This is a genomic window from Roseibium marinum, from assembly GCF_002906165.1.
Taxonomy (GTDB): domain Bacteria; phylum Pseudomonadota; class Alphaproteobacteria; order Rhizobiales; family Stappiaceae; genus Roseibium; species Roseibium marinum.
On sequence record NZ_PPCN01000004.1, the window covers coordinates 168,755 to 284,097 of the forward strand.

Here is a 115,343-nt window from a genome sequence, read left to right on the forward strand (position 1 = left end):
CGTAGGGTCCAGGGGGGCGCCCCCCTGATACGCCTGGCCGAAGATAAGCGTCTCGCGCATTTCGGAGACATCGGTTCGTTTCTTGATCAGGTCGAAGAACCAGGGACCGTCGGAGGTTTCGCCGTAGAGCACGGCGCCGATGATCGCGTTGTCCTTGAGAACAAGCCGCTTGTAGACCCCGGCCGAGGCATCCCTGAGGACGATCTCCTCCCGGTCCTCGCCGTCGGCGAAATCGCCTGCGGAATAAAGATCGACCCCGGTCACCTTGAGCTTGGTCGCGGTGGCGGACCCGGTGTACTCGGCCTCCCCCTCGAGCAGGTTCTCCGCGATGACGCCCGCCATTTCGTAAAGAGGTGCGACCAGGCCGTAGCACATGCTCCGGTGCTCGACGCACTCGCCCAGCGCGAAGATGTCTTCGTCGCTGGTGCGCATGTCGTCGCCGACAAGAACGCCGCGATTGACCTCCAGGCCGACTGTCCTGGCAAGCTCCGCGGACGGCCGGATGCCGACCGCCATCACGACGATGCTCGCCTCGATTTCGGTGCCGTCATCAAGGCGGATGGCTTTGACCCTGCCCGCCTCATCGCCGACGATCTCATGGCTGTTCGCCTTGGTGCGCACGTCGATGCCGCGCCGCTTGAATTCTTCCTCCAGCAGGAAGCCGGCAGCCGGGTCGAGCTGGCGCTCCATCAGCGTCGGCATCAGGTGCAGGACGGTCACTTCCATGCCCTGCATCTTCAGGCCTGCCGCAGCTTCCAGCCCAAGCAGACCACCGCCGATGACGACAGCGCGGCCACCGCGTTTGGCGGCGTCCAGCATCCTTTCGACGTCGTCGAGGTCCCGGTAAGTCAGGACACCGTCGAGATCCTTGCCCGGCAGAGGAATGATGAAGGGGTCGGACCCGGTGGCGATCACCAGCTTGTCGTAAGGCTCCGTCACGCCGTTCTCGGACGTAACGGTTTTAGCCTCCCGGTCGATCTCGCTCACGCGGGCCGATTTATGCAGCGTCACACCGTGTTCGCCGTACCAGTCATCGCCGTGGGTGATGATGTCCTCATAGGTCTTTTCACCCGAGAGAACCGGAGACAGCATCAGGCGGTTGTAGTTCACCCGCGGCTCGGCGTTGAAAATGGTGACCTTAAAGGCGTCCCTGTTCCTGTCGAACAGATATTCCAGCATCCGGCCGGGTGCCATGCCGTTGCCGACGATTACGAGTTTCTGTTTTCTCATGGGATTACTCCACTGACGCAGCGTTGGAATAGGCCGCATTGATCATCACGCCCGAGAGCGTTCCATAGGCCGTGAGCCAGGCAAGCCTGGTCTCCTCGGTAAAGGCTTCGCCGAGGCCCTTTTCCAGGGTCCACAAAAGTGCCTCGCCGACAGGCTGGTAATGATCGGCTGCCACGCCGTAGCCGACATGTTTGACGGCCAGCGTCTCGGCAGCCGGCAGGATGGTTTCAAGATCGGCCAGACCGTTCACCACCACGCCCAGCGTCGCCATGAGCTTGCGCCCCTGCGCGCCGAGTTCGGACTTGAACAGCGGCCTGACTTCCGGCGCGATCTCGAAGAGACGGCCATAGAAAAGAGCGGCGGCGTCATCGGCGATCGGCGCCACTTTGGAAAAGGAGGTTTGCACGAGCTGGATTTCATCTGGCGTCATGTCGGTCTCTCTTCGTGTCATTCAGCGGCCTGGATGGCGGCTTTCTGCCGGGCCATGCGGGTCGCGCGTTTCTCCTGAATGGATTTCAGTTGTTCCGGACTGGGATCGGCGCCGCCCTCATAGGCCTCCAGGAAATCCAGAAGTTCTTCGCGGTAGGCGTAGTAATCCGGGTGGGCGAGCAGTTCCCTGCGCGAGCGCGGACGCGGCAGGTCAACCTCCATGATGTTGCCGATCCGGGCATTCGGGCCGTTGGACATCATCACCACGCGGTCGGCGAGCAGGATGGCTTCATCGACGTCATGGGTGACGCAGACCGCTGTCACCTGAGTGCGCTTCCACACATCCATCAGGACGTCCTGCAATTCCCACCGCGTCAGGCTGTCCAGCATGCCGAAAGGCTCGTCGAGCAGCAGCAGCTTCGGCGACAGGGCAAAGGCCCTGGCGATGCCGACACGCTGTTTCATGCCGTTTGAAAGGTCTCCGGCTGCCTTTTCCATGGCATCGGAAAGCCCGACCTTGGACAGGTAGTATTCGATGACGTCCCGTTTTTCGGCCCTGGAGGCATCCGGGTAGACCTTGTCGACGCCAAGCTCGACGTTCTCATAGGCCGTCAGCCAGGGCATGAGGCTGGGCGCCTGGAAGACGACTGCCCGGTCCGGACCCGCCTGGGTCACGTGAGTGCCATCCAGCACAATCGCCCCGTCGGTGATCGGATTGAGACCGGCGACCATGGACAGAACCGTGGATTTGCCGCAGCCGGAATGTCCGATCAGGGTGATGAACTCGCCCTTCCGCATCTTCAGATCGAACCCGTCGACCACCGTCAGCGGCCCCTTCGGCGTCGGGTAGACCTTCTTGAGGCGGGAAAATTCCAGATACCGGTCCTGTTTGGCCGTTTCGGCCGCACGCTCATAGGCGTCAGGCAGTTTGTCGCCACCCTTCGGCCGCTGGGTGATCGGAACGATGTTCGGCAGGACGATATCCCGCTCCGTATCCGCTCCGCGCTGCGCGCCGGCCTCCATCAGATAGGCTGTTACATCGGCGCGAAGACGGATGAAGTCCTCGTCGTGATTGAGTTCTCCCCGGTCCCGGGGACGCTTGAACGGTACGTTGAACTCAGGGCCGAGCGTCGCGTTTGTTCCCGGTTTCAGGGGAACGATCCGGTCCGCGAGCAGAATTGCCTCGTCGACATCGTTGGTGATGAGGACGATGGTCTTTTTCTCCTCCTCGCAGATCGCGGCGAACTCGTCCTGCAACTTGGCGCGGGTCAGCGCGTCGAGCGCCGACAGCGGTTCGTCGAGCAGCAGAAGTTCCGGCTGCATCGCCAGCGCGCGCGCAACGGCCACCCTCTGGCGCATGCCCCCGGAAAGTTCCGCCGGTTTGCGGTCCCTCGCGTGCGCCAGCCCGACCATCCCGATATACTTGTCGCAGATGGCTTTTCGCTCGGCGGAGCTCTTCTTCCGGAAGACACTGTCGACAGCCAGCGCCACATTGCCCGCGACCGACAGCCACGGCATCAGCGAATAGGACTGGAAAACCACGCCCCGGTCAGGGCTGGGTCCGTCAATTTCCCTGCCCTTGAAGACGATGCCGCCGGTGTCCGGTTCGATGAGGCCGGCAAGCAGGGAGATGAGCGTCGTCTTGCCGGTTCCGGAGAACCCCACAATGGCAATGAACTCCCCCTCTTCCACCTTCAGGTTGATGTCTTCCAGAACATCCGTCCGGTTGGCGCCCTCGCCATAGGATTTGGAGATGCCGGAGATTTCCAGAAAGGCCATATCGGTCTCCTTACCGGTTCGCCGAGAACGTGAAGGCGCGTTGCAGGGCGAACATCAGCCGGTCGAGCAGGAACCCGATGACGCCGATGGTCAGCACAGCGACCATGATCTTTGCGAGAGACTGCGAAGAGCCGTTCTGGAACTCGTCCCAGACGAATTTTCCCAGTCCCGGGTTCTGCGCCAGCATTTCCGCGGCGATCAGCACCATCCAGCCCACACCCAGCGACAGCCGCAGCCCGGTGAAGATCAGTGGCAGGGAGGACGGCAGCACGAGCTTGGTGATGGTCTTCCAGGTCGGCAATTGCAGGACACGGCCGACATTCATCAGGTCCTTGTCGACCGACGCAACGCCCAGCGCCGTGTTGATCAGGGTCGGCCACATGGAGCACAGCGTCACGGTAACGGCGGAGATCAACAGGGATTTCGACAGCCAGTCGACGGGATCCGCATAGGTCGCGGAAATGATCATGGTAACGATCGGCAGCCATGCGAGCGGCGAGACCGGTTTGAAAATCTGGACAAGCGGATTGATCGCGCCGTTGAAGGAGCGCGACAGACCGGATGCGATCCCGAGGGGGACGGCGATGATCGTCGCGATCAGAAAACCGAGCCCCACGGTTTTCAGCGACGTGCCGATCTGGTCGATATAGGTCGGCTTGCCGGTATAGTCGCGCCACTTGACCTTGTCGGACTTGCCGTCCGCTACCAGCTTGGCATTGCGCTTTTCCTGGCGTTCGAAGAAAGCGTCGGCCTTGCCGCGCTCGCGCACATGATCTTCCCAGAGATTGACGGTCTGGTCCCAGACCTGCGCCGGACCGGGCACGGCCCCCAGGGACGTTTGAACCTGCGGCGCCAGAATGCCCCACAGGACCAGAAAGGCGGCGATGCCCAGAAGCGGGATCACAAGCACCCGCTTGAGTTCCCCCATCTGTTCCCTGGGGCTGTCGCCGGCGGCGATCTTCAGGAGCGGCACGGTCCACGACAGACCGAGCGCATCCAGCCAGCCGGCAGCCTTGTTGATCCGCGTGAAGAGCTTCTCCCGGCGCGCGGCGCGGGCAATATCCTGACTGCCTGCGGTGTCGGCATTGGCCATAATGAGGGTCCTCGTCTCGAATTTCTGATGCTCAATGGGAAAAGAAGGAGCGGCGGTTTGTGCCCTCGCCGCTCCGCTTCCGGCCCTTATCCGCCGACGACATCGCTGCCGGTCACGACCTGATTGCCCTTGAGGCCGATCGGCAGGCTGTCGATATAGGCGTTCGGCTGTTTGCCGTCGTAGGCGATGCCGTCGATGACATCCCCGGCCGGGGTCGGCGCCCGGTAACCGTCGGTGTCCCAGGGGAAGTCTTCCCTCGCGACATGGCCGTCCTCGACCAGCAATTCAGCGGCTTGGAGATAGATGTCCGGGCGGTAGACCGACTTCGCCACCTCGTCGTACCAGCTGTCGGGCTTGTATTCGCCGATCTGGCCCCAGCGGCGCATCTGGGTCAGATACCAGACCGCGTCCGAGTAGTAGGGATAGGTCGCGAAGTAGCGGTAGAAGACGTTGAAGTCGGGAACGTCGCGCTTGTCGCCCTTTTCGTATTCGAAGGTGCCGGTCATGGAATTGGCGATGACTTCCGCGTCCGCACCGACATATTCGGACCGGGCGAGGATCTCGACCGCTTCCATGCGATTGGCGTTGTCGTTTTCATCCAGCCACTTGGCCGCACGGATCAGCGCCTTGGTGACGGCAAGCGTGGTGTTCGGATATTCCTCGGTGAACTCCTGCGTCATTCCGAAGACCTTCTCCGGATTGTTCTTCCAGATTTCGTAGTCGGTGATCACCGGAACGCCGATCCCCTTGAAGACCGCCTGCTGGTTCCACGGTTCGCCGACGCAATAGCCGTAGATGGTGCCGGCCTCGAGCGTTGAGGGCATCTGCGGCGGCGGGGTGACCGACAAAAGCGCGTCCGCCTGGATCTGGCCGGAGATGTCCGTGTCGGAATAGAAGCCGGGATGAATGTCGCCGGAGGCGAGCCAGTAGCGCAGCTCGTAGTTATGGGTGGAGACCGGGAACACCATGCCCATGTTGAACGGCTTGCCGTCGGCCTTGAATTTGTCGACAACCGGCTTCAGAGCGGTCGCCTTGACAGGATGTACCGGCTTGCCGTCGTCCTGCATTTCCAGATGCGGCTTCATCATCTCCCAGATTTCGTTGGAAACGGTGATGCCGTTGCCGTTGAGATCCATGGAGAACGGCGTGACGATATGCGCCTTTGTACCGAAGCCGATGGTAGCCGCCAGCGGCTGACCGGCCAGCATATGCGCCCCGTCCAGTTCCCCGGTGATCACCCGGTCGAGAAGAACCTTCCAGTTGGCCTGCGGCTCCAGGGTGACGAAAAGCCCCTCGTCCTCGAAATAACCGAGCTCATAGGCAACCGCGAGCGGCGCCATGTCGGTCAGCTTGATGAAACCGAAGGTCAGCTCGTCCTTTTCGACATCCAGCATCTCGGCAAACGCACTGGAAGCGGGCGCCAGCGCCGTGGCCGCCATCAGGGCGCCAAGAGCAACCCGGCGGGTGATCTTTATTGTCGTTGACATCGTTTCGTCCTCTTCCCTCATCTGCCCTGCGCCAGCCCGGCTGGGCCCAGGCGCAAATAAAAAAGCCGCCGTCTGACCAGCATGAATGGAAGGAGACCATGCAGATCAGAGCGGCGGCTTTGCCTGAGCACCCGGCAACGGGCGCGATATCACTTGGGCCAGCGTCGGCCACGCCTCACTTGAAGCACGAAACATGCCAACCAGGTGATTTTCGAATTTACCGATAATTCACAGATGCTTACGCAATAGGTCGCTGTAGGCCCGTTTGCGCTGCCTGCATGAATTAAGGGCTGCAACCGCAGGCAGTTGAACTTTTTTTGTGCATTGCAGCGCACCTGAGCGGAAAGTGCCGCGCTTTTTCGCGGCTAGAATTCCCGGCCGTCGAACATGCGGATTGGCGCATCCCGGGGCACGTTTTCCAGCCCCAGAGCCGACAGATAGATGTCCGGGGAAAAAATCCTGGCCACCTCCGCTGAGGCATCTTCCGATCGCTCCGCCTGACCCCAGCGCACCATCTGCTCATGGAACCACTTGCCGTGCACCGGCATCGGCGCCATCTTCGCCCCGCCCGGGAATGTCAGAAAGTCCGGCACCTGCTTCATCGTGTTCCGGCCGAGGCGCATGCTGCCCTCAAGCGCCGGAAGGCAAATCTCCACCGGACAGCCGAGCATATCGGTGCGCGCGAGCAGTCCCGCGAGCTGCTCCACGTTTTGTGCGGAAGCGCACCAGTCGGCGGCCCTGGACAAGGCACGCAGAAGGGCAGCCAGGGTCCGGGGATTGGCCTCCGCCCATTTCCGGGTGACGCCGAGCACCTTTTCGGGACTGTCGGGCCAGATGGCCTGCTTGTAGGTTGCGATCCGGCCCGTCCCGGCCGCCACCGCCGCCGTATTCCACGGCTCTCCGACGCAATAGCCGTCAAGCTGGCCGGTCGCGAGCGCATCCGCCATGATCTGCGGCGCAAGGACGGTGATTTCCACATCTCTGTCGGGATCCAGACCGGCGGCCGCGATCCAGTAGCGCAATTCGTAGGCGTGTCCGGAAAACGGATGGACCACGCCGAAATGCAGGCGCGGTGCTGCTTCTGAGCGCCGGCTCTCGATGACTGCCGCCAGCGCCCTGCCGGTCGAGGCGGGATCGCCCTCCGTGTCGGCGCCCCCGGCCGCCATGTCCGCCCAAAGGCTGGTCGAGACCGTTATGGCATTCCCGCCCAGACCGAGCAGCATGGGCGCCAGCATAGGCACGGCCAGACTGGTCAGATTCAGGCTTGCCGCGATCGGCATCGGCGCCAGCATATGAGCGACATCGAAATGACCGACGGCGATCCGGTCGCGGATATTCGCCCAGGAGGTTTCCCTGACGAGCTTCAGCGCGATGCCTTCCTGCTCCGCGAACCCCATTTCCGCGGCAGCCACCAGAACCGCGCTGTCCAGCAGAGGAATAAAACCGGCAATGACGGGTGTTAAGCTCTTGTCCATAATCCTCCGGTCTCCCGACTGGCCGTTCCGCCCCGACGGCTTTTTTCAATCAGCATGGCTCAGTCCTCCAGCAATCCGCTGGCGATAACCAGGCTCCTGGCCACATCTATTATCTTGCGGCTCTGGTTCATGGCCGACCGGCGCAGAAGATCGTAGGCCTCCTGCTCCGACAGACCTTTTGATTTCATCAAAATGCCCTTTGCCCGGTCAATGGTTTTCCGGTCGGCGAGTTCGCTACGGGCTTCCTCCAGCTCTTCGGTCAGTTTGGAAAAAGCCCGGAACCGGCTGATGGCCATGTCCAGGATCGGCTTCACCCGCTCCCGCTTCAGCCCGTCGACGACATAGGCGGAGACGCCGGCGTCGACTGCCGCCTCAATCGAGTGGCTGTCCGACTTGTCGACAAACATCGCGATCGGCCGCCGAACCGCGCGGGAAACCTGGAACATGTGCTCGAGCTGGTCTCGATTCGGATTTTCCAGATCGATGACGATCACATCCGGATTGATATCCGCGATCTGCCGTAGCAGTCCGCCCATCTGGTGCACGAGCATGACCCGGTCGTGCCCGGCATCGCGCAATCCCTGCTCGATGATGGACGCCCGGATCTTGTTGTCGTCAATGACCAGAATGGAAAGCCCGAAGATCATGACGCTATTATGCGCAGGGCTACTTTTTATGCAACAATCATGCTGCAGCGCAGCAACAATTTTATCACCGGATTGTCAACAGCCCGGAATTTCTTCCCGTTTCCTGTATGTCTTCCCGTATATGGCCATCGAAGGAACATTGTTGCCTGCCGCCCTTTCTCGCGGGAATGAGACCGCTTTTCAGGCCCATCAGAACGGACTGAGGGGGCAAGACAGGTGAAATGCGCCTGGCGATGCGATACAAGCAACGCATGAAGCCAGCAAGACAGCTTATCATCCGGCGCCGGGCCGCTACGCTGCTGGCGGCCTGTCTCTCGATATTCGCCCTGGGGCCCGCGGATGCCGCCAAACTCCAGGTGATCGACAGCACTGAAGCCCCCTGGCCGTCCATAGGACGGGTGAACGTTGCCGGCTATCGGACCACCTCCATGTGCACCGGTACGCTGATTGCCCCCAACATCGTGCTGACGGCCGCGCACTGTCTCTACAACAAGCGAACCCTGAAACCCTTTGCGGTTGACGATCTGCTCTTCATCGCCGGCGTCAGACGCGACGAATATGCGGCCCGACTGGAAGCCGCCTGTTTCAGAACCGCTGAAGGATTTGCGCCTTCAACAGACGTCAAACTGGCCGATATCCGCAATGACGTCGGCATCATCATCCTGAAGGAGGCCAGTTCGCTGGCGCCCGTCCCGCCCCTGTCCCTGCAACAGGCCGCCCGCCTTACGAAAGACACGCGGTTTCGATCTGTCGGATACCGGCGGAGCCGCCGGTATCTGCCGACCGTCGTTCCGGCCTGCAGGGTTCTGGGCAATGCGGAAGAAAGCTGGGTCACCGACTGCTCCGCCGAAAGCGGCGCGTCCGGCGGTCCGCTGCTCGTCGAAACACCTGACGGCCCGCGGGTGGCGGGCGTGATGTCGGCAAGGATCGACAAGGAACGGTCCGCTATCGTACCGTTTTTCAACTGGCAGGCCTTGCTGGAAAACCCGTCCTGCGGACAAACTCAGTCACTATCAGGCGCCGCAGCGAACCGGCCCGCCTCCACGGGAAACTGATCCGCTCCGGCCTTTCGGCCAAAAGACGATTTTTCACTGCCCCTTGCCACATGGCCCGGCTATGGTGCTACCGGCGGGCAACGATTGGTCCGACAACGCGTTTTGCTCGCCGGACGCCAGATCGACAGATGCAAAGATACATTGGACGATGAACCAATCCGCGCCGCCGCTTCAACCAGACCAGATCCGCGCGATCCCGCTGAACAAGCTGGCCTTCGTCGCAAGCGACACGGAGGAAGCACGCGCGGCCCTCGACAGCCTGTCGGAGCGCTACGGAAATTATTCGGTCGAAGACGCGGATGCGATTGTCGCCCTGGGTGGCGACGGGCTGATGCTGCAGACGCTTCACGCCCATATGAGCAGCGGCAAACCGATCTACGGCATGAACCGCGGTTCGGTCGGTTTCCTGATGAACGAGTACCGCGAAGACGGTCTTGAGGAGAGGCTGGCCAAGGCGGATATCACCACGATCCGCCCGCTTGAAATGACGGCAGTCGGAGAGGACGGCACCACGCAAAAAGCGCTGGCGATCAATGAAGTCTCACTGTTGCGCCAGACTTCGCAGGCCGCACGCCTGAGAATTTCCGTCGACGGCCGGGTCAGGCTGGAGGAACTGGTCTGCGACGGCTGTATCATCGCCACCCCTGCCGGCAGCACGGCTTATAACCTGTCGGCTCACGGCCCCATTCTGCCGATCACGGCCCATCTTCTGGCCTTGACACCGATCAGCGCCTTCCGCCCGCGGCGCTGGCGGGGCGCCTTGCTGCCGAATTCGGCAAAGGTCGACATCGAAATCGTCGATCCCGCGAAACGGCCCGTCAGCGCGTCCGCCGATCACAGGGAATTTCGCAACGTCACCCATGTCGCGATCGAGGAATCGACCCGCCTTGAAGGGCTGATCATGTTTGATTCCGATCACGGCTGGGACGAGCGTATCCTGACGGAAATGTTCCGTTATTGATCGTGGCCCGGTCCTGTCGCGGTCAAAGGCACTGATAAAAATCACTCCGGCAAGACCCTGTTAAGTATGATTGACCATACTTGAGCTGACCGGAGCGTTTCTCGCTCATCCCCTTGCAGCACTGCAGACGAGGACGAAAGCTGCCATGGCCGACACTGCCAAGGATCAGAATTACGAAATCCTGTCACCGCCGGGCGATTTGCGCAGCAAGGTGCGTGAACTGACACCTCGCGAAGCCAAGAAATTCGATCCGGTCAAGGCCGCCGAGGATGCGATGCACCGCCTCTCCCAGCATTTCGGCGCCTGGATGGACAATGAAACAAGGGCGCTCACAAGCGCCTGGGAAGCCGTGCAAGCCGAAGGCATGTCGGAAGAAACGCTGGCGACACTGTTTCAGGCCGCGCACAATATCAAGGGTCAGGCCCTCACACTCGGCTTTCCGCTGGTCGGCGAAGCGGCCGCCAGTTTCTGCCATCTGATCGAGACCGTCCCCTCCCCCGCCGCCTTGCCGCTTGACCTGACCGAACGCTATGTGGAAGCCATCCGGGCGATGGTCAAGGAAGGCGCAAGGGACGACGCCAACAGGACAGGCGTTCAGTTGCTGGAAACCCTGAAGACCGTGACCGGCGATTTTCTGGCGCAGTTTCCGCCAAAACCTGACGACGTGTGATCTTCGCAACCTTATGGATCTTCATGAGTCCGCATGGGCGCCAAACGCGTTTTCGAAATGGCGCGGCGCCTGACGGGTGACAATGCCGGCTGGCATGCATTTCGCCTCTGGTTACAACGGGTTGATTGACACCCAAATTGGCAGGTTTTATCGTCTGAACTTTCATGGAGAACTGCCGTGAAGCAGATTTTATTTTTGTTTTTGGTTTTATTTCTTTCCGCGACCGTCGCTCAGGCTGAACGAAAGGTGGCTCTCGTCATCGGCAACTCGGGCTACGAAAACGTTGCCAGGCTGAAAAACCCCGATAACGATGCTCGAAGCATGTCCGGAAAGCTAACCGATCTCGGCTTTGACGTGACCACCGGTGTCGATCTGAATCTCAGGGACATGCGTAAGACCGTCAGGGAATTCATCAGAAAGCTGGAAGGTGCGGATCTCGCGCTGTTCTTCTATGCCGGACACGGCCTTCAGGTGAAGGGTGACAATTATCTGGTTCCGGTGGACGCGCAACTGGGCTCCCATCTCGATCTCGACTTTGAAGCCATGCCGGCCAATCTTGTCCTGAACGCCATGGAACAGTCCACAAAGGTCAATCTGGTGTTTCTGGATGCCTGCCGGAACAACCCGTTCACGGAAAACCTCGCCCGTTCCATGGGAACGCGTTCGGGAGCCGTTGGCCGCGGCCTTGCCAAAATCGGTTCCGGTGTCGGCTCGCTCATCTCTTTTGCCACGCAGCCGGGCAATGTCGCCCTTGACGGCGACGGCAAGAACAGCCCCTTCACGACCGCGCTCCTGAAACATCTGGGCACACCGGGCCAGGACATTACCCGCGATCTTGTCATGGTGCGCCGGGACGTGCTGGCAGCCACCAATGGGCAACAGGTACCCTGGGACAATTCCTCCCTGACGGGAGAGGTCATCCTGAAACAGATGGAAATCGTCAAGCCACCGGAGAAAAAGCGCCCTGATATCAATCCGCAGATTGAACTGACCTATTGGGACTCCATCAAGTCCGGTGAAAACGTCGCCTATTTCGAGACCTACCTCAGCCGTTACCCGAACGGTCAGTTCGCCGACATCGCACGCATACGCCTGGTCGATCTGAAGGCCAGGGCGGAAAACGAGCAGGACAGGCAGGTCCAACAGGATACATCCGGGGAAATCGCCTTCTGGCAATCCATCCAGAACTCCACGCGGCCGGAAATGTTCGAGACCTATCTCGATCAGTATCCGGAAGGCATCTACGCAAGGCTCGCACATCTGAAAATCGATGCCATCAAACAGAAGGCGGAAGCGGATGCGCGCGCCAGTGTGCAAGCGGCGGCGGATGCCGCGGCGGCTGTCACCAGAAAGGAAACCGCGGATACACCGGCGCAAGACCTCACAGTCGCCGTGCTGACGCCGGAAGAAACGCCGGCCTCACCCCTTCCCGAGAGCACCAGCCGCACGCTTACCCCGCAAGAGCTTGCGACATCCATGCAGACCGAGCTGAATCGTATCGGCTGCTCGGTCGGCAGGATCGACGGGGATTGGGGCAACCGGAGCCGCCAGGCGCTCCGGACCTACGGCCGCGAAAGCGGGATAGACCTCGCCTCGCTCGATCCGGCCCCTGCCGTTCTGGACCAGCTCAAGCGCGCGACGGGCCGGGTTTGTCCGCTGACCTGCGGCCGCAATCAGGAACTCAAGAACGGCAGATGTGTCGCTGTAGGGCAGGATACGCCCGCGAAAAGCGGTACCAAGCCGAAGACCACCGCGAAAGCCAACGAAAACTGCCCATCGGACCCCACCGCTTATGGCAATGCGCTGATCGGGAAAGCCCACGGATCAGGGCGTCAGACCCTGACCCATCCATGCGGCAGAAAATTTATCTGCGGTGGGTCGAGGGCATCCTGGACGCTGTCCTGCAGATGGCTCTAAAGGGCTTCAGGCGGCCGCTGTGGTCAGCAGTCCGCCGTTCCTGATCAGCAGGCGCGCTTCCAGCCGGGCGACATCGATGGCGAAACGGCGGAGGAATGCGGTGACATCCTCATCCGCTCCCAAAGCCCCGTCCTGCATTTCCGCAAGCAGGGTTTCCGTCAGCATTCTGGCTTCGTCGAGCGCCAGATCGTAGGTGAAGTCGGCATCGGCCTGACGGGCAATGTCGATGGCCAGCAGGAACGCCTGATGCGCCCTGAGCGGCAGGCCGGCCTTGCGCAGCATCGCCTGCAGGGCCGAGCGCCGGACCGTTATCAGGAGACTGCACAGGCGCGGCAGCGGCACCTGGCCCAGATTGGCAAGGGCGGCCGCGAAGAATCGCAGGCGTCCGCAACATACCGCGCGCAGCAGCAGGCGGGTGGTCAGTTTGCCTCTTACCCGCAGATGTTCAACGAAATCGGACAGATCCTCCACGCTGGCTTCCAGAGCCAGACGCAGCACCACCTTGTCTTCGGCGTCGCTCAGGAATGTATGTCTTTGATGTTCGGGAACCCGTTCCAGCACGATCGGATGGTCGTCCAGGTTCTCGGCCAGCCGCATGAGCAGCTCATAGCGGGTCGGCAGAGGCAGGTCCCGCGTTTTCAGGAGTTCGTCGCAGATGTCCGGACGGTTTTCGAACCGTTGCGCCAGACGCAGCAGCGAGGATTGCAGCACCTGTGCGCTGGTATTGCGCAGCAGCGTCCGGCAGGAGATTTCACTGCCGACCTCGCAAACCGCGGCACAGATGGACGCGGGCAGCCCGGCCCGCTCCGCAATCGCGCATTGCACCGCATCGCTGCCCTCAGCGAACAGATCCACCAGCTCGGCATCCGACAGAATTGGAGAGAATTTGAGGACCGGGACCGCGACTTCATCGACATCCCCCGCAAGGCACCGCACGACATGAGCCGGCGCATACGGACTGGCGGCGAGAAACTTCGCGATCGCCTTGCGCACCCCCCGGCTCGGGTCATCCAGAAGAATTGTCAAAGCCGCAACCATGCTGCTCCATTCCCGGCTACCGGGCTCCGCTGCCAGACAGCGCTCCGCGAGTTCCTGCGCGGCCTGGATGTCCAGGGTGCTCTCATCATCGTTATTCAGCTGTAGAATGTCGTGTACGGTCATGGCGGTGAAACAATCTTCCCAAGTGTCGGATGTTATCCTGACATCAAAGGCTTAACGATCGGTTCACCATAATTTTAACAAGGGTGGCCGGTTTCCGAAGATCAGGCCGGCGGCAGCAGATCCTTTTGTTCCTCTTCCGCCTTCAGGCGCAAAAACCGCGTGAGATCCAGCGGCCCGCCCTGGTCGGCCAATGCCAGTTCCTGGGCCGCCACCTGATTGGAAGCACCGGACAACCCACCGAACAGAGCCACTTCATCGATAGCCGCGAACGCTGAAGCGAACCGGGGATTGACCCCGGCCTGTGTGGACCCGTCGTCATTGCGGAACAGCGCTTCGAACGGATTGACGGTTTCAGCCGCCTGAAAAGCCGACAGGACACGAGTCGTGGCTTCGTCCGCGGCACCGCCATTTATGGAGGCCTCGGCCGGATCCTGCGGTGCGGTTCCGCCGGGAGTTGCCGCAACCCGTTCCTCCTGAAGGAAAACGGCGCTCGCCGCCGGGCCGGTGGACTGGCCGGAGCCGGAACGCGTTTCGGGAAGCGCAAGGCGCGCCTGCGCGAATTCCGGCGAAATCCGGTTCGAAAGCGCCAGCGCCGCCTCACCCGCGGCGGCCAACTGGACGGACGCGGAAGGCTTGGAGCGCATGGCGAAAGCGGCTGCCGGATCGCCTGCCAGATGATCGAAGGAATTCTGGTTGACGCCCGGTGCGCCACCTTCCGGTTTCGCGTTCGGCAAGGCAGCCACACTGGTGAGCGCACCGGAGGTCCGCAGGTTCTTCTTGCCGCTCACTCCGGCGATCATGCTCACCGCATCATGCTTTGAAACGATGACCTCATAGACCTCCTGCATCGATCGGGCGGTGCCGTTGCGATTGTAGAAGATCGGTTTGTTTGCCCTTGCCTGGGCGGAAAACATGCTGTCAGCCCGCACGTCCGGATTTGCGGCCGTGGTTTCAATCAGCTTGCTGGCCCCGTGCGCTCCGAGAAAATGCGCCATATAGAGCTCGCCATCCGACGGCTCCCGGCCGATTCTGTTCTCAAGATAACTGGCGTTTTTCTGTGTCAGCGCGCCTGCCATCATGGACGAGATTTCAGGATCCTTGCGCAGTTCGAGAATCTCGCGCCGCATCTGGGGATCGCTGACGTAAAATTTGCCGTTCTTGCTCTGTTTGATCTGATCGGAGTATTTGTCCAGGCCGTGTGCCGGCCCGGCCTCCTTCATCGTTTCCAGCCATGTCGATTCAATGAACTGGAACAGCCCGGTCGCGCTCGAGGTTTTCGCCTTAGCCGCAGGATTGAACGACGATTCTCGTGCAGCGGTCTTCACCAGGTAGTCGAATGACGTACCTGTTGAACTACTCGCAGACTGAAACGCTAGCTCGATCCGAGACGCGATCGAGGTGGTGTCAGCTACTTGCATGACCCTGTCTCCTCGACGGAACTAAATTATGACTTCGTTAACCTTAGGGCTCACTTCACGCTCAAAAGGTTAACAATACCTTAACAACACACAGGTGGTGGACAGAGCAACTACAGGCGCTTCTTTTTTACTTCTGCCTGCGGAGTTCTACGCATGTGATCTGCCGGATTTGTGGACATCAAAGGCCATCCGGACTTTTTCTTGGGAAAAAACGCTAACAAAAAATCTACTGATAATTCGAAATACTGGTGAGTCGGCAACCCTTAAAGCAGAAAGACGCCGACTTCAGCGGCGTCTTCTCAAGTGTCATATCCGCAGCGCCGCGGATCTTCAAAGCCGGATACCGTCGTCAAACCCTCTTGTCTGCATTCCTGACCTAGACCTTCGGCCGGGCCATCTGGAAGACTTCGGTAACGACGCCGTAGTCCATGTAACCAAGGCGCGACAGCGGCTTGTAGCGGGTGACATCCACACGTCCATCGACAATGACACTGTCATCGATGTGAACGCCGACCACCTGACCCATAACCATGTAACTGTCGGTTTCCGCGCCGTCGAGGCCCTTCAGATGCAGCGTCTGCAGATGCTTGCACTCAAGCGCGGTCACCGCTTTTGCGACCCGGGGCGCCTTGACCAGCCTGCAGGGCGCCATGTCCAGACCGGACAGATCGAATTCCGACGTTTCGTGCGGCACGGCCGCGGACGACACATTCATCTCGTCCTTCAGGTCCCAGCTTGCCATGTTGCAGACGAATTCACCGGTCGCGTCCACATTCGCTACACTGTCCTTGTAGCCGGTGGACGAAAACATCACGATCGGCGGCCGGTCGCAGACACAATTGAAAAAGCTGTACGGCGCGAGATTGGCCCGTCCCTCTCCGTCCAGAGTGGAAATCCAGCCGATGGGCCGCGGAGCGACGATCGCCTTGAACGGATTGTGGGGAAGGCCGTGATTATTCTTTTCCGTTTCGTAAAACATTGGCTACTCGGTCTCCGTCCATGTGGTGATCAAATCCGAAAGCTCGGGGCGCGGACGCTCGAACGGCGGCTGGGTCGGCGTGCCGATCTGCACGAAACCGGCGAACCGCTCGCCCTGACGGGCACCGAGGTAACGGGCGGCCTCGTCGTCGAGGCAGTACCATTCGCTCAGCCATTGCGACACAAAACCGGAAGCGGCCGCGGCCGTCACCAGGTTCATGCACACAGCGCCAGCCGAGAGTTGCTGTTCCCAGAGCGGGATCTTCGGGTGTTCCGTGGCCGTGCTGAGGACGCCGACCACGAGCGGCGCCCTCGTGAAACGGGTCAGTTCCTTTTCGCGCTGATCCTGATCGAGCGGTCCGTTCCTGCGCTCGCAGAGCTCCGCCAGCCAGGCGCCGATCCGCTTTCCCTGCTCCGCCCGGTACAGAACGAAGCGCCAGGGAATCAGCTTGCCGTGATCGGGCACGCGCGCGGCGATGGTCAGGATGTCTGCGATCTGCGCCTCGTCCGGTCCCGGCCCCGTCATGGTCACCGAAGGATGTGAGCGCCGCTTTCGTAGGAATTCGAGAGTTTCCGGAGAACCGGAATGAAAACTCGGCATGAACGTGTCCTGTTCAGATAGTCGCATTTGCAACCATCCCCCTAATCGATTGACCATATTTGTCAACTTCTAGCACCTGAGCGTTGAAAGGATTGTGCCCAATCGGCGCTTCGTTCCATTCAAACGAGGCAAAAAGCGGATCCTGTCGCTCCGAATGAAGTCACGCATTTCAACATCGGCAAGGATATGGGTGACATTCCGGCGGACACCAGGTCCGTTTTCCTTCCATGGTCTTGAATTTGCCCGATTTTCAGTCCCAATAAAGAAAAAGGGCTTTCGACTCAAAAGACGGGTTTTCCCGTCGGGGAAAAATGATATTGAAGTGGGCATGTTGAACGCAGGAACTGTTTCAGGCCGGATGTTTTTCGCAAGTCGCATCATCAGGAGTGTGTTGCTTCCGTTGATGCTTTTCGCGTCCCTGCTGTCCGGCGGCGGCCTTGCGGCCCATGCGCAATCCACGCAGACGCCTCTTCCACCCGCGGTCAAGCCCGATCCCAACGCGCCTTCCGCCCCGCCTGAAGAGCCGATCATCAATCTGCTCGACCGGGAGCCTGAGCCGCTCTTTTCCGATACGCTGGTCCCCTATGCTCCCGCACGCTCCGTCACTACGGACGTCCTCGAAGGCCTGGACCAGGGCGCCCTCTATCTTATGGCGAAACTCACGCCGGACAGTTCTCCCCTGAATGACGGCCTGATCTGGCGCATCTACTCCGAGACCACAAATACCGACGGCCGGCTTCAACTGGTGGCGACTTCGCAGGGTGGCGACGCGGAATTCCGTCTCGACCCGGGCACCTATCTCGTCCACACCGCCTACGGTTTCGCCCAGGCAACGAACCGGATCGTGATCGGCAAGGAAGTCCAGTCCAAGATGCTCACCCTCAATGCGGGCGGCATCAAGTTCGGCGCGGCGCTCAAGGACGGGGAGGATCTTGACGACCGGATAGTGTCCTTCGACATCTACGGCATGGATTTTGACGAGCGCGGTGAGCGCGATCTGATCGCCAGCAATGTCAAACCCGGCTCAATCCTTCGCCTTTCCGCCGATACCTATCATGTTGTCAGCCGTTACGGCGACGTGAACGCCGTGGTGCGCGCCGATATTCAGGTCCTTCCCGGCAAGCTGACCGAAGCGACCATATTCCACAAGGCCGCGGACATTACCCTGAAGCTGGTCAATGAACGCGGCGGCGAAGCCATTGCCAACACCACCTGGTCCGTGCTGAGCCCTGGAGGCGACATCGTGGTGGAAGCCACCGGCGCTTTTCCGGATTTCGTGCTGGCCGAGGGGGAATACGAAGCGATTGCCCGCAACAACGGCCGCACTTACCTGCACACCTTCGAGGTCGCGCCGGGAGAAGACCGCGAAGTCGAAGTGGTCACCAGCATGGCCGAACTGGCAAGCCAGGAAGAAACAGTTTCAAGCAACTGACCGGTTGACCACTGCCGCCCTCAGGCCGTCGCGCGGACATCCAGGCAGGTTTCGTTTTTCGAAAAAATACCTTACAGGCGCCGTCCAAGCACTCGCTGCGCCTTTACCGCTGGCGCCATTTCCATGACCTTTGTCTGCAGGAAATCCATGATTTCCTTCTGGTCGCCGAACCCGGACAGGGTTTCGAACGGTATCGGCTGACCGGCGCGGGCAGTCATCACCGATCCGATGATGCGGCGGAATTCGCGCACCAGCAACGACAGGCGCAGGGTCAGCGAATATTTGCTCACCAGGTGGAACAGCCAGGAGTTCTGGCCATCGAAATAGAGCGGCAGAACCGTCGCCCTGGAGGAGCGGATCATCTTCGCCGTGAAGGTCTTCCACGGCAGTTCCTGCGCGCGGCCGAACGGCTTTGCGGCGGTCGCGACACCGCCCCCCGGAAACACGATGATCGTCGTGCCTTCCTGAAGAAGGCGGAGAGCCTCCTTGCGGGTCTGCATATTGGTTTTCAGGGCTTCCTTGGTTTCCTCGAAATCCACGGGAAGAGAAAACGGCCGGACCTCCGGCACCTTGAGAAGCTCGTTGTTGATCAGGATCTTGAACGGCCGGTTCAGTTTTTCCGCCAGGGCCAGGATCGCCAGGCCATCGCCGATGCCATAAGGATGGTTGGCGATCAGAACCAGCGGGCCTTCCGGCAGGTTCTGCGGCGGCCACTCGCCACCGGCGACGGACACGTTCAGATTGATCAGCCCGAGAAGATCGTTCCAGATATATTCCGACGTGCCGACCATGGTGTCTTTCCACACCTCGTAAAGGTCGACAAGCTTGCGCCGGCCCGAAAGACCCTCAATCGCCCGAATGGTCCAACGCTTGAGCGGCGGCTGTTCCGGATTGGCGTAACTGAATTCGGTGTGGTGCACGGCGGTCGTCTTGAACCTGATTTTGCTCTGGCAAATTTGGAACCCAGTACCAGAAGCAGTGTATCACGAATATGACAGTAGATCGCCGAAGATCAACCTGCTTTCATGGGGTGGTCCATGAAAGCAGGAAAGTTGATCGGTCCCGAAGCGGCAGGGCATAATTTCATCAGTCCATACCTTCGGGGAAGGACATCGCGCAAGCTGTCAGTTTTCCCCGTAAATCCGCAAACCGGCGGCTATTTCATGTCCGGCGGCAGAGCCTCTTCGGTGAAGGCCGTGACCGCCTCGTCGAGCCCCATGGAGGTCTGGTCCTTGGAGCCGAGACGGCGGACATTCACAGTCCGCTCTTCCGCCTCGCGCATGCCGCAGACGACGATCACCGGCACCTTGGCGAGCGAATGTTCCCGGACCTTGTAATTGATCTTCTCGTTGCGGAAGTCGGTTTCCACTTTCAGACCCTTGGCCTTCAGAAGATCGGCGACTTCCTGGCCATAGGCATCCGCCTCGGACGTGATGGTCGCCACGACGATCTGCAGCGGTGCGAACCACAGCGGGAAATGACCGGCATAGTTCTCGATAAGGATGCCGAGAAACCGCTCCATGGAGCCGCAGATCGCCCGGTGGATCATCACCGGCGTCTTCTTTTCGCCGTCACTGTCCACATAGAAGGCGCCGAAACGCTCCGGCAAGTTGAAGTCGACCTGGGTCGTCCCGCACTGCCATTCGCGGCCGATCGCATCGCGCAGGGTATATTCGAATTTCGGGCCGTAGAACGCCCCCTCACCCGGCAGAATATCGGTTTTCACCCGGCCTTCCGACTGGGTCTCGATCTGTTTGAGAACCTCGCCCATGACCTCTTCGGCGTGATCCCACAGATCGTCGGAGCCAACGCGCTTTTCCGGGCGGGTCGACAGTTTGACGACGATCTCGTCGAAACCGAAATCCTTGTAGACCGACAGGATCAGGTCATTGATCTTCAGGCACTCGTCCGCCATCTGCTCCTCGGTGCAGAAGACATGGGCATCGTCCTGAGTGAAACCGCGCACGCGCATCAGGCCGTGCAGCGCACCGGAGGGCTCATAACGGTGCACCACACCGAATTCCGCCAGCCGCATCGGCAGATCGCGATAGCTCTTGAGGCCGTGCTTGAAGATCTGGACATGCCCCGGGCAGTTCATCGGCTTCAGCGCGAAGACACGGCTGTCCTCCGCCTCCGGATCGGCAGACTGCACGGAGAACATGTTCTCCTTGTACCAGCCCCAGTGACCGGAGGTTTCCCAAAGCGAGGTGTGCAGGATCTGCGGCGCGTTCACTTCCTTGTAGGTGTCCTTCAGGATACGGCGCTTGTAGGCGATGAGCGTCTGGAACATATCCCAGCCGTTCGGATGCCAGAAGACGACGCCCGGCCCCTCTTCCTGGAAGTGGAACAGGTCCATTTCCCGGCCGAGCTTGCGGTGGTCGCGCTTTTCAGCCTCCTCCAGCATGTGAAGATAGGCCTTCAATTCCTTCTCGTTGTGCCACGCCGTTGCGTAGATGCGGCTCAGCATCTCGTTGTCGGAATTGCCGCGCCAATAAGCGCCGGCAACCTTCATCAGCTTGAACGCATCGCCGATCTGCCGGGTGGAGACCATATGCGGGCCGCGGCACAGATCCAGCCACTGGCCCTGCTTGTAGATCTTGAGTTCCTGGTCCTCGGGAATCGCGTCGACAAGTTCGACCTTGTAGACCTCGCCCTTCGCGGTGAAGTAGCGCTTGGCTTCCTCACGGGACCAGACTTCCTTGGTGAACTGCGCGCCGCGTGCGATGATCTCGCGCATCTTCTTCTCGATGACCGGCAATTCTTCCGGGTGGAATGGCCAGTCGTCGCCGCTGTCCGGATGCACACGCTTGAAATCGTAATAAAAGCCGTTTTCGATCACCGGTCCGATGGTGACCTGGGTACCCGGCCACAATTCCTGAACCGCTTCGGCCATCACATGGGCCGCATCGTGGCGGATCAGTTCCAGCGCGCGCGGATCGTCGCGGGTAACGATCTCGATCTTGTGGCTGGTGCCGATCGGGTCGGTGAGATCTTTGAGTTCCCCATCCAGAGCCATTGCTACAGCCTTTTTGGCGAGCGACTTGGAGATGCCCTCGGCGACAGCCAGGCCGGTGATGCCTGCTTCGTAGTCGCGCACGGAATTGTCGGGGAAAGTCAGTTGGATCATCGTTTTTCTCCTGCTCACTCCTGCAGACAAGGCAGGTAAGCTGTTCAAAGGAATTGGAACGGGCCGGGAATACGGGATTCAGGATAATCCGGCAACCTTTTCCGAAGATTTCCTTGCGTTTTATATCGGCGGGCACTCACCTGACTTCAAGCCGGCGTACGAACCAGCGGATGAGACGCTCCCAGACCGTATCCTTTTCGGCGAGGTCCTCAACGCCGTGATCCAGATTGGGATTGTCGTTGATTTCGATGACCACGACCCGGTCATCGATCATTTTCAGGTCCACGCCATAAAACCCGTCGCCGATCAGCCGGGCGGCCCGCACGGCGATATCGACAACGGCCGGCGGGGTCTCCGCCAGGGAGACAGTCGTGAAGCCGCCTTCGACCGACTTCTTTCCCGGTTCGTGGCGCACGATCTGCCAGTGCCGTTTGGCCATCTGATACTGGCAGGCAAACAGCGGTTCGCCGTCAAGCACCCCGATGCGCCAGTCGAAATCGGTCGGGCAGTATTCCTGGGCCAGCAGAATGGCGCTTTCCTGGAAGAGTTCCTTCAGCTTTGACCGGATCGGCTCAGTGCCGGCAACCCGGAACACACCGCGGCTGAAGGACCCATCCGGGATCTTGAGCACCACGGGCGATCCGAGCCGCTCTTCCAGATCGCCCGCTTCCTTCAGGGACGACAGCACGATCGTCTTCGGCGTCACGATGCCGTTGCTGTTCAGGAGTTCCGTCAGATAGACCTTGTTGGTGCAGCGGATCATCGACACGGGATCGTCGATCACGGGCATGCCTTCCTGAACCGCCCGGCGGGCGAAGCGGTAGGTATGATTGTCGATATTCGTGGTCTCGCGGATAAACAGCGCATCGAATTGGGCAAGTCTGTCGAGATCGCCCCGGCCGATGGGAACCACCTCCACCCCCTGGCGCGCGGCGACCTTCGCCATGTGCTTGAGCGAGGCAATGCTGGAGGGCGGCAGATCGTCCTTCGGATCGGACAGGACGGCCAGCGAATATTTCATCACCGCCCGCTGCTTCGGGGCCCGCCAGGGCCGCGTCGTATAGGTTTCGACGGCCGACAGGAAAAGCGACCGCTCCTGCGCCGACAGACCGTCCACCGCGAGAACGCGGATCCGTTTGATGCTGCGCCACTCCCCCGGCTCGAGCACGACTTCCAGAACCGGTGCCCGGAACCAGTCGAAAAGCAGACGGGCGAAAGGTTCCAGAACCGGGTCGCCGGTCTGGCCGAGATGGACAAGCATCCGAGTCGTGCCATCGGCCTCCGCCGCCTCCATCTTGCGCAGGCACCTGTTCAACTTGTCCTCCAGTTCCGGCAGGGCATGCTGATAGAGCTGCTTGCGCGACAGTTCGATCATCGTTTCGACGGCCGGAACGACCCGGTGCTGGCGGGCTTCCGCCAGCAGCGAGGCGTAATAGCCGGCGCCCTGATAGGCATAGGAGCGCGACAGGTTCAGGATCGACGGATTGGCTCCGGCAAACAGCTTCGGATGCATGAGATATTCATGCACCGTCATGACCTTGTGCGGGGTATCGCCGTTGGAAACATCCTTGAGATTGTCGACCAGAATGACCCAGGAGGACATGGGATCAGGGTTCCTTTCGTATGAGGACCTGCGCGCGAACGCCGCCCCGGCCCCAACGGGCCATGCGGTCGAATTCGGCGAACGGTACGGGAAGATTGGCGGCGTCCGCCGGGCTTTCGTGGCGTTCATGCCCGAGCCACGGATCATGCAGGATCAGATGCCGGTCGTCCGCATCGTGAACCAGAACCCAATGCGGCACTTTCTCACCGAACATCCGGTAACCGGAGATCAGCACGATCGCCATCGCCCCGGCGCAAACATGTTTTGCAAGTGTCACCGCGTCATGCGGTCGATTGGACCGGGAGACACCAAGCTTTTTCGCTTCGGCCCGGTAGCCTTCCTGCACCAGGATCAGGATCTTGCGTTTTTCCGGATCCCGGACGGAACTCACGAACAGCGGTTTATCGGGGGACAATCGCACTTCAGTCGAAAGTCCGCGGCGCGCCAGCGCATTGGCCAGGCCGAAGGGGCCGCAGCCGCCGTGACCGGTGGCGAGATAAATCGTCGTCGCCTCGCGCCACAGCGTCAGTTCCTGAAGCGGCCCGGCGGAAAATTTCCCGTCGAAATGCCGGATCGCCATCAGCGCGCAGGCGGGCCCGCAGGTAAAATCGGTTGTCTGCGAATAGTAGGGCGCTCTGCCGGAGCCGAGATCCGGCCCGTGAAGAAGCCTTTCCATGCGAAGGGCCGCGCAGCCGTCATCGTAATAGTTTTCGACGCGTCCAAGAACACGGTAGCCATTTGTTTCGTAGAGGCGCGTGGCGGCCTGGTTGTCGGCCCGCACCTCAAGACGCAGAACGATCCTGTCCGCCTCGAAGGCCGCTGCTTCGGCCGCTTTCAGCAGGGCGGCTCCAAGTCCCTTTCCCCGCCGGTCCGCGTCAAGTGCCAGCGAATAGAGCCGCGCGAGTGCCGTTCCCCGGCGCAGAAGCAAAAGCGCATAGCCACAAAGGCCCGCTTCCCCGCTGGCCACCAGAATGCGGGCTCTCGGACTGTCCACAAACCTGCGGAAGCTGCGCCTGGAGATCCGGTCGCCCGAAAAAGCGCTGTTTTCGATGCGAAGGAGTTCGGCAAGATCGTCTGAATTTGCCGTACGGATCTGGATATCCCCGGTTCCGGCCTGGGGAAGAGCCTTTTTCATGGTGCCCTTGAAGACCCCAATCGTCCGGTGCGCCGCACCCGGTTTCCATCCATGATTGGCGACGGTCCGGAACGGCGCTGCTGTTGGCGTCCTGCCCTCCGGGAACCTGTCGACGGCCTTTGCCGAATACACCGAATTTCATACACTGTCTTTCGGTTTTTTGAACCCGCAACAGATTTTTGTCAGCATCCGCGCGTGTGACTGACGAAGGAGAGTTTCTTCGTTCAGCGTTCCTCGCCCCGAATGACAAGCGGCGTTGAAGGGCGACGTTGGAGGGCGGCGATGCAGGGAAGCTTGTCCGCCATACGGCGTGCGCCAATCCCTTCACAAGGAGGCGGCTTTTGCCCGGTCTTTCCCCGCCTTGCTCAAGGCCGCGTCGCGGGATTTCTTGGCCACGGCTTCCGTACCGCCGCGCGTTTCACGGATCATCGCAAGGTCCTCTTCTCCCGTTCCGTCCATGGCGGCGATCGCCAGATCGGAATAGCTGCGCCGGTCCGGCGAGGATTTGACCTTCCTGTAGATCCTGTAGACCCGCCACGTGGCGGCCGCGTAGGCCCAGTGCTTCGCCAGGATTTCCAGAAAATAGCGCGCATAAAAGACCAAAGGATTTTCGACCGGCAGGCCGCTGCGCCGGTCAGTGCGGATCTTGAGGCGGAAATAGCCGCCCTCAAGCGGATGCACCCCTTCACATTGCACCATCAGCCGGAACCACATCATCAGGAACAGCTTGTTGCCCGGCCGGCCCTTTTTGTGGGCGGCGGCTCTGCGCAGCACGGTCTCGATATGGGCGTCGGAATAATAGCTCTCCCAGGCCAGGCGGTAGGCCTCCTCCCAGTCCGTATCGCTCATCCTGGGATGATGGGTCACCCGGTGATTGAGATCGTATTTGTTGAGATCCGGGTCCATCCAGATCCCTTTCGACAACAGCACCTTGTGGTCTTCCGATCCCGGAAGCGGGGTCAGGTAGAAGAATTCAAGAAGATCGAGCGGCAGCTCCTTCTTGATGATCTCGACATCGCGCAGGACCGATTCCTTCGTGTCGCCCGGAAAGCCGATAATGTAGCCGGCATAGGTGGTGGCCCCGTGCGCGCGCCATTTCTGCAGCATCGCCCGGTACTCGGTGATCTTGTTCTGACGCTTCTTGGCCGCCAGGAGATTGTCCGGATTGATGTTCTCCAGACCGATAAAGACGCGATTGACGCCGGCCCGGGTCGCCTTTTCGATGAAATTTTCGATCTGGTGACAAAGCGTGTCCACCTGGATGATGAACTTGATGTCGAACCCTTCACCCTCCCGCAGGGCGATCAGCCGGTCGAACAGCGGTTCCCAGTCGCGGTTGCGGGCGAAATTATCATCGGTGATGAAAAACCGGTTGATCCCCTGGGAATAATTGTCCCGGATGATCTGTTCCAGATCGTCGGCAGACCGAAACCGGCTCTTGCGGCCCTGAACATTTATGATGGTGCAGAACGAGCACTGAAACGGACAGCCACGGCCGAGATCGAAACTGGAATGGGACCCGGCTGTGAAGCGGATATGTTTCAGGGGCAGGATCGGTGTCGGCTCGCCCTGAAGCGACGGCAGATCCGCCATGAAATTGTACAGCGGTTTCATATCGTCCGCGAAGGCGTCCCGGAACACCTGATCCAGTCTCCGGTCTTCCGCCTCGCCGGCAAACAGGCTGCCCCCCTCCTCCTGCAGACGGACCATTTCCTCGGGCATCTTTTCGAGCATGGAGATGCAACCGGAGACATGGAACCCGCCGACCGCCACCTGCAGCCCTTCCTGCAGGAACTTCCGGGCGAGATCCTCGGCTCGCGGAAACTGGTTCGATTGAACCCCGACCAGCGCGATCAGGGCCTTGCCGCCCTGCTTGCGGATTTGTCTGGCGATCTTTTCCGGCCGCACCCGCTTGTTGGTTTCGTCATAGGTTTCGAGGTGAATACGGACGTTTTGCCCCAGCACCTGGCGGTCTTTTGCGGCTTCCGCCAGGCCGTTCAGACTTGCAAGCGTATTGGAGGGTATGGCCGAGCGCAGCCACTGGATCGGATAGCCGTCGTCATCGTAATGGGTCGGCTTGATCATCACGAAATGGAAGTCGCATGCGTCCATATGCCGTTCCGCCTTCCGGTTGATGGAAAGAGCGTCGCACCCGCCTTCTCTGACGTCAATCGAATACCGACAAGGACAACAAACCCTGCCGTGCAATTCCAGGGTCAGCTCAGTCCAATCGGTGTTCGTCGGGGATATGCCGGCCCGTCCAGTGGCCGTAGCGCCAGGGCTGCCACCAATGGGCGTTTCCCGGCAGTCTTTCCGGCACGGGGTCAAAACCCGAAGCCCCCCAGGGATTGCATCTGAGGATCCGCGCCAATCCGATCCAGCCGCCCGCCCAGAAGCCGAAGCTGCGGATGGACTGCTCGGTATAGTCCGAACAGGTCGGCGCGTAGCGGCAGCCCCGCCCCATGACAAGGGACAGGGAATGGCGGTAGATCCAGATCAGTCCGATCGCGGCCCGTCCCGCGATGGAGAGCGGCCTGCCGGGAGCGATGCCGGGTTTCGGGGAAGGACACATGATGTCAATTGAGGGCCGCACAGCCTTCACGCCGCGGCGCCATCCTCTTTCTGTTTGGTCTCGATCTGCTCGAGCGCATCCACCACGGCGTCGAATGTCAGCATGGTGGATGCATGCCTGGCCTTGTACTCTCTCACCGGTTCAAGGAATTTGAGGTCGGCGAAGCGTCCCCCCGGCGGGGTTCCGCCTTCCTTCAACATCGCGCGCATGGTGTCGCGGACATCGCGCAACTCCTCGGCCGTCGACCCGACGACATTTTGCGCCATGATGGCGGAAGACGCCTGACCGAGCGCGCAGGCCTTTACGTCATGAGCGAAATCCGTCACCACTCCGTCCTTCACGCAAAGATCGACGAGAACGGTCGAGCCGCAGAGTTTGGAATGCGCCTTCGCGGTCGCGTCCGGATGCTCCAGACGGCCGATCCGCGGGATATTTCCGGCAAATTCCAGTATCCTGGCGTTGTAGATATCGTCGAGCATACTCGCCTCTTCGTGAATGCCTGTGATACGCGACACATTGATGGCGCACATCTTTCATATATATAGATCAGACGCCACGGCAATTTCGCAAGGGGCTGAGTGGTCGCAGCCGGTGATTGCAAGAGACGCATAGGCGCTTGCAACCGGCCAGCACCGCCCGGAGACTGTGAGTTGGCTTTTGGACGGAGTATGATAAGGATCCGCGGCGTGAAAACCCGATCTTTATCATTGGATGTCTTGATCTGTGCACCAACGAGCGCCGTATGACGAGTGACAAAGGTAATATTGCGAGGATTTCCATGGACGCCGTCCTCAAGCCGGTAGCAAAACCACTTGAACGCAAGACCCCGGACCAGTTGCATCGCCCGAGCCGGGAAGAGGCGGAGGCCGCCGTGCGCACGATCCTTGCATGGACGGGCGACGACCCGGACCGGGAAGGCCTGGCCGACACGCCCAAGCGGGTCGTCAAGGCCCTGAGCCAGCTCTACAGCGGTTATTACGAGGACCCTGCGGAACATCTTGAGCGGACGTTCGAGGATGTCGGCGGGTATCGGGACATCGTCGTTGTACGCGGCATCCCGTTCCACTCCCACTGCGAGCATCACATGCTGCCCTTCATCGGCGAGGCGCATATCGCCTACTATCCGGCTGAAGGGGTCGTCGGGCTTTCAAAACTTGCCCGCGTTGTCGATATCTACGCCAAGCGGTTGCAGACCCAGGAGAACTTGACGGCGCAGATCGCATCGGTCATTGACGATACGCTGGCACCGCGCGGCCTTGCCGTGATGCTGGAAGCAGAGCATCAGTGCATGACCATGCGCGGCGTGCAAAAACCGGGGGTCTCCACGATCACCACCCAATTCACCGGCGTGTTCCAGGACGATCCGGCCGAGCAGGCCAAATTCATGACCCTGGTACGCGGCAAGGGCTTTTAAGGTTCCCGCCCCTGCCGGTCTTTATCTTCTGGCAAGGGCTTCTCCCAGATGTCTCAAACTGAATTTTCCGAGCGCGGCGACAAGAAAGCGGTCGAAGACGGCGATCTCCTGATGCCGAAATTCGATGCCGACGGCCTGATTGCAGCGGTCGTGACGGATATCGCCACCGGCGATGTGCTCATGGTCGGCTACATGAACGCCGAAGCGCTGCAACGCACGATCGACACCGGAGAGGCCTGGTACTGGAGCCGCTCGCGCCAGAGCTTCTGGAAGAAGGGCGAGACCTCGGGCCAGATCCAGAGCGTTCACGAAATCCTCACCGACTGCGATCAGGATGCTCTCGTGCTCAAGGTATCCGTTGCCGGCAACGGCGCCACATGTCACGTCGGTTACAGGTCGTGTTTCTACCGCAAGATCGTCGCGCCCGACACAGGCCCGCTGCGCCTTGAAAAAGTCGAAGCCGAAAGGGTCTATGACCCGCAGGATGTCTACGGGAAAGTATAACCGCCGGTCAGCGGCGGCACCGCAACCCGGAGAAAAGCCGGCCCATCCGGCCGGTCGTTTCCTGTCAGGCCGCCTTTTTTCAGGCCATCGTGATGTAACTGCGCATCTGTTCGGCTTCGAGTTCGACCTGCGCAATTTTGAATTTCACCACGTCACCGATGGAAATCACACCGGCGAGCTTGCCGTTCTTGACCACCGGCATATGCCGGAAGCGCCCCTTGGTCATCCGTGCCATCACCTCGTTGACACTGTTTTCTTCCGTGCAGGTCATGACATCCTTTGTCATGACGCTGGAAACTGGAAGCTTGAGCGCCGACTCACCCTGCGTTCCGACGACACGGACGATGTCGCGTTCGGACACAATCCCTTCGATCGCCTCGTTGCCGTCGCAGACAACGACAGCACCGATCTTGTGTTTTGCCAGGGTTTCACAAACTTCGCTCAACAACACGTCACTGCGCACAGTGATCGTGTCGTGGCCTTTTCCACTCAAGATTGCGGCAACGGTCATTTTTGCACCTCTCCCATGGCATCAACCGGCCCGTTTCACACGGGGCACGCGTATCATGGCAAAAAAAACCGTTCACGCAAACCGTTGAGGTGACAACCAGTTAAATTCGCCGCCGGGGAACCGGATCCAGAAAGGGGAAAAGCGCGAGGCCGGCGACAAATCCGCCGATGTGCGCCTGCCAGGCGACGCTGGCCGGCTGGCCGGCGACCGGACCGCTCATGATGCCGAAAAACAGGTTCAGGCCAAACCATACGGCAACGAACACCAGCACCTGCCGGTTCTGGAAACAGTCGGCCAGCGGCTGAGCGGGAACGGAATAGGCGCCCTGGTCGGAGCGCCGGAAGGCTCCCAGCGGACCGCCAAGTTCGAAAACGAACCGGATTGCGGCCGCCATCTGGCCGGAAACCGCGGCCGAGGCGCCGATCATCGGCGCGGTTTCACCCCAATGGGTTGCCAGATGCGCGGCGGCCCCGCCTATCGAACACAGGGCGGAGAAGACCAGAAACCGCATTGTTCCGAAACGGCGCGCGACGGCGCTGCCGAAGATCGCCATCCAAAGCAGATTGAAGATGATATGCATCGCGCCGCCATGCAGCAGGCTGTAAGTGACGCTGCTCCAGACGCTGGAAGCCATGTCGAGCGGGCTCAGGCTCGAGAATGCGGCATATTTGGCCGGCCAGAAGGCGAAAAGGTAAATGATCCAGTTGTCCCAGCTCAACGGCAACACGTAAGTCCGCAGCACATGGATTGCGATCATCGCCCCTCCGAGCCAGACGATGACATCGGGAAGATTGAACACAGGTGGAGCGGAAGGTGGCTGAGGTCCCCTTTCCTGCCCGTTTTGCTCACGCCGGGCGCGCTCTTCATCGAATTTGTAGACGTTCATGGACCCTGTGCCTTTGACTGATTTTTCTTCCGGAGCAACCTGCTTTCAGATCGTCCCATATGACAGCAGAAAAGTTGATCGATCTTGAAGCGCCAAGGGGCATCTTATCCGCGTTCGAGCGAATGCGGGATCATAATACCAAAGAGTATTGCTTGTGACCGCTCTGATGGCCCATTGCCGTCTACCGGCGAGGCGCATCGCGTAGCGCGGTCCGGTTGACCGGGCGAGCGGTGCAACGAAGTCCGGCGGGCGTGAATGGGCCTCCAAACGCGGTCTGATGAGTCATAGTCGACACTCTTTGGTACAAGAACAAAAAAACGAAGCGCCAGCCATCGAACGGATGACCAGCGCTTCGCCATGCCCCCCTTGAAACGGTCGCGTCCCCACACGTGCCGCCCAGGTAAGTCGTTCACGGGTTCTCCGGCGTCTGTTTTTCCCGGTGTGCCTTTTGCGGCCATTTCTTCCGGTTCGCAGCCTGGAAAACGGCGGCTTCCTCCCACCCGCAACTTGTCGTGAACAGAACGTTAAGCTGCCAGCGTCCGCGGCGCAAAACAAGCTTTACCGGAATTTAACCTTAATAAAGCCGCCAGAATTCAGGAAAACCCTCGATCCGCCGACTTGGCACACCGCCTGCTTAGCATCAGCCAGAAACCAACAGGGAAGAACATTCGTCCCGTTTTGAAACAGACAGTGTCTTGAGACGGAACACCGGACGAAAGAATGGCGAAGAGGCGAAACAAGATGAAACACGGCGTAACGCAAACCCTTTATTCCTACTGGGACAATCTGCGCGGCGCGCGCCCCGCTCCTAACCGCAGTGAAGTCGATCCGGGTGAGATTCGCGGTCTTCTGGGAGATACGTTCATCCTTGAGGTGAACAATCCGCAGGATGTCCGATATCGCCTTGCCGGAACCCGGCTGTGCTCGGCGCATTGCCGGGAGCTGAAGGGCCGCAATTTCCTGCGCGGCTGGAGCACCAAGGACCGGGAAGCCCTTGAGAGCCTGATCGCGGCCATCTCCGAGGACGCAGCCGCGGCGGTCATCGGTGTGAACGGCCAGGCGGAACGCGGCCAGGTCCTGCAGATGGAAATGCTGCTGGTACCGCTCAACGTTCCCGGCGAAGGACGCATCCGCATTCTGGGAAGCTGCACGCCGATGGAAAAACCCTACTGGATCGGACTGCATCCGATCCTCAACCAATCCATAAGCAGCCTGCGCCTGGTCTGGCCCGACGAACGTCCCTATTTCATGGAACAACGGGCAACACTCAATCCGATTCTTCCGCGCTTCACCGCGGAAGGGATGACCATGCCGACACCGCCGCTCCCGCGGGGCGCCGAAAAGAAAGTCGGTCATCTGACCGTTTATTCCGGTGGCAAACCGTAGCGCCGGGCGGACTCCATTGCTGCACCGCTGGACCGGCCGGTCCGGACCAGCGGCGCTCGGACTGAAGGGATGCGGCATGAAAAGTTGCGCCCTTGGAAACTTCAATTTCTAATCGTTATTTCAACCCTTCCTTCCGTCTTCCTCGTGTTTTGCTCCGTGGAAGAGAAATTAATGTGTCCTGACCCTAGACCTGAGCGATCTGTAGGCTAAACTCTTACACATCGTTAACCTCAACTGCCTAAAGTGCTTAAGATAAATACCGGGAATCCCTTCCCGGCCGGAGGCAGTGCGGGTCCCGCACGGTATTGGAAAAACAGGCATGGGCGCCGGATTGGCAACAGCACCAGAGGGAAGCAGATCGCTTCAAGTCACTGATCGCCGGCGACATCAACGGGTTCAGGTCAACATTCTGGGCCGGTTCATGCTTGAGGACCGCCGCGAATATCCTTGTCAGGTGATCGACATGTCTCCCGGCGGAATGGCGATGATCACGCCTGTTACCGGACGCGTCGGCGAACGTGTGATCGCCTACCTCGACCATCTGAGCCGTGTGGAAGGGCAGATCTCCCGCCTGGTTGACGGAGGCTTTGCCGTCGAACTGCGGAACACGGCGCGCAAGCGCGACAAGATCGCCAATGTCCTGACATGGCTGGCCAACAGGGATGAGCTCAATCTTCCCGAAGACCGTCGTCACGACCGCTTCGTGCCGAAGAACCCGATGACCCGAATGATCCTGCCGGACGGTTCCGAGCACATGTGCCGTATTATCGACGTCTCCCTGTCCGGAGCGGCAATCGCGACCGAAATCATGCCGCATATGGGCGACGCAATAACCCTGGGCAAGATGCATGCCCGCGTTGTCCGGCCCATCGAGGGTGGCATAGCGGTGGAGTTCGCCGCAGTCCAGAACCGCGACATTCTGGAACAGCATATCTCGTCTTCCGGCGACAGTTGATTTCTGATCATCGATTTCAGGGCACGGACCCTCGGGTCCGGCACCTGCTTTCCGGACAAATCGGCTCATCCCGCTTCATATTGCGGTAATGCGTGCAATCCTTCCGGTGCGCACCGACTTTTTTTCACGCAAACCTGTAAAAATTTTTCGGGACCGCGAAGCCGCGAAACGCGCTTGCCATGCGCGCTGAACGGTGGCTAATCCGCACTCGCCGTCCTCGCAATTTCCGGGCTTCGAACACTGCATCTCTTAAATTTCAGACACTTATGGAGGATATGTCGAATTTTATGAAAATTCGACTACAACTTAGCTAAAACAAGTATCAAATAAAATTATAACTTAGATAAAACAAATCTAGAATTCTATTACTATTTTACAACCGAGATTTTCTTGAAGTAAAACGACTGGATGCATCGTTACGTCAGCCTTGGGGAGGGCGAAACGATGAGTTTACTTCGAAAGATCTTGATAGCATCCGCCATGATGATGCCGGCTGCCCTGATGACAGGGACCGCCGCCAGTGCCGACCCCGGCCGTTTCATGGAGATGAACACGGTGGTGAAAGCCCCCATCGGTCACAAGCAGTTCTGCCGCGACTACGCCTGGGCCTGCCCGAAAGAACGTTACGAACCGGTCGTGGTGCGCCTGGACGAAGCGCGCTGGCAGGAACTCATCGACATCAACACCGAGGTCAACCGGCGTGTCCGGCCGATGACCGACGAGGATCTCTTCGGCGAGGCCGAACGCTGGACCTATCCGGTCGAGGGCTATGGCGACTGCGAGGAATACGTTCTGGAAAAACAGCGCGTCCTTGTTGAGGCGGGTTGGCCCAGAAGCGCGCTTCTGATCACTGTTGCCAAGGACGTCAAGAATTCGGGGCACGCGGTGCTGACAGTCAGGACCGACCACGGAGACGTGATCCTCGACAATCAGATCGAGGCGGTTCTGCCATGGTATTCGACACCTTACCGCTACATCAAACGCCAGTCGGCCAGCTCGACCGTGGTCTGGACGGGCATTTCCGACACCCGTGTCACGACGGTCAGCAGCGTGTCCAGATAAGGCCGCAACCGGCCACAACAGGATAGGGATTGGTTCGGTTCGCCGAACCGCTTGGACAATCCGGTCGCGTCCCCACCCTCCCCATCCCTACCACGACCGGATCCAGGAAGCCGGCCTGCCCCCGCAGGCCGGCTTCCGCCTTTTCCGATCATGGCAGGCTGTTCAAATCTCGCTCAATCCCGCCTTGAAGCGCCGCCAGTTGCGGACATAGCCTTCGGCTGATTTGCGCAGACCGTCCACCGCCTCTTCGCTCAGCGTCCGGATGACCTTACCCGGCATGCCGACGACCAGAGAGTTGTCGGGAATTTCCTTGCCTTCCCTGATCAGGGCATTCGCGCCGATGATACAGTTTTCACCGATCACCGCACCGTTCAGGATGGTGGCGCCCATGCCAACGAGGGAATTGTCCCCGATGGTGCAGCCGTGAAGAATGGCCTTGTGGCCAATGGTACAGCCCGCGCCGATGGTCAACGGAAAGCCCAAATCCGTGTGGAAGACACAGCCGTCCTGTACATTCGAGCGCGGACCGACCGTGATGGGTTCGTTGTCGCCGCGCAGGATGGCCCCGAACCAGACGCTTGCCTCTTCCAACAGGCGGATATCCCCCATCAGCGTGGCGGTCGGGGCAATCCAGTATTCACCGTTACCGGGAAAGGCGGGCCTGCGGCCCTCAAGCGCGAAAACCGGCATGGGACCTCACGAATAGCCGACGAGGACAAGTGCGACATTCATCACCATGATACCGGAACACATGCTCCACATCCCGGCGATTGTGGAGGACGCGACCAGCCAGCCCAGGGGCCTGTTTTCCATACGCCGCCCGCGTATGGCGTTGCGCATGATGATGAACGGCCCCGCGAAGATGCACATCACAACGCCAGTCAGAAACGCCATGACGCTCTCTCCCGCGAAATTGAAGCGCGGCGGTTCTCTCGTGACCAGCTGATAGAGACTGCCGAGCACACCCGCGGCCACAAACCCGGCGCATGCGATATATCCAACGAGAAGTAGATCGAAAAACACGCCCGTTAACCCCTTGTTAACTCTTCCGTCCGGAAAGTGATTAAGAAATCCTAAAGGGTCAAGAGCAAAGACTGTGCCGGAAGGGCAAATGGGCGTAATCCCTGTAAAACGGCCACTTCGGCCCTCGACAGAAACATCCCCGAGCGGGACGTCTGTTCCGATTCAGGACAAGATGTCCCAGAACCGCGCAGTTTCCGCATTGGAGTCTGACCGGTGATACCGCTCTCGCTGCCCGCGCCGATCGGGCTTCAGACCCGCCGTTTCACATATCTTGCCCTGGCGATCTGCATTCTCGGCGCGGCGCACATTGCCACCCGGGTAACTTACTGGTCGAAGATCTGGCACGACAATGCTGCCGTTATTCCCGGCGATGGACCCGTTTCCCTGACCGTCGGAGCGGCGCGGTTCCGCGTTCCATCGGACTATCTTGTCAGCGCGCACCGCCAGTTGCCCGAAAAAAACAACCGGTTCGACATCCTGCGTCTTGCGATGAGCTGGCCCGGCCTTGCCGGTCACGGGGGAGCGCCCCGCGCGAACGCCGGTCCGTCCCGGCTTTCCGGCACCATTCAGGTCGAGCTGGAACACAATCCGGGCAGGGAGAGCCTCCGAGCCCGGATGGACCCGTTTTACCGGCGTCTTGCCCGGGGTGGAGAATTGGCGGGCCCCGACGGATTGAAGATACTCAACCTTTCGTCGCGCGGCGCATCGCGAACCGAGCTGATCGTCTACGATCCATCGGTTCAAAACGGGTTCATCGCCCGCTGCCTCAAGCAGCCATCGAATGAAGATGACACAATTTGCAATCGCGCGATCCTGCTGTCCTCGGGACTTGAGCTGCGTTACCGGTTCGCTCGAGACCTTCTGCCTGACTGGCGGCAACTGGACAACGCCATCCTCCGGAAAATCGACAGTTTCAGGGTCCGCTGACCGGCACAAACCCGCATCGCGGGATAATCCTGGCCGAGAGGACAGCCACCTCATGAAAAAGGCGGCCTTTTGCAAGGGCCGCCTGTTTTCTTGTCCGCACTGATATCAACCCGGGCTCAACCCTCCAGATCGATTTCCAGAATGGCCATCTGGAAGTTCCAGCTGAGATCATCGTCCTCGTCGTCCCGGAAGATCACGCCGATAAATTCGTCGCCGATATAAACTTCCGCGGAGTCGTCCTTGATCGGACGGGCACGCACCTGAAGGCTGACCAACTCGAATTTCGAGCGAAGGTAAGCTTCGATCTTGCGGATTTCATCGGGTTTCAAGGCGCTCTCCTAATAGTCTTCATTCTGCATATGCGGCGCGGACCCTACAAGACGGGAGGGAAATGCCAAAGCTTTTCCGCCGTCTATCCCCGTCTTCCTGTTGTCAGTCCGGATGGACCGCGTCTTCGCCCAGAAGCTGGTTCATGCTGCGGGCGGGTTCCGCGCAGCCCGCCTTGCCGACAATTCTGGCCGGCACACCCGCAACCGTGGTGTTCGCAGGGACGTCCGCCAGCACCACCGATCCCGAGGCGATCCTCGAGCAATGGCCGATCTCCAGATTACCGAGTACCTTCGCACCCGCACCGAGCAGGACACCATGGCGGATCTTCGGATGGCGGTCGCCGCCTTCCTTGCCCGTCCCGCCAAGGGTCACACCCTGCAGGATCGAAACGTCATCCTCGATTTCGGCGGTACCGCCGACGACGATACCGGTGCCATGATCGATGAAAATGCCGCGCCCGACCGGTACGGCCGGGTGAATGTCGATCTGGAAGACCTCGGAGGCCCGGCTTTGCAGGTAAAGGGCAAAATCCCGGCGCCCCTGACGCCACAGCCAGTGCGCCAACCGGTGCGTCTGGAGTCCATGGAACCCCTTGAAATAGAGAACCGGCTCAAGGTAGCGGAAGCAGGCCGGGTCGCGGTCGAAAACGGCAACGATATCCACGCGGAAGATCTCGGCGAGCTCCGGTTCGTCCGCCAGTGCCTCCAGATAGGTCTGACGGATCAGCGACGCCGAGACGATGTCCCTGCCCAGACGATCCCCGAGGCGATGGACGACTGCTTCTTCCAGACTTTCGTGATTGAGAACGGTCTCATAGACGAAAGACGCCAGGGCCGGCTCCGCGGCAACCATATCCTGCGCCTCTTCCCGCAGCTTCTGCCAAACCGGGTCGTGGGTCGCAACGCGCTGGTCGGACTTGCTGATTGGTGCCGACATGGCCTGTCTCCTTTTCAAGCCGTCATGTTCGAGCCCTTAAAATAGGACTGTCGCCTGATATTCCAAAATCAAACTTGCTGATATCAGATATGAAACCCTGTTATGAACGCTGAAATCTTAAAATTTCCAGCATCCTGTAATTCCAAAGCGAACCATCGAGGACGAACGATGCCGACCGTCAGCCCGCAGACCGGAGTTTCAGCCAATCCGCTCCTGAGTGTCAACGGACCGGTGGCAGAATTGCTGATAAACGCGCCGGATCGAAAAAACGCGCTCCCCCTCGCCGCCTGGCAACGTATCCCCGACCTGATGGAGACTATCCGCAAGAACCCGGCTGTCCGTGTCTGCATCGTCAGGGGTGCCGGCGGCGAAAGTTTCTGCGCCGGTGCGGATATATCGGAATTCGAGGCCATTCGCTCAACACCGGAAGCCGCCAGGCGCTACGACGACATCAACGTGGCCGCGTTCCAGTCCCTGAAGGCCCTTCCGGTGCCGGTCATTGCCGCCATCAACGGCCCCTGTCTTGGGGGCGGGCTCGGCCTCGCCCTTGCCTGCGATATCAGGATCGCCGCCCGGCCGTCCGTCTTCAGTATACCGGCGGCCAGACTGGGCCTTGCCTATCCGCCCGAAGCGCTCGCGGATCTGCTGGAAGCCGTTTCGGTTTCCGATGCCAAACACCTGCTGTTCACGGCGGAACGCATTCCAGCGGAAAAGGCCCTGGCAATCGGCCTGATCGACGAAGTCGTGGAGGACGCCGGTCTCGACAGCCGCCTCACGGCCTTGTGCGAAAGGATTGCCGCCAACGCGCCGTTGTTGCTCAAGGCGGCCAAACATGCCTTGAACCAACTGGCGTGGCCCACACAGGCCGCCGATCTGAGCGATGCGCAGACCAACGCCCGCATCTGCGTTGACAGTGAAGACTACCGCGAGGGGTGCAAGGCTTTCCTGGAAAAGCGGACTCCGTTGTTCAAGGGGCTGTGAACGCAGCATGCCGGAATCAATTTCTTAAAAGAACCGCACAAGCAACTGACGTAACGTCAATTTTGTCCATCAGGCGATCGCAGCACCGGCTTTCAGATCGAGCAGAAACTCCTCGACGGCGGCAGCGAAGACATCGTTCTTGTCACCGGCCACCATGTGTCCGGCGTCGCGGATGTCCGTGAACCTTGCCTGCGGAACCCGCTCGCGAAACTCCCGGACATGGTCAAGGGAGACCAATTCCGAATTCTGACCGCGAATGAGCAGGACCGGAAGGGTGAGATTGGACGTGGCGGCCAGCACCTCCTCCTGCATCGATGCCGATACCTCGGCATCCTGATGCTGCCGCGATTGCAAAAACGCCGGGTCCCAGTGCCAGCGCAGCCTGCCGTCGTCATGAAGCCGCAGGTTCTTGGAGAGCCCGGAGAGGTCTTTCGGACGTGCCCTGTTTGGCAGATAGCGTGCGATCGCATCCGAGGCCTCCTCGACACTCGCAAAGCCTTCCTCGACCCGCTCACCCATGAACCCGAGTATCTTGCTGACGCCGCCCATGTCGATCCGCGGCGTGATATCCACCAGAACCAGCGCCGCCAGCCCGCCGGTATTTTCCAGGCCTTCGGCCAGCATGCCCGCAAAACCGCCGAGCGATGCTCCAACGACGACCGGCTTCGCGCCGTGACGGGAATGGACCTCCCGCGTCACCGCGGCAAGGTCCTTCGCGAAGTCGAAAAAGCCGTAATTGCCGCTTTCAACCCAGTCACTCTCGCCGTGACCGCGCTGATCGAGCGCATAAACCGGATGACCGAGGCCGGCGATCCGCCGGGACGCGGCATCCCAGGAGTGTCGCGTCTGACCACCGCCATGCAGCATGATCACCGGTTGCCCACCCTCTCCGTAGAGGTCGGCAACCAGCCTGTTGTTCTCGGCGCCGCGAAATTCGATGCGTTTCGGTTCCATGACACCTCCCGTGTGACCGCTATCCATGCTGCTGCTCAGGCGTCCACATTGTTCAGAAACGCCAGAACGCCCTGTTTGTAGACCTTGTCCCCGACCGCCACCATGTGGTCGCGCCCCGGGATATCCAGAACCTCCGCATGCGGCATGAGATCCGCCAGTTTCTGCGGCGATCCGGCAATATCGTCCCTGGTTCCCACGGCAACGAGGACCGGCCGCTCGATCCGCGCGACATCCGCTTCGCTGATCTTCTGCCGAGAGGACCGCATGCAGGCAGCAAGGGCCCGCCGGTCGGAGCCGGTCTGGTCGGAAAATGCCCGGAAGGCGCGGCCGGTCCGGTCGGAAACGTCCTGCAGACGATCCGCTTCAAGCGCGGCCGCGATCGGCTCGGGATCGCCCACACCTGAAACCATGCCGTAGCCCAGGCCGCCGAATACCGCCCGGCGGACACGGCCGGGATGGTTGAGCGTGAGGAACGCCGAAATCCTTGCGCCCATCGAATAGCCCATGACATCGACCTGTTCGATCTCCAGATGATCGAGCAGATGGCGTGCGTCTTCCGCCATGACCGGTGCGCCATAGGCTGCCGGATCGTAAAATTTCTGGCTCTCTCCATGTCCGCGGTTGTCGATGGCGACCACCCGCCGGCCGTCCTTTACAAGGAGATCGACCCAGCCAGGATAGATCCAGTTCACCTGTTTGTTTGACGCAAACCCGTGAATCAGCAGGATCGGATCCCCCTGCCCCTCGTCGAGATATGCGATCCTCACTCCATCGAATTCAAACTGAGGCATGAATGCTACTGACCTTTACGTAAACGGAAAATCAAAAAGTCACGGTTAAACTAGGAGGTTTGCGCACTGATGGCAAAGGCGAATTGGACAACAAGGCGATAAACGGCGCCACAACCCGGCGGGCTCTGCGGCGGTGGACCGCAGCCTTCACCCCCTACCCTTTTATTTAACGAATGGATATGGTTTGAAAAATTTGCTATCGGGGTCTGCGACAAAGACCCCCGGTATTGAGAGGAATGTGACAATGGCGGATCACGTTGTCCCGCATTTTCAGAACTCGAGCGGACATGATTCAGTTGCGATCGGTGCCCATGAGTTCATGTGCATCGGCGCAAATCCCCCTTTCGATCATCCTCACGTCTTTCTGGACATGGGCAGCGAGAAGGAAATCGTCTGCCCCTATTGCTCCACGCTTTACAAGTTCGACGCCACATTGACGGCGCACGAATCCTCGCCGGTGGACTGCACCTGGACACCGGCCGCAGCCTGACCTGAAAGCGGCTCCATGACCCAGACCGGGGATGCCCTTCAGCCGATCGTGATCGCCGGGGCCGGTATCGGTGGCCTCACCGCCGCCCTTGCGCTGCGCCAGCAAGGTCATGAAATCGTCCTGATGGACAAGGCCGCTGGGCTTTCGGAAGTCGGAGCGGGACTGCAGCTTTCCCCGAATGCGTGTTCGGTTCTGGACCGGATCGGCGTGCTGGACGCCCTGGAGCCGCATGTCTGCGCCCCGGACTATCTGAGGATCCGGTCGGGAAAATCCGGTCGCCAACTGGGCCGCGTGCGCTTCGGCGATTTCCTCAAGGAACGCCACGGATTTCCGTTCTGGGTGATCCACCGGGCGGACCTGCAGCGCGTCCTGCTGGAACGGGTGGAGCGGACACCGGGAATTACGACCCGCCTCGCCACCGAGGTGCTGGGGCTGGAGCCATCCCCCTACGATCACCTGTCCTGCATCTATCAAAACGATGAAGTGACCGCAAACCTCGCCTGCAAGGCCCTTGTCGGTGCCGACGGGGTCTGGTCCAGGACCCGGCGAATTATCCCGGGTCATGAAAACGCACGGTTCAGCGGTCAGGTCGCCTACCGGGCGACAATCCCGATCGAGGCCGCCCCCGCCAACTGGAGAAAGGATTCCGGTCTGTGGATGCACCGGGACTCCCATCTTGTTCATTATCCGGTAAGAGGCGGGCGGGAACTGAACATCGTGGGTCTGGCGGAAGAAGCCTGGAGAGACGAGACATGGTCGGCCAGGGCGGATACGAAAACCGTCCTTCACGTATTCCGGGACTGGCCGTCCGAAGTCCGCACCCTGCTCGGCAAAGCCGAAAATTGGTTGAAATGGGCGCTGTGCAGTGTGGACGCGTCCGGACCCTGGACCCATGGTCACGTCGCGCTGATGGGCGACGCGGCACACGCGATGCTGCCCTACATGGCGCAGGGAGCCGCGATGGCGATCGAAGACGCCGCCGTCCTGGCGAGGCATCTGCCGCCGGATATCGGCAATATTCCCGCCGCGCTGCGAGCCTTTGAGCGCGAACGCAAGCCAAGGGTCACCCGTATTCAGGGCATAGCCTTTCGCAACGCAAAGGTTTTCCACTACTCCGGCATAAGGGAGTTCGCCCGTGACACGGTCCTGAACCTGTCGGATCCTGAAACCCTGGCCGCCCGGTTTGACGATGTCTACGGCTGGTCACCCTCGGATTGAAACCGCCTCAAGCCATTTCATGTTCATTTATGAGCCAATGACCTAGGCTACGGACCCTAATGCTTGAGCTGTAGGGTAAGCTGGGATAAAGCCAATCCCATCCGAATTTCAGGGAGTTCCAAGATGACCGGTCAGAAGGCAGACAACGTCGTAACCGCTGCATTCCTGGTTATCGGAGACGAAATCCTCTCTGGCCGTACCAAGGACAGGAACATCGGCTTTGCAGCCGACTACCTCACATCGATCGGCATCGATCTCAAGGAAGCCAGGGTCGTGCCGGACGAACGGGAGGAGATTGCCGCGGCGGTCAACGCCCTGCGCGCCAGATACGATTATGTCTTCACGTCCGGTGGCATCGGCCCCACCCATGACGATATCACCGCCGAATGCATCGCCGAAGCGCTCGGTGTCCCGTTGATCCTGGATCCCCGGGCCGTGGCCATTCTGGAAGCGCATTATCCTCCCGGCCAGTTCACGCCCGCCCGTCAGCGCATGGCGCGCATTCCCCAGGGCGCGGATCTGATCGAGAACAAGGTCTCGAAGGCTCCCGGTTTCAAAATTGGCAATGTCTATGTCATGGCCGGGGTGCCCGCCATCATGCAGGCCATGATGGACGCGATCGCCCCGACGCTCGCGACCGGAAAGAAAATGCTGTCGGAAACCGTTCCCGCCGACATGCCGGAAAGCCGGATCGCGGAACGGCTCGCCGCCATTCAGGACACGCATCCCCAAACGCTCATCGGGTCCTATCCCCAGGCCGACAATGGAAAATTCACCACACAGATCGTCATCCGTTCGCGGGACGAGGCAATCCTGAAGGCTGCGGCGGAAGACGTTGCGAAGGCCGTTGCCGAACTGTCAGGATAATCTGAAGGAAAAAATATGGAAAACCCTGCTCAAAACAAAGCATTTCCGGTGTCATGGGACATGTTTCACCGGGATTCGCGCGCCCTCGCCTGGCGGCTTTCGAGCGAGGGCGAATGGAAGGCGATCGTCTGCATCACCCGCGGCGGTCTGGTTCCGGCAGGTATTGTCGCGCGCGAACTCGGTATCCGGACAATCGAAACCGTCTGTATCGCCTCCTATCATGATTATGAAAATCAGGGCGAACTGAAGGTGATCAAGCCGGTCGACCCCAAGGTCGTCGATCTGGAAGCGGGTGAAGGCAGCGGCGTCCTCGTCATCGACGATCTGGTCGACACCGGCAAGACCATCAAGGTTGTCCGCGAGATGCTGCCGAAAGCTCATTACGCGACCGTCTACGCAAAGCCGGTCGGCGTCCCCATGGTCGATACCTTCATCACCGAGGTTTCCCAGGACACCTGGATCTATTTTCCCTGGGACATGGGATGGCAGTTCCAGCCGCCGCTCGCAAAGGACAGCGCCGGATAAGCAGCGGCACATTTGTCACACGTACCCTCTGGGTCAAGGGGGTCACGGCAAGGTGAAGGCCCTGCCACTTTTCCGCCGGAATAATCCTGCTAAGGCTATCCGCGACCGGTCAGACATTGCGTCTGGCCGGTCGTTTTACGTGTGCGTAATCCGGCCAGATTTCGGGAGGAAACTCAAGACCGGTAACAAAATCACGTCAAATCAGAACTTTGGAGCTTGTCGCGCGTTTCCTGCAAACCGAACTCCGCTCTAAAATCCATCATGAAGGTCATACGGAACCAGGAATGCTGAACCGACGCCTGTTTATTGCCTCCGCCGCCGCCGCGTTCGCCTCCGGCTGCGCGTCCACACGCCAACCTCTGCCGCAACCGGCCGGGCCGACATACAACGGTCAGCGGATTTCTCCCGAATATCTGCAGATGTACCGGGCGATGCCCGAGGAACGCTTTCCCATTCCTGCCGTCGACCTCACCAAGATCGACCCGGCCTATTACCGTCGTCTGGTCGATTATCCTTCGTCGGAACCGACGGGAACGATCATTGTCGACACGCCGAACCGGTACCTCTATCTCACGATGGAAAACGGCAAGGCCATGCGCTACGGCGTCGGCATTGGCCGCGCCGGCTTCGCATGGGGCGGCCGGGCGCGCATTCAGTACAAAAAGGAATGGCCGACCTGGACGCCGCCGGCGGAGATGATCGCCCGTCAGCCCGAACTGGAGGAATTCCGGAACGGCATGCCACCCGCTCTCGACAATCCGCTCGGGGCACGCGCACTCTACATTTTCGAAGGTGGCCGGGACACGCTCTACCGCCTGCACGGAACCTCCGAATACTGGTCGATCGGCAAGGCGGTGTCCTCGGGCTGTGTCCGACTGCTGCACCAGGACATCATCGACCTTTACAACCGGGTTCCCGACCACACACCGATCACGGTCAGGCAGGCCTGATCCGGCCGGTTTTCGAACACACGGGTCAGATCGATATGTCCACCGGTCTGACCGCGTCGATGCCGTCCAGCCGGACGTCGCAGCCGATGGCGTAAACTTCGACCCCGGCAGCCTGTGCAACTTCAAAGGCTGCCGCATAGGTCGGATCGATGTCCGCGGCGAGGCTGATGCGACCGCAATCGGGCCGTTGAACGAGAAACACCATGGCTGCCCGGTGTCCCTCGCCGACCATGTCGGCGAGCTCGGCCAGATGTTTTGCGCCGCGGGCGGTCACACTGTCGGGGAATTCCGCGAGCCCTTGCTGCCGCATCAGGTGAACGTTCTTCACCTCGACGTAAGTCTTTGACCCGCCCTCGTCTTCCAGCAGAATATCGATCCGCGAATTCTTGCCGTATTTCACTTCCCGCCTGAGGGAGTGATAGCCGGCGAGCGGCCCTATCCTGCCTGCCACAAGGGCTTCTTCGACCAGCTTGTTCGGATGAGCCGTGTTGATCCCGACCAGTGCGCCGTCCGCCTCCATCACTTCCCAGGAATATTTCAGCTTCCGTTTCGGATTGTCGGATTGGGAGAGCCAGACGCGCGATCCCGGTTCCTTAAGTCCGAGCATCGAGCCCGGATTGGCGCAATGGGCGGTGATCGCCGCGCCGTCCTCATCGAGTATCACGTCGGCCAGAAACCGCTTGTAACGCTTGACGAGGCGGCCGCTGACCAGGGGTTCCGGGAATTTCATCTTGGGCCTCATGCAAACGCGAATCGGGTGGCTTTCGCGAGCCTATTTCGACCAGAAATCCGGATCAAGAAGCACCAGCACTGTGAAGAGTTCAAGACGGCCAACCAGCATGGCGATGGACAGCAGCCACTTGGCGCCATCCGGCAGCGGCGCGAAATGACCGGCCGGCCCGATGACGGGACCGAGCCCGGGTCCGACATTGCCGACCGAGGTCGCCGCCGCCGAAATTGCGGTAACGAGATCCAGATCGAAAAAGGACAGGGCGACGGTGATGACACCCACCGAGCCCATATAGACGACGAGGAAGGCCAGGACCGAAAAGGACAGGTCCTGTGTCAGCCGCGTTCCGGCATATTCCTCCGACATGACCCGGTGCGGCCGCACCATCCGGCGCAAATGCGCGCGCACGGTTCCGAAGAACACCAGAAAGCGGAACATCTTGATGCCGCCCGTGGTCGACCCGGTGCAGCCGCCGACGAACATCAGCATCAGCGTGACCCCGACGACGGGAGCGCCCCATTCGGAAAAATCACCCATCGCATAGCCGGTTCCCGTGACGATCGACACCACGTTGAACGTTGCCTTCAGCAATGCGTCGTCGAAGGGAAAGTGCATGTTGATGCCGAGATAGACGGTCATCGTCAGCGATACCAGCGCCAGGAAGCCCAGCAGCGCCCTCACCTGCGGATCGCGCCACAACAGAATCGGATGTCCGCGCAGCGCCTGGATGAGCAGCACGAACGGCAGGGATCCGATGATCATGAAGAAGATGGCCACCCAGCCCGATGCCGGGTTGGTGAAATATCCGAACGACTTGTCATGGGTCGAATATCCGCCGGTCGAAATCGTGGTCAGGGCATGGTTGAACGCATCGAACAGGTCCATGCCCGTAGCCAGATAGGACGCAATGCATAAAACGGTCAGGAAGACATAGGCGAGCCCGAGCAGACGGATCAGCTCGACGGACCGGCTGACGATTTTCTCCGACCGGTCGGAATTCTCGCTCTGGAACAGCTGCATTCCGCCGATCCTGAGAAAAGGAAGCAGGACGATCGCCATGACGATAATGCCCACCCCGCCCATCCACTGCATGATCGAGCGCCAGACCAGCAGGCCGGGCGGCAGACTGTCCAGCCCGGTCAGCACGGTGGATCCTGTCGTCGTAAATCCGGAAACCGCTTCGAAAACGGCGTCCGCGTAGTCAATCCCGAGCCAGAGGAACGGCAGCGCCCCGAACGCGGGAAGCGTTGACCAGGCGAGTGTCGTCAAAATGAAGGTCTGACGGGTATCCAATCCTTCCAGAAGCGCCCCGCCGACGGCAAGCGACAGCAGCATGCCTACCATGCCGGTCAGCAGCGCGGAAAAAACGAAGGCTTGCCAGTCGGCGTTTTTCTGCGCCACGTCGACAATGGCCGGAATCAGCATGGCGGTTGCAAGGCCGACATACAAAAAACCGAGAACGTTCAAAACTGGTCTGAGAGAAATCAACTATTGTTCTTCCCGAAAACCCCTGGCCGAAGCCTTTGGCCCAAAACGCTTCGCCGAATGCCGTTGCCCTCCGGCCCAATTTCGCGGGCGCGAATGCTCCCTCTGGACGGATCTGTCCGGAAGGATGCAAAGGCCCCCCGTCCTAGCCTCTTTCGAATAATTTTCCAATGGGGAGGGTGTGGCGTACCCCCAAAGAAGCGTTCGCGCGCCACCTTTATCGCGTATTTCGCCTCGCCGCCCCAAAAACTCACACTATTAATGCGTTGAATCTCATCGCGAAATATACCGATTCCTGCCAATTTTCCGTACGTAGAAGCCCTTCCTGTCTGTTTTAGTCATATTGATTCATTTTCGGGGGCTTTGTTCAGAATTTCGTAGCGAATGGATTTTACTTTAACGTGCTCGCATGCTGATAAGCTCTTCATACGTGAATTTGGCAAGGAACTGGTGCGATAAAGAGGCTTGGTCCACATTCGCTTGTTTACCGGATTAGCGTCATTCTGGTTATCATGGTGCTCTGCAGCATCGGCCTGGTCTCGGGCCTGAGCTATTTTGAGCTGTCCAGGACGACCGAAGAAAACGCCTCCGTCCGCATTGACCGCGCTGCCAGGGCAGCCGTGGCGATCCTGTGTTTCGGCACGGACAGGGTCTTTCATCCGCAATTCGACGCCAAGAACAACCCTGTCTCCCTCCGCATCGCAACGGCTCCCGGCGTCAATCCGCTGGCACCAGACGAAAAGCTTGATCAGCTCGTAAAAGCCATCGGCCTGACAAACCAGGGTGCGGCTAATCTGTTCGCATGGTCCCCGCAGACATCGTCCTTCGACCGGTTCGCGACGACCTTCACCTCCCCCGACGGTGGTCCTCCAGCGGCATTTTCAATCGGCGAGGGTCATCCGGCCTATGCCAGTCTCGCGGCGGGAAGGCCCTTCACCGGTGAGGTTCCGGTACAGGGGCGCCTGAGGTTGGCCTATATGACGCCTATTCTGGCGGAAAGCGGCAAGGTTGCCGGTGCACTCGCGGTCGATGTCGGTTGGGTGGATGATCTCAACCTTGCAGAAAACCGCCTCAAGACCCGGATCACCTCGGCCGCGATCGTGATTCTCACGGGCGTCATACTGATGGGCGGCATATTCCTGCGCTTTGAGCTGCGCCCCTTGCGCCAGCTCGCCAGAACTGCGGACGACCTTGCGGCCGGAACGCAGCCCCAGCACATCCCCTTCACGGATAGGCTTGATGAAATCGGCGATCTCGCGCATGGCCTGGAACGGGTTACCGATCTTCAGGACAAGCTGCAGAAACTCGCCTATACCGACCCGGTCACCACGGCCGGCAATCGTGCGCGCTACTTCTCCGATCTCAACAATGCCCTGAAACGGGCAAAGGACGGGAAGTTCCGCGCCTCCCTGATCCATCTCGACTTCAACGGTTTTGCCAAGATCAACGACACGTTCGGTCAGCAGGTCGGCAACCGTGTCCTGCTCCAGGCCTATGCCCGCCTTGCCAACATCTTCGGACCCAGCGCGCAGATTGCCCGTATCTCCGCCGACGATTTCTGCATCCTGCTGCCCTTCGATGCCCAGGGGGCCATCGCCGAAGACTATGCAATCCAGGCGATCGAGATGCTGTCGGTTCCCTTCCATATGGAAGAAGGTGAAATTCGCGTGGAGCCGAGCATCGGCATCGCCCTGCTTCCCCAGGACGCACATGACGCGGAAACCGCCCATCGTGTCGCCGGACTTGCGCTCAGAGCCGCCAAGGAAAGCAAAAACGCAAGGCACATCTTCTTCTCCGCCCCGCTCAACGAGCGTGTCCAGACGGAAATGCTGGTGGAAACCCTTCTACGGGCCGCTCTCAAGACCGGACAGCTGGAGCTTCACTACCAGCCGCAGATCTGTCCCGCCGACGACAGGCTGATCGGTCTGGAAGCTCTGGTCCGCTGGCCGAACGAAAAACGCGGTTATATCCCGCCGGGCGAATTCATACCGATCGCTGAAAAAACAGGGCTCATCCTGGAACTTGGGCAATATGTCCTCGAACGGGCCTGCAAACAGGCCGCCGCATGGCGGCAGGCCGGTTTCGATTTCGGCCAGGTCTCCGTGAACGTTTCTCCCCTGCAATTCCGCCAGCCCAGCTTTGCCTCAACGGTCAGGCAGATGTTGAGTGCCTACCGGCTTCCCGCCCCGATGCTGTGTCTCGAACTGACCGAGAACGTCTTTGTCGATACTGGCGAGCAAATGGTTCTCGACATCCTGTCCGAACTTCAGAACATCGGCGTGCAGCTTTCGCTGGACGATTTCGGCTCGGGATATTCCTCGCTGAGCTATCTCCACCGGCTGCCATTCCAGGAGCTGAAGATCGACCGCGCCTTCCTCGCCGATGCCGACAGGGATCTGCAGAAGGAACAACTGTTTCAGGCCATTGTCGGTCTTGGCCGAAGCCTTGGCCTGCGCGTGATCGCGGAAGGCGCGGAAACGGCCGGAGAATACGCGCTGACGGCAGCACACCACTGCGACGGGATGCAGGGTTTCTTCTGCTCGCCCGCCGTGGCCGCGCAGGATGTCCGGGCACGTATCGAGGCATTCCACAAATCCAGACCGGCACGATCCGACCGGATGGAAAAGAAGCGGGCATGAGGAAACAGTCTAAAACACCTTCGAATTTTTGTGGACGAACATGAATTCACACCAATCCGCCGCTTCGCTCAATCGGGCAACTTGCCTGTCATCAGGATCGGAGCCGCGTCCAGCTTGTGTGCATTCATCATTTCCGCGATCTGCTCGATCGCGCCAACCAGTTGCCGGCGCTCCGCGGTATCCAGGCCGGCGAACTTCTTTTGGAATTCCTCATGCAGCAGCCCCGGAAGATTTGAGGCTGTCTTTCTGCCATGCGCGGTCAGTTTCGTGTGCACGATTCGCCTGTCGGAAACCGATCTGTAGCGTTCGATCAGCCCCTTTTCCTCAAGTTTGTCCAGTATGGTCACCACGGTAGCTGAGCTCAGGTCGGCGTTGTCGGAAAGAACCTTGGTCGTCACCTCGCCCAGGTCCCGGACGCCTTGCAGGACAACGATTTGCGGGATGGTGAGCCCGGTCAGACGGGAAACTTCCCGGGACCGCAAATCAATGGCCCGCACGATCCTGCGGATGGCTTTGATCACTTGCGACGACTCCACCGCCTGCATCGTTACACCCCTGTTAATTTGAACTCTAATAATCAGAGTTCTATATAGTGTCCGTGTTTTCAGGAAACAGAGAGACTTGTCAATATGTGCGGCATTTGCGGCGAAGTGGTTTTCAAGAACGATCAGGCCGATGTTATCCGGGTCCGCCGGATGGCGGACGCGATGGAGGCGCGCGGTCCCGACGGCATGGGCGTGACCCAGCGCGGCCGGGTCGCTTTCGGCCACAGGCGTCTGAAAATTATCGATCTGAGTGACCGTGGCGCCCAGCCCATGACCGATACCGCACTCGGTCTGTCGCTGGTCTTCAACGGCTGCATCTACAATTACCAGGAGCTGCGCGCAGAACTGAGCGCCAAGGGCTATGCCTTTTTCTCCACAAGCGACACCGAAGTCATCCTGAAAGCCTGGAAGGAATGGGGCAAAGACTGTTTCTCCCGCTTCCACGGCATGTTCGCGGTCGCCATTCACGAACATGACAGCGGCCGCATCCACCTTGCCCGCGACCGGTTCGGCATCAAGCCGCTTTACTTCAGCGAAGCCGACGGCAGGCTTGCGTTTGCCTCCTCCCTGCCCGCCCTGCTGGCCGGTGGCAATATCGACACCTCCATCGACCGCGTCGCCCTGCACCACTACATGAGCTGGCACGCGGTGGTCCCCGCGCCGCGGACGATTCTGAACGGCGTCCGCAAACTGCCTGCCGCAACGATCAGGACCATCGAATCCGATGGCCGCGCCACCGACGAGACCTGGTGGGAGCCGGTGTTTGAAAAATCGGCCGAAGACCTCGCCCGCAGCCCCGGCGAATGGTGCGACATGGTTCTGGAAGGTCTGCGCAAGGCGGTTCGCCGGCGCATGGTCGCGGACGTGCCTGTCGGCGTTCTGCTGTCCGGCGGCGTGGACTCCAGCCTGATCGTCGGCCTGCTTGCCGAAGAAGGCCAGCAGGGCCTTGCCACCTTTTCAATCGGCTTTGAGGAAGCCCATGGCGAAAAAGGCGACGAATTCCAGTATTCGGACCTGATCGCCGAGCACTACGGCACCAATCACCACCAGATCTTCATCCCGTCCTCGGAACTTCAGGAGAACCTTCCAGGCGCGATCCGCGCCATGTCGGAACCGATGGTCTCCTACGACAATATCGGCTTCTACCTGCTGTCGCGGGAGGTCTCCAAGCACATCAAGGTGGTCCAGTCCGGCCAGGGGGCGGACGAGGTCTTCGCCGGCTATCACTGGTACCCGAAACTGACCGGATCGAACCGGCCGGTTCAGGACTATGCGGCCGGTTTCTTCGACCGGACGGAGGCGCAGATGGCGGAAGCCGTTTCCCCCGACTATCATTGCGGCAGGGACGAAAGCCTGGCCTTCGTTGAAGCCCATTTTGCCCGCGCCGGAGCCGAGGATCCCGTCGACAAGGCTTTGCGCCTCGACACCAATGTCATGCTGGTCGACGATCCGGTGAAGCGTGTCGACAACCATTCCATGGCCTGGGGCCTGGAAGCCCGCGTGCCTTTCCTGGATCATGAACTGGTGGAGCTCGCCGGGCGGATACCGGCTGAATTCAAGCTGGCCCAGCAAGGCAAGGGCGTCCTGAAGGACGCCGCCCGCAAGGTGGTCCCGAGCGCGGTGATCGACCGTCCGAAGGGCTATTTTCCGGTCCCGGCCCTCAAATATATTCAGGGTGACTATCTGGACATGGTGCGTGATACGCTGTCCAGCCAGGCCGCCAGGGAACGCGGTCTCTTCAACAGCGTTTATCTGGAGAAGCTCTACGCCGACCCGACCAAATACATCACACCGCTGCGCGGCTCCGAACTCTGGCAGGTCGCACTGCTGGAAATGTGGCTGCAGGCACAGGAGGTCTGATCCGTGGCCGAGAATGAACCATCGCGGCCGAAGGGCGCCTTCGATCACCGCCTGAAGCGCATGCGCGAACATGGCCTCAAGCCGGAATTCCGGCTTGAGGAAAGCGAACTCCAGAAAGACCGCTATATCAATTGCGGCTGGGGCCGCCTTGTCTTTGCCAACACCTATCAGCAGACGGACAAGCTCGTGGAGGTGCTGCGCAACGAGCGGCCCGACCGGCGCGACATCGCCTTTTACGTGCGCGACCCGCATGTGCTGGTGGGAAGCGCGCCGCAGGAGTTGTTCCTCGACCCCTCTCACACATTCCGCCTGAATCTGTCGACCTACCGCCCCGCCCGCAACCAGCGCAAGGGGTTCACCGTCCGGCGACTGTCCTCGCGCAGTGACGCGGAAGCCATCAACGAGCTTTATATCAGCCGGGGCATGGTGCCCGTTCCCCCTGAATTCTTCTGGTCGGACCTCGATCCCAGAACCATCACCGTGCTGGTCGCCGAAGAGGATGAAACCGGGCTGATCGTCGGAACCGCCATGGGCGTCGATCATGGCCGGGCGACCAACAATGCGGTTCACGGCAGCTCGCTCTGGTGCCTTGCCGTTTCGCCGCAGGCCCGTTTTCCCGGCGTCGGGGAAGCGCTCGTGCGGCGCCTGGCAGAAGTGTTCAATGGCAAGGGAACGCCCCATCTGGACCTGTCCGTGTTGCACGACAACGGCCTGGCCATCGGCCTTTATGAGAAACTCGGGTTTGAACGGGTGCCGTTTTTCACGGTCAAGCGCAAGAACACCATCAACGAGGCCCTTTTTGCCGGTCCCGCTCTGGAAGACAACCTCAACCCCTACGCCACGATCGTCATCAACGAGGCCAGGCGGCGCGGCATCCAGGCCGAGATCATCGACGCGGCCGGTGGCTTTTATCGGCTTTCCTACGGCGGAAGATCCGTGGCCTGCCGGGAGTCCCTGAGCGAGTTCACCAGCGCCGTGGCCATGTCTCTATGCGACGACAAGGCCACGACGCGACGCATCGTCAAACGCGCGGGTGTTGAGGTTCCCGGGCAGATTCTGGCGGGATCGGCGGACGAAAACGCGGCATTCCTGGAAAAGCACGGCTCCGTGGTGGTCAAACCCGCCCGCGGAGAACAGGGCAAGGGTATCGCCATCGACCTGAGCACCCCCGAAGAGGTCATGGCTGCGATTGAAATCGCGAAAACCTTTTCCAACGACGTTCTGATTGAGGAATTCGTGACCGGTCAGGACCTGCGCCTGGTGGTCATCGACTACAAGGTCGTGGCCACCGCGTTGCGCAAGCCCGCGGAGGTGACCGGCAACGGCCGGGCAACCATCGGGGAACTGATCGACATCCAGTCCCGCAGGCGGGCAGCCGCGACGGGTGGCGAATCCAAAATCGTCGTCGACGATGAGGTTGAGCGCTGCCTGAGCGCGAAGGGTTTCAAGCTTGAGGACGTTCTGCCCGAAGGGAGCAGACTTGCGGTAAGGCGCACGGCCAATCTGCACACCGGCGGCACCATTCACGACGTCACGGGAGAAACCCATCACACGCTTATCGACGCCGCCGTAAAGGCTGCCCGGGCAATTGAAATTCCGGTGACGGGCATTGACTTTATGGTCAAGGACCCACGACAACCGGAATATCGTTTCATCGAAGCCAATGAGCGGCCCGGACTGGCCAACCATGAGCCGCAGCCGACCGCCGAGCGCTTCGTTGATTTTCTGTTTCCCCTGTCGGTACCGCAGCCGGTCAGGACCACAATGAACCGGACCGGGCCATGACACTTCTGAATATTGACATCCCCTATTTGTCAAAAAAACTTCAGGATCTGCTGAAAATTCCCAGCCCGACCGGATACACGGACGAAATCGTAAGACATGTTTCAAAGGAACTTCAGTCCCTCGGCGTCTTCTACGAGATCACCCGCCGGGGCGGCGTGCGCGCCAGGATCCCGGGCAAGAAGCGCAAACCGGCACGGGCCTTCGTCTCGCATCTCGACACGCTCGGGGCGCAGGTCAAGTCGCTGAAAGACAACGGCCGGCTGGAACTCATCCCCATCGGACACTGGTCCGCGCGCTTTGCGGAAGGCGCCCGGACGACGATATTCTCCGAAAACGGTGCCTATACGGGCACGATCCTGCCGCTGAAGGCATCGGGCCATACCTTCAACAAGGGCGTCGATGAATTGCCCATCGGCTGGGAATATGTCGAACTCAGGGTCGATGCCTATTCCAAATCGGCGACCGACCTGCACCGGCTCGGTCTGGATGTCGGCGATTTCGTCGCCATCGATCCGCTTCCGGAATTTCTGGACAACGGCTTTATCGTATCCAGGCATCTGGACAACAAGGCCGGTGTCGCGGTGATGCTGGCCGCAATAAAGGCGCTGGTGGAGTCGGATGTCGAGCCGACAGTCGATGTGTTCTGGCTGTTCACCATCGCGGAGGAAACCGGCCATGGCGCGCAATCTATCCTGACACCCGATATCGCCTCGCTGGTGGCCATCGACAACGGCACCACCGCGCCCGGTCAGAATTCCGACGAGTTCGGCGTCACCATCGCCATGGCCGATCAGACAGGACCCTTTGATTTTCATCTGACACGGAAAATGGTCGAGTTGTGCCGCGACAATGACATCAAGTATCAAAAGGATGTCTTCCGCTTCTACCGGTCGGATGCCGCCACCGCCATCGAGGCCGGCGCGGACGTGCGAACCGCCCTGATCACGTTCGGCGTGGACGCCAGCCACGGCTATGAGCGCATTCACATGCATGCATTGAGATCGCTGGCGGAACTGGCAACCGGCTATGCCCTCAGCCCGGTCCAGATACAGCGCGACGCCCGCGAGTTCTCCGACCTCAAGGGATTCACCCGGCAGCCGACGGCGGACGCCGATCAGGATCTCAATCCCGAAGTCGACGTTCCATTGCCCGAAACCGCCGCCGAATGACCAGATCGGCAGGCCTCCTGCCGGATTCGGTCGGCGGCCTGAAAGGCTGACCGATTTTAAGGGTTACAGCTTCCTGCATTCAATTGAAGGCGGGAGGCGACAGGCTCGCTGCGTTAAAGCACCCTCTGCCCGGCGCGCCAGGCCTGCTTCACGAAAGGGTGTCCATTGTGGAGGCCGACATGCAGGAGATCGGCACGTTTACCGGCGGCGATCTCACCGCGGTCTGACAGGCCGGCGACTTCGGCGGGCGTTTTGCTCACCATCCGCACCGCCCCCGGCAGATCGGCCATGAAGGTCTCACCGGCGGCAATCATGAAGACGCTGTCGAGCAGCGAGCGGGGCACATAGTCGGACGCCAGGATATCGACGAGATCCTCGGCCATGAGCTCGCTCACCGCCACGTTGCCGGACTGCGATCCACCCCTGAGAACGTTCGGCGCGCCGCCGACCACATGCATCCCGTGCTCCCTGGCCTTGCTGGCGGCCTCACGCGTGCAGGGAAATTCGGAAACCGCAATCCCTTCTGCTACCGCCTCTTCGATGTGGGACAACTCGGTGTCGTCATGGCTGAGCAGTGGCAGCTTGTGCTGATGGGCCAGCGCCACGACGGCGGGACGGACCCGTTCGCCGATTTCGTCGGAAAAGGTCAACAGCTTCTCCATGTCCTTTTCGACCATCGCTCTGGACAGGCCGCAATCGGCCATCTGGCGCGCGATGTAACCTTCAATGTCCCGGCTCTGCCGCCTGCCTGGAAGATGTTCCATCACCGAAATCATGCGCACGATGGTCTTGGCGATGTTTTCCTCCGTCAGCCGGGCTGTCTCCGGGTCGGTGATCTCACAGCGCAAGTGAACCAGATGCTCCGCCCGCAGCATGCCCGCGTTCTGCGCCTGCTCAAGCGCATCGATCATCGGCGCCAGAATTTCCCTTCGCTCCGGGTTCTTGAGGGTTGCGCCGACGCATAGACTGTCGAAGACCGTGGTGACACCTCCGCCGATGATTTGCGCATCGTGGGCCAATGCCGCCCGCAGCGGATCCCAGCGCACATGGGCGCGCGGATAGACATGCTTTTCGAAATGATCGGTATGGATGTCGACAAGTCCGGGCAGAAGATAATCGCCGTCCAGGTCCATGCCCGCTCGAGGCGGTATCCCCGTATCGACGGATGCGATTTTCCCTCTGGCTATCGACACATGGCCGGTGAGGATCTCGTCGCGGAGCACGACACGCGCGTTTTTGAGAACTGTCAGTTCACTTCCGGTCGGTGTGTGCCTGCCTGCAAATGTCATGATCTCTCCTTCCGGTCGGCGCGTTTCACGGCTTGCGGGAACAGGCGCCTTCTATCCTTGTTCCCGGCGCAAATTGTGACCGTTCCGGAACAGGATTGTGACAGGACGCAAAATCCGGGAAATATGGCGGGAATTTTCTCATGCTATTTGGGTCCGTACCCTAGCACTACTTTGGCAGAAGTGTGGGTCACCGTTTCTCAGCATGTTATGGCCACGGTTATTGCGGTGGTGGAGTGCGAATGCGCTGTCTGTCGGCTGAAACGGACCTCAGATGCAGTGGGCGCAAGACAATCCGAATCGGTAAAATCAACAATGAAAAAGTGTTCGAAGGTACGAATACATAACTTATGAGTGCAATGAATAATTTTTCAATTCAAAAACCCCGAATATATTGGTGACCAGACTATGACAAAGGCTGAAAAACGCGAATCAACTCGCCCATCGTTGTATTCCGGCAACACTAGGAAGTTTAACGAGTGTTAATTTCGAGTCGGCACTTGGGAATGCGCGCAACGTATAATATTGTCCGCGAATTGAAATTTTATGGGCATGGGTAGGCAATGCGAGTTTTTTTGGCGCTTTTGATAAGCACATGTTTGGTTGACATATCGTCCGCCGCCGACCTGAGGCAGGTGGTTCAGGAAGCTGTTTCAACCAATCCGGACGTATTGGAATCAGCGGCGAACCGCCGTGCCCGCGATCAGGAATACCGCCGGTCACAGGGCGCCTTCCTGCCGTCGGTCGATGTGTCCGCCGAAATCGGACCGGAACGTCTTGACCGGCCGAACTCCTTCACCGCCAATGACAACGACAAGTGGCGGACCGCCAAGGAAATTTCCGTTACCGTTCAGCAGTTGCTGTTCGACGGTTTCGCCTCCGTGAACGAGGTCTATCGTCAGAGCGCCCGCGTCGACGGAGCCGCTCTCAGAGTGATGGAGCGTTCGGAAGCAACGGCGCTTGACGCGGTTGAAGCCTATATCGACGTCCTGCGTCATACGGCCATCCTCTCCAAGGCCCGCATGAATGTGAGCAAACACCGCCGCATCTTTTCGGATGTCGACGAGCGGTACCAGGGCGGTGAAACAGGCGCTGCCGATCTCGCCCAGGCAAGGGAACGGGTCGCGGCGGCCGACGTTATCGTAACGGAGGTGCACAAGTCGCTTCTCGACACGATCGCCAAATACGAACGCATCGTCGGGAACAAGCCGGCAAGGCTCGCGCCGGCAAAACCGGCCAGCATCCCGGCGGGACCGGTCAACCGCCTTGTCGACGTGGCCGCCCAGCAGCACCCGCAGGTGCGCGCGGCACTTGCCGATGCGGATGCGGCGAAATACCAATATGACTCCAGCAAGGGAAACTTCCTGCCTGAGATTTCCCTGAGGGGCCGGGCCGCCGTGGGCGACGATCTCGGCGGCATCGAGGGTCGCAACAACGAATATTCCGGCAAGCTGGTCTTTTCCTGGAATCTTTATAATGGCGGTCGCGACACGGCCCTGTCCCAGGAATACAACGAGCGCCTGACTGAAGCCCAAATCGCAGTCGACCGGGTCCGCCGGGAACTCAAGGAGGGCATCGAGCGTTCCTGGGCTTCCGTGACCACGCTGACGGACAGGATCAAGGCGCTTCGCGAGCAACTGGAAGCCAACCGTCAGGTCGTTGGAGGCTACCGTCAGGAATACGATATCGGTCAGCGGACGCTGCTCGACGTACTGAATGCGGAAAACGCTCTGTTCAACAGTGAAATCGAACTGATCTCCGCCCGGGCGATCTACACCTTCTCCACCTATCAGCTGCGTGCCACATCCGGTGACCTGCTCGCTTATCTGAGTGTCACCCCGCCGGCGGAAGCGATGGACGGCCAGCGCGACAATGCGTCGATTTTCCCGCAGAGCGCCAACTTCAATATCGAGCCGTTACGTAAATTCTAACGATTTGCCGGCAGATTTGACCTGCCGGACAACCGGCAGGCCTTTCGATCAATTCTGAGCACCGCAGTAGGATGTCAGGCCGGGGAACAAGTCACCAGTCTGGCTCCTGTTCGCCCAGGGGCCGTCAATGGGGGCCGACGGGTTCCGCTCACCCGACGCCCGGCTAGAAGTTTTTCGCGGCGACACAGCCCATGGGCGGCACCGATATGCTGCAGAATACCAACGACAAAAAGCCGAAATCCGAAGCCCCGACAAAACCCTCGGCTAGCCCGGATCCGCTTGCCGCGGCTCTGAAATATATTGCCCGCGTGCATGGTTATCATGTCACCGACTCGGTGATCTGGAGTGGCCTGCCCCAGACCAGCAACACTCTCGGCATCGGCATTCTCGGCCGCGCGGCCGCCAATTGCGGTCTGAAGGCACTGCCCGATCGCAAGGATATCGGTTCCATCCCGCCGGCGGCGCTTCCGTGCATCGTTGCGATGAAAAATTCCGAAATGCTGATCCTGACCGGCTTCGACAAGGAGGCCGGAACGGTTGAACTGCTCGCCCCCCTCGTCCAGGCGGCCAAGCTTCACCAGTCCCTGGCCGAATTCGAGGACAACTACAGCGGATACGCCATCTTCTTTCAGCCGGCGGTCGACAGTTCCGGCAAGAGCGAACGCGTTCTCGGTTTTGACGGACACTGGTTCTGGAGCACGATCACCTCCTACTGGCGGGACTATGTCCACGTCGCCCTGGCCGCGCTTCTGATCAATCTGCTCGCCCTCGCCTCGCCGCTTTTCACCATGAACGTCTATGACCGGGTGGTGCCGAACAACGCCATCCCGACCCTGTGGGCCCTGGCGATCGGCGTCATCCTGTCCCTCGTGTTCGACGCCATTTTGAAAATCGCTCGCGGGCAGATCATCAACGTGGCGGGCAAACAGGCAGACAACGCGCTGGCCAGCAAGATCTTCGCGCACGCCCTGGCGATCGATTTCGAAAAGAGGCCGGCCAGTTCGGGGCAGTTCGCCAATCACATTCGCGAATTCGAAAATGTCAGGGAGTTCATCACCTCCTCTTCCCTGGTATCCCTGATCGATCTTATGTTCATCGGCATCTTCATCGCCGTCCTGTTCCTGCTGGTCGGATCTGTTGCGGTCGTTCCTCTGGCGGCAATTCCGGTCGTCCTCGGCATCAGTCTGTTCGTTCAGGCGCCCCTGTCCGGAGCGATTGAAAAATCCCACAAGGAAAGCGCCATCCGGCATGCCATTCTGGTGGAAAGTATCGCCAATCTCGATACGGTCCGGGCGCTCAATGCGGAAAGCAGCATGCAGACCAAATGGGAACGCTCTGTCGCCGCCAGCAGCGGGGCGATCATGAAAGGCCGGTTCTGGGCCCTGATCGCGCAATCCGGGACTGGCTTCGTTCAGGCCTTCGTTTCCATCGGCATCGTTGTGTGGGGTGTTTATCTCATCTCCAGCGGAGACATCACCATGGGCGCGCTGATCGCAGCCATGATGCTCTCCGGCCGGGTGCTGGCGCCCCTCGCCAATGTTGCCAACACCCTCACCCGCCTGCGCCAGACGTTGCATTCCTACAAGATCCTGAACGACATCATGAACACCGAAACGGAGCGCAAGCCGGGCAGGACCTATATCAACAAGCGCATCACATCCGGATCCGTGGAATTCAAGGGTGTGGATTTCCGCTATCCCGGCGCCGAAGACGACAGTCTGAAGAACATCTCCTTCAAGATTGCGCCAGGGGAAACCGTCGGCCTGATCGGCCGAGTCGGCTCCGGCAAAAGCACGATCGGCCGGTTGACCTCCGGCCTTTATTACCCCTCCGATGGCGCTGTGCTGATCGACGGCACGGACACCAGGCAGTTCGACCCTGCCGATCTGCGCGCCAATGTCGGCTTTCTCTCCCAGGACAACGTGCTTTTCAGTGGAACGGTGCGCGAAAATATCAGCGCGGGCGATCCCTTCGCCGACGATGACGCGCTCATCGAGGTGGCCCGGATCGCCGGTGTCGAGGAATTCGTGGCGCAGAACCCGCTCGGCTACGATCTTCAGGTCGGCGAAGGCGGCCGTTTTCTGTCCGGCGGTCAGAAACAGTCCGTCGCCCTTGCCAGGATCCTGCTCCGCAAACCTCGCGTCCTGTTCCTGGACGAGCCGTCCAGCCATCAGGACCTTGCCTCCGAGCGCCGCCTGATCGCCCGGCTGAAGGAACATAACAGGGCCGATACGACCGTCATCATCAGCACGCACCGCATGAGCCTCGTCGAGCTGACCGACCGCCTGATCACCCTCGACTACGGCAAGCTCGCGCTGGACGGCCCCCGCAAGGAAGTGCTGCAAAAGCTCCAGGAGCTCGGCGCGGTGAATGCCTCACAACAGGCCGGCAAGGATGCCGCGTTATGAACCCGGGCGACTGGAACTACGCCAACGATATCCGCGATATCATCCAGACCAGGCCGCCGCGTTACACGACCAACGTGATCCGTATCGGCCTGGCACTGTTTGTCGTCGGACTGGCCTGGGCCTATCTGGCCACGCTGGAGGAAGTCACCAGAGGCGATGGCCGCGTGATCCCCTCGCGGCAGATACAGGTGGTGCAGGCGCCCGACGCGGGCATCGTCGACAATATCTTCATCCAGGAAGGCGATATCGTCGAGGAAGGCCAGTCTCTGATCGAAATCGACGACACCACGTTTTCCTCCCAGCTCGGCGAAATCCGGCAGCGCCAGTGGGCGTTGATGGCGCGGATCGAGAGGCTGCAGGCGGAGGCCGATCAGAAACCGCTGGTCTTTCCCGAAGTGCTGGAAAAGGAAGTCCCCGACCTCATCGCCGGTGAAAGCAATGTCTACCGGGACAAGAAGACAAGCCTTGAAAACGAGCTGAGCGTCCTCAGGAACCAGGCCTCGCAGCGCGAACAGGAATATCAGGAGCTCCTCGCCAAGCAGGCCAAGCTGGACTCCGTCATCAAGATCATGGCGCGCGAAGTCGAGATCAACCAGCGCCTCTACGAACGCAAGGTGCTGCCGGAGATCGAATTTCTCCGCCTGTCACGCCAGTTGAAGGAGAGCGAGGGTGAGCTGCAGATCACCAAGGCCTCCGTCCTGCGCTCCCAGGCGGCAAAGGAGGAAGCCCGCGAACGCTCCCGCAGTGCCGTTTCCACCTTCGTTTCCGAGGCAAGACAGCAGCTGGCCGAGTCCCGCGGCGAACTGGCGGTCATTAACGAAAGCCTGAAAGGGGCGGCCGACCGGGTCCGCCGGACCGAGTTGGTCTCGCCGGTCAAGGGCATCGTCAACAAGCTGAACATCACCACGATCGGCGCGGTCGTGCAGCCTGGCGCCGATCTGGTCGAGATTGTCCCCCTTGAGGATACGCTCCTGATCGAGGCGCAGATCCGCCCCAAGGATGTCGCCTTCCTTCACCCGGGCCAGAAAGCCCAGGTGAAGATAACCGCATACGATTACTCGATTTATGGCGGGCTTGAGGGCGAACTGGAACGGATCAGCGCGGACACCACCGAAGATGAGGAAGGTAATCGTTTCTTCCGCGTCACGGTCAGAACAGATAAAAATTATCTTGGTTCAGATACGGATCCTTTACCAATAATACCAGGAATGGTCGCGTCCATCGATATATTAACCGGAGAGAAAACGGTTCTGGACTACATCTTGAAGCCGATCAAGAAAGTTCGGGACCAGGCACTCAGGGAGCGCTGACGTCTCGACAAATAATGAGGCGATCGGCAGATGGAACACAGAGCGACCGCGCCGGCAGTGCCGGCTGCGAACGGGAAAGCTGCGCGCAAATTCGGATGGGCACTGACTTGCGCATTCGTGCTGCAGGCGGCATTCGTCACCGCCCAGGCGGAAGACGGCCCCTTCGCGCCGGTTGATATGACCGGCATTTCCAACGTCCACGACTTTATCAAGGTCTCCCTGCTGGAGACCGTTTCCGCCGACGCTCTGCCGGTGAAACTCCATTTTGCTCCGCTTCCGGCTGCAAAGGCGGTGGAACTGCGGACCATCCGCGTCGGCCCCCTCGCCAAGCCGGACATTCAGGGCCCGCCCCTCGGGAAAACCGCTCGTCAAACCATCGACCTGCCCGCGGCGGACACCGCGGAGCTGAAGCCGACGCTGCTCTTCGGTACGCTCGGCAAACCGGTCGCGCTGTCCCCGGTGACGAAGCGCTGGACGCGCGCGCTGGGTGAATTTCGCGCCGACGGACAGGGTCCGTCAGCCGGCCGCAACGGGTTCCGCGCCTATACCGCCATTTTGGACGATGTAAAGGACAAGCGCCGCGGGCTGCAGATCCCGAAGGTGAATTACATGGTCAACCGGGTTCTGGCCTACAGGGACGACGCGCGTCTGTGGCAGACCGGTGAATACTGGGCAAGCCCGGTTGAAAGCCTGACCAGGCGTGCCGGTGACTGCGAGGACTACGCGATCCTGAAATATGCGCTTCTGCGGGATCTGGGTGTCGAGGACCAGGACATGCGGATCGTGGTTCTGCGCGACACGGCGGCCCGCCAGCATCACGCTGTACTCTCCGTTCGCCACGAAGGAAAATGGCTGATCCTGGACAACCGCTTCTCCCGCGTGCGCTTCGAGCGCGACCTGCCGCATTATCAGGTTCTCTATTCGGTGAACGCCGCCGGACAGTGGTCTCATGTGCCGACACCCGGCTCACCGGTACGGCTCGCATCCCGTCTGAAGTCCGCGACAAAATAAACACAAGCCGCCGGACTGTAGTTTCGAGCTCTTTAGCCTCCGCAACCGAGGCGAAACCTCATTTCCGTCTCCCCAAACGCGGGCGCTGCGTGCTATACGCAATTCATGTCAGATCGACACCAGAGCGCCACGATTCGAAACCCCCTGCGGATTTCCGCCGCCTTCGGCCTTGGCCTGGGCGGTTGCCTTCTGGGTGCCGGTCTCGCACTCGGCGGTTTCGCGCTCGCCGAAAGGCAGCAATCGCTGCTCGACGCCCGGCTAACGGCGACCTCGCAGGAACGCGATCTGCTTGTCGGCGCCCTCAAAGACGCATGGCTCACAGGTCCGCGTCTTCGCCTGGAAGAACTCGCGGCGCTGCCTCTGATACCCGAATATCTGTCGATTGCCGAAAATCGGCCGGACAGCGTCGATGCTAAAGAGCTTGAAGACTATCTGCGCACGGTTCTGGAAGCCGCGGGACGGGAAACCGGCCTGCAACGCATTGCCCTGGTGTCTGCCAACGGCAGCGAATTGCTTGCCGCGGAAAATCCGGCAGCCGCTTCCCCGGACGCAAAAGCCGTCCAGGTGGAAGCCGTCGTCTACGACTTCGATGATCCGCAAACCCCCGCGGGCCGGCTGACAGGCGCCCTTGCCGACAGCAGCCTGACAATCCTGCCGCCCGATAGCGCCACCGGCACGGACACGACAGCAAGTACCGCCGGCGGCCCGGCCCGGCCCGGTAGCCTTGATGCAAATTCATTTGGCGTTGCCGACCTGACCCGCCTTCTCGCCGCCCTTGCCGGCATTGCAACAGCCCTTTTCGGGCTCACCGGCGCGGCGCTTCTCCGCACCCGGCAGGCGCAACGCTAACACCAGCCAGCCATCGTTGATGGAAGAACGCGCGGGCTCGGTCTCTCGCCGGACACCACTGTGTGCCGCGTGAAGCTGGCCTCATGCTGAATAATGCATTTTCAATGCAAACGCTGCCTCGGGCGTCTTCCTGAATCCACAAATCCGCTTAAACGCAACATGCCCCGGTCATCCCGACCAGGCGAAGCGCGAGCCGGGACCGGAGAGCCACAAGTCTTTGCGTTCGCGGGAATTTTTCACCGACAGACCTCAGCTCCCCGATCCCGGATTTTCGCTGCGCTGCGCCCGGGATGACGAACGGGAGGTTTTTACAAAAAAAGGCGGGCTCAACGGCCCGCCTTTCTGTCTCTCCTAAAGTGCCGTTTCTCAGGCGACGTTGACAGCGATGTCGACTTCCGTGCCATCCTGATCCATCACGATGCGGATGGTTTCACCCATGGACGCATGGTCCTGAAGGGTTGCTGCCGCCATCCAATCATGGCCGGCATCCGAGCCGTCGAGATCGACCTCGATGGTCACGCTGCCGTCCGGGCTTTCTGTCGCCCGCACCAGCGTGCTCTCGTCGGCACCCGGGTTGAATGCGCTGTCGAGCAGGCTGCCGAGGTCGATCCTGTCGCCTTCATCGAAGTTGTAATCGGTGATGATGTCGGCTTCGGCCAGCGAGGACAGGACGAAGGTATCCGCCCCGGCACCGCCGGTGAGAAGGTCGGCTCCAAGCCCGCCGGCGAGGATATCGTCGCCATCGGTCCCCATGAGAACGTTGTCGCCGTCGTCGCCGGTGATGAACGAGGAGGTGACCCTTGCGGCGAGTTCGGGTGCAGGCCCCGAAACGTCGCTGCCGGAGGTCTCGGCGGTGTCGGTGCCCGTGTCCGGAATATCCGCTGCGGCCCCGGTCGAGGAGCCGGTTACCGCCACCTCTTCGGCAAGAACCTCCAGCTCGACCGACCGGCTCACGATGGAACCGTCCGCGAAGACCAGGCTGATCTCGACCGCGTCCGCTCCCTCGAACCCGTCCATCGAGGTGTAGGTGACCGTGAAGTCGTCGGCGACCGTGACCTCGCCGTGGAGCGGCGTGCCGTCTATCCGGACTTCGCTCAGGCCGGCGGCAACCTCCGCGCTCGAGGCGGCGTAGACGATCAGCGCGGCGCCCGCGGCCAGAGCCGCCGACTGACGGGTGGTGTCTTCGCTGTCGACTTCGTCGTCATTGGCCGCCCCCAGGTTGACGCCGACATAGGTGCCGGTGCCGCCGTCGGACTTGGTGTAGGTGCCTTCCGCGAAGACGGTGTTGCCGTTGACCGACTGGTTGACTTCGGCGGTTTCGAGATTGATCGCCTCGATGCCCTGTTCGATCAGGCTCAGCAGTTCGCCTTCCTGGGTGACACCGTCGGAATTGCCGTCCCGCCAGACCTTGATTTCGCTGAACGCCGCATCGTTGGCGTCGATCACGCCGTCGCCATTGTCATCCAGAGATGCCAGGGCTTCCAGCGAGTTGGCGAAGGAACCGCCGTTGAAGACCTCGGAGAACAGTTCCGATCCATCCTCGATCTTGCCCGAGCCGTCCAGATCCATGACCAGCAGGCCGTCCTCCGGACCGGTCCAGCCGATCTGGTCGAGATCGCCGTCGGCGTCGATGTCGAAACCGGTCGTCGCCGACAGATCGACGCCGTCGCCGTTGAGGTCAAGGGCAATGGGGTCATATGCGCTACTGTAGACGACGATGTCGGACGCGGTGATGTTATTGAGCTGGGCAACGGACGTTATATTGTTCAGCGTAGCGACGTGGTATCGACCGGAAGTCGACGCCCAGTTCACGTCAAACCAGATTTCTCCCTTCCCGGTATCCGAGTTGAAGACGATTACATAATTGTTCACCCTGGTATAAGAGCCAGGGTCGTCGTTTTGAATCTGGTCCGTCGTTTGCGCCGTGGTAATCCGGACAACGTCATAGTCAAAATTACTGCTCATATTCGCAATGGAACTTGCAGTCTTGAAGTCCGAACTGTTGAGCGATGCGCCACCGGCGGTGCCTTCCGTGTTCTTGAAATTCACACTTCCAGGGGCCACAAAAGGACCGGTGTCGAGGAAGCCGATCTTGTCGGTACCGTCGGTATAGTCGACGATCGTCTTCGTGCCGGTATTATACACCAGGCGGAACTGATCCGCACCGCCATTGCCGGTGAAACTGTCGGTGCCTTCCTGACCGTTGATGATGTCGTTGCCGGAGCCACCGACAATGGTGTCGTTGCCGGATGAACCGAGGATCTTGAACCCTTCGCTCTGATTCGACAGGTCCAGCGTAGCCGCCGACGTCAGCTCGACGGTCTCGACTTGGACGATCTGGGCATCGCTGGTGCTGGTGAAATTGGCGCCGACTTCGAGTGTGTCGTTACCGCTGCCGCCATCGAAAACGTGGTCGTCCTGATCGCCCCGGATCGTGTCGTTGCCGCCGCCGGCAAAGAATGCGTCCTTACCGCCACCGCCGGTAAACGTGTCACCATCATTATCGCCGGCGAAGATTTCGTCGGCCGACGAACCGGTAATCGAGTTATTGTCTTGAACGACCGTCACGGTTGCGTTTGTCGATGTCGTTCCGTCGGAGGCCGCATACTGGAACGTACCGTCCAGCCCGGAGCCATTGTCGCCGTCGATCCTGACGTACCCGTTCGGGCCGGAGCCGGCCGTGTGGTTCACGCTGTCGAGGCTGCTGACATTGCTGACACCGGAAACGTCGAGCGGGTCGCCTTCCGGATCGGTATCGTTGAGCAGGAACGCCCATTCCGGGATGTTGAACGCCGTGCCGCCAAAGTTCTTCAGAACGATGTCGTCCCCTGGCGTTGGAGCCGCGTTCAACGTCGTGACCGTGTCGGTCTGGGCGCTCTCGATGTTCTCGGAGAAGCCCTGACCGTCGGTGTAGGCCACCTCGACGGTGATCTTGGCGCCGACATCGGCGGCCACCAGATCGTAGGTCGACCCAGTCGCCCCGTCGATGTCCGCACCGCCGCGCTGCCACTGGTAGGTGACGCCCGAGGCCGCACCATCGGGATCGTCATCACCAAAGTTCGCGGTGAGCGTAGAGCCTTCTTTGGCCGTGCCGGTAATGCCGACAGAAGCATTGCCGTCGTTGACAGGCAGGAATGTGATCTCGGCCGTAGCCGTGTTGCTTGTCAGACCGCCAATGTCCGTCACGCTCACCTCGACAGTTCGGGGCGTTGTGGTATCCGCATCGTCATTGGTGTTTGCGAAGGTGATCGCCTGGATTGCAGCCTGGTAAACCTCGAGCGAAGCGTTCCCCGTGAGGACGACACTCGTGGCCGTCGACGATCCGTCAACCGTGACGCCCGTAACACCGCTGGTGTTCAGGATATCGCCAGCCTGCGCGTTGGTCAGATGGATGGTCGCCGACTGCAGTATGGTATTGTCGTCCGTGATCGTCGGACCGGCAGCGGCAACCGAAACGGCCGCATCGCCTTCGGTGTAGCTGGTCACAAAATCGGTCGAGGACACTTTCGCCAAATTTGTCACACTTACATTGTCGATATAGAAGTTTTCCGAGCTCTCCCAATTTCCCTGTGCCAGGAACCTGATTTGCGTGTGAGCGCCTATCTGGGCCGAGGATAACCCGATGGAGAAGTTTCCGCCGGAATCTCCGCCAAGCGTGCCCAGAGTATCCCAACTACTGCCATTCCATGCCTGGATTTGAACGTTTTCGCCAAAATCCAGATCGTCACCGCGATAATCGAAGGAAAGAGTGGCCGTCGACATTCCGCTCAGGTCGATTGCACGCGAGATGCTTTCTCCACCATCGGTGCTGTCATCAAACCGAAGTCGTCCGCTCGATATACGGATGTCATTTTGGGAGCCGGGATCGATTTCGTTCCAGTTGCCATTCCAGCCGCTTCCACCGGAATAGTTGCCGGAAGAGAAGTCATCGAATGCTGTCGCACCCGCGGCGATATCGTTCAACGCCAGTACCGGAGCCGCGTTCAACGCCGTGACCGTGTCGGTCTGGGGGCTCTCGATGTTCTCGGAGAAGCCCTGGCCGTCCGTGTAAGCCACCTCGACGGTGATCTTGGCGCCGACATCGTCGGCCACCAGATCGTAGGTCGTCCCCGTTGCCCCGACGATGTCGGCGCCGTCGCGCTGCCACTGGTAGGCGACACCCGAGGCCGCGCCGTCGGGATCGTCATCGCCAAAGTTTGCGGTGAGCGTGGAGCCTTCTGCGGCCGTGCCGGTGATCGTCACCGTCGCTTCGCCGTCGTCAACCGCAGAGACCGTGATGTTGACGGTCGCAATCGACTGATCGCCATCAGCATCCGTGATGGTGTAGGTGAAGCTGTCCGCACCGGCATAGCCACCATTCGGCGTGTAGGTGAAGGTCCCGTTATTGTTGTAACTGACGGACCCATTCGATGCGCCCGATGCGACCGCAACATCGGTGCTCAGATCCACGCCATCCGCACCAGCCAAATCATTGGCGAAGACATCGATCAGCACCGCGGTGTCTTCAGAGGTCGCAGTCGTGTCATCGTTCGCAACTGGACTATCGTCGTCCACATTGATGGGCAGCGTGCCGTCGATGGTGTCACCGTCAAGGTCGGTGACGCGGTAAGTGACGTCGAAGGACACATTGTTCTCCGACGAGCCGTCGGGGTGATCGATCGGCGCGAGCTGCTCCACCGTGTAATCGCCCGACGTCTCACCGTCGAGGGTCACCGACAGCACTGCAACCGCTACCGAACTCTGGATCTGGTAGATCGTCAGCAGCGTTCCGGCCGCGTTGACCCCATAGTAGAAACTCTCTTCCGCCGTGGTGGGCGTCGAGGTCAGGGTATCGACGCCCGTCAGCAGCAACGATCCGGCGCCGTCAGCGCCATAAAGATGCGCCAGCGTCCCGGTCAGATCCGTGTCCTGGGTCTCGTCCGGGGTCGTGCCTTCCGGGTCGGTGCCGACACCGGCATTGCCATCCGTACCGACATTCTCGTCGTCCAGCTGGACCGTGGTGTTGGCCGTGCCGATCACCGGCGTGTCGTCGTCGACATTGACCCACAGATAGCTCTGCGCGGTATCGCCGTCTCCGTCCTTGACCTCGTATCTGAGCTGGAACGTGACCTCGTTCTCGTCATTCCCGATGGGATGGGAAACGGGCGCTTCCTGGATGATCGTGAAATGGCCGGTCTCCTGAACGACCTTCGCCGTCATAACCAAAGTGCCATTCTGCCTGATCAGCAGCGTCGCGCCGCCATCGGCCACCTCGTAGGTGAAACCGAGGCCAGGCACTGTCGCCGAACTCGTGTCGAGCCAGGAAATCGACGCACCGTCGGAATCCGCTCCGAACGAATGGTTCAGCATACCCGTCAGGTTGAGCGGGGCGTCCGTCTTGTCTCCCACACCGCCGGGGTTGCCGTCGGCGCCGGGGACATCCTCGTCGTCAACCCAGACCGTCGTGCTCGGGCTGGCCGTCGGCGTATCGTCATCGACATTGACCCACAGATAGCTCTGTGCGGTATCGCCGTCTCCGTCCGTGACCTCGTATCTGAGCTGGAACGTGACCTCGTTCTCGTCATTCCCGATGGGATGGGAAACGGGCGCTTCCTGGATGATCGTGAAATGGCCGGTCTCCTGAACGACCTTCGCCGTCATAACCAAAGTGCCATTCTGCCTGATCAGCAGCGTCGCGCCGCCATCGGCCACCTCGTAGGTGAAACCGAGGCCAGGCACTGTCGCCGAACTCGTGTCGAGCCAGGAAATCGACGCACCGTCGGAATCCGCTCCGAACGAATGGTTCAGCATACCCGTCAGGTTGAGCGGGGCATCCGTCTTGTCTCCCACACCGCCGGGGTTGCCGTCGGCGCCGGGGACATCCTCGTCGTCAACCCAGACCGTCGTGCTCGGCGTGGCCGTTGGCGTATCGTCGTCGACATTGACCCGGAAGAAGCCATTGACCACGTCGCCGTCGCCATCGGCGATGGCGACCTGCGCATCGATACGCAGTCCGGCAATCTCGCCAGAGCCGTTAAGCGCGATATGATCGAGCGGACCGAGAAGTTCAGCTATCGCGCCAGTATCGCCTGCGGCAAGTGTCAGCCGAATTATCTCGACATCGCCCACCCCGCCATTGTCTACAAAACCAAGGATCGTCTGTCCGTCCGCCGACAGTTCGAAGGTGACCGGTTCACCTCCGGACGTCAGGCCGGATGTGCTGTTGGGCCCACCAGCCAGGTCGATTGAGACGTTGCCGGCGGTTCCCGGGCCGATGTTCAGTCTCACGGTCCCCGTGAAATTGGTCGAGCCAAACCCGTCCGCACCGAAATCGACATTGAAGGAGTTCGATCCACTGTCCGAAATATCCGCTTCGTCGACGGTTACTGAACGGTAGGTTTGCGCCAGAACCGGTCCGTCATCCGTGACCGTCGTGCGCAGCTTGACAGACAGGAGATCGTCGTCACCGTCGTAGAAGCTGATGCCGGTATCAAAGACCAGACCGTCAATTGGCGAACCGTCCTGAGCCGCCACGTGATCCAGCTCTTCGAACAGATCGAAGGTCACTTTGGTATCGGACAAGGTGATTTCGAGAACCTCGACCACACCGCCGCCGCCATTGTCGACGTCCGAAATATACCCCCGGATGGTGGTATCATCCACAAGTTCGAACGTGATGACCCTGCCGTCTGATGTCAGCTTGGGGGTCTGGTGAACACTCGGGTCGGTGAGGTCGAAGGTCACGTTTCCAGCCAGCCCCGGACCGATGTCGAGTTTCAGATAGCCGTCGAATTTCGAATCTCCGGCACCATCCGCGCCGTAGTCGACATCGAAGGTATAGGTACCTGTCGCGGTTCCTGAGGTCGTGACGGCTTCATCGACGCTTGCCCAGCGAAGAGCATGCGGTGTTTCCGGCGCGTCGTCGGTGATGCGGAGGGAAAGGTTCACATCGACATAGTCGCCATCGCCATCCGTTGCACGGACGTCAAAATTGATCGACTGCGCGAGGCCCCGCCCGGCACTGCCCGGCTGATGGTCGATGTTGCCGTAGAGATTGACCGTGTAGCCGCGGTCCGTGCCGTTCAGCGTGGCGTCGAAGATTACTTCCTCCGTGCCGCCATTGTCCTCGGCCCGCACATAGGCTTCGATCTTCTGGCCATCCTCCACGAGGCGGAAATAAACCGCGCGGTCGTCCGACGTCAGGCCGGAATCCGCCCCTACCGTGTCATTGGCCGCAAGCGTATTGCCAAGTTCGTTCGGAACCTGGAACACACCGGAAAACGTCACAGAGCCGAAACCGTCCGCGCCGAAGTCGACCTTGCCGATATTGCCGGTGAACTGCGTCGGGCCGGTGCCATCCGTGCCGGCGCCCTGAATGACGCCATTGACCGGAATGTCGTCCTCGTCCATGCCGACATTGTGGTTGCCGTCACCGGTCTGAACCGGCGCGTCGTCGGTGATGCGGAGGGACAAGTTCACGTCGACATAGTCGCCGTCGCCATCCGTTGCACGGACATCGAAATTGATCGACTGCCCATTGCCCCGCCCGGCACTGCCCGGCTGATGGTCGATGTTGCCGTAGAGATTGACCGTGTAGCCGCGGTCCGTGCCGTTCAGCGTGGCGTCGAAGATTACTTCCTCCGTGCCGCCATTGTCCTCGGCCCGCACATAGGCTTCGATCTTCTGGCCATCCTCCACGAGGCGGAAATAAACCGCGCGGTCGTCCGACGTCAGGCCGGAATCCGCCCCTACCGTGTCATTGGCCGCAAGCGTATTGCCAAGTTCGTTCGGAACCTGGAACACACCGGAAAACGTCACAGAGCCGAAACCGTCCGCGCCGAAGTCGACCTTGCCGATATTGCCGGTGAACTGCGTCGGGCCGGTGCCATCCGTGCCGGCGCCCTGAATGACGCCGTTGACCGAAATGTCGTCCTCGTCCATGCCGACATTGTGGTTGCCGTCACCGGTCTGAACCGGTCCATCGTCGGAAACCCGAATATAGGCCCCCGCGCTGTCCGTGTCGCCGTCCCCGTCAGTTACGGTGAAATCAATGCGCAGAGCGATAATGTCTTCCGCACCGGTTTCGTTTTCATCCGGATGATCGAAGGCAGCGAATTGCTCGTAGGTGTAGCTTCCATCCGGCTGGATAACGATCTGGAAAACAGGCGCGCCCGTTCCCTCGGTTGTTCCGTCAATCGTGATGATTTTGGTTACCGGATCCGTCGTGACGGATTGCGTCACCCGTTCACCGCCAACGAGCAGATCGCCGCGCTGAGAGCCTGCCGGTTCTTCCTGGTCGAACCTGCGGACAAACCCGCCGCCGGTTCCCATGGAAGCAGCCGTCACCGTCGCACCGTCTGCGCCCGGGAAGAACTGCAGTTGACCGGGGACCACCGTAGTTGAGAGGTCAGTCGCTTCGTCGACGGCGATATGGGACCCTGCCCAGCGGGCGTCCGCGGAATCGTCGTCCACCGTCACAGTGAAACTGTCGGTCGCCGTGTCGCCATCGCTGTCTGTTGCAACGAAGTCGAAATCGAGATTGATGTCATCTTCCGTGGTTCCATCCGGATGATCCAGAGCGTCCACCAGCGTGAATGTGTAACTGCCCGTGCCGTCGTCATCCAGCGCCACCGTGAAGACAGTGGTCCCGGAAACAGCTTTCGTCGCCGTCAGCAGCGTTCCGCCATTCGACAACGTGTAGAGCACCTGCTCGCCGCTGGATTCCAGGCCTACCGGTGTCGCGCCGTCAAGACCCGTATCGAAGGTCAGACTCCGCCCGTTACCGTCGTCGATGCCGGCGGCACCGTCGGTGTCATAATCATCGACACCCCAGTCGATGCCCAGATCACCGGTGAAGGTTGTTTCGTCGCTGTCGCCATCGGCATTTGCATCCGCTGCATCGCCCGACTGATTGTCGTCGTTACCGTCCGTCAAACCGTCTTCATCGACGGTTCCGTCCGCGATAGCGCCAATCGCGGGTCCATCGTCGGCGATCCGGATCAACGCCGCTGCGCTATCCGTGTCGCCGTCGCCGTCGGTCACCGTGAACCTCAGACGCAATGCAAGCCGGTCGTCGCTTCCTGTCTGATTTTCATCCGGATGGTCGAAGGCAACGAATTGCTCATAGGTATAGCCGCCGTCTGGCTGCACGACGATCTGGAATGCGAGCGTGGCTGTGCCTTCCAGGAAGCCGTTGACAGTGATCACATCATTGACGTCGGTGGACTGGCTGACCGTTATGTTCTGCCCGTTCGACGTTAGATTGCCACGGCGGGCCGCGCCGCTCTCTTCAAGATCGAGACCCCGGACATAATCGCCGTTCATGACCAGGCTGACATCCGTGACGGTCGCGCCATCGGCGCCGCCGTCGAACTGGAGCTGGCCGGGGACCTCGGTTCCTATCTGGCTTGCTTCATCCGCATTGATGCGGGAACCAGCGCTGTAAGCCGTCGGTCCATCATCGTCGAAGGTGATGACGTTGGCGCCGATCTGCACGGTCGTCGAAACGGCATCGCCATCGGCATCCGTCACCGTCACGACGGCCGAGACCTTTTCTGTCAGTGAAATATGTTCGTCCGATGTGGAAACATCCGGATGCCACAGTGACTGATATTGAACGATGCTGATTTGGCCGTCATCGTCGATATGGAGGGCGAAGACCGGATCGCCGGAAGTTTCGCCGCGCCCGACGATCAGGTCGCCTTCGGCATAGAGCTTGACAGCTTCGCCTTCGGTCGTGGTAAGCCCTGAATCAATGCCATCGCCGCCAACGATCTCAAGCGACATCTCAACGGTCGCATTTTCATCCGCACCGACATTGGCGATATAATCGATCACGTCATCGCGCGCAAAGATCGGGCCGGCCAGATCAGCGTCGACAACAGCCGTGACGGTAATATCGGTGAAAAGATCCACGACATCCTGATCGTAAGTACCCGAACCCGGATCAAAGACATTGTCGCTGTGCAGGCCAAATGTTTCGTCAATCCTGACGGATTGGCCAGATCTCACCCAGGCGGACGGTGCCGGAATGTCGTCGGTGACTGTCACCTGGAACAGTCCGTCGAGCGTCATCGTATCGCCATCGCCATCGGTTGCCTGGATGACCGAGCCGAAATCGATCTGGTCGAGCGTGCCGGTTCCCGAAACCAGGGTCGGGCTGTCGGTGCCGTCGCCGTACTCATGGTCGAGCTGGTCGTGAAGGCGAACGGCATAATCACCGGAACCATCCAATTGAACGCTGATGACCCAGCGGTCGAACAAGCGATTGAAGGTACCGTTGCCGTTGTCCACATAACCGATCAGGAACGTTTCACCGAGGACCGTGGTGATGGTGAAGGAAAGTGTTTCGCCTTTTGATTGCAGTTCGAGCGCTTCCATGTCGGCGGCGGCGGTCGAAGTGAATGCAAAGCCACCGGAGGAAGCTGCACCGTCCGCTCCAAAGGAAACGGCATCTGCCAGCGACCCTGAAGCAAATGCAGGTCCGGCCAGGTCCAGGGCACCGGTCGTGGAGCCATCATCGTCAGCTGTGTCCCAAGGGTCCGTTCCGAGCGATTGCAGATTGACGATATCGTCCTCGTCGACGGTGACATTCTTGACGGTGGCGGCGACGGGCGTGTCGTCTTCAACGCTGACGCTCGCGGTGCCGTCCGCGGCCTGGTCGCCATCCGCATCGGTCGCGGCAAAAGCGAAGTCGATGTCGAGGTTGTCGGACCCGCTGTCATGGTCCAGTTCGCCGACAAGCTCGAACGTGTAGCTGCCATTGGCCGCCGTCGGGTCCAGCGTGATCGTGAACACTTCGTTGCCGGTGCCGACGCTGCCCTTGTAGGCCGTCAGAACCTGGCCGCCCTCATCGGTCGCCGTGACCTCATAGACCAGAGCAACGCCGCCGGAAGTGAAGCTGCCGCCGGTGATCGTCAGACCCGCCTGGGCCGCGGTCACCGTGCCGGCGGACGCCAGCGTGGCGGCGCCGTTGGAGAAGGCAACCGTGCGGCCGAACGTGTCGCCCGTCGCGCGGGTGTCGTTGTCCGCGCCCCAGTCGATGCCGAGGGAGACCGCGCCTGTCGACAGATCGTCAACGGCGTCAAAGGAGCCGCCGGTCGCGTTCGCATCGCCAAGCCCGTCCTCGCCAACCGGGGCTGCCGTCCCGGCTGTCCCCTGAACCGGCGTGTCGTCTTCAACGCTGACGCTCGCGGTGCCGTCCGCGGCCTGGTCGCCATCCGCATCGGTCGCGGCAAAGGCGAAGTCGATGTCGAGGTTGTCGGACCCGCTGTCATGGTCCAGTTCGCCGACAAGCTCGAACGTGTAGCTGCCGTTGGCCGCTGTCGGGTCCAGCGTGATCGTGAACACCTCGTTGCCGGTGCCAACGCTGCCCTTGTAGGCCGTCAGAACCTGGCCGCCCTCATCGGTCGCCGTGACCTCATAGACCAGAGCAACGCCGCCGGAAGTGAAGCTGCCGCCGGTGATCGTCAGACCCGCCTGGGCCGCGGTCACCGTGCCGGCGGACGCCAGCGTGGCGGCACCGTTGGAGAAGGCAACCGTGCGGCCGAATGTGTCGCCCGTCGCGCGGGTGTCGTTGTCCGCGCCCCAGTCGATGCCGAGGGAGACCGCGCCGGTGGACAGATCGTCAACGGCGTCAAAGGAGCCGTCGGCCGGATTCGCGTCGCCAAGACCGTCCTCGCCGACCGGGGCTGCCGTTCCGGCAGTCCCCTGAACCGGTACATCGTCGTCCACGCCGACGGTGAAGCTGGAGGTTGCCGTGTCGCCGTCGCTGTCGGTGGCGGTGTAGCCGAAGGTCAGGACGATATCGTTCTCGTCCGATCCCCCCGGATGGTCGAGCGCGTCCTGAAGGTCGAACTTGAAAGAACCCGTATCCGTATCGAACAGTTCCACCGTGAACACGACACGGCCGTCTTCCGACGTCGCCGTGAGCAGGTCGTTGGCCGGGTCATTTATGGCGTAGGAAAGCGGCTCGCCTTGCGAGGTGAGGCCAAGCGCGGTTAGCGCCGCGACCGTGCCGGAGGCGAAGGTGACCGCGCGGTCGCCGTCGCCGGCGGAGGTGCCGCCGTTCTCAACGTCGTTGGCATTGTCAGCGCCCCACGCAATAGCAAGATTGCCATAGACCGTGGTCGCGTCGCCGTCCGTGTCCAGGCCGCTGTCGGTGCGGGTGACGTCGTCGCCGGCTTCCGTATCACCGTTGCCATCGGTCAGGTCACCTGTCGCCCCGGACAGATCGTCCTCGTCGACAATCGCGTTGACACTTGCGGCGCTCGTCGGCCCGAAATCAAGGCTCCAGGAGCGCAACGTGCCCGTGCCTCCCCCGCCAACGTCCACAATCTCAAGCGTCCAGGTGCCGCCCTGATCCAGTCCATCCAGGCCGGACAAGGCTTCGTCGGTCGGCCGCCAGGCGCCCGTGAACGGCGGGAAGGCGGAATCGAATCCCTGCGCGGCCTCGTCGTCGAAGGTGATGGCGCCGTCGGCACCACCGCTGCCGTCACGGGTGATCAGTGTGATCCGGGTCCCGTCCGGAGAGACCAGTGTGATCTCCAGATCCGCCAAAAATGTATGGACCAGGTCGATCGTGACGTTGACGTCGGCGATCGTTCCCCCGGCCGGAACCTCGATGGTGGATAAGATCGCGCGGTCATCTATGGTTGGCAAGTCAACATTGCCAGATTCGTGGCTTCCCGCCTCCATCTCAAATTCAACCGGGGCGCCGATCACCGGCGCATCGTCGTCCACCGTCACCGTGAAGGTGGAAGAGGCGGTGTCGCCGTCGCCGTCCGTTGCGGTGAAGGCGAAGGTCAGGTCAAGATCGTCTTCCGTGTCGGCATCCGGATGGTCGAGATTGTCGACCAGCGTGAACGCGTAGCTGCCACTGTCGGCATCGGAAAGCGTGGCGAAGAAAACGACACCGGCATCGCCGGTCGCGGTGGGGACGGAGCCGCCCGTGTAACCGACAAGCGTCCCGTCGGACAGAACGGCAATTGAAACGGCCAGGCCGTTCGAGGTCAGGCCTTCCAGCCCCGGCTGGCTATCGCCAAAGGCGACAGACCGGTCGCCTGTGCCGCCGCCCGCGGTCGGGTTGGCATCGTCGGCGCCCCAGGAAATCGCAAGGTTGCCGGAAGACGTGATCGCGGACCCGGCCAGATCGCCGTCATAACCGCTGTCGACGTTGCCGCCCAGGCCCTCTTCATCGACCGAAGACGCTTCCGCGTCGCCGATGACAGCATCATCGTCGGTCACATTGACTGTGAAAGCCGTACCGATGGATTCCCCATCCGTATCCTCGGCGGTGACGCTGAAGGAAACCGGCAGAACAACATCTGTCGCCGCATCCAGGTGGTCCAGGTTGCCGATGAGCGTGAAGGTGTAGGTCGCACCGGACGCACCTCCGTCAAAGACGTCGGGAACGATTGCAAGCGTTACCGTGAAGACGACTTCGCCTGTGCCTTCTTTCGCCGCGGTGAGCGTTTGACCGCCGTCGCCATTGCCGACAATCGTGTAGGTGAGCGCGATGCCATCCGAAGACAGGTCCAGCGGAGCGCCGGAGGCATCCAGCGGAATGCCCGCACCATTGGTGTCGAAGGTCAGGCTTGGCGACGGGCCGGCGTTCTCGCCGAAATTGATCCCCAGGCTGCCTGTGGCGACAAGCGGCCCCTCTCCCGCTTCATTTCCTTCGGCGAGATTGCCTTCGTCCAGAAAACCGGAATCAGCATCGGAAACGAGTGTCGGAACGGTATCCAGTTCACCATCGGCGAGTGTGGTCCCCGCCCCACCACCGGCGCCGAGATCGTCGGGGCCCAGCAGCCCGAGCGTAGTCGTGCCGCCGCCGAGGCCTTCAATTTCCGTGTTCTGAAAATTCTGTCCGGAGCCCTGCGGCGCGCCCAGGGCCGTCGCCAGATTGCTGGTCTCTCCCGCCGCGGTCTGAATTTCGTCGGCGGCCTGCAGATTTGCAACCGATACAAACTCACCGATCGAAAGAACCTGGTCCTCACCGACGAGCGCGACCTGTGAACCGCTGTCTCCCAGAAAGAAGTCCTGAACGATGACCATGCCGCCATCGGCGAAGATCATCTGCAGGTCGTCGCCGATCTGAATGAACGAGATGTCCTCGCTGAGGATCTGGCGGAAATCGACCAGTTGCCCCGGAAGCCTTAACGAGACCACGCTTTGCTGTGCTTCTGGCCGAGAAAGCGCGAGTGTCACACCTGCATCACTCGGGGGTTCATTGCCACCCGTACCAGAAACGGTGGTGGCCTGTGCGATCCGAACAAACTCATTCATGGCAAGTCACTCTGCGCTGTAAGTCAAAATTGCATAAAATTGTCATCATTCATTTACCCAATTTTAACAGTGGGAGAAACACAAACTTTCACTTCTTTAAAAAAAGGTAAACGCACGAAGACAAGTTAAAGAGTGTGATCCAGATCACAGAAGAGGTGAAATCTGGTATTAATTTTATTTAATTTTTATCTACTTAAGCAATAATATGAATAGAAATTTGTTTTCAAAAATATTATCTACAAATATTATGTATTTTTTAGATTGAATACAAAATAAATAGAATTACCACTATAACCATATAAAAAATTATTTATTTAAACGCAAAGATACACATAAGAAATAAGAACATTCAAAAAAAACATCCAACTGATTTACTATTCCAAGATCAACATCAAAGGTTGCAGGTTCAAAATAAAGACATACGATTTTCATGTAACTGAAATGAAGTCAAAAAAATACACATTCGCGAACAAATTGCGACGCCTAAATAATTTTATGGTACAATTTATTGTTCAGAAAATATTTTTGTAAAATAACAGCGGCATAATTGAGAAATATCACGATAAATTTCATAAATATATTTGCAAATTCTATTCATTATAAAATAAATTAAGTATAGATTAAATAGCATTAAATAAAACTACTTCTCAGAATTTCCCTTACCCGTACCCCTATTGAGTGAAGTCAACCAATAAGCAACCAAAGGTTTCATCAGCGTTGTATGCTGTGCCCCACCAAAGCGAGTCAGTTCCCTCGCTGTCAGGAAAAAGCGTGGCTCCGCCGAGCTATTTTCACTCCGAAAGGCACAACCGGATCCGTTCTGCCTGCCTGACACTCACCTCCCGCCGTACAACGGCAAGCCCCTGTCGAAGGGCAAAGATCGGAAAAGGTCTGGAGCAACGGCCCGGCAAACTTTTTACGATCCTGAATGCGATGTGCCGGCCGTCACAGGCTGGTCCCTGGTGCCTCCCCTACATGTGTCGTGACCGCGAAGGAGGACTTCGCTGACATGACGTGAGACCCGCAGGAGATGTGCCATGTTTCCACGAACCCGCCCCTCTTCAACGGCGACAGGCCGCTCGCTGTTTCTTGCCGCCAAAAGACTGTTGTCGGTGTTTGCCGGTTTTGTTGGCGTTGCGCGCGCGTTCAGGTCCGAATGGGGCCTTCTCAGCTTCCCCGAAACCATGACCAAGGGCTCCTTTTTGCGCCGGCACGATCTGCGCGGATGGTTCGACCATGAACCGGCGCCGCGAAAAGAACGCGATATACCTTCGCCGAAGGGCCGGGGCCACGCGCCCATGCAAACGGAAAATGCCCGGGTCCTGACAAATTCCCGAGCGGATTCAAACGGTAGCGACAACGCCGAACGGCTAACGCCGGACATGCCCCGGCCCGCAACGGTGGCCGGCGGTATCAAACAGCAGTCTCCCGGCGCCTTTGTCCGAGAATGACTTGCACGGAACACGGAGACTGTGATGCTGAACAAACCGGAAAGCGGTACGCCTGCGACGGCTTTGCCTCCCCTCGACGAACCCGCCCGTCACACAGGAGCGACCCGGATCCTGCACTGGCTTGTCGCCGCCCTCGTTCTGGCGACCTGGCCCCTTGGCCTCCTCATCGGCTTCGTCAAGAATGAGGTTTCCCTGGACTTCTACCTGCTTCACGAGAGCTTCGGCTTCCTGGTCCTCTGGCTCATGCTTGTGCGCGTGGGAAATCTGATGATCGCCCGCAAGCCACCGGCTGACGGGCCGTTCATCGAGCGCTTTGCCGCCACCAGCGTGCACGGCCTTCTGTATCTGTTTCTGATCATCATGCCGGTCAGCGGATTTCTGGCAACCAATGCGCACGGATTTCCGCTGACATGGTTTGGAATCCTGCCGGTCTGGAGCCCGATCGGAAAGTCGCCGGACATCGCCTGGACGCTTTCCGGCATCCACGCCTGGAGCGCCTGGATTCTCCTGGGTCTGTTCGCCCTGCATTTTGCCGCGGTGCTGTTTCACCACGTCATCAAGCGCGACCACACGCTTTACAAGATGCTCTGACGCGCGCTCCGTCTGCTACGAAGGCATCCTGCCTTCAACTGAACGCAGGATGCTCCAACACTTTGAAATCGATCAACTCGCTCACCTCCAATCGAGCCCGGTTGGAGGTATGTCACCTGGCGCGAACCGCGGCGCTACCTGATCGCGGCAATGCTCTTTCTAAAACGCAACCCCGCGAGGGCGAACAGCGCCAGACCGACAACGGTCACCATCAGAAAATGCGGCCAGACAATGTCGATTCCGGCACCTCTGTAGAGGATTGCCTGGGCGAAGCTGACGAATTGTGTCGAGGGTACGAGACGCATCACGTTCTGAAGCACGACCGGCTGGCTTTCCAGAGGCGTCTCTCCTCCGGAAAGCAGCATCATCGGCAGAATGAGCAGGATGAACATCAGACCGAATTGCGGCATGGAATGGGTCACCGTGCCAAGCAGAATGCCGAGAGCCGAGGCAAAGAACAGATAGAGGGCGACACCCGCCAGAAACAGGGGGATCGACCCGGCAATGGGCACGGACAGAACGCTCTCCACAATCACCCAGAGCGCGAAGGATACCGCAAGGATGATGACAAGCCCGTTTGCCCACACCTTGGCCAGCATGATCTCGAACGGAGCAAGCGGCATGACCATCAGGTGTTCCAGGGTGCCGTGCTCGCGCTCGCGGATGAATGCCGCACCGGTCAGCACCACGGTCAGCATCGTCACGTTGTTGATGATTTCCATCACGCTGGAGAACCAGGGGCTGGAAAGATTCGGGTTGAAGGCAAAGCGGGTGACGAGCGACAGGGGCAGCGATGCATCCTGCCCCTGTTCCTTTCCGTAGCGCTCGATCTCCTGGGCAAGAATACTGGCGATATGGTTCGCGCCGATCCCCGCCTGCATTGTCGCGGTGGCATCGATATTGACCTGGATTGCCGGACGGTTTCCCCTGACCACATCCTTCTCGAAATCCGGCGGGATCACCAGGATGAAGGAATAGCGGCGCGTATCCAGTCCGGGGTCGATCTCGTCGAAGGAGATGAGTTCGGGCCTGCGGAACTCCGGTTTCAGAAAGGCCTGGCTTATTCTGGTGGAAAGCTGGGAACGGTCCTCGTCCACTATCGCGATTGCGGCGTTGTGCAGATCCGTCGAAAACCCGGTTCCGGCCGCATAGATCCCGACGCTGAAGGACCAGCCGATCAGGATAAGCAGCACCGCATCCCTTCTGAGGCTGTAGAGTTCCTTCATTCCGAGACGCAGAATATTCTGGAGGCTGTGCATGTCAGGTTTCCTGCTTGGCCAGGAGAATGACGCTCAGGGCGATCAGAACGGGTCCGGCGGGAGCCAGGGCCAGGAAACTGGCCGTCAGGTCGGAGAAGGACAATCCCTTGGTGAACGTCCCGACGCTGATCGTCAGGAAATGGGACATGGGAAAGACCGCGCCGATGACCGCGCCAAATCCATCGAGCGTATTGACCGGCTGCATCATCCCCGAAAACTGGATGGCGGGAAGCGTCGTTCCGATCGCGGTTGCCGCAAGCGCGGCGACTTGTGTCCGGGTCAAACTGGAGAAGAACAGTCCGAACGCCGTGGAGGCGAACACATAAAGGACCGCGCCCGCAACAAGGGTCGTCAAACTGCCTTTGACGGGCACACCGAACACTGTCACGGCCATCGCCGTCATCAGGGCGAAATTGACAAGCCCGAGGAGAACATACGGCAGTTGCTTTCCCAGCAGGAACTCCAGTTTGCTGACGGGCGTGACATAGAGGTTGGTAATGGACCCCAGTTCCTTCTCACGCACCACGCTGACGGCCGTCAGGATGGCCGGTATGAATATCAAAAGCAGTGCGATTACCGAGGGAACCATGGAATAGACGCTCTTGAAGTCCTGATTGTAACGGAACCGGGTCTCAATCACGGCTTCGAGGATTTCCGGTCGTTCGCCGTAAAAACGGCTATACTGGTCCAGCATGTATTCCTGGTGCATCCCCGCGACGTATCCGGCGGTGGTCTCGGCCCGAAAAGGCATGGCGCCATCGATTGTCGCGGCGATTTCCGGGCTTTGCCCGCGCAGCAGGTCGCGGCCGAATTGCGGGGGGATCTCGATGGCGAGGACGATATCGCCGCTCCGCAGGCGCTTTTCCATGTCGGCATGATCCGCCAGGGGGGCCTGCCCGGAAAAATACCGCGATCCGGAAAGACCTTCGAGATACTGGCGGCTCTCCACCGAACGGTCGAGATCCAGAACCGCGTAGTTCAGGTTTTCAACGTCTGTGGTGATCCCGAAACCGAACACCATCAGCAGGATCATCGTCCCAACCAGGGCAAAGGCCAGACGAACCGGATCCCGCAGCAGTTCCTTGCTCTCGCGCTGTGAATAGGCGCTCATCCGGCGCAGGGAGAACCCTTTGCGCGGCGCGGCAACCGTGGCAGGCTGCACCGCTTGCCTGCCCGCCTCTTCGAGCGCCTCACTCTCCGGCCCGGTTCCGATCGCTTCTTCCAGATATCCGATGAAGGCGCCTTCCAGCGTCTCCGCACCACAGGCTTCAACTAGGGCCTCTGGCGTATCGCAGGCCAGAACCTTGCCGGCATGCATCAACGATATACGGTCGCACCGCTCACCTTCATTCATGAAATGCGTGCTGATGAAAATCGTCACGCCCTGATTGCGCGACAGGTCGATCAGCAGTTCCCAGAACACGTCCCTGGCAACCGGGTCGACCCCGGAAGTCGGTTCGTCGAGGATCAGCATTTCCGGCTCATGGACAATCGCGACGGCCAGCGAGAGACGCTGGCGCACCCCAAGCGGCAGTTTTTCCGGCAGATCGTCCAGATGGGAGCCGAGATCGAAGCGCTCGATCAGCTCGCCGATGCGCCGCTCCGCCTTGTCGGGCGCCAGGTGAAAGAGCTGCGCGTGAAGAACGAGGTTCTGGCGCACCGTCAGCTCGCTATAGAGCGAGAACGCCTGCGACATGTAACCCACGCGCTTGCGGGTATCGACCCCGTCCCCACCCACACTCTTGCCGAACAGCCAGGCCTGACCGCTGGTTGGCTTCAACAGCCCCGTCAGCATCTTCATCGTTGTGGTCTTGCCGCAGCCGTTGGAGCCGAGAAATCCGAAGATCTCCCCACGCTCGATCTCGAAGCTGACGTCATCGACGGCGGTGAATGCACCGAACTTCTGGACAAGATTGCTGGCAACAATAGCCTTGTCATGATCGGCGAAGGATCTTGGCGGAATCTCCAACAACCTGTGATCCCGCCGATCCTCCTCCGGCAGAAGCCTGACAAATGCCTCCTCGAGATCGCTCGCCCCTGCCGTTTTGAGGATCTCCGCGGGCGTTCCTTCCGCCAGTACCTTGCCGTCGTTCATCGCCACCAGCCAGTCGAAGCCGGACGCCTCGTCCATATAGGCGGTTGCGACCAGAACGCTGACATGCGGACGGTCCCGGCGGATGCGGGCGACCAGGGACCAGAACTGGCGGCGGGAAAGTGGATCGACCCCCGTTGTCGGTTCGTCCAGAATAAGCAGATCCGGATCGTGGATGAGTGCGCAGCACAGTCCGAGCTTCTGCTTCATTCCGCCCGAAAGCTTGCCGGCCGGACGCGCGAGAAACGGCCTCAGTCCCGTGCTTCGGGTCAGATCGTCAATGCGCGCGCGCCGTTCCGCAACGCCCTGGTCGAAAAGCTGGGCGAAGAATTCCAGATTTTCCCGGACCGTCAGATCCATATAAAGGTTCTTGCCGAGCCCCTGCGGCATATAGGCGATGCGCGGCAGCACCTTTCTCCGGTGGCCCTTGTCCGCCATATCGCCGCCAAGCGCCGTCACCGTTCCCGTCTGGATTTTGCGCGCGCCCGACACCAGGGCCAGAAGCGTCGACTTGCCGACCCCGTCCGGCCCCAGGAAACCGACCATGCAGCCGGCGGGAATATCCAGGGTGACGCCGTCCAGCGCAGCCGTTCCGCCATAAAGATGACGCACCCCGGCCAGGCTGGCGACCGGTTCGGCACGACGTTCGCCCGGTAAATCCGCGGTCATGAAACACTCCTGCATCAGGTCACCGACCGCCTACTTCACGGAAGGCAGATGCACCGCGAGATCCGCGGGCCACGCCGTCCCGGGCGCCATCATCACATAGGCCACTCCGGGAAGCCCGGTGCGCACCTTTTCGATGTGTTCCTTCAGCAATTCCGCCGGAATGCTGATCTTGATCCGGAACATCAGTTTCTCGCGTTCGGTCCGGGTCTCGACCTCGCGCGGCGTGAACTGGGCGTCAGCGGCGACGAAAGAGACGTTTGCCGGGATGACATATCCGGGCGCCGCATCGAGAACGATCCGCGCCTCCGCCCCGATGTAAACCAGGCCGACTTCCGTCGTCGGCAGGAAGATGGTCATGTAGACATGCGCAAGATCGAGCAGGGTGATCACCCGCCCTCCTACCGAAAGCACTTCCCCGGGCTCCGCCAGCCGGTACTGAACCCGCCCGGCGATCGGTGCCTTCAGCTCCGCTTCCTCAATGAGGGTTCCGATCCGGTTCACCTCCGCACGCGCGGCTTCCACCAGGCTCCCGGCATTATTGAACTGGGCCTGAGCCGCCGCCAGCGCTGCTTCCGCCGTTTCCTTGGCGGTCTGCCGCTGGTCCGCCTCCTGCTGGGAGATGTGTCCCTTGGCCACGAGTGTCTGTGACCGCTGCAACGCCTGGGCAGCGTATTTCAGCTCGCTTTCCCTCTGCGCGGCCAGGGCTCTTGTCGACGCCACGAGATCCCTGGCCGCGGCGACATTCGCTTTTGCTCCGGCGAGCGAGGACTGAAGTTCGTCCGTGTCGATACGGGCCAGAAGCTGGCCTTCTTCGACAAGATCTCCCTCATCGACCAGCACCTCCAGCACACGTCCGCCGTTTTTAGTGGCGATCTGCACGGTCTCAGCCTCGATCCGGCCGTTCCCATAGGCAATCTCGTCCGGCAGCCTGTCCCGGTTCACATACCACCAGTATGAGCCCCCTCCGACGGCTGCCAGAAGGAGCAGAACCGGAAAAAGAACCTTGAAATTGAGAGACATGGTTGCATCGCCTTGGGTTTGCAGGACCCCGGAAGACATCGGCAATCCGTGGTGAAACGCATGAATAATATAAAGACGGCCGAACTATAGCGCGGCGATCCATCCATGGAGTTGAGGTAGCGCAAATCTCCCGGCGGCGACACGAAAAACCGGAACGAAGTACAAATCCGGTCACGCAATGCGGTCGACTCCAGGCATTTCTCCGGAAACGAGCCTCAGGAGCCCGCCGCTTCCGGCAATCCCGCACAGTGTCGCCCGTCACACGTTTCTGAACGAAAAGCGACTAAATCAACCTGATCAGCGATGAGGAACCTTACCGCTGAGACCCTGCAGGAGATCCAACATGTGTCGGCAGTGCCGGCAGGAGACAGGGCGGCTTCCCGGGAAACCACCGGGAGGCAACTCCCTTTGATCTGTCCGTTGCAAAACCGCCCTCACCGATACGCACCGTTTCGCGTTTCTGTTTTGGCGAAGACGTCACCGCGCGATCTGAGCACCGGATTTTCACTGATGAACTTGAATGAATTATTGCCCTCGAAAGGAAGGAAAAATGGTTTTTGACTACGCCCCACCGGCAGGAAAATATCCTGGCCGTCCAAACGGACCGGCATTCGACACCCGGAATCCGGTCGCCCTCTGGCGGAAAATCCTCAATTTCAGGATGTTCTCCCGGAACCGGAAGGTCTACGGGGAGCTTCTGGATTTGCCGGACTACCTGCTCGATGACATCGGGCTCTCGCGCTCGGATGTCATGGCGGCGAGGCTCAGACAATCGCAGCACAGCCTGAACCGCCGATAACAGCACATTCCCCAAAGAGCCCGGCCCCAAAAAGCCCAGCCCCAAAAAGCCCGGCCCCAAAGAGCCAGAATCGTTCCGAAGTGGCTATTGCAGAGGTCCTGCCGAACGGGATCCCGCGTCCCACCGCGGTCGCCCCGGCGGCGGAACGGGTGGACGGAGGTTTTCCTCCGTCCATTTCCTTTAGATCACGGACTTTTAAATGAGGACGGTCTGCACCGCCTGGCAATCGGGCCGAATTCCACCTTATTGGAATCTACACCTAAGCCTCGCCACTCGCCGCAACCTGATCCTGGCCGTTGAGGACACCGGGCCGAAGCGCACCGGCCTGAAGCGATGTCCAGAGCGCGATCTGGACGTTCTGCCGCCTGCCGCGGATGGCGACGGCCTCCAGCCGGGGCGGAACCAGAGTGCACCGGTCTGCCGCGGCAATCAGGGTCGCGGACAGGGCAACCGAAGCCTGGAAGGCCTTGCCGGTTTCCATCAGACGGCTGGCGACATTGACGCAGTCCCCGGTCGCCGCGATCTGCTGCTGGGTTTCATGACCGAGACGCGACAGGACCACCGGGCCGTAATGGCCGCCGATGCGGACATCGTTGATATCCTCGCCAAGGTCGGACGAAACGATCCAGTCCTGAACCGCTGCCACAAGATCGAAGGCACACAGACAGGCATCGGAAGCGTCCCGCGACCGGGCATCGGGGATACCGAAACAAATCATGGCGCCGTCGCCCATGAAGTCCAGCACCACGCCGTGATGCCTGGCGGTTTCATTGACGACAAGCGTGTGAAAGGCTTTCAGGACATCGCGCGTGCCGGCAGGTCCCAGCCGTTCGGTCAATCCCGTGTAACCGGCGAGGTCGATGAACAGGATCGCGACGTCCTGCTCCACCGGACGAAGCAGGAAGCCAGGATCCTCCGCGATACGCCTTGCCAGACCCGGTGCCTGAAATCGGCTGAGGGCTTCATTGGCAACCGCGAACCGGCGGGTCTGACGCCGGTCGAAAACCTCACGGATAATCGCAATCATGACAAGGGGCGGCAGGCTTGCCGCCACCGGAAGCGCGCCGTTAAACCAGTACCCCTGCCCATAGGCGAAGGTAATGACGACGAGCCAGAAGCAGACGAGCAGAAGATAAAGGATTGTCGCCTGCGCCAGCGGCAGCAGAACCACCGCGATCATGGAGATCAGCACGATTGAAACCGCCGCAATCGCGTCGATGCGCCGGACGGTGCTGTTCCTGACGAGAGCCGTACCGTCGAGGAGGTTGGCGACGCCGGTTGCCAGAACTTCGACACCCGGAAGGATCTGGTCGAACGGTGTGCTGAACCGGTCGCCCACACCGGTTGCGGTCGCCCCGACCAACACCAGACGGCCTTCGAGCGCGCCCGCCGCCACGCTGCCGTCGTAGACGGATTGCGCGCTCACCGTTCTGATCGTCCCACGCGGTCCGTAGTAGTTGAGCGGCAGGTGCCAGGCGAAGTCGAGAGGCTGGAGCCTTTCCCGCAGGCGGACTGCATTTCGTGTGAGCGTGGGATCCGGACCGAGATAGCGTCCCGTCGCCGAGAGCACGAAGGAGGGAACCGGGCCGTCTTTCGTGGCGAAGACAAGAGGGATATGACGCGGCGTGCCTCCCGCGTCCGTGGATACGTTGACAAGTCCCGTGGCGGCCACATTCCTCAAGGAAGGCAGCGGATTGAGCACATTGTCAGGTTTGGGAAGATAGGATCCGCCGGTGCGCTCGTCCGCGAATTGCCCCGCTGCGGCGATAACCGCCGGAAGTGTGCCCAGCGCGGCGGCAAGATTTTTGTCCCCGCCATTCGGGGCGTTTCCCGTCAGTAGAATGTCGATTGCAAGCGTCCGTGCACCGGCCTGCCTGATCTTGTCGATCAGCCGTGCCAGGTCGTCCTGTCCGACCGGATAGCTGCCTGTGCCTGCCACGGTTTCATCGTCAATCGCGACAATGACGACTTCATCGGAAGCCTTGCGCGGTCCGTTGATCAGAATACGCAAATCAAGCAGAACCGTTTCAGCCCGGTCCAGCACGCTTGCCCGGCCTGAAAGATGCGTGTGAACGAGCCACCCGGTCCAGATACAGCCGACAAGGAGAGCGACGAGCGCAAGCCTTATCGGTAGTCTCGATTTCATCGCGCGAAGCGGGCAAGCAGCCTTTCGGCTTTTTCCTGCGGCCATTGTTTCGCGATCAGGGGATTGTCTTCCGTGACTTCCACACCTTCACCGTCAGACAGCGTCACGAGGTCCGAGCCGTCCGGCCGGGACACCGCGACCTTTCCGCGAACGACGAACACGGAAGTCATCTCCCGTGTTACGTCCACGACAAAGATCGTGCCCCGAACCGCGGCGATTGCATGAGGGGTGAGTATCTGAAAAGGTCCGCTGTCCGGCTCGACCTCGATAAGCACCGCATCCTCGGTAAGTTGGACCGCCGCGGGGCGGTCCTGTCCCGGAGAATTTTCAACCGCGATTTCGGCGGCTGCTTCCGCTTCGAACACAAGTCCGTTCGCGCACTGGTAGACGATCCTGGGCGGATTGGGCACATTCGCCTTGACGCAACCGTTGACGTCCTGAGCCGCGCCTTGCGTACAGGCTGCAGCCAGAAACAGGGTTGCCGTTAAAAATGTTTTTATGCGTATAGTTGACATGATTTTCTCAATAGGGTTCTAGAAATAAGTCTATTCGTCCTGTGAATTTTGGCAATGCTAGGGTCTGTAGACAATTAGGTTTGGCTCGCGGCGCGAGCCGGATTTCGGTGTCCGAACAGGAGGAAAGTCCGCAGTGGTGCCCCCACCACAAGGACTTTCCGACGCAGTCGGGACCGAAATCCGCCGCGTCTCGAAGAGATTTGGCGCAAAACGCCCATTTCGGCGTCGCAATGTCTTGAAAGGGAACACCCTTCCTGCGACCTTGCTTCTTGAACTGAGCGTTTTGCATCCAAACCTCGACCAAATCCTTATTGTCCACAGACCCTAGGTCCAAACCTCACAAATCAGACTGAATTTTCGCGGCAAGTGGCCTGAAGCCGACCGGACATGCGCTAAGCGGATATCCTGCCCGGGCTCGGGAGCATTGCCGCAGCAAATCGAAACCGTTTTTGCCGCGCTTCGAGTGAGACAGGAGCTTATCCGGCTGCAGCGTCGCAAAGCGTCGGAAAACAGACGGTTCCCGGCACTTGTGCGCATCTTATCGCAACAAACTCGTTCCTGCCCCTTCAATCTCTTTTATAAGGGTAGGTCCTAAGACACCTGTAACGTTGTAGCCAGCGTTGTACAGCGAGAAAAATGTGAAGAAAGTGTAGCAGATGACCGCAGACGAGGCCGTAAACAAGGAAAAGCTGTTGGGAAAAAGCTTTATCTTTGAAGCGCTTGATGAGCAGTCCCGGCGGGACCTCACCGCCTTTGCCCATGTCAAACGCTATTCTGCCGGTGACACGGTCTTTGACATGGGAACGCCCGGCCAGAGCATGATGGCCATCGCCGAAGGCACCGTGCGTGTCGCCATGCCGACGCCGAACGCCCGCGATGTCACGCTGGCGGAGCTGACAACGGGGGATGTCTTCGGAGAAATAGCCCTTCTGGATGGCGGCGAACGCTCGGCGAATGTGCGCGCACTGACCAATTGCACGCTGGTGGTGCTCGAAAGACGCGCCTTGCTGGAAGTCCTGCAACGCAATCCGGCATTTTCCATCCGCATCATCGAACTGCTGTGCAAGCGCGTCAGGCGGTCGGACGAGCGGATGATGGAAATCGCATTCCTCGGGTTGCCCGCGCGCCTCGCCCGGCTACTGCTGCGCATAACCGTGGCCGCACCCGGAAGCGAGGAAAAGCCCCTGACGAAATTGTCGCTGTCCCAGTCCGAAATGGCCTCCATGATAGGCAATACAAGGGAAAACGTGAACCGTTGCCTGCGCAAATGGCAAAAATCGAACCTGGTGGACCTGAAGGAGGGCTGGCTCATCCTGCTGGACCGGAAGGGCCTGGAGGCGATTGCCGAAGGCGAGTAGTTAGGCCCGAACCTCGGGCAGGATCGTGTGAACACGGAAAACGCGCCGGTCCTCAGGGGGCAGGCAACGGATTTCCCGACAGAATTTTCAGGGCCTCGACCGTGTGGTGTTGCGCGTCACATGTGCTGCCAGGGGGGCAAACCTAAGTATTGGTTATCGGCGGAAACGATTTCGCCGGGACCAACACAAAGGCAAAATCCTGATGTTCAAGAAAGCAATTCTCACCACCCTGGCGATCATCGGCCTGGCAGCGGCTCTGTCCACGACCTCCGCATTCGCCGGAAGCCATGGTCACAAAGGCGGCTACCACCACAAGAACCACGGGTATCATCACAAGAACCACGGCTACCACCACAAGAACCGCGGTTTCCGCCACAACAATTACTGGTACCGCCACAACACCTACAAGGTTCAGCGTGGCAACAACTGGCAGCAGCATGTGGCCTGGTGTTCCGACCGATACAGATCCTACCGCGCCCAGAACAACACCTTCCAGCCATTCAAAGGCCAGCGCAGGCTGTGCAGCTCTCCCTACTTCAAGGGCTGACTCTGCCGAATAGCTGACTGCTTGGGCTTCCCCCTGCCCGAGACCTCCACCCGGTGAATGCCGGCGACACCCCCGGCTGAAGCCGGGGGTTTGTTTTTGCGCACTGCGTTGCTCTGGAGCGTGTCACGTTCAAGCGGATTCACGGGTTCAGGAAGACCCCGAGACAGCGTTGGCACTGCAAATGCGTTGGGGCAATTTCCTGAATTCAATTCAACGCGGCCTGTTCTAGATCTCGTGTTTCTCGAGGAACGCGCTGATGGCATTCAGGCAGACCTGCCATGCAGGTTCCTGGTCGACCAGGATATGGTTGTGACTTTCCAGCGGCACGAATTGCGCGCCCGGGATGCCCGAGGCAACCGCCCGGCCCTCGTCCAGCGGGATCCGCTGATCATGCCTTGAATGCAGAACGATGGTCGGTGCCCGCACATCCGCCAGCCGGTGGCGGACATCGATATGGCCGAAGGCGTCCTGAAAGCGGGCTGCATTTCGCGGCGACGTTGTCAGCCGCTGGAATTCGTCGAACCAGGCCAGCGTTTCCGCACTCGCCTCGGGCATGAAGGTCTGCGAGAAGATATGCCGGTAGGCGGGATTGTCGGTTCCCCATCCAAGCTCGGTCAGGGTCAGCACCGCTTCGCGCCTTGCTTGTTCTTCCGGGCTGGCAAGATGCCGCCAACCGGCCGCATAGCCACCAATCAGGATCAGCCCGGACACACGATGCGGATGCCGCACGGCATATTCGATCGAAACCGCGCATCCCTGTGAGATGCCGATCAGCGGGAAGCGGTCCAGGCCCAGTGTATCGGCTACTGCCTCCAGATCCTCGACAAACGCATCGAAACTCAGATCCTTCACGTCCCAGTCGGACAGACCGCAGCCGCGCTCGTCATAGCGGATGAAGGTGCGGCGGCGGGCGATCTCGGCGAAACTCCTGCCCCAGATCGGGCTGGACCAGTCGAATTCAAGATGGTTCAGCCAGTTCGCCGCTTTCAGCACCGGAGGCCCGGACCCGATACTCGCAAAGGCGATCTTCGTACCGTCGGCAACCTCGCAGAACCCGATGCGCTGCGCCCGCAGGGCCCGCGCCCGCGCTTCCTTGACCCGCTTCTGGGCATCCTGCGTTCTTGTTTCGGAAGCACCTTGATCCGGCCTCGTCGCGCGCGCGCCTGCCGCTCCCCCGGCGCTCCTTTCAGCGTTCATCCTGGCGGCCGACTGCCGATGGGCGTCCGCGCCGTCGGGATCGGCTTCCGCCCACAGCCGCATCCACTTTCTGGCGGCGATCGAGCCGGTGTCCGGATGGGTTGCGAGCCTTTTCAGCACCTCCACCTGCGCGGTCCGGGCGTCCTCCCGCTCCGCCGTCAGCCAGGCGTCGAACGTGTCGTCGCCGGCGCCATCCAGACCGTCGAGCAGCACCTGTTCCAGCCGGCGCGCCATCTGTTCCAGGTCCTCGACCGCAGGCGGATTGTCCCTGTCGCGCAATCTTGCATGAATATCGGTGATGTCGATCTGGATGCCGCCGGGCACGAACTGCACCCGTTCGCGATCGGCAACGATCCTGACCTCGTCCGGCCCATCGACGGTCTTGCGCAACTTGCTGAGCGCCCAGCGCAATGCCGCCTTCGGATCGTCGGGAATATCCCAGAACAATTCGCAAAGACGCTCCCTGCGGTGCGGCCGCCCGGTTGCGATGAGAAAGGCCAGCAACGCCCGGGCTTTCCGGGAAGCGGGCAAGGAGACCTCTTCACCCGAAGACATGACCCGCAATTCGCCCAAGAGAGAGATCTCCAGGTCCTGAGACATCCGGGGTTCCTGACTGAAAAAAACAACGCAAGATAGGCATAATTACCACTATCTCGACAACGCTGACAACAACGGTAGACGAATAACGAACGTCTCCCCTTGCCCATCCACTCAGTCGAGGGAAAAACCCGCCGTCCACCTCTGACCGTCCGTATCAAAGCCTGCCGCCCGGCAGACCCGTGAAGGTCGCACTTGTGTACAGTTCATCGGCTGCAGGACCGGATTCGGTCTTGCGGGTTGCGCTTCAAAAGCCGTGTCGCTATTCACCTAGATCGCTTCGGCCAAATTTCAGCTGAAGCGAAGCGGGCGTGATGGAATTGGTAGACATACCGGACTTAAAATCCGGAGGCCCTAGGCCGTGCGGGTTCGAGTCCCGCCGCCCGCACCATTTCGACCTTTCCCAGGTAAAGGTCTGGCAACGCCTTGAAGGGCAAGGTGTGCTTCTGCCGCCTGATCCGGGCCATCAGGCTCAAGTGCCTCAGAATTCCTGCCGGCCAATTACGGCCATTACCTCGACGGCGGTGTCTGTCACTTTGAAGTAGATGCTGTGAACACCGCAATTGCTGCGGCGATAACCTGGACGGATATCGTCTACGGCGGCATATAGAAAAGGCGTGTCGCGAAGTTGCTGTAAATGGTCGATCAGTGCGTCATAATAAAGGTCCGCGCGTTCTTCACCCCATTGCACAAATCCATACTCATAGATCGTCGCCAGATCACGTTCCGCCGATAAGCTGGTCTTGAGCTTATATTTTGGCGGCATTCTTGAGCCTTGCCTTGGCATCGGCGCGTATCTGATCCGGCAAGCGTTCTGAAAATCCGCTTTCCTCCGCTTCAATCAGCTTCTTGCGTATGGCCTCGACCTCACGGGCTTTGCGGATAAGGTCGTTCACAACTTCGCTCTTGCTCGTATATTCCTCGCTATCGACCTGGGCTTTGAGCCATTCGTCATTTGGACGGGTCAAGGAAATACTCTGTCTCGTCATCTTCGGATCTCCATGTGACATACAGAAATATTGGTGTAATTATACACCAGCTACGCATCACGGAGCAATTTATAGATCTCGCCCGGAACATCTGTCCATGGCAAAGCCGCGGACATCCGAGATCGCAAGGACTGAACGGCTGTTTTCCGTATTTGATCAGCCCGCCGGAAGCCGCATGTGCCGGTTCGCGGAGCGGGAGAGAGCCATTCCCGTCACTTTACCGCAAGTGGAACTGGAAATTGCCACTCCGTGACTGTATGTGATCATGTGAGACAGAAGAACAATCAACGGTGCCGGGCTGCACGACGAACCTCGATCGGGCCGGTGCGTTCCAGCTGCAAGACACGAGTACACGATGGTCAGTTACATTGACGCCGCAGAAGCTCCCCTGAAGAACACCGGTCAGGTCCGCCTCTACGGCCCCGCGGATTTCGAGGGCATGATGCGCGCCGGCCAGTTGACGGCTGCCTGCCTCGATGAACTCGCCGATATCGTCAAACCCGGGACGACCACCGAGGAAATCGACGATTTCGTCTATCAGTACGGCATGGACCACAACGCCATTCCGGCGACGCTCAACTACCGCGGCTATACCAAGTCATCCTGCACCTCGATCAATCACGTGGTCTGCCATGGCATTCCCAACAACAAGGCTCTGCGCGAAGGCGATATCGTCAATATCGACGTGACCTTCATTCTGGACGGCTGGCATGGCGATTCAAGCCGCATGTATCCGGTCGGTACGGTCAAGCGCGCGGCCGAGCGCCTGATCGACGTGACCTATGAATCGCTGATGCGCGGCATCGAGGCGGCCAGGCCCGGCAACACCACCGGCGATATCGGCGCCGCGATCCAGACCTTTGTGGAAGCCGAGCGCTGTTCGGTGGTCCGCGATTTCTGCGGCCACGGACTGGGGCTTCTGTTTCACGACACCCCGAACATCCTTCATTACGGACGCCCGGGCGAAGGCGTCGAACTCAAGCCGGGAATGATCTTCACCATCGAGCCGATGGTCAATCTGGGGCGTCCCCATGTGAAGGTTCTCAGCGACGGCTGGACGGCCGTGACGCGCGACCGGTCCCTGTCGGCCCAGTTCGAGCATTCCATCGGCATCACGGCGGACGGATGCCAGATCTTCACGACCTCGCCCAAGGGACTTCACAAGCCCGGTCGTCCGGACGATTAGGTCTCCGATCATGGGAGCCGAAGATCACAAGGGGCATCGCCAGAGATTGCGGGAAAGGTTCCGCAATACCGGCGCGCAGAGCCTCGCCGACTACGAGCTCCTGGAATTCCTGCTGTTCTCCGCCCTGCCCCGCCAGGACACCAAACCGATCGCCAAGGCGCTTCTCAAGCGCTTCGGGTCCTTTTCCGCCGCCCTTGCCGCACCCAGAGCGCGCCTCAAGGAAATCGACGGGCTTTCCGACATCAGCATCGACGCTCTGCAGGCGGTCCATGCCTCCATCGCCCGTTACCACCGCGCGGAGCTGGACAAGCGCCGGCCACTCGACAGCTGGCAGAAGGTCATCGACTATCTGCAGGCCTCCATGGAACATTCCGACGTGGAACAATTCAGGGTGATTTACCTGGACAAGAAAAACGGCCTGATCGCCGATGAAGTCCAGCAGACCGGCACGGTCGATCATACGCCGGTCTATCCGCGCGAGGTGATCCGGCGGGCGCTGGACCATTCGGCAACGGCCCTCATCCTGGTTCATAATCACCCCTCCGGCGATCCCACTCCCTCGCGTGCGGATATCCAGATGACCCGGAAGATCATCGACATAGCAAGTCCGCTCGGCATCGAGGTTCATGACCACATCATTGTCGGCCTGAGAAAGAATGTGAGCTTGCGCGGCCTGCGGCTGATCTGACCCGTATTGCAAACTCGAACCGGGTCAACGCGCGAAGCCCGCCGAACCGCGGATCACCGGAGATCGCGGAAACCCATTACTGAATGATTTCTTTGAAATTTCCGCAGATGTTCTCACTCCGCTTTACTGTAATTTTACTATGAACCTAGGGGCATTCCTTAACCCGGGTGGACGATATTGGCCCAAATTCAATTGGGCGGCAGATGAACTATTCGGTAAAAAATTCAGGCGGGCAGATTGCAAGTGCGATCATCGTTCCGATGGTCGTCATTGTGCTTATTTCCGTAATCGGCATTTTCGGCGTGATGCACTGGTCCGCCCGTCTTTCCGATCGAAATGCCGAACAGTCGCAGCACACACTCATTGCCGGTGCCATGCAGCTCTCACAGAACTACCTGGTCAAGCAGCAGACCGGTGTGGTGATCTGGGAAGAAGCGTATCACGTTGTCAATCAGCCGGATCCGGATGCAAGCTGGATTTACAACAACATGACGCACTGGCTGTACCAGAACCACGGCTTCAGCAAATCGATCCTGTTCAACCGTGCATTCGCCGTTCAGAACGTTTATGCGCATGACCTCACCAAGATGTGGATGACACCGGACCTGATTGAAGACCTCCGGCCGGCCATCGCCAAGGTGCGCGCCCGCTACATCGTTTCCATGAAGAAGACTCCGTCCGGCCTTTACCGGTTCGCCCCCGAATACAGCGAAACCCGCCGGTCGATCGCCGAGACCGGCGTCACAAGCATAAATGGCCGGCCTCACCTGTTCACCGCGTCAGCCGTCGTGCCGCAGATCCTGTCCATTTCCAAAACGCGCCGTCCGCCGGCGACACTCGTGAGCCTGGTGCCGCTGGATGGGGAGAAACTGGACGATATCGCGGAAATGTCCCGTCTGGACGGGTTCGCCCTGGCAGGCTCACAGACAGGCCGGAACGGTGCCGGCCGGTATCTGCTCCACTCGCCGCGCGGCAGGAACGTAGGGGTCCTGGGCTGGAACACCAATCTTCCCGGCAGCCAGATGCTCGACCGGATCACCCCGTTCCTGGCGCTGGCCGCCTTCATGATCGCCGCTGTGGTGATCGCCGTGATCGTCTTCACCCGGCTGATGACGAAACGGCTGGCAAGGAGCGAGGCAATGGCCGTTCATGCGGCGCGCCATGACGCTCTTTCAGGGCTTCCGAACAGATCCAGGTTCCATGCGCTTCTGAAAGGCATCCTTGAAAAAGGCTTCGGAAAAAATACCAAGGCCGCCGTGGTCTACATCGACCTGGACCACTTCAAGGACATCAACGATACGCTGGGCCACTCCGCCGGTGACCAGGTGATCGTCGCGGTCGCGCAACGCTTGAAGCGGGTCATTCCGGATGCCTCTATCGTCTCGCGGATCAGCGGCGACGAATTCGCCATGGTGATCCGCAACTGTGAAGATGACGAATGGCTGGAATATATCCTGGACCAGGTTCAGGACGAGATCGGACGCCCGGTCATGATCGGCAGCCGGGAGCTGTTTGTCAGCCTTTCCATGGGCGTGGCGGTCGCGCCCAGGGACGGAAACGATCCCGACGAGCTGCTGCGCAAGGCCGATATCGCCCTGTACGATGCCAAGGCCAACGGCCGCAACCGGCGCTCCTTCTTCGAAGCGAACATGGAACACCAGGTCCAGTCCAGGGACAGGCTGTCCCGAGATCTCCGCCTGGCGCTGAAGAATGACGAACTGGATCTCGCTTATCAGCCGCAATCCGACACCGGCGGCCGGCGGATCGTTTCGGTCGAGGCACTGGCCCGCTGGACCAAGGCGGACGGCACTATTGTCTCCCCGGCCCAGTTCATTCCCGTTGCCGAAGAGACCGGCCTGATCAACGAACTCGGCATCTGGGTGCTGAACAAGGCCTGCGCCAAGGCGCATGACTGGCCGGGCGTGATCGTCGCGGTGAATGTCTCCCCCAACCAGTTCAAGCATCCACGTTTCGTGGAGAAGGTCATGGCGATCCTTGCGGCGAACAATCTGCCGCCGCAGCGCCTCGAGATCGAGGTCACCGAAAGCGTGTTCGCCGGGCGCAACGATTCCGTTCTCAAGGCGCTGCGCCGGTTGAAGAACCTCGGCGTGAAGGTGGCCCTCGACGATTTCGGCTCCGGATATTCCAGCCTGAGCTATCTGCGCCGCTTTCCCTTCGATACGCTCAAGATCGATCGCGATTTTCTGTCCGGCATGAATGGCAATCCGGAAGCGGAGGCCATCCTGGTGTCGATCATCCAGCTCGGCAAGGCACTGGGAATGACAATCGTCGCGGAAGGTATCGAAACGCTCGAACAGCTCCGCTTCCTGCAGGCGCATGATTGTCACCGGATGCAGGGATTTTACATCTCCAGACCGCGTTCCGAATCCGACCTTGCAACGTTTCTGGCGGACTTCAACGGAGACAGCACCGGCGGTTTTGGAACAGATCTCAGCTACCAGCCCCGCGAAGCCGGCGCGAATTTCTAAAGCTCCTCCCGGCAAGATTGACCGGATGAGGATCGTCAGCCTAGACGGCGCCTGAAATCGGAGGCGAAAGAGGCAAAACTCGTGAAGGGTGCGGTCTTCGCCATGTCCATCCAGACACCGGCCGGTTCCTCCGTGGCCAATCGAAGGCCCGTCAGGCCGAATTCCGTGCGTACCATGTCGCGGAACCAGGCGGCATGCTGATGCTGGCGCCGCAGGTCGAGAGTGCCGCTTTCCGCCAGATGGGCGTGGTGCCTGTCGGTGAGCGCGGCAAGCTCCTGAATGCCCTGCGCGGTTGCCGCCGAAACCTCGCACACCGGAACCTGCCAGGACCTCGATCCGCCTCCGCTGAGTGACAGCGCTCCGCTGACATCGGAGGCCGCCCTGCGCGCCAGAACTCCCATATCCGCCTTGGTCACGGCGACCACATCCGGCAATTCCATGATGCCGGCCTTCATGAATTGCAGGCTGTCGCCGGAACCGGGCTGAATGCACAAGATGACCGTATCGACCGCCTGCTTGAGATCGCCTTCCGACTGGCCGGTACCGACGGTTTCCACGATGACGCGGTCGCAGACGGCTCTCAGGACAGCGATGGCCGCAACCGCGTGGTCGGAAAGCCCGCCCAGCCGATCACGAGCCGCCATGGAGCGAACGAAGACGTTTTCATCGGACGGATCGGTCTTCAGCCGGGTGCGGTCGCCAAGAAGAGCTCCTCCCGTCAGGGCCGAGGACGGGTCGATGGCAAGGACGCCGACCTTCTTGCCCTCCCTCCTGTAAGCCTTGATGAGGGCATCGCTCAGGCTCGATTTGCCGACGCCGGGCGGGCCCGTCAATCCGACGACCTCGGCGCGCGGGCTCATGCAGATGCGGTCGAGGAAAGCAGCCGTTTCGGCATCTCCGGCATGTGTTTCCAGCCTGGATAGCACCCGTGCGAGCAGCAGTTTGCCCCCCGCACGCAGGTCTTCCAGCGAGGGGAATGGCCCGCTCATGCCGTCATTCCGGCGACGATCGCCTTGTCCCCGCGCCGCATCGTTCAGCCCGACCTGGACTTCAGGGCAGATTGCGCGGCGGCGAGCCGGGCAATCGGTACGCGAAAGGGCGAGCAGGACACATAGTCGAGCCCCACCTCTTCGCAAAAGCCGATCGAGGCGGGATCGCCGCCGTGCTCACCGCAGATCCCCAGCTTGATGTCCGGCCGGGTGGAGCGGCCGCGTTCCACACCGATGCGGATAAGCTCGCCGACCCCTTCCTGATCGAGGGACACGAAAGGGTCCTGTTCCAGGATGCCCTTCTTTTGATAGGTGCCGAGGAACGAGGCGGCATCGTCGCGCGAGATGCCGAAGGTGGTCTGGGTAAGATCGTTGGTTCCGAAAGAGAAGAATTCCGCGGATTGCGCGATTTCAGCAGCCTTGAGCGCAGCGCGCGGCAATTCGACCATTGTGCCGATCTGATAGGTCAGCTCGGCCCCGGTCTCCTTCCTTACGGCAACGGCCATCGCTTCGATGCTTTGCCGGACCAGGTCCAGCTCCTTCTTCAGGCCGACCAGCGGCACCATGATTTCCGGAACGACCGGTGCGCCGGTCACCTTGGCGGCTTCCACCGCGGCCTCGAAGATCGCCCTGGCCTGCATCTCGGCGATCTCCGGGTAGGAGACCAGCAGACGGCATCCGCGATGGCCAAGCATCGGGTTGAATTCCTCCAGGGCAAGGGCCCGGTCCCGCAGCAGTTCGGGATCGGCTCCCATCGCCGCGGCGACTTCGGCAAGCTCATGGTCCGTTTTCGGCAGGAACTCATGCAGCGGCGGATCGAGCAGGCGGATGGTCACCGGCAAGCCATGCATGATCTTGAAGAGTTCGACGAAATCCTGCCGTTGCATCGGCAGCAGTTTGGCAAGAGCCGCGCGCCGTCCCTCCTCCGTCTCGGCGAGGATCATCTCGCGCACGACAACGGTGCGTTCCCCCTCGAAGAACATATGCTCCGTCCGGCACAGGCCGATCCCTTCGGCTCCGAAGTCGCGCGCGACCTTGGCGTCCTGAGGTGTCTCGGCATTGGCGCGCACCTTCATCCGCCGGACCTTGTCCGCCCAGCCCATCAGCGTACCGAAATCTCCCGAAAGCTTTGGCTGGAGCATGGTCACTTCTCCGGAGAGGACCTGGCCGTTCGCCCCGTCGATGGTGATGATATCGCCCTCTTTAAGCTGGCGTCCGGCCGCATTGATGACGCCGTTCCGGTAATCGATGCGCAGCATTCCTGCGCCGGCGACACAAGGCTTTCCCATGCCCCGGGCGACCACGGCCGCATGGCTGGTCATGCCCCCCCGGCAGGTCAGGATGCCCTCGGCGGCATGCATGCCGTGAATGTCTTCCGGGCTTGTCTCCACCCGCACCAGAATGACTTTCCTGCCCTCGGCCTTGGCTTCTTCCGCGGCCGCGGACGTAAAGACGATGGCTCCGGAGGCCGCTCCCGGCGATGCGGGCAGGCCGGTCGTCAGCACGTCGCGTTCCGCCTTTGGATCGATGGTGGGATGCAGAAGCTGATCCAGCGCGCCCGGTTCGACCCGACCGATCGCCTCTTCTTCACCAAGCAGACCTTCGGAGACCATATCGACTGCGATCCGAAGCGCGGCCTTTGCCGTCCGCTTGCCGGCGCGGGTCTGCAACATCCAGAGCTTGCCGTCCTCGATGGTGAATTCCAGATCCTGCATGTCCGTGTAGTGGGCTTCCAGCCTGGCGCAGTAGGACTTGAACTCGGCGAAGGCTTCGGGCATCAGCGCTTCGAGCGAGGGACTGGTCGAACCGGCTTCCAGCCGCGCCTTTTCGGTGATGTCCTGCGGAGTACGGATCCCGGCGACAACATCCTCGCCCTGGGCATTGACCAGAAATTCGCCGTAAAGCGCGTTTTCTCCGGTGGACGGATTGCGCGTGAAGGCAACGCCGGTGGCGGAATTCTGGCCCATATTGCCAAACACCATCGCCTGGACGTTGACCGCGGTTCCCCAGGTCCCGGGAATATCGTGCAGCCGCCGATAGGTAACCGCGCGCGGTGTCATCCAGGATCCGAAAACCGCCCCGAGCGCGCCCCACAGCTGCTCCTGCGGGTCCTGCGGAAACGGTCTTTCCAGTTCCTCTTCCACCAGCGCCTTGAACTTTTCGATGAGACCCAGCCAGGCATCGGCGTCGATTTCGGTATCCAGCGTCAGCTCGTTGCATTCCTTGTAGTCCTCCAGGATTTCCTCGAATTCGTGATGATCGACCCCCAGCACCACATCGGAATACATCTGGATGAAGCGGCGGTAGCTGTCGTAGGCGAAGCGGCGGTCGCCCGCTTCCAGGGCAAGGGCTTCAACGGTCCGGTCATTCAGTCCGAGGTTGAGCACGGTATCCATCATGCCGGGCATGGAGACGCGGGCACCGGAGCGGACCGAAACCAGGAGCGGCCGCTCAAGGCCGCCGAACGTCCGGCCGGTCGCCGCGCCGATCCTGTCCAGCGCTTCCACAACTTCGGCGGCAAGCGTCTCCGGATAGGAATTGTCGTGATCGTAAAACCAGGTGCAGACTTCGGTGGTAATCGTGAACCCCGGTGGAACAGGCAGGCCGAGGCTGCTCATTTCAGCAAGATTGGCGCCTTTTCCACCGAGAAGGTTGCGCATTTGCGCGGCGCCTTCCGCAGACCCGTTGCCGAAACTGTAGACCCACTTGCCCATATCAACTCTCCTAGCATTGCGCAGGGAACGTCCGCGCCTCCTGTTGCAGGGCACATACCTGCTACGGCAAATCACCGTCATCAAGCCCTTTTAGGCCGAAATCCGCTTCCTCGCACTCCAAGCTCCGAGAATTATGACGATTGGCAAAATTGAAAGGATTTAAACCCTCAGAAAGTTATCCCGGCTGCCTTGCCGGTCAGCCTTAAAGACGCCATTGTCAAAGGCAATAAGCAACAATCGAACCGGCTTAGTAAACGGAAGTGCGAGGAATGATGACACAAGTGACCGGCGCCGTTGCCAGGATGGACCGCAGGCCTTTCAAACTGAAGCTCCTTGCGCTGGTGAGCGCAATCGCCCTTCTTCCCGCCGCGGCCGGCGCTGAAACGAATGCCCGGGCCGACACCTTCGGCACCCCCACCGACCTGCCGTTCACCCTGTCCGGAAGCTATTTGTCCGGACGCCTTGCCGGTTTCGAGAAAGATTACGCTCAGGCTGCCGCCTTTTATGAAGAATCCCTGGCCGCCGATCCATCCAACTCCATGCTTCTGGAACGCACGTTTCTTCTGAAGCTGGCCAATGGCGACGTCGAGCAGGCGGTCGTCTATGCCGATGAAATGGAAAAAGGCGGACTGGAGAACTTCCTGGCCCAGATCGCCGTTGGCGCGCAGCGCATGGTTGAAGGCAGCTACGTGGAAGCGGAAGCTGCGCTGGCGAAAAGCAGAAACGGCCCCCTCGCCCAGTTGTCCGTCGGCATTTCCCGCGCATGGGCGCTTTACGGCGCTGGACAGACCGACGCAGCAGTCGAGATGATCGACGCTCTCAGCGGACCGGACTGGTTCGAGGTCTTCAAGGCAACTCACAAGGCCCATCTCCTGTTCGCCGCCGGACGCAACCAGGACGCCCTTGAGACGATTGAAGGCGCCTACGAGATCGACCAGGGCGCCATTCGCGTCGTGGATGCCTATGCCCGCATTCTGGCTGCCAACGGCCGCCAGAAAGAGGCGTTCGACGTCCTCAACCAGTATGACCAGCAATTCCGCGGTCACCCCAAGCTCGACCAGACGAGAGCACTCCTTGAAAGTGGTGCCGTCATCCCGCCGCTGGTCACCGAACCGGCCGAGGGCATGGCGGAGATCCTTTATGGTCTGGGTGCCGTGATCGGCCGCGACGGCGGCGAGGAACTGTCGACCTCCTATCTGCAGCTGTCGCTTTACCTGGACCCGAACGCGGAATTCGCGGCCATCGCGCTCGGCGCCGTTTTCGAACGCATGGAACAGCCCGAACGGGCGATAGCCGCCCTGACGAAAGTGCCCGATGACAGTGTCCTGAAACGCGAAGCCGAGATCCAGGTCGGGCTCAACTACAATTCCCTCGACAAGCTGGAGGAGTCCCGGTCGCATCTGCAGAAACTGATCGATCAGGATCCCTCCGACCTCGAAGCGGTCGTCGCACTCGGCAATATCCTGCGATCCCATGAGATCTATGACGACGCGGAAGCCACCTACACCAGGGGCCTGGACACGATTTCCGAACTGGGGCCGCAGCACTGGCTGCTGCTTTATTTCCGCGGCATCAGCCGTGAACGTCTGGACAAGTGGGACCTCGCGGAAGCCGATTTCCGCAAGGCGCTCGAGCTCAACGACAACCAGCCGCTGGTCCTCAACTATCTCGGCTATTCGCTGGTCGATCAGGGCCTGAAGCTCGACGAAGCGCTCAACATGATCAAGACCGCTGTCCAGTTGCGGCCTTCGGACGGTTACATCGTCGACAGTCTGGGCTGGGTCTATTACCGCCTCGGACGCTACGAGGAAGCGGTCAAGGAGCTTGAGCGGGCAATTGAACTGCGCCCCGCCGACCCGGTCATCAACGACCATCTGGGCGATGCCTACTGGATGGTCGACCGCCGCAACGAGGCCCGGTTCCAGTGGAACCATGCGCGGGACCTCGGACCGGACGACAAGGATCTGCCCAAGATCCTGGACAAGATCGCGAACGGCATGCCGGATACGCCGGTGACGGACGCCGCCAAGGCGGAAAACGACAAGAACGGCGGCTGACCGCGACCGCCATGGCCCCTTCCCACCCTCCCTCTCCACGGGTGGAACTTGCCCGTGCCAAGGTCAACCTGGCCCTGCACGTTACCGGGCAACGCTCCGATGGCTACCATCTGCTGGAGTCGCTTGTGGTTTTCCCGCAGATCGGTGACCGCATCGCGCTGGAGTCTTCGGAAAAGCTGGAACTCGTTCTGGAAGGCCCCTTCGCGCGCGATATCGAGGGACCCGCCGAGGCCAACCTCATCCTGAAGGCCGTCCGGTCTTTCGCGGAAAGGGCGGGGCTTCCCTGCCCCGACATTCGACTCACGCTCACCAAACGCCTGCCCGTCTCTTCGGGGATCGGCGGCGGCTCCAGCGACGCGGCCACGACACTGCGTCTTCTTGAGGACTTCACCGGAACCTATCTGCCCGAGGAGGAACTTCACGCCCTTGCGCTGTCGCTCGGCGCCGACGTTCCAGTGTGCCTCATTCCCGAACCCCAGATCATGCGCGGTATCGGCGATGAGCTGGCAACCGGACCGGACCTGCCGGCCTGCGGCATTGTTCTCGTCAACCCGAAGGCCGGTGTCTCCACCCCTGAAGTGTTCAGGTCCATGACGCGGCGCGACAACCCTGCACTGCCTCTGGTTCCGGAAAGCTTCGACACGCTGAGCCAACTGACCGGCTATCTGGCGAGCTGCCGGAACGACATGCAGGATGCGGCCATTCAGCTTTGCGGCCGGATCGGCGATGTACTGTCGGTGCTTAAGGCGGACAGCCGGATCGATCTGGCCCGCATGTCCGGCTCCGGAGCAACCTGTTTCGGTCTGTGTGAACCCGAACACGCCCCGGATATCGAGCGCAGCCTCAGGGCGGACCATCCCGAATGGTGGATCGCCTCAGGGCCGTTGTCGTAGCGCGGCTGCGACAGGAATGCCGCTTGTCACAGCGAAAACGTATTCTTCTTTTATTTTGAAAATTAATAACTTACGTCAATCAGCTCACACGTGAGATGCAGAAGGCGACGGCATCCGCCAGAGCGTCGTTGTGAGAGCCTTTTGGAAGCGGGTCGAGAGCCCGAAGCGCCTTTTCACCGTAATTGCGGGCACGCTCCACGGTGTCGGAAAGGGCATCGTATTTCCTGAGCAGCTCGATGGCCTGGTCCAGATCGCCAGTCTCGATTTCTTCGCCTTCAAGACAGCGGCTCCAGAAGGTCCGCTCGCCGTCCGTGCAGCGGGCAATGGCCAGCACGACCGGCAGTGTGATCTTGCCTTCGCGGAAATCATCGCCGATATCCTTGCCGAGATCCGCGGAGGAGCCGCCATAGTCCAGCGCGTCGTCGACCAGCTGGAAGGCATAGCCGAGTTCCATGCCATAGGTGCGCGCGGCCTGTTTCATCTCGTCCTTCTGACCGGCGATCACCGGCCCGACCTCGGCGGCGGCGGCGAACAGGGCCGCCGTCTTGGCCTCGATCACGCGCAGATAATCCTCTTCGCTGGTGGCAATGTTCTTGGCGGCCCCGAGTTGCAGCACTTCGCCTTCGGCGATGATTGCGGACGCGGAGGCCAGAATGCGCAAGGCTTCGAGCGAGCCGACATCCACCATCATCTTGAACGCCTGTCCGAGCAGGTAATCGCCCACCAGCACGCTCGCCTGGTTGCCCCACAGCTTGCGCGCCGCCAGCTTGCCGCGGCGCATGTCGCTTTCGTCGACGACATCGTCATGAAGCAGCGTTGCCGTATGCATGAACTCGACGCTGGCCGCCAGCGTGACATGTCCGTCGCCCTGATAGCCGAACATGTCCGCGCAGGCGAGCGTCAGCATCGGGCGAAGACGCTTGCCGCCGGAGGAGATCAGATGCTTGGCGATCTCCGGAATCAGGTCGACGTTGGACCCCGCCTTGGAGAGGATCAGTTCGTTGACACTGGCCATGCCCGGGGAAACGATTTCCACAAGAGACTGAATGCTCGCACGGCGCGGCTGGCTGTCAGAATAGGTCGCAACAAAGGCCACTCACGGCACTCCCCTGAATATTTGAGCGGACAATATGGTGCGATTGCGCCTGGGGCAAGACGCCAATCCGCAGACAAACTGTTGAAATGCCGCATTCGGTGGGTTTTGCTGTACACCGGTGCCGGATGGTGCTTGTTCGCACCGTATCTTGGTATGCAGCTAAAACCGGGAATCCAATGGAAGAACTCGTCAGAACAAACGATCCGGTCATGATCTCGTTTCTGGAATCGATTTTGGAGGAGGCCGGCATCAAACATTTTGTCGCGGACGGCAATATGAGCATTCTGGAAGGCTCCCTCGGCATCATCCCGCGCCGGATCCTGGTTCATTCCGACCAGATCCTGAAAGCACGCATGCTGGTGCGCGAAGCGGGCTTGGGGGACGAACTGCGGCCGGACACCGGACAGGCCTGACATCATGAACACGCACCTTGCCGAGACCGAAACAGAGACGACACGCGATGCCTTTCTCGGCGGCCGGGTCTATGTGCATCAGCCCAGGCAGGGCCGGCACCGGGCAGGACTCGACGCGGTTTACCTGGCGGCCGCGCTGCCGGAGATGACGAGCGGACATGTGGTCGACCTGGGCGCCGGTGTCGGGACAGCGGGATTTTGCGCCGCCGCCCGTCTGCCGGGCATCAGCGTCACCCTTGTCGAGCTGGATGCCACCGTGCTGTCGCTCGCCGCACGCGGACTGCGGGATGCGGATAACGCAGCCTTCGCGGACCGGATCTCGCTGCTGGAAGCCGACATAATCGCGAAGGGCACTGTGCGCCATGCCGCGGGCCTCAGGCCCTCGATGGCCGACCATGCGATCATGAACCCGCCCTATTATGAGGCCGACAGGTTCCGCGCCTCGCCCAAGGAAGCGCGCGCCGGCGCCCACATGCTCGATGAACGCGGCCTTGAGCCCTGGGCGAAAACCGCAGCGGACATCGTCCGCGATAGCGGCAGCCTCACCGTTATTTTTCGCGCCGACGGTCTGCAGGACCTGCTGAATGTCCTGCAGGGCCGCTTCGGGGCGATCGACGTCATTCCCCTGCGTCCGCGCCTTGAGGCTCCCGCGACCCGGGTCCTCATCCGCGCCATTCGCGCCAGCAGGGCCCCCTTGCGGTTGTTGCCGGGCTTTGTCCTGCATGAAGGCGATGGATCCGACTTCACTAGCCAGGCCCAGACCGTCATGCGCGACGGCGAAGGCCTCGGGCTTTCACCTCGCAGATGAGGATCCTCTCAATGCACCACGATCTCGCCATCTGCAAAGCGGAAGTCCATCGGAGTGATGAGATTCTGATGCGCGATGCGCACAGAGTAAATGCTGCCCTCGACTTCTCTTTCCCAGAATTTCAGGAACCGGTTCAATTCCGGAAATTTCGGGGCGAGATCCTCGGTCTGCCAGAGAAAGCTCTGCAGCAGTTTCGGATGGTCGGGAATCCGATAGAGGATTTCGGCCGTAAGCAGGCCATAGCCGAGAAGCCGCTTTTCAAAGTCTGAGCTGGTTTTCATGCCGGTCCTTTCTCTGTTGCAAAGAAAGAATGTCACGAAATCAGGATAACCTGACCCGGCTATCGATCAAATACTGTTTATAACCAGTACTTTGGCAGCAGATGGATAAAGCTGCTAACAAAACGGCCTGCACGGCATCACTGGGATTGAATGGAAGCCAGATACCCCAGAAAGGCGTCGATGTCTTCCGGAGCGAAAGCAAATTCGGGCATGCCGTCATGACCGGTGACGATGCCCTCGGCCAGCGGCTCCTCAAGGCTTTCCAGCGGATAGAGGCTGGAAAGGTCGCGGAACGCCGGTGCTCCTGTCTGCGCGCTCTCATCATCCGGTCCCACCGCGTGACAGACCGCACAGTGGATCTCCGCCAGCTCCCGTCCGGAAGCAAGACTGGCGGCGTCAGCCGGATAACCACCGTCCGAAGCAGCGGCATGACCGCAGGACATGGACAGGACGAAAAGCCCCAGAACCGGTACCCATTTCAACACGAACGTATCCTCTCCTTGAATCCCTCACTGATTTATAGAGGGTCCGGGACGGGAAATACATTAGGGTGTGAACTTATAAATGAAGACGAAATGGCATGGGAAATGGCGAAACACCGTTAGGAAGTGTGCGCGGAGCGGGCTTTGTGCCCGGTCAAGCACGCTGACGACACGGGGTGAGGCCATTTCCATGTCCTTCGGATTTGACCGAATTGGTCCTCATCTGCGTCGCGAAAGGCTCGAAAATGAACCACATTTCCTGCGCTTTCGCTCCTTGATGAAGACCAATTCGACTCAAACCATTTCATTTTCATTTATGAGTTCACACCCTAGGATGAACACGGGGATGACGCTTTGGGCCGAACTGTGGCATGGCTTCGATGCGCATCTGACTATATATAATTCGAAGAACACCGACGCACTGGAGGACACATGAGCCCGACCCCGCTTCCCGATTCCATCGAGGGCACTCTGGAACTGATGGACCGGGCGGGCTATGTCGCGGACCGGTCCCTGGCGACGGTCCTGCATCTTGCGTTGAAGATGAAGCGGCCGCTCTTTCTGGAAGGTGAGGCCGGTGTGGGCAAGACGGAAATCGCCAAGGTGCTTGCCACCACCCTCGGCCGCGATCTCATCCGGCTTCAATGTTATGAAGGCCTCGACGTCGCCTCCGCGGTCTATGAGTGGAATTACGCGGCGCAAATGGTGGAAATCCGCGTCGCCGAGGCGTCGGGCGACATGGACCATACCGAGCTTTCCAAATCGATCTTCGACGAGCGCTTCCTGATCAAGCGCCCCGTCCTGCAGGCTCTGGAACCATCCCTCTCAGGGGCTCCCGTCTTTCTCATCGATGAACTGGACCGCGCCGACGAGGCGTTCGAAGCCTTTCTTCTGGAAGTGCTCGCGGACAATCAGGTTACCGTTCCAGAACTTGGAACCATCCGGGCGGACGAACCTCCGATCGTCATCATCACCACCAACCGCACCCGCGAAATTCACGACGCCTTGAAGCGCCGCTGCCTCTATCACTGGGTCGATTATCCGGATGCGGAGCGGGAACTGGAGATCGTCCGGCGCAAGGTTCCAGGCGCCGCGCAGCGGTTGGCGGGTGAAGTTGTTGCCTTCGTTCAAAAACTGCGCGCTGAAGAGGATCTGTTCAAGCAGCCCGGTGTCGCCGAAACGCTCGATTGGGCAACAGCGCTTTCCGAACTGAATGAAATCGCTCTCGACCCGGACATGGCGTCCGACACGCTTGGCGTCCTGTTGAAATACCAGGACGACATAGAACGCGTACGCGGCTCGAAGGTGCGGCAGATGATCGATGACATCCGCAAGGAAACGCCTCACCAGCAGTCGATGCCGACGGTATAGATTGGCAACTATCCCGCTCCCCGCTACGCGCCGACATGGAGGCTCCCATTCAGCCCTCGCCTGAAATTCGCTCGCGCATAACGGACAATATCGTCTATTTCGCCCGAACGCTGCGCAAGGCCGGTGTCCCCGTCGGGCCCGCCTCAGTCGTCGACGCGGTCTCCGCCGTGGAAGTCTCCGGCATTGAAAACAGAGACGACCTCTATTGGACCCTGCACGCGGTCTTCGTGCGCCGCCACGAGCATCGGGTGCTGTTCGACGAGGCTTTCCGGATCTATTGGCAGAGCCGTGGCCTGGTCGAGAAGATGCTGGCGATCCTGTCGCCGGTTGCGCCCCCCCGCGGCGCGCCGCAAAAACCCCGGGCCGGCCAGACGCGCGTATCGCAGGCCTTTGAGGCCAACCGGGAGCGTATCGCGGAGGAAACCGTTCCGGAAATCGAGGTGGACGCCAAATTCACCGTGTCCGGCAAGGAATTGCTGCAGGCGAAGGATTTCGCGCAGATGACCGCCGACGAGATTGCCGCGGCGAAATCCGCGTTGCGCAAAATGGCCCTGCCGGTGGACAGGATCCGGCTCCGCCGTCTCAAGGCGGCCACAAGGGGACGCGTCGATCCGCGCCGGACGCTGCGCGCATCCATGCAGGCCGGCGGGGGCATCATCGACCTCAAGTTCCGAAAACCCGGTGAGAAACGCCCGCCCCTGATCGCGCTTTGCGACATATCCGGTTCCATGAGCCAGTATTCGCGCCTGCTTCTCCATTTTCTCCACGGGCTGACCGCCGAACGGCGCGACGTGCATACTTTCCTGTTCGGAACGCGGCTTACCAATGTCACCCGGCAACTGAGAATGAAGGATCCGGACGAGTCCCTGGAAGCCTGTTCCGAAGGCGTGAAGGACTGGTCCGGGGGCACGCGGATCGCCTCGGCCCTGCACGAGTTCAACCGGCACTGGTCGCGCCGGGTGCTATCGGGCCAGCCCACCGTGCTGCTGATTACCGACGGGCTTGAACGCGATACCGACGAGGATCTGGAACGGGAGATGGACCGTCTGCACCGCTCCTGCCGCCGCCTGATCTGGCTCAATCCCCTGCTCCGCTTCGAGGGTTTCGAAGCCAAGGCCAAGGGCATCCGCGCCATGCTGCCTCATGTCGACGAATTCCGCGCCGTGCATTCGCTGGATGCGGTTGCGGACCTTGTAACGGCCTTGTCCGGCTCGCGCCGCACGGCAACCGCGGATCCGCGAAACTGGCTTCACCCCACTGTGTCGGCGCAGGATCGACCTGCTTCCACGTGAAAGCAGAAAAAATCATTTATTACAATTTGTTATAGCATCCTCAAGGAATGTGATCGAAGCCGTGGAGGCCGTCGTTCCCACGGCTGACCCGATCCGGCAAGTTGCCTTGATCGCGGAGCCGAACGAAGCCTTGCTCATGCTTGCGATTGTCCAGATAGAGCCCCAGGACCAGGGCGAGACAGAGCAGCAGCCAGCTTGTGCCGGCGAAGGCAAATTCGAACGGCGTTCGGAATGCCGGAGAAATCTCGAATTTGTGAAGCAGAACCGCGCCCATGATGATCGGCAGCAGGTAAAGCGCCAGCACAGTGAACTGGAAGTAAAACGATGACCGTGCCGTCCGGAAAACACTGTGAAACGGCAACTGGTCCCGCAACCGGTATATCAGATCGAGGCAAACAAGGATCATGGCGACCTGGGTGATAAGCGAAAGCCCGTTGCCCCAGAGAAAAAAGGAATAAGCGGTTTCGATCAGCCCGAGCGAGAGCACCGCCAGGCTGCAGGAAACCGCCAGCAGCTTGACGGCCATCTGGCGCTCAGGCGCCAGCTCATATGCGAAACAGCACAGCAGGAACAGCGCGGTTTCCACCGAAAAGCGGCCGTAAAGACCGACCGTTTCCAGCGCAACCACAATGTGCCCGCCAGTGAAGGCAGACAGGTGGCTCGGATAAAGGGCTTCCAGTATCCGCAGTACGCAAAGCGCTATGAAGATCCACGACAGACCGCCCCTGATCCAGACGGAGCTGTCCCATTCCGGACGAAAGAGGATCGCGCATGCGAGAACCAGAAATCCGGCGGCGGTCACGGGATGCGTTGACGGCAGATTTCCTGAAAACGGGTCTCCGACCGAAAGAAAGACGTTATGCGCCAGACCGAATAGCACCACGAGCAGCAGCGAACAGCCAATGAGCTGGTGGAACAGGGGACTTTCAAAGTCTGACAGTTCGAAATCGGTCATGTTCAGCCAATATCTGTCACCCGAAGATCGGGAACGCCGCATAGCAAGAACAGGTTATAGTGAACATGGATATACGCGCAATAGTTGAGCCGCTTTTAAAGAAGCTTTCATGGTAAGATCTACAAGAGATATTTTTTTGGATGCGAAAATTACAGAAGCCTCACACGCCTAGGCGATTGATTCCGGACGCTTCTTCGTATGACCTGAGGCCAGAGCCTATTCATGTGCTTGCTATGGGTTATGAACTCTAGGGAAGCGCAATAACAGGCGTGCTGACGCTGACCCGCTGAAACAGGTCCTGAATATCGTGATTGGCCATGCGGATGCATCCGTAGGAAACGGCGCGGCCGATCGATCCAGGCCGATTGGTGCCGTGAATGGCGTAGTTGCCGTTCGACAGGGTCATCGCGGCAACGCCCATCGGGTTGTTCGGCGCCCCGCCCCGGATGACGGTGGGAAGATGCGGGAAATCCCGGCGCACTTCCGGCGACGGCGCCCAGTCGGGTTTGACGTATTTCGCCGTGATCAGAGCATTGCCCGTCCAGGCTTTCCGCCGTTTGCCGACGGCCACACTGTAGCGGATCGCCCTTTGCCCCCTCAAAACCAGGTACAGCCGTTTCTCGGAGTTTTTGATGACGATTGTGCCGGGCCGGAACCTGGCATCGGCAAACCCGACCATTTCGGCCGCATGAGCAGGCGGCGTCACCCCGCTCAGCGGCATCAAGGCAAGCACCGGCAACATCAATCGGAACAAGAACTTTAAATACATGGCTTTTCCCGAACTTTTGCCGGACAATACAGCCGAGGCTCGTCGGATTGAACGCGTCCACCATCATTTTCTTTCCGAAAGGTTAACGGGGCGGTGACCGGCACGGCGCTTGGGCCACGGACCCATCCGCTGTGACGCTGAACACTATGCCGGGCGCGGTTCAACGCGATAATTCCCCTGCAGCTTCGGTCCGGAGAGCGAGAAGCCTTTCCGTCTTCGCCGATTGTGTAGCCGATGATCCAGTAGAAGGACTGAAAAATGACCTCTTTCGATACCGTGCAAACCACTTTCGCCGGACGCCTCGTAGCCTCCTTGAAGGTTTTGGCCCTTGCCCTTCCTGTTCTCTCCGCCTCCGTCCCGGCTCTGGCTGGACCTATTTCCGGAACCTATGTGCTTTCGCCGGCCCAGATCGACACCGGCTTTTCTGTGCGCGTCCTCGGCCGCGGCTCCGTGAACGGACAATTCAACAAGGTTTCCGGCAAGATGGTCCTCGACCAGAACCGGCCGGAAAAAAGCCGTGTAAGCGTGACGATCGACCTTGCAAGCGTGCAGACCGACAATGACAAGGTCACCGGTTTCCTGAAAAGCGCGGCCATGTTCGACGTCGCCAAATATCCGCTCGCGGATTTTCGCAGCACAAGGGTTCGCATCACCGGGGCGAATTCCGCCGAGGTCGAAGGTATCCTGACGCTGCGCGGCATGAAGAAACGCACCAAGCTCTCCGTGACCGTGACCGGCACCGGAGCGGGCGGACGTGTCGGTTTTGAAGTCACCGGCGGTTTCTTGAGGAGTCTTTACGGCATGGAGATCGGCCTGCCGATCTACGCCGACAAGGTCAACCTGAAGATCACCGGCACGGGGCAGCGCGGATAGAACCCGTCACACTCATATTCTGAATTAACCCTTCCGGATCATGCCGGAAGGGCTATTTTCGCAGGACCTCGCCGTCCCGCCATTCATACCAGACATAACCCGGTACATTGCTGTCGCCGTTCTGATCGAAGGAAACGGCCCCGATCACGGTCTGGAACGTACCTTCTCGGAGAGCAGCGGCGACCGCTTCTTCAGACGTCCCGCCCGCGGCTTCCGCCGCCTGGGCCCAGGCCTGAATAGCCGCATAGGTCGTCAGGGCGTAGCGTTCCGCCGGATTGCCAGCTTCCTCCAGAACGCTTACCAGATCGCGGGCGGAAAGAATGTCGCGCGGATCTTGCGGATAGCTCACCAGGGTGCCGTTGCCCGCCGGTCCCGCCACGGACCAGAATTCCTCCGTCATCAGTGCGTCCCCGGAAACCATCACCGCTTCCAGGCCCTGACGGTTCATTTCAAGCCTGATCAGTCCGGCTTCCGGATGATACCCGCCCAGATAGACAACGCCGACATCTTCCAGGCCCAGCCGGGACACAAGCCCGCTGTAATCCTGGCCGCCGGAATCGAACCCGTAAGACATGCTTTCCGACTTGCCCAGGCGGTTCATCTCGATCTTGACCGCGTCAGCGAGGCTTTTTCCGTAAGCGGTCTTGTCGTGAAGGATCGCGACACGCGCGTCGCCGAACTCCTCCGCCAGAAGGCGCCCGGCAAGCCTGCCCTGCTGGTCATCTCTAGGCGCCAGCCGGAAGATGCCGGCTCCAGGACGCTGATCGGTGTAACCTGGCAGGGTGGTCGCCGGAGAGATCTGTACGATACCCGCCCCGGAATAAACCTCGCTTGCCGCGATCGACCCGCTGAAACAGAAATGCCCGGCAACGAATTTGACTCCCTTGCCGATCATCTGGTTGGCAACGGCAGTTGCCGTCTCCGCACCACAGGAATCGTCCGCGACTTCGAGAACAAGCGGCTCACCATTGACACCGCCGGCTGCATTGATGTCGGCGACCGCCTGTTCGGCACCCGCCAGCATCTGGGCGCCGAATGCGGCGAACTGGCCTTTCATCGGCCCGGCGACCGCAATCGGAATATCGGCAAGGGCCGGCCCGCTGAGGAGACTGCAAACCAGAACGGTCACTCTGGCGGCAAGCTGCCGATTTTTCATCATTCTCCCGAAAATCCTTTTTTCTCGCCTCCTACCCCTAACCTGAGCGCAAACCGAGCTCAATCCGGCTTGTCTAAATAATGTTATCCCGCTCGAATACACGTTCGCGAGCCGGTCCAGCCGGATCGCTATGATTGCGCCTTTGATCTGGGACCCATAAACTTCCGCCGCACCCTGGGCCTTGCCCGATTCCATCGCCGCTGTCCCATGGAGCAGACAGAATGTCCCCATCCTCTTCAGATCCGGCAGATCAGGCCAGGCTGCCGCTCGACATGAAGATTTTCCGGGAAGCGATGAGCCGCATTGCCGCCGCCGTCCATGTGGTTACCACAGACGGACCGGCCGGCCGCATGGGAGCAACCGTTTCCGCCGCCTGTTCCGTCAGTGACGATCCGCCCAGCATTCTGATCTGCCTCAACCGGGAAACGCGTATCCACGGAGCGGTTCTGAAAAACCGCTGTTTCTGCCTCAACACGCTCAGCGACGATCACGAGGCGATTTCCGATGCCTTTGCCGGACGCGAAAATCTGGACATGCCGGACAGGTTCGCCAAAGGAGACTGGATACCGCTGGCGACGGGCTGCCCGGCACTGGACAGCGCGCGTCTCAGTGTCGATTGCGACGTGTTTTCGGTCACTGAAATGGGCACGCACTCAATCATCGTCGGCACGGTCGCCGATTTGCGCATGACCGATCCGGGCAAATCCCTGCTCTATGTCCGAAGGGGCTACAAAAGCCTCGACACGTAAGCACTTGACGATCAAACTCGTCTTTCCGCCACGCGACATCTGGGACAGACACCTCATGGCCGGCCTGCGCAATCTGATCACCGATGTTCCCGGCCTGAAAGTCGGCAACGCATCCGACCAGGAGCTGAAATCCGGGGCGACTGTCCTTGTTCCGGACGAGCCCGCGGTTACCTCCGTCGCCATTCACGGCGGTGCGCCGGGAACGCGGGAAATCGCGCTGCTGGAGCCGGAACAGACCGTGGAAAAGATCGATGCCATCGTGCTGGCGGGCGGCTCCGCCTTCGGCCTGGATGCCGGCGCCGGGGTCCAGGGGCGCCTGGCGGAACTCGGTTACGGCTTCCAAATCGGTCCGGTGCGGGTGCCGATCGTCCCCACAGCCATCCTGTTCGATCTCCTGAACGGCGGCGACAAGAGCTGGGGCCAGGCGGCCCCTTACCGCGATCTCGGCCGGGCCGCGCTGGATGCGATCGGTCATGATTTCCCCCTCGGCTCGATCGGTGCGGGAACCGGGGCGACAACGGCCAACCTCAAGGGCGGCCTCGGGTCCGCGTCCATGGTTCTGGAAAACGGCGTCACGGTCGGGGCAATTGTCGCGGTGAACGCCCTCGGCCGCGCAACGCTCGGGGACAGCGCGCACTTCTGGGCCGCCCCTTTCGAAATCGGCGGCGAATTCGGCGGTCTGGGCATGCCCCACCCCTTCCCGCAGGACGCAGTTCTGGTCAGAACCAAACTGGACGGGCTGAAAGCCGGTGCCAACACCACGATCGCCGCCGTTGCCACCGACGCGATCCTGACGAAGGGTGAAGCCAAGCGCCTCGCCGTCATGGCCCATGACGGGCTCGCCCGGGCTTTATGGCCGGCCCATACCCCGCTCGACGGAGATCTGGTATTCGCGCTGTCCACCGGCCAGCGCAGAATGGAAAACGGTCTGGAGGATATGGTGCAACTCGGTGCGGGTGCGGCCTCCTGCCTCGCCCGCGCCATTGCCAGGGGCATATATCACGCGACGCCGGCTGTGGGCGATCCCGTTCCGACGTGGCGGCAGCGCTTCGGATCCTGAGGGCTCGATGAGTTCGCACTCTTGCGTCAAAGGTCAATTTTCCGAAAGACACATATGACACTGAAGTCCATTTTCGCGTGTCCGTTCCGTTTTGCTTTTCTTCTGCTGCCGATTGCCGGCTGGTGCCTGACAGCGCTCCCGGTGGCGGCAACTGAAACGGTGCTCGCGGACAAACTGGAAGAAAAACTGAGAGAACCGTTCCACGGCGACCTCGATGCTCTTATCGAGCGCGGAATTATCCGTGTCCTGATCCCGTTCTCGAAAACCGGATACTTCATCGACAAGGGCGTCCAGCGCGGCATCAATGCCGACCTGATGGTGGAATTCTCGAAACATCTCGACAAAAAGCATGGAAAAAAGACCGCGGACGTCAAGGTCTTCCTCGTGCCGACCTCACACGAACGCCTGTTTACAGACCTGGCGCAGGGGCGCGGCGACCTGGCGCTTGGCTATCTGACCGTCACGCAGGACCGGGAGAAACTCGCCGCCTTTTCGATACCGCTTTTGAAGGACGCCCGCGAAGTCCCGGTCACCGCGGATTCGGTTGCCGATTTCACCTCCCCGCACGACCTGTCCGGCCGGACCGTCTATGTCCACAAATCCGCTTCCTATTTCCAGAGCCTGGATGCCCTGAACAGAAAACTTTCCGGCGAAGACGGCAAGACCGTGCAAGTCGTCTCGGTGGACGAACGGCTCGAGGAGGAGGATCTTCTGGAAATGGTCGCCGCCGGCGCCGTTCCCGCCATCATTGCCGACCAGAACAAGGCGAAACTCTGGATCGATGTTCTGGAGGGACTGAAAATGCATCCGCAGGCGGCTGTGCGCACGGATGGAGAAATCGCCATAGCCGTGCGCAAGAAGCCTCCCGGACTGCTCAAGGAAGTCAACGACTTCGCCCGGACCGTGCAAGAGGGCACGCTGCTCGGCAACATCATCTTCAAACGCTATCTGAAGGACGCGGACTACCTGAAGGCTCTCCACAAGGGCAGCTATGATGAAAACCTGACCGAATTCCATGCGGTCTTCGAGAAATACGCGG

90 protein-coding genes, 1 tRNA gene and 1 pseudogene (2 of these 92 running past the window's edge) are annotated in these 115,343 nt (G+C 60.2%); 45 read left to right on the forward strand and 47 right to left on the reverse strand.

Going from position 1 to position 115,343, the window contains the following annotated elements; translation table 11 throughout:
- The 7 genes from nirB to CLV41_RS11820 all read right to left on the reverse strand — a co-directional run.
- Nucleotides 1-1,230 carry the 5' portion of a nitrite reductase large subunit NirB gene (nirB, locus tag CLV41_RS11790; RefSeq protein WP_103222527.1) on the reverse strand. It extends 1,224 nt beyond the left edge of the window, so the window shows 1,230 of its 2,454 coding nt (coding positions 1-1,230); it begins with the start codon at nt 1,228-1,230; its stop codon lies beyond the left edge, outside the window.
- Between the two features lie 4 nt (nt 1,231-1,234).
- Nucleotides 1,235-1,660, reverse strand: a complete 426-nt coding sequence (locus tag CLV41_RS11795; protein WP_103222770.1) for a globin family protein — start codon at nt 1,658-1,660, stop codon at nt 1,235-1,237.
- A 17-nt stretch (nt 1,661-1,677) separates the two neighbouring features.
- Nucleotides 1,678-3,438, reverse strand: a complete 1,761-nt coding sequence (locus CLV41_RS11800; RefSeq protein ID WP_103222528.1) for an ABC transporter ATP-binding protein — start codon at nt 3,436-3,438, stop codon at nt 1,678-1,680.
- 10 nt (nt 3,439-3,448) lie between these two features.
- On the reverse strand, nt 3,449-4,531 hold the full coding sequence (locus CLV41_RS11805; RefSeq protein WP_103222529.1) for an ABC transporter permease: 1,083 nt from the start codon (nt 4,529-4,531) through the stop codon (nt 3,449-3,451).
- A gap of 86 nt (nt 4,532-4,617) precedes the next feature.
- Nucleotides 4,618-6,018 carry a CmpA/NrtA family ABC transporter substrate-binding protein gene (locus CLV41_RS11810; RefSeq protein ID WP_103222771.1) on the reverse strand — a complete coding sequence of 467 codons (1,401 nt, stop codon included), beginning with the start codon at nt 6,016-6,018 and terminating at the stop codon, nt 4,618-4,620.
- A 365-nt stretch (nt 6,019-6,383) separates the two neighbouring features.
- Nucleotides 6,384-7,493: a CmpA/NrtA family ABC transporter substrate-binding protein gene (locus tag CLV41_RS11815; RefSeq protein ID WP_103222530.1), complete on the reverse strand. Its 1,110-nt coding sequence runs from the start codon at nt 7,491-7,493 to the stop codon at nt 6,384-6,386.
- A 59-nt stretch (nt 7,494-7,552) separates the two neighbouring features.
- Nucleotides 7,553-8,140, reverse strand: a complete 588-nt coding sequence (locus tag CLV41_RS11820) for an ANTAR domain-containing response regulator (protein ID WP_103222531.1) — start codon at nt 8,138-8,140, stop codon at nt 7,553-7,555.
- Nucleotides 8,141-8,391: 251 nt separating this feature from the next.
- Here CLV41_RS11820 and CLV41_RS11825 point away from each other — a divergent pair, with 251 nt between their 5' ends.
- The 4 genes from CLV41_RS11825 (at nt 8,392) to CLV41_RS11840 (ending at nt 12,743) form a co-directional block, all read left to right on the forward strand.
- The gene (locus tag CLV41_RS11825) at nt 8,392-9,195 is read left to right on the forward strand and encodes a trypsin-like serine peptidase (protein WP_208987461.1); all 804 of its coding nucleotides are present in this window, start codon (nt 8,392-8,394) and stop codon (nt 9,193-9,195) included.
- 148 nt (nt 9,196-9,343) lie between these two features.
- Nucleotides 9,344-10,156, forward strand: coding sequence for an NAD kinase (locus tag CLV41_RS11830; protein WP_208987462.1), 813 nt, complete (start codon nt 9,344-9,346; stop codon nt 10,154-10,156).
- Between the two features lie 145 nt (nt 10,157-10,301).
- A complete protein-coding gene (locus CLV41_RS11835; protein WP_103222533.1) occupies nt 10,302-10,826 on the forward strand; it encodes an Hpt domain-containing protein in 525 nt (174 codons plus the stop codon).
- 177 nt (nt 10,827-11,003) lie between these two features.
- A complete protein-coding gene (locus CLV41_RS11840; protein WP_208987463.1) occupies nt 11,004-12,743 on the forward strand; it encodes a caspase family protein in 1,740 nt (579 codons plus the stop codon).
- 6 nt (nt 12,744-12,749) lie between these two features.
- Here CLV41_RS11840 and CLV41_RS11845 read toward each other — a convergent pair whose 3' ends face one another.
- The 4 genes from CLV41_RS11845 to CLV41_RS11860 form a co-directional block, all read right to left on the reverse strand.
- On the reverse strand, nt 12,750-13,904 hold the full coding sequence (locus tag CLV41_RS11845; RefSeq protein ID WP_103222534.1) for a DUF2336 domain-containing protein: 1,155 nt from the start codon (nt 13,902-13,904) through the stop codon (nt 12,750-12,752).
- A 101-nt stretch (nt 13,905-14,005) separates the two neighbouring features.
- On the reverse strand, nt 14,006-15,322 hold the full coding sequence (locus CLV41_RS11850) for a transglycosylase SLT domain-containing protein (RefSeq protein ID WP_146048558.1): 1,317 nt from the start codon (nt 15,320-15,322) through the stop codon (nt 14,006-14,008).
- Between the two features lie 376 nt (nt 15,323-15,698).
- Nucleotides 15,699-16,301, reverse strand: coding sequence for a flavin reductase family protein (locus CLV41_RS11855; protein ID WP_103222535.1), 603 nt, complete (start codon nt 16,299-16,301; stop codon nt 15,699-15,701).
- 3 nt (nt 16,302-16,304) lie between these two features.
- The gene (locus CLV41_RS11860; RefSeq protein WP_103222536.1) at nt 16,305-16,901 is read right to left on the reverse strand and encodes a nitroreductase family protein; all 597 of its coding nucleotides are present in this window, start codon (nt 16,899-16,901) and stop codon (nt 16,305-16,307) included.
- A 391-nt stretch (nt 16,902-17,292) separates the two neighbouring features.
- Between CLV41_RS11860 and CLV41_RS11865 the strand changes: the two genes are divergently transcribed.
- A complete protein-coding gene (locus CLV41_RS11865; protein WP_208987464.1) occupies nt 17,293-18,333 on the forward strand; it encodes a hypothetical protein in 1,041 nt (346 codons plus the stop codon).
- 71 nt (nt 18,334-18,404) lie between these two features.
- Here the strand turns inward: CLV41_RS11865 and CLV41_RS11870 are convergent, their stop codons facing one another.
- The 7 genes from CLV41_RS11870 to CLV41_RS11900 form a co-directional block, all read right to left on the reverse strand.
- Nucleotides 18,405-19,253, reverse strand: a complete 849-nt coding sequence (locus tag CLV41_RS11870) for a lysophospholipid acyltransferase family protein (protein ID WP_103222537.1) — start codon at nt 19,251-19,253, stop codon at nt 18,405-18,407.
- Nucleotides 19,254-19,489: 236 nt separating this feature from the next.
- The gene (gene thrS, locus CLV41_RS11875) at nt 19,490-21,460 is read right to left on the reverse strand and encodes a threonine--tRNA ligase (protein WP_103222538.1); all 1,971 of its coding nucleotides are present in this window, start codon (nt 21,458-21,460) and stop codon (nt 19,490-19,492) included.
- A gap of 136 nt (nt 21,461-21,596) precedes the next feature.
- The gene (locus CLV41_RS11880; RefSeq protein ID WP_103222539.1) at nt 21,597-23,063 is read right to left on the reverse strand and encodes a RimK family protein; all 1,467 of its coding nucleotides are present in this window, start codon (nt 23,061-23,063) and stop codon (nt 21,597-21,599) included.
- 4 nt (nt 23,064-23,067) lie between these two features.
- Nucleotides 23,068-24,330 carry a peptidase C39 family protein gene (locus CLV41_RS11885; RefSeq protein ID WP_208987465.1) on the reverse strand — a complete coding sequence of 421 codons (1,263 nt, stop codon included), beginning with the start codon at nt 24,328-24,330 and terminating at the stop codon, nt 23,068-23,070.
- Nucleotides 24,331-24,522: 192 nt separating this feature from the next.
- The gene (locus tag CLV41_RS11890; RefSeq protein ID WP_103222540.1) at nt 24,523-26,310 is read right to left on the reverse strand and encodes a B12-binding domain-containing radical SAM protein; all 1,788 of its coding nucleotides are present in this window, start codon (nt 26,308-26,310) and stop codon (nt 24,523-24,525) included.
- A 109-nt stretch (nt 26,311-26,419) separates the two neighbouring features.
- Nucleotides 26,420-26,800 carry a membrane protein insertion efficiency factor YidD gene (yidD, locus tag CLV41_RS11895; protein ID WP_408013809.1) on the reverse strand — a complete coding sequence of 127 codons (381 nt, stop codon included), beginning with the start codon at nt 26,798-26,800 and terminating at the stop codon, nt 26,420-26,422.
- Nucleotides 26,797-27,249, reverse strand: coding sequence for an iron-sulfur cluster assembly scaffold protein (locus CLV41_RS11900; protein ID WP_103222777.1), 453 nt, complete (start codon nt 27,247-27,249; stop codon nt 26,797-26,799). Before CLV41_RS11900 ends, yidD begins: the two co-directional genes overlap by 4 nt.
- 299 nt (nt 27,250-27,548) lie before the next feature.
- On the opposite strand from CLV41_RS11900, the gene folE reads away from it, so the two are divergent.
- Nucleotides 27,549-28,184: a GTP cyclohydrolase I FolE gene (gene folE / locus CLV41_RS11905; RefSeq protein WP_103222542.1), complete on the forward strand. Its 636-nt coding sequence runs from the start codon at nt 27,549-27,551 to the stop codon at nt 28,182-28,184.
- Nucleotides 28,185-28,232: 48 nt separating this feature from the next.
- Nucleotides 28,233-28,688, forward strand: a complete 456-nt coding sequence (gene hisI, locus CLV41_RS11910; protein ID WP_103222543.1) for a phosphoribosyl-AMP cyclohydrolase — start codon at nt 28,233-28,235, stop codon at nt 28,686-28,688.
- Between the two features lie 79 nt (nt 28,689-28,767).
- On the opposite strand, the gene CLV41_RS11915 is transcribed toward hisI, so the two are convergent.
- A complete protein-coding gene (locus tag CLV41_RS11915; protein WP_103222544.1) occupies nt 28,768-29,199 on the reverse strand; it encodes a CBS domain-containing protein in 432 nt (143 codons plus the stop codon).
- A 100-nt stretch (nt 29,200-29,299) separates the two neighbouring features.
- Complete coding sequence (locus tag CLV41_RS11920; protein WP_103222545.1) at nt 29,300-30,085, reverse strand: rhomboid family intramembrane serine protease; 786 nt, start codon at nt 30,083-30,085, stop codon at nt 29,300-29,302.
- A 741-nt stretch (nt 30,086-30,826) separates the two neighbouring features.
- Here CLV41_RS11920 and CLV41_RS11925 point away from each other — a divergent pair.
- The 3 genes from CLV41_RS11925 to CLV41_RS11935 all read left to right on the forward strand — a co-directional run bounded on the left by CLV41_RS11925 (nt 30,827) and on the right by CLV41_RS11935 (nt 33,488).
- Complete coding sequence (locus tag CLV41_RS11925) at nt 30,827-31,471, forward strand: PAS domain-containing protein (RefSeq protein ID WP_208987466.1); 645 nt, start codon at nt 30,827-30,829, stop codon at nt 31,469-31,471.
- A 319-nt stretch (nt 31,472-31,790) separates the two neighbouring features.
- Nucleotides 31,791-32,426: a PilZ domain-containing protein gene (locus tag CLV41_RS11930; RefSeq protein WP_103222547.1), complete on the forward strand. Its 636-nt coding sequence runs from the start codon at nt 31,791-31,793 to the stop codon at nt 32,424-32,426.
- A 444-nt stretch (nt 32,427-32,870) separates the two neighbouring features.
- Nucleotides 32,871-33,488 carry a transglutaminase-like cysteine peptidase gene (locus tag CLV41_RS11935; protein ID WP_103222778.1) on the forward strand — a complete coding sequence of 206 codons (618 nt, stop codon included), beginning with the start codon at nt 32,871-32,873 and terminating at the stop codon, nt 33,486-33,488.
- Nucleotides 33,489-33,650: 162 nt separating this feature from the next.
- Here CLV41_RS11935 and CLV41_RS11940 read toward each other — a convergent pair whose 3' ends face one another.
- The gene (locus tag CLV41_RS11940; protein WP_103222548.1) at nt 33,651-34,178 is read right to left on the reverse strand and encodes a gamma carbonic anhydrase family protein; all 528 of its coding nucleotides are present in this window, start codon (nt 34,176-34,178) and stop codon (nt 33,651-33,653) included.
- Nucleotides 34,179-34,184: 6 nt separating this feature from the next.
- The gene (locus CLV41_RS11945) at nt 34,185-34,511 is read right to left on the reverse strand and encodes a DUF6949 family protein (protein ID WP_103222549.1); all 327 of its coding nucleotides are present in this window, start codon (nt 34,509-34,511) and stop codon (nt 34,185-34,187) included.
- A 213-nt stretch (nt 34,512-34,724) separates the two neighbouring features.
- Between CLV41_RS11945 and CLV41_RS11950 the strand changes: the two genes are divergently transcribed.
- On the forward strand, nt 34,725-35,438 hold the full coding sequence (locus CLV41_RS11950; protein WP_103222550.1) for a hypothetical protein: 714 nt from the start codon (nt 34,725-34,727) through the stop codon (nt 35,436-35,438).
- Between the two features lie 116 nt (nt 35,439-35,554).
- On the opposite strand, the gene CLV41_RS11955 is transcribed toward CLV41_RS11950, so the two are convergent.
- Entirely contained in the window at nt 35,555-35,767 is a 213-nt protein-coding gene (locus tag CLV41_RS11955; RefSeq protein ID WP_103222551.1) for a DUF3126 family protein, read from the reverse strand.
- A 103-nt stretch (nt 35,768-35,870) separates the two neighbouring features.
- Entirely contained in the window at nt 35,871-36,704 is an 834-nt protein-coding gene (gene cysE, locus CLV41_RS11960) for a serine O-acetyltransferase (protein WP_103222552.1), read from the reverse strand.
- Nucleotides 36,705-36,872: 168 nt separating this feature from the next.
- Here cysE and CLV41_RS11965 point away from each other — a divergent pair, with 168 nt between their 5' ends.
- Nucleotides 36,873-37,685 (forward strand): enoyl-CoA hydratase-related protein, encoded by an 813-nt coding sequence (locus CLV41_RS11965; protein WP_103222553.1) that lies wholly within the window; start codon nt 36,873-36,875, stop codon nt 37,683-37,685.
- Nucleotides 37,686-37,754: 69 nt separating this feature from the next.
- Here CLV41_RS11965 and CLV41_RS11970 read toward each other — a convergent pair whose 3' ends face one another.
- Both CLV41_RS11970 and CLV41_RS11975 read right to left on the reverse strand, forming a co-directional pair.
- Nucleotides 37,755-38,639 carry an alpha/beta fold hydrolase gene (locus CLV41_RS11970; RefSeq protein ID WP_103222554.1) on the reverse strand — a complete coding sequence of 295 codons (885 nt, stop codon included), beginning with the start codon at nt 38,637-38,639 and terminating at the stop codon, nt 37,755-37,757.
- A gap of 35 nt (nt 38,640-38,674) precedes the next feature.
- On the reverse strand, nt 38,675-39,430 hold the full coding sequence (locus CLV41_RS11975) for an alpha/beta fold hydrolase (RefSeq protein ID WP_103222555.1): 756 nt from the start codon (nt 39,428-39,430) through the stop codon (nt 38,675-38,677).
- Nucleotides 39,431-39,674: 244 nt separating this feature from the next.
- Here CLV41_RS11975 and CLV41_RS11980 point away from each other — a divergent pair, with 244 nt between their 5' ends.
- The 5 genes from CLV41_RS11980 (at nt 39,675) to CLV41_RS12000 (ending at nt 43,480) form a co-directional block, all read left to right on the forward strand.
- Entirely contained in the window at nt 39,675-39,920 is a 246-nt protein-coding gene (locus tag CLV41_RS11980) for a zinc-finger domain-containing protein (protein ID WP_103222557.1), read from the forward strand.
- A 15-nt stretch (nt 39,921-39,935) separates the two neighbouring features.
- On the forward strand, nt 39,936-41,138 hold the full coding sequence (locus CLV41_RS11985) for an FAD-dependent monooxygenase (protein ID WP_103222559.1): 1,203 nt from the start codon (nt 39,936-39,938) through the stop codon (nt 41,136-41,138).
- 123 nt (nt 41,139-41,261) lie between these two features.
- A complete protein-coding gene (locus tag CLV41_RS11990) occupies nt 41,262-42,005 on the forward strand; it encodes a competence/damage-inducible protein A (RefSeq protein ID WP_103222561.1) in 744 nt (247 codons plus the stop codon).
- 15 nt (nt 42,006-42,020) lie between these two features.
- On the forward strand, nt 42,021-42,530 hold the full coding sequence (gene gpt / locus CLV41_RS11995) for a xanthine phosphoribosyltransferase (protein ID WP_103222562.1): 510 nt from the start codon (nt 42,021-42,023) through the stop codon (nt 42,528-42,530).
- A gap of 284 nt (nt 42,531-42,814) precedes the next feature.
- The gene (locus CLV41_RS12000) at nt 42,815-43,480 is read left to right on the forward strand and encodes a L,D-transpeptidase (RefSeq protein WP_208987468.1); all 666 of its coding nucleotides are present in this window, start codon (nt 42,815-42,817) and stop codon (nt 43,478-43,480) included.
- Between the two features lie 25 nt (nt 43,481-43,505).
- Here CLV41_RS12000 and sfsA read toward each other — a convergent pair whose 3' ends face one another.
- Both sfsA and CLV41_RS12010 read right to left on the reverse strand, forming a co-directional pair.
- Nucleotides 43,506-44,210 (reverse strand): DNA/RNA nuclease SfsA, encoded by a 705-nt coding sequence (sfsA, locus tag CLV41_RS12005; RefSeq protein WP_103222564.1) that lies wholly within the window; start codon nt 44,208-44,210, stop codon nt 43,506-43,508.
- Nucleotides 44,211-44,252: 42 nt separating this feature from the next.
- Nucleotides 44,253-45,677 carry a TrkH family potassium uptake protein gene (locus tag CLV41_RS12010; protein WP_103222566.1) on the reverse strand — a complete coding sequence of 475 codons (1,425 nt, stop codon included), beginning with the start codon at nt 45,675-45,677 and terminating at the stop codon, nt 44,253-44,255.
- Nucleotides 45,678-46,207: 530 nt separating this feature from the next.
- Between CLV41_RS12010 and CLV41_RS12015 the strand changes: the two genes are divergently transcribed.
- Nucleotides 46,208-48,334 carry a bifunctional diguanylate cyclase/phosphodiesterase gene (locus CLV41_RS12015; RefSeq protein WP_103222568.1) on the forward strand — a complete coding sequence of 709 codons (2,127 nt, stop codon included), beginning with the start codon at nt 46,208-46,210 and terminating at the stop codon, nt 48,332-48,334.
- 68 nt (nt 48,335-48,402) lie between these two features.
- Here CLV41_RS12015 and CLV41_RS12020 read toward each other — a convergent pair whose 3' ends face one another.
- Nucleotides 48,403-48,855 (reverse strand): MarR family winged helix-turn-helix transcriptional regulator, encoded by a 453-nt coding sequence (locus CLV41_RS12020; RefSeq protein WP_328590037.1) that lies wholly within the window; start codon nt 48,853-48,855, stop codon nt 48,403-48,405.
- Between the two features lie 108 nt (nt 48,856-48,963).
- Between CLV41_RS12020 and CLV41_RS12025 the strand changes: the two genes are divergently transcribed.
- Genes CLV41_RS12025 through CLV41_RS12035 form a run of 3 tightly spaced genes read left to right on the forward strand, consistent with a single transcriptional unit; the run spans nt 48,964 to nt 53,693 of the window.
- Nucleotides 48,964-50,739: an N-acetylglutaminylglutamine amidotransferase gene (locus CLV41_RS12025; protein WP_103222571.1), complete on the forward strand. Its 1,776-nt coding sequence runs from the start codon at nt 48,964-48,966 to the stop codon at nt 50,737-50,739.
- Between the two features lie 3 nt (nt 50,740-50,742).
- Entirely contained in the window at nt 50,743-52,524 is a 1,782-nt protein-coding gene (gene ngg, locus CLV41_RS12030; RefSeq protein ID WP_103222573.1) for an N-acetylglutaminylglutamine synthetase, read from the forward strand.
- Nucleotides 52,521-53,693 (forward strand): osmoprotectant NAGGN system M42 family peptidase, encoded by a 1,173-nt coding sequence (locus CLV41_RS12035; RefSeq protein WP_103222575.1) that lies wholly within the window; start codon nt 52,521-52,523, stop codon nt 53,691-53,693. Before ngg ends, CLV41_RS12035 begins: the two co-directional genes overlap by 4 nt.
- Before the next feature lie 113 nt (nt 53,694-53,806).
- Here the strand turns inward: CLV41_RS12035 and CLV41_RS12040 are convergent, their stop codons facing one another.
- Nucleotides 53,807-54,982 carry an alpha-D-ribose 1-methylphosphonate 5-triphosphate diphosphatase gene (locus CLV41_RS12040; protein WP_103222576.1) on the reverse strand — a complete coding sequence of 392 codons (1,176 nt, stop codon included), beginning with the start codon at nt 54,980-54,982 and terminating at the stop codon, nt 53,807-53,809.
- 596 nt (nt 54,983-55,578) lie between these two features.
- Between CLV41_RS12040 and CLV41_RS12045 the strand changes: the two genes are divergently transcribed.
- From CLV41_RS12045 to CLV41_RS12065, 5 genes are all read left to right on the forward strand, one after another.
- Nucleotides 55,579-56,910, forward strand: a complete 1,332-nt coding sequence (locus tag CLV41_RS12045) for a TolC family outer membrane protein (RefSeq protein WP_208987469.1) — start codon at nt 55,579-55,581, stop codon at nt 56,908-56,910.
- 191 nt (nt 56,911-57,101) lie between these two features.
- Nucleotides 57,102-59,318 (forward strand): type I secretion system permease/ATPase, encoded by a 2,217-nt coding sequence (locus tag CLV41_RS12050; RefSeq protein ID WP_208987470.1) that lies wholly within the window; start codon nt 57,102-57,104, stop codon nt 59,316-59,318.
- Complete coding sequence (locus CLV41_RS12055) at nt 59,315-60,628, forward strand: HlyD family type I secretion periplasmic adaptor subunit (protein ID WP_103222580.1); 1,314 nt, start codon at nt 59,315-59,317, stop codon at nt 60,626-60,628. Before CLV41_RS12050 ends, CLV41_RS12055 begins: the two co-directional genes overlap by 4 nt.
- A gap of 30 nt (nt 60,629-60,658) precedes the next feature.
- Nucleotides 60,659-61,639 carry a transglutaminase-like cysteine peptidase gene (locus tag CLV41_RS12060; protein WP_103222582.1) on the forward strand — a complete coding sequence of 327 codons (981 nt, stop codon included), beginning with the start codon at nt 60,659-60,661 and terminating at the stop codon, nt 61,637-61,639.
- Nucleotides 61,640-61,744: 105 nt separating this feature from the next.
- Complete coding sequence (locus CLV41_RS12065; protein WP_103222584.1) at nt 61,745-62,488, forward strand: hypothetical protein; 744 nt, start codon at nt 61,745-61,747, stop codon at nt 62,486-62,488.
- A 366-nt stretch (nt 62,489-62,854) separates the two neighbouring features.
- Here the strand turns inward: CLV41_RS12065 and CLV41_RS12070 are convergent, their stop codons facing one another.
- Nucleotides 62,855-76,753: a T1SS-143 repeat domain-containing protein gene (locus tag CLV41_RS12070; RefSeq protein ID WP_103222586.1), complete on the reverse strand. Its 13,899-nt coding sequence runs from the start codon at nt 76,751-76,753 to the stop codon at nt 62,855-62,857.
- A 1,037-nt stretch (nt 76,754-77,790) separates the two neighbouring features.
- Between CLV41_RS12070 and CLV41_RS12075 the strand changes: the two genes are divergently transcribed.
- Complete coding sequence (locus CLV41_RS12075) at nt 77,791-78,204, forward strand: hypothetical protein (protein ID WP_103222587.1); 414 nt, start codon at nt 77,791-77,793, stop codon at nt 78,202-78,204.
- 24 nt (nt 78,205-78,228) lie between these two features.
- Nucleotides 78,229-78,795: a cytochrome b gene (locus CLV41_RS12080; RefSeq protein WP_103222589.1), complete on the forward strand. Its 567-nt coding sequence runs from the start codon at nt 78,229-78,231 to the stop codon at nt 78,793-78,795.
- A gap of 134 nt (nt 78,796-78,929) precedes the next feature.
- Here CLV41_RS12080 and CLV41_RS12085 read toward each other — a convergent pair whose 3' ends face one another.
- Genes CLV41_RS12085 through CLV41_RS12095 form a run of 3 tightly spaced genes read right to left on the reverse strand, consistent with a single transcriptional unit; the run spans nt 78,930 to nt 83,835 of the window.
- Nucleotides 78,930-80,054: an ABC transporter permease gene (locus tag CLV41_RS12085; protein WP_103222591.1), complete on the reverse strand. Its 1,125-nt coding sequence runs from the start codon at nt 80,052-80,054 to the stop codon at nt 78,930-78,932.
- Between the two features lies 1 nt (nt 80,055).
- The gene (gene rbbA / locus CLV41_RS12090; RefSeq protein WP_456238941.1) at nt 80,056-82,830 is read right to left on the reverse strand and encodes a ribosome-associated ATPase/putative transporter RbbA; all 2,775 of its coding nucleotides are present in this window, start codon (nt 82,828-82,830) and stop codon (nt 80,056-80,058) included.
- Nucleotides 82,831-82,845: 15 nt separating this feature from the next.
- Nucleotides 82,846-83,835, reverse strand: a complete 990-nt coding sequence (locus CLV41_RS12095) for an HlyD family secretion protein (protein WP_103222593.1) — start codon at nt 83,833-83,835, stop codon at nt 82,846-82,848.
- 550 nt (nt 83,836-84,385) lie between these two features.
- Between CLV41_RS12095 and CLV41_RS12100 the strand changes: the two genes are divergently transcribed.
- A complete protein-coding gene (locus CLV41_RS12100; protein ID WP_170107172.1) occupies nt 84,386-84,634 on the forward strand; it encodes a DUF1127 domain-containing protein in 249 nt (82 codons plus the stop codon).
- Between the two features lie 259 nt (nt 84,635-84,893).
- On the opposite strand, the gene CLV41_RS12105 is transcribed toward CLV41_RS12100, so the two are convergent.
- Together CLV41_RS12105 and CLV41_RS12110 are read right to left on the reverse strand one after the other, a co-directional pair.
- On the reverse strand, nt 84,894-86,780 hold the full coding sequence (locus CLV41_RS12105) for a CHASE2 domain-containing protein (protein WP_103222597.1): 1,887 nt from the start codon (nt 86,778-86,780) through the stop codon (nt 84,894-84,896).
- Nucleotides 86,777-87,295 (reverse strand): FecR family protein, encoded by a 519-nt coding sequence (locus tag CLV41_RS12110; RefSeq protein WP_103222599.1) that lies wholly within the window; start codon nt 87,293-87,295, stop codon nt 86,777-86,779. The genes CLV41_RS12105 and CLV41_RS12110 overlap by 4 nt, the downstream gene beginning before the upstream one ends.
- Before the next feature lie 656 nt (nt 87,296-87,951).
- Between CLV41_RS12110 and CLV41_RS12115 the strand changes: the two genes are divergently transcribed.
- Both CLV41_RS12115 and CLV41_RS28390 read left to right on the forward strand, forming a co-directional pair.
- Nucleotides 87,952-88,653 carry a Crp/Fnr family transcriptional regulator gene (locus CLV41_RS12115; RefSeq protein WP_103222600.1) on the forward strand — a complete coding sequence of 234 codons (702 nt, stop codon included), beginning with the start codon at nt 87,952-87,954 and terminating at the stop codon, nt 88,651-88,653.
- Between the two features lie 436 nt (nt 88,654-89,089).
- Nucleotides 89,090-89,200, forward strand: a pseudogene (locus CLV41_RS28390) (BA14K family protein); the annotation flags it as partial.
- A gap of 225 nt (nt 89,201-89,425) precedes the next feature.
- On the opposite strand, the gene CLV41_RS12125 reads toward CLV41_RS28390, so the two are convergent.
- Nucleotides 89,426-90,997: an alpha/beta hydrolase gene (locus CLV41_RS12125; protein WP_103222604.1), complete on the reverse strand. Its 1,572-nt coding sequence runs from the start codon at nt 90,995-90,997 to the stop codon at nt 89,426-89,428.
- A 302-nt stretch (nt 90,998-91,299) separates the two neighbouring features.
- Between CLV41_RS12125 and CLV41_RS12130 the strand changes: the two genes are divergently transcribed.
- Nucleotides 91,300-91,385 (forward strand) — tRNA-Leu (locus tag CLV41_RS12130).
- A 90-nt stretch (nt 91,386-91,475) separates the two neighbouring features.
- On the opposite strand, the gene CLV41_RS12135 is transcribed toward CLV41_RS12130, so the two are convergent.
- Together CLV41_RS12135 and CLV41_RS12140 are read right to left on the reverse strand one after the other, a co-directional pair.
- Nucleotides 91,476-91,760, reverse strand: a complete 285-nt coding sequence (locus CLV41_RS12135) for a type II toxin-antitoxin system RelE/ParE family toxin (RefSeq protein ID WP_170107173.1) — start codon at nt 91,758-91,760, stop codon at nt 91,476-91,478.
- Nucleotides 91,744-91,983: a ribbon-helix-helix domain-containing protein gene (locus CLV41_RS12140; RefSeq protein ID WP_103222606.1), complete on the reverse strand. Its 240-nt coding sequence runs from the start codon at nt 91,981-91,983 to the stop codon at nt 91,744-91,746. Before CLV41_RS12140 ends, CLV41_RS12135 begins: the two co-directional genes overlap by 17 nt.
- Before the next feature lie 355 nt (nt 91,984-92,338).
- On the opposite strand from CLV41_RS12140, the gene map reads away from it, so the two are divergent.
- The 3 genes from map to CLV41_RS12155 all read left to right on the forward strand — a co-directional run bounded on the left by map (nt 92,339) and on the right by CLV41_RS12155 (nt 96,346).
- Nucleotides 92,339-93,169: a type I methionyl aminopeptidase gene (gene map, locus CLV41_RS12145; RefSeq protein ID WP_103222608.1), complete on the forward strand. Its 831-nt coding sequence runs from the start codon at nt 92,339-92,341 to the stop codon at nt 93,167-93,169.
- A gap of 10 nt (nt 93,170-93,179) precedes the next feature.
- The gene (gene radC, locus CLV41_RS12150) at nt 93,180-93,857 is read left to right on the forward strand and encodes a RadC family protein (RefSeq protein WP_103222611.1); all 678 of its coding nucleotides are present in this window, start codon (nt 93,180-93,182) and stop codon (nt 93,855-93,857) included.
- Between the two features lie 203 nt (nt 93,858-94,060).
- Nucleotides 94,061-96,346: a bifunctional diguanylate cyclase/phosphodiesterase gene (locus tag CLV41_RS12155; protein ID WP_103222613.1), complete on the forward strand. Its 2,286-nt coding sequence runs from the start codon at nt 94,061-94,063 to the stop codon at nt 96,344-96,346.
- A gap of 35 nt (nt 96,347-96,381) precedes the next feature.
- Here CLV41_RS12155 and meaB read toward each other — a convergent pair whose 3' ends face one another.
- Complete coding sequence (gene meaB / locus CLV41_RS12160; RefSeq protein WP_103222615.1) at nt 96,382-97,335, reverse strand: methylmalonyl Co-A mutase-associated GTPase MeaB; 954 nt, start codon at nt 97,333-97,335, stop codon at nt 96,382-96,384.
- A 44-nt stretch (nt 97,336-97,379) separates the two neighbouring features.
- Nucleotides 97,380-100,049: a pyruvate, phosphate dikinase gene (ppdK, locus tag CLV41_RS12165; RefSeq protein WP_103222617.1), complete on the reverse strand. Its 2,670-nt coding sequence runs from the start codon at nt 100,047-100,049 to the stop codon at nt 97,380-97,382.
- Nucleotides 100,050-100,318: 269 nt separating this feature from the next.
- On the opposite strand from ppdK, the gene CLV41_RS12170 reads away from it, so the two are divergent.
- Both CLV41_RS12170 and CLV41_RS12175 read left to right on the forward strand, forming a co-directional pair.
- Nucleotides 100,319-102,106: a tetratricopeptide repeat protein gene (locus CLV41_RS12170; RefSeq protein WP_103222618.1), complete on the forward strand. Its 1,788-nt coding sequence runs from the start codon at nt 100,319-100,321 to the stop codon at nt 102,104-102,106.
- Nucleotides 102,107-102,117: 11 nt separating this feature from the next.
- A complete protein-coding gene (locus tag CLV41_RS12175; protein ID WP_170107174.1) occupies nt 102,118-102,999 on the forward strand; it encodes a 4-(cytidine 5'-diphospho)-2-C-methyl-D-erythritol kinase in 882 nt (293 codons plus the stop codon).
- A 79-nt stretch (nt 103,000-103,078) separates the two neighbouring features.
- Here CLV41_RS12175 and CLV41_RS12180 read toward each other — a convergent pair whose 3' ends face one another.
- Nucleotides 103,079-104,095, reverse strand: a complete 1,017-nt coding sequence (locus tag CLV41_RS12180; RefSeq protein WP_235867117.1) for a polyprenyl synthetase family protein — start codon at nt 104,093-104,095, stop codon at nt 103,079-103,081.
- Between the two features lie 176 nt (nt 104,096-104,271).
- Here CLV41_RS12180 and CLV41_RS12185 point away from each other — a divergent pair, with 176 nt between their 5' ends.
- Complete coding sequence (locus tag CLV41_RS12185) at nt 104,272-104,508, forward strand: putative signal transducing protein (protein WP_103222620.1); 237 nt, start codon at nt 104,272-104,274, stop codon at nt 104,506-104,508.
- 4 nt (nt 104,509-104,512) lie between these two features.
- The gene (locus CLV41_RS12190; RefSeq protein WP_103222622.1) at nt 104,513-105,316 is read left to right on the forward strand and encodes a tRNA1(Val) (adenine(37)-N6)-methyltransferase; all 804 of its coding nucleotides are present in this window, start codon (nt 104,513-104,515) and stop codon (nt 105,314-105,316) included.
- An 8-nt stretch (nt 105,317-105,324) separates the two neighbouring features.
- On the opposite strand, the gene CLV41_RS12195 is transcribed toward CLV41_RS12190, so the two are convergent.
- Together CLV41_RS12195 and CLV41_RS12200 are read right to left on the reverse strand one after the other, a co-directional pair.
- Nucleotides 105,325-105,597, reverse strand: a complete 273-nt coding sequence (locus CLV41_RS12195) for an usg protein (RefSeq protein ID WP_103222624.1) — start codon at nt 105,595-105,597, stop codon at nt 105,325-105,327.
- A gap of 137 nt (nt 105,598-105,734) precedes the next feature.
- Nucleotides 105,735-106,082: a cytochrome c gene (locus CLV41_RS12200; protein ID WP_235867118.1), complete on the reverse strand. Its 348-nt coding sequence runs from the start codon at nt 106,080-106,082 to the stop codon at nt 105,735-105,737.
- 429 nt (nt 106,083-106,511) lie between these two features.
- On the opposite strand from CLV41_RS12200, the gene CLV41_RS12205 reads away from it, so the two are divergent.
- Nucleotides 106,512-107,450, forward strand: coding sequence for an AAA family ATPase (locus CLV41_RS12205; RefSeq protein WP_103222626.1), 939 nt, complete (start codon nt 106,512-106,514; stop codon nt 107,448-107,450).
- A 35-nt stretch (nt 107,451-107,485) separates the two neighbouring features.
- Entirely contained in the window at nt 107,486-108,742 is a 1,257-nt protein-coding gene (locus tag CLV41_RS12210; RefSeq protein WP_103222628.1) for a vWA domain-containing protein, read from the forward strand.
- A gap of 40 nt (nt 108,743-108,782) precedes the next feature.
- Here CLV41_RS12210 and CLV41_RS12215 read toward each other — a convergent pair whose 3' ends face one another.
- Nucleotides 108,783-109,697 carry a hypothetical protein gene (locus CLV41_RS12215; RefSeq protein WP_103222630.1) on the reverse strand — a complete coding sequence of 305 codons (915 nt, stop codon included), beginning with the start codon at nt 109,695-109,697 and terminating at the stop codon, nt 108,783-108,785.
- 247 nt (nt 109,698-109,944) lie between these two features.
- Nucleotides 109,945-110,466: a L,D-transpeptidase gene (locus CLV41_RS12220; RefSeq protein ID WP_103222632.1), complete on the reverse strand. Its 522-nt coding sequence runs from the start codon at nt 110,464-110,466 to the stop codon at nt 109,945-109,947.
- A gap of 258 nt (nt 110,467-110,724) precedes the next feature.
- Between CLV41_RS12220 and CLV41_RS12225 the strand changes: the two genes are divergently transcribed.
- On the forward strand, nt 110,725-111,339 hold the full coding sequence (locus CLV41_RS12225; RefSeq protein ID WP_103222634.1) for a YceI family protein: 615 nt from the start codon (nt 110,725-110,727) through the stop codon (nt 111,337-111,339).
- A gap of 52 nt (nt 111,340-111,391) precedes the next feature.
- Here CLV41_RS12225 and CLV41_RS12230 read toward each other — a convergent pair whose 3' ends face one another.
- Nucleotides 111,392-112,498, reverse strand: coding sequence for a branched-chain amino acid ABC transporter substrate-binding protein (locus tag CLV41_RS12230; protein WP_328590038.1), 1,107 nt, complete (start codon nt 112,496-112,498; stop codon nt 111,392-111,394).
- A 218-nt stretch (nt 112,499-112,716) separates the two neighbouring features.
- On the opposite strand from CLV41_RS12230, the gene CLV41_RS12235 reads away from it, so the two are divergent.
- The 3 genes in view from CLV41_RS12235 to CLV41_RS12245 are tightly spaced (at most 55 nt apart) and all read left to right on the forward strand, a layout consistent with a single transcriptional unit that may run on beyond the window.
- Nucleotides 112,717-113,244 (forward strand): flavin reductase, encoded by a 528-nt coding sequence (locus tag CLV41_RS12235; RefSeq protein WP_103222637.1) that lies wholly within the window; start codon nt 112,717-112,719, stop codon nt 113,242-113,244.
- Nucleotides 113,245-113,299: 55 nt separating this feature from the next.
- Complete coding sequence (locus tag CLV41_RS12240) at nt 113,300-114,304, forward strand: P1 family peptidase (RefSeq protein ID WP_103222785.1); 1,005 nt, start codon at nt 113,300-113,302, stop codon at nt 114,302-114,304.
- Between the two features lie 54 nt (nt 114,305-114,358).
- On the forward strand, nt 114,359-115,343 hold the 5' portion of the coding sequence (locus CLV41_RS12245) for an MltF family protein (RefSeq protein WP_103222639.1). 296 nt of this gene lie beyond the right edge of the window; only the first 985 of its 1,281 coding nucleotides appear in the window; the start codon lies at nt 114,359-114,361; its stop codon lies off the right edge, out of view.

What these genes read in the sequence shown, in the direction of transcription:
- CLV41_RS11980 (WP_103222557.1), top strand. Translation starts at nt 39,675, where the DNA reads ATGGCGGATCACGTTGTCCCGCATTTTCAGAACTCGAGCGGACATGAT.
- CLV41_RS12220 (WP_103222632.1), bottom strand. Translation starts at nt 110,466, where the DNA reads ATGTATTTAAAGTTCTTGTTCCGATTGATGTTGCCGGTGCTTGCCTTG.
- CLV41_RS11970 (WP_103222554.1), bottom strand. Translation starts at nt 38,639, where the DNA reads ATGGAACCGAAACGCATCGAATTTCGCGGCGCCGAGAACAACAGGCTG.
- CLV41_RS12215 (WP_103222630.1), bottom strand. Translation starts at nt 109,697, where the DNA reads ATGACCGATTTCGAACTGTCAGACTTTGAAAGTCCCCTGTTCCACCAG.
- CLV41_RS12135 (WP_170107173.1), bottom strand. Translation starts at nt 91,760, where the DNA reads ATGCCGCCAAAATATAAGCTCAAGACCAGCTTATCGGCGGAACGTGAT.
- CLV41_RS11990 (WP_103222561.1), top strand. Translation starts at nt 41,262, where the DNA reads ATGACCGGTCAGAAGGCAGACAACGTCGTAACCGCTGCATTCCTGGTT.
- CLV41_RS11835 (WP_103222533.1), top strand. Translation starts at nt 10,302, where the DNA reads ATGGCCGACACTGCCAAGGATCAGAATTACGAAATCCTGTCACCGCCG.
- CLV41_RS11820 (WP_103222531.1), bottom strand. Translation starts at nt 8,140, where the DNA reads ATGATCTTCGGGCTTTCCATTCTGGTCATTGACGACAACAAGATCCGG.
- CLV41_RS12110 (WP_103222599.1), bottom strand. Translation starts at nt 87,295, where the DNA reads ATGTCAACTATACGCATAAAAACATTTTTAACGGCAACCCTGTTTCTG.
- CLV41_RS11985 (WP_103222559.1), top strand. Translation starts at nt 39,936, where the DNA reads ATGACCCAGACCGGGGATGCCCTTCAGCCGATCGTGATCGCCGGGGCC.
- CLV41_RS11915 (WP_103222544.1), bottom strand. Translation starts at nt 29,199, where the DNA reads ATGACCGTTGCCGCAATCTTGAGTGGAAAAGGCCACGACACGATCACT.
- CLV41_RS11845 (WP_103222534.1), bottom strand. Translation starts at nt 13,904, where the DNA reads ATGACCGTACACGACATTCTACAGCTGAATAACGATGATGAGAGCACC.
- CLV41_RS12015 (WP_103222568.1), top strand. Translation starts at nt 46,208, where the DNA reads ATGGTGCTCTGCAGCATCGGCCTGGTCTCGGGCCTGAGCTATTTTGAG.
- CLV41_RS11800 (WP_103222528.1), bottom strand. Translation starts at nt 3,438, where the DNA reads ATGGCCTTTCTGGAAATCTCCGGCATCTCCAAATCCTATGGCGAGGGC.
- CLV41_RS12060 (WP_103222582.1), top strand. Translation starts at nt 60,659, where the DNA reads ATGGAACACAGAGCGACCGCGCCGGCAGTGCCGGCTGCGAACGGGAAA.
- cysE (WP_103222552.1), bottom strand. Translation starts at nt 36,704, where the DNA reads ATGTCGGCACCAATCAGCAAGTCCGACCAGCGCGTTGCGACCCACGAC.
- CLV41_RS11830 (WP_208987462.1), top strand. Translation starts at nt 9,344, where the DNA reads ATGAACCAATCCGCGCCGCCGCTTCAACCAGACCAGATCCGCGCGATC.
- CLV41_RS11855 (WP_103222535.1), bottom strand. Translation starts at nt 16,301, where the DNA reads ATGTTTTACGAAACGGAAAAGAATAATCACGGCCTTCCCCACAATCCG.
- CLV41_RS12235 (WP_103222637.1), top strand. Translation starts at nt 112,717, where the DNA reads ATGTCCCCATCCTCTTCAGATCCGGCAGATCAGGCCAGGCTGCCGCTC.
- CLV41_RS11925 (WP_208987466.1), top strand. Translation starts at nt 30,827, where the DNA reads ATGAAACACGGCGTAACGCAAACCCTTTATTCCTACTGGGACAATCTG.
- CLV41_RS12230 (WP_328590038.1), bottom strand. Translation starts at nt 112,498, where the DNA reads ATGATGAAAAATCGGCAGCTTGCCGCCAGAGTGACCGTTCTGGTTTGC.
- CLV41_RS12190 (WP_103222622.1), top strand. Translation starts at nt 104,513, where the DNA reads ATGAACACGCACCTTGCCGAGACCGAAACAGAGACGACACGCGATGCC.
- CLV41_RS12225 (WP_103222634.1), top strand. Translation starts at nt 110,725, where the DNA reads ATGACCTCTTTCGATACCGTGCAAACCACTTTCGCCGGACGCCTCGTA.
- ppdK (WP_103222617.1), bottom strand. Translation starts at nt 100,049, where the DNA reads ATGGGCAAGTGGGTCTACAGTTTCGGCAACGGGTCTGCGGAAGGCGCC.
- CLV41_RS12055 (WP_103222580.1), top strand. Translation starts at nt 59,315, where the DNA reads ATGAACCCGGGCGACTGGAACTACGCCAACGATATCCGCGATATCATC.
- CLV41_RS12175 (WP_170107174.1), top strand. Translation starts at nt 102,118, where the DNA reads ATGGCCCCTTCCCACCCTCCCTCTCCACGGGTGGAACTTGCCCGTGCC.
- radC (WP_103222611.1), top strand. Translation starts at nt 93,180, where the DNA reads ATGGGAGCCGAAGATCACAAGGGGCATCGCCAGAGATTGCGGGAAAGG.
- CLV41_RS12210 (WP_103222628.1), top strand. Translation starts at nt 107,486, where the DNA reads ATGGAGGCTCCCATTCAGCCCTCGCCTGAAATTCGCTCGCGCATAACG.
- CLV41_RS11795 (WP_103222770.1), bottom strand. Translation starts at nt 1,660, where the DNA reads ATGACGCCAGATGAAATCCAGCTCGTGCAAACCTCCTTTTCCAAAGTG.
- CLV41_RS12195 (WP_103222624.1), bottom strand. Translation starts at nt 105,597, where the DNA reads ATGAAAACCAGCTCAGACTTTGAAAAGCGGCTTCTCGGCTATGGCCTG.
- CLV41_RS12050 (WP_208987470.1), top strand. Translation starts at nt 57,102, where the DNA reads ATGGGCGGCACCGATATGCTGCAGAATACCAACGACAAAAAGCCGAAA.
- thrS (WP_103222538.1), bottom strand. Translation starts at nt 21,460, where the DNA reads ATGATCCAACTGACTTTCCCCGACAATTCCGTGCGCGACTACGAAGCA.
- CLV41_RS12140 (WP_103222606.1), bottom strand. Translation starts at nt 91,983, where the DNA reads ATGACGAGACAGAGTATTTCCTTGACCCGTCCAAATGACGAATGGCTC.
- CLV41_RS11940 (WP_103222548.1), bottom strand. Translation starts at nt 34,178, where the DNA reads ATGCCGGTTTTCGCGCTTGAGGGCCGCAGGCCCGCCTTTCCCGGTAAC.
- CLV41_RS12075 (WP_103222587.1), top strand. Translation starts at nt 77,791, where the DNA reads ATGTTTCCACGAACCCGCCCCTCTTCAACGGCGACAGGCCGCTCGCTG.
- CLV41_RS11860 (WP_103222536.1), bottom strand. Translation starts at nt 16,901, where the DNA reads ATGCCGAGTTTTCATTCCGGTTCTCCGGAAACTCTCGAATTCCTACGA.
- CLV41_RS11975 (WP_103222555.1), bottom strand. Translation starts at nt 39,430, where the DNA reads ATGCCTCAGTTTGAATTCGATGGAGTGAGGATCGCATATCTCGACGAG.
- CLV41_RS12185 (WP_103222620.1), top strand. Translation starts at nt 104,272, where the DNA reads ATGGAAGAACTCGTCAGAACAAACGATCCGGTCATGATCTCGTTTCTG.
- CLV41_RS12040 (WP_103222576.1), bottom strand. Translation starts at nt 54,982, where the DNA reads ATGACATTTGCAGGCAGGCACACACCGACCGGAAGTGAACTGACAGTT.
- map (WP_103222608.1), top strand. Translation starts at nt 92,339, where the DNA reads ATGGTCAGTTACATTGACGCCGCAGAAGCTCCCCTGAAGAACACCGGT.
- folE (WP_103222542.1), top strand. Translation starts at nt 27,549, where the DNA reads ATGGACGCCGTCCTCAAGCCGGTAGCAAAACCACTTGAACGCAAGACC.
- CLV41_RS12080 (WP_103222589.1), top strand. Translation starts at nt 78,229, where the DNA reads ATGCTGAACAAACCGGAAAGCGGTACGCCTGCGACGGCTTTGCCTCCC.
- CLV41_RS12170 (WP_103222618.1), top strand. Translation starts at nt 100,319, where the DNA reads ATGATGACACAAGTGACCGGCGCCGTTGCCAGGATGGACCGCAGGCCT.
- CLV41_RS12155 (WP_103222613.1), top strand. Translation starts at nt 94,061, where the DNA reads ATGAACTATTCGGTAAAAAATTCAGGCGGGCAGATTGCAAGTGCGATC.
- CLV41_RS11930 (WP_103222547.1), top strand. Translation starts at nt 31,791, where the DNA reads ATGGGCGCCGGATTGGCAACAGCACCAGAGGGAAGCAGATCGCTTCAA.
- CLV41_RS11880 (WP_103222539.1), bottom strand. Translation starts at nt 23,063, where the DNA reads ATGTCCTCCTGGGTCATTCTGGTCGACAATCTCAAGGATGTTTCCAAC.
- sfsA (WP_103222564.1), bottom strand. Translation starts at nt 44,210, where the DNA reads ATGAAATTCCCGGAACCCCTGGTCAGCGGCCGCCTCGTCAAGCGTTAC.
- CLV41_RS11935 (WP_103222778.1), top strand. Translation starts at nt 32,871, where the DNA reads ATGAGTTTACTTCGAAAGATCTTGATAGCATCCGCCATGATGATGCCG.
- CLV41_RS12115 (WP_103222600.1), top strand. Translation starts at nt 87,952, where the DNA reads ATGACCGCAGACGAGGCCGTAAACAAGGAAAAGCTGTTGGGAAAAAGC.
- CLV41_RS12125 (WP_103222604.1), bottom strand. Translation starts at nt 90,997, where the DNA reads ATGTCTCAGGACCTGGAGATCTCTCTCTTGGGCGAATTGCGGGTCATG.
- CLV41_RS12065 (WP_103222584.1), top strand. Translation starts at nt 61,745, where the DNA reads ATGTCAGATCGACACCAGAGCGCCACGATTCGAAACCCCCTGCGGATT.
- rbbA (WP_456238941.1), bottom strand. Translation starts at nt 82,830, where the DNA reads ATGCAGGAGTGTTTCATGACCGCGGATTTACCGGGCGAACGTCGTGCC.
- CLV41_RS11900 (WP_103222777.1), bottom strand. Translation starts at nt 27,249, where the DNA reads ATGCTCGACGATATCTACAACGCCAGGATACTGGAATTTGCCGGAAAT.
- CLV41_RS11850 (WP_146048558.1), bottom strand. Translation starts at nt 15,322, where the DNA reads ATGCAAGTAGCTGACACCACCTCGATCGCGTCTCGGATCGAGCTAGCG.
- CLV41_RS11815 (WP_103222530.1), bottom strand. Translation starts at nt 7,493, where the DNA reads ATGGACAAGAGCTTAACACCCGTCATTGCCGGTTTTATTCCTCTGCTG.
- CLV41_RS12095 (WP_103222593.1), bottom strand. Translation starts at nt 83,835, where the DNA reads ATGTCTCTCAATTTCAAGGTTCTTTTTCCGGTTCTGCTCCTTCTGGCA.
- CLV41_RS11805 (WP_103222529.1), bottom strand. Translation starts at nt 4,531, where the DNA reads ATGGCCAATGCCGACACCGCAGGCAGTCAGGATATTGCCCGCGCCGCG.
- gpt (WP_103222562.1), top strand. Translation starts at nt 42,021, where the DNA reads ATGGAAAACCCTGCTCAAAACAAAGCATTTCCGGTGTCATGGGACATG.
- CLV41_RS12035 (WP_103222575.1), top strand. Translation starts at nt 52,521, where the DNA reads ATGACACTTCTGAATATTGACATCCCCTATTTGTCAAAAAAACTTCAG.
- CLV41_RS11810 (WP_103222771.1), bottom strand. Translation starts at nt 6,018, where the DNA reads ATGTCAACGACAATAAAGATCACCCGCCGGGTTGCTCTTGGCGCCCTG.
- CLV41_RS11825 (WP_208987461.1), top strand. Translation starts at nt 8,392, where the DNA reads ATGAAGCCAGCAAGACAGCTTATCATCCGGCGCCGGGCCGCTACGCTG.
- CLV41_RS12070 (WP_103222586.1), bottom strand. Translation starts at nt 76,753, where the DNA reads ATGAATGAGTTTGTTCGGATCGCACAGGCCACCACCGTTTCTGGTACG.
- CLV41_RS12025 (WP_103222571.1), top strand. Translation starts at nt 48,964, where the DNA reads ATGTGCGGCATTTGCGGCGAAGTGGTTTTCAAGAACGATCAGGCCGAT.
- CLV41_RS12105 (WP_103222597.1), bottom strand. Translation starts at nt 86,780, where the DNA reads ATGAAATCGAGACTACCGATAAGGCTTGCGCTCGTCGCTCTCCTTGTC.
- CLV41_RS12000 (WP_208987468.1), top strand. Translation starts at nt 42,815, where the DNA reads ATGCTGAACCGACGCCTGTTTATTGCCTCCGCCGCCGCCGCGTTCGCC.
- hisI (WP_103222543.1), top strand. Translation starts at nt 28,233, where the DNA reads ATGTCTCAAACTGAATTTTCCGAGCGCGGCGACAAGAAAGCGGTCGAA.
- CLV41_RS12085 (WP_103222591.1), bottom strand. Translation starts at nt 80,054, where the DNA reads ATGCACAGCCTCCAGAATATTCTGCGTCTCGGAATGAAGGAACTCTAC.
- meaB (WP_103222615.1), bottom strand. Translation starts at nt 97,335, where the DNA reads ATGAGCGGGCCATTCCCCTCGCTGGAAGACCTGCGTGCGGGGGGCAAA.
- CLV41_RS12100 (WP_170107172.1), top strand. Translation starts at nt 84,386, where the DNA reads ATGGTTTTTGACTACGCCCCACCGGCAGGAAAATATCCTGGCCGTCCA.
- CLV41_RS11965 (WP_103222553.1), top strand. Translation starts at nt 36,873, where the DNA reads ATGCCGACCGTCAGCCCGCAGACCGGAGTTTCAGCCAATCCGCTCCTG.
- CLV41_RS12205 (WP_103222626.1), top strand. Translation starts at nt 106,512, where the DNA reads ATGAGCCCGACCCCGCTTCCCGATTCCATCGAGGGCACTCTGGAACTG.
- CLV41_RS12240 (WP_103222785.1), top strand. Translation starts at nt 113,300, where the DNA reads ATGGCCGGCCTGCGCAATCTGATCACCGATGTTCCCGGCCTGAAAGTC.
- CLV41_RS11890 (WP_103222540.1), bottom strand. Translation starts at nt 26,310, where the DNA reads ATGGACGCATGCGACTTCCATTTCGTGATGATCAAGCCGACCCATTAC.
- CLV41_RS11920 (WP_103222545.1), bottom strand. Translation starts at nt 30,085, where the DNA reads ATGAACGTCTACAAATTCGATGAAGAGCGCGCCCGGCGTGAGCAAAAC.